The sequence below is a fragment of the Altererythrobacter sp. B11 genome, assembly GCF_003569745.1.
GTDB lineage: Bacteria > Pseudomonadota > Alphaproteobacteria > Sphingomonadales > Sphingomonadaceae > Croceibacterium_C.
Window position 1 is genome coordinate 1016429 of record NZ_AP018498.1, and the last position, 110585, is coordinate 1127013.

Genomic DNA, 110585 nt, shown 5'->3' on the forward strand with positions numbered 1-110585 from the left:
GTGGCTTTCGCCGGCGAAGGCGCGCGCGGCAACCCGCCCGGCGAGCGCGTCGAGCCCCGCCGCGACATCGCCCAGTACGCCATAGCCGCCGGGCAGCGAGGCGAGGTGCTGCGGATCTTCGCTCAGCGCGGCCAGTCGCGCGTGCTCCGGCCAGTGCGGCCCGCTGCCTTCGACATGGTAGGTAAAGACCGGGGCACCGGCGACGAGGATCGCATCATGCGGCGCCAGCAGGCCGCGGATCTTGTCCCGCCATGCGGGGAGGAAGCCGGCGAATTGCGGATGGTTTTCGGGGAAAGCCTCCCGCGCGGCATAGGGCGCGGCCCACACGCTGGCCCCGCAGCGTTCGGCAAGCCGGATGGCGGCGTCCCAGCCGTGGCAATTGGCGACGCCGGTGCCCAGCACCAGCGCCGGACGCTCGGCCCCATCCAGCAGCGCGGCCAGTCGCTCGATCCCCGCAGGGTCGGGATAGGTCCGCAGTGCGAGATCGGGAAGGGCGGGCATTTCGCAATCCCGGTCCCAGTCGTCCACCGGGATGGACACGAACACCGGCCCCATCGGGGGTGTCAGCGCCACGGCGAAGGCGCGGGCGAGGGCCAGCGGCACATCCTCCGCCCGGGCAGGCTCCACGGCGAACTTCACATAGGGGCGGGGGAATTCGGTCGGCCGCTCGGCAAACAGGAAGGGATCATGCGGCAGGATGCTGCGCGCCTGCTGCCCGGCGGTGACCACCACCGGCGCATTGTTCTTGTAGGCGGTGAAGAGGTTGCCCAGCGAATGGCCCGTGCCGGCGGAGCTGTGCAGGTTCACCAGCGCCGGCCGCCCGCTCGCGCGGGCATAACCATCGGCCATGCCCACCACCACGGCCTCGTTCAGCCCCATCACATAGGGGAAGGGCATGGCCTTGAGCATCGGCAGTTCGGTGCTGCCGGGATTGCCGAACAGGCGATCCACGCCGAAATGCTGGAAGACTTTGAAGGCGGCTTCACGGACTGTGGGCATTCAGATGATCTCCCCTCCGGCGCGGGCGCGGTCGAGGATGCTGGCTTCATCCCGGCGCACGCGCGTGAGGATGAACAGCAGGATGACCACGATCAGCGGCGCCACGATGTTGACCGAGATAATCGCCTGCCCCAGGTCGCCCCCGTTGCGATCGGACACGATCCCCACGAAATAGGGGCCGATGCCAAGGCCGAGCAGCGTCATCACGATGGTATAGGTCGAGAAGGTGATGCCCCGCATCCGCGGCAGCACCAGTTCCAGCAATTGGGCGTAGAGCGGCGGCAGCCAGATGGTGAGGATCAGGCTGTAGAAGGTGAAGCGCAGGTAGAAGCTGCCCGCACTTTCGGCGCTGAAGGTCCAGATGCCGAGCAGCGGCGACACGCCGAGCGCGAACAGGATCAGCCACACGCGCCCCGAAGCGCCCAGCTTCTTCGTCAGCCAGTCCGTCAGCGGCCCGGCGGCAAGCGGGCCGGCCATGCCCAGCGCGGCAGAGAGCAGGCCGAACTGCAGCCCGGTCTGCGCCATGGAGAGCCCGTATTCCCGCACCAGGAAGGAGGGGGTGAAGCCCATGATGCCGTAGTTGATTGAGGTCTGCAGGCCCCCGACCACCATCAGCAGGACCAGCGAGGGCGACAGCATTACCCGATAGGCGGGCGCATCGGTCAGCTTGAAGGACTGGAACAGGTTGAGGATCACGAACAGGCCGAAGCCGACGACGAACCACTGCAGCACATGCGGATCGAGCGCGAGGCCCAGCGCATGGACCGGCGGCCGCGGTGAATAGCTTTGCGCGACGGCCGTCATCGTCGAACAGAAGGCGAGAATGATCGCGAGGCCGATGAGGTTGATCGCCCACTGCCGCGCGCCAGCCTTGCGGTGCCACAGCATGAACCAGTTGCTGCCCGGCGTCACTGCGCCCAGCACGGCGGCGCTGGCCTTGAAAGGGTGCGGATCGGGGCGGGCGACGATGCCGTCCATCCTGCCGCGGACCGGCTCGCGCATGCGCCAGATCAGCCAAGCCAGCGGCAGCCCCGGAGCGGCGGCGACGAGGAAGGCGAATTGCCAGCCGGAAAAGCCCAGCGGCGCACCGCCTGCGGCGTAGCGCGTGTCCCACCATTGGGCCACGACCCCGCCCAGTGTCATGGAGAGGCCGAGGCCCAGCGATACGGCGATGCCCATCGCGGCCATGGCGGTGCCGCGCCGTTCCCGCGGGAATTCGTCGAAGATGATGCTGTTCGCGGCGGGCTGGGTGGCGCCTTCCCCGATGCCCACGCCCAGGCGCGAGACGGCGAGGAGAGTGAAGCCCGAGGCGAACGCCGCGAGCCCTGCCGCCACCGACCAGGCGGCGAGGCAGACCGCCAGCAGGCGGGTGCGGATCCACCCGTCCACCAGCCGCCCGAGGGGCAGCGAGAACAGCGCGTAGAAGAGGGCGAACACCGTCCCGTAGAGCAGGCCCAGCTCCGCATCGCCGATATTCAAATCGGCACGGATGCTGGGGGCCAGGATCGAGAGGATCTGCCGGTCGAGCAGGCTCATCGCCTGCGCCGCCGAGACCAGGGTCAGGGCATACCACCCCGCCCGCGAGACCCTAGGAACCGATCGCGGACTGTCGTCAGCGGCTGTCGTCGCCATGGTACTTCATTCCCCTCCCAGAGATGCTGCTGCCGAAGGATGCGGTAGCAGCAACGCGGCCCGGCACTTGCGATCCGCAGGGCGGCCGGGGCGGCGGCATCCGCTGCACCGGCGGCCTTTGCCCGCAAGCCGCGCGTGTGTTCCGTCAGCGCAGCGCGCGGGCGATGGTTTCGGCGATGGGCGTGGTCGGCCTTCCGGCGAGCCGGCTCAGATCGCCGCTCTCGTCGTGCAGCGCGCCCTTTGCGGTCAGGGCGCTGGTGCTGGCGAGCATCGCTGCGACGGGCGGCGGCAGGCCGGCACCTTCCAGCACCTTGGCGAATTCGCCCTCGCTCAGATTGCGATATTCGACCGGCTTGCCGGCAAGGCGCGAAACCTCTGCAGCGAATTCCGCCATGGTCCAGCTTTCGTCACCCGCCAGTTCGTAAACATCGCCGCCCTTGCCGCTGACCAGCGCGGCGGCTGCTCCCGCGGCGAAGTCCGCCCGCGCGGCGGAGGAAATCCGGCCTTCGCCGGCCGCACCCAGGATCGCGCCCGTTTCCAGCGCCTGCCCGAGCCCGCCGGTGTAGTTTTCCGAATACCAGCCGTTGCGCAGGATGTCGTAATTCAGCTTGCTTGCAGCCAGCAGCCGTTCGGTGGCCACATGCTCCGGCGCGAGCTGGAGCGGAGAGGCATCACCCTTCAGGATCGAGGTATAGGCGAAATAGGACACGCCGGCCTTTTCCGCTGCGCGGATGACATTGCCGTGCTGGCGCTCCCGCTCTCCAACGGCGTTGCCGGAGATCAGCAGCAGCCGGTCCACGCCCTGCAGGGCGGCATCGAGCGAGGCCGGATCATCATAGTCGGCCTGCCGCAGCTGCACGCCCTTGTCGGCGTAGGTGGACAGCTTGCCGGTGTCGCGCGCGAGGGCGACGACATCGGCAGGCTCCACCTTCAGCAGCAGTTCGTCGAGCACCAGTGTGCCCAGCTTGCCCGTGGCGCCGGTAACGGCATAGGTGGCCATGATCGTCCTCTCTTACAACTTGAACCAGCGCTCGGCATTGGTCTGGAAGAACTTCTTCTTCTGCGAGTCGCTGATGTCCATATCGTCCATCCAGCGTACTTCCTCGGGCAGATACTGATAGGGGTAATCCATCGCATACATTACGCGATCTTCCCCCATCACCTCGATCATTAGCTTGATCGCCGGCTCGAATGCCATGCCGCTGTTGGTGGCGAGCACATTGTTGCGCAGATAATGGAACAGATCGTGCTGCAGCGGCTGCAGGCGCGGATAGCGCTGCGAGCGCACGCCGGCGCGATGCATGTAGTCGTGGCGATAGATCCAGTAGGGGATCGCCTCGCAGCCGTGGCCCAGCATCATCTGCAGGCCGGGATAGCGATCGAACACGCCGGTGGTCAGCATCCGCAGCCCGTGGAAGCTCGTCTCCACGCCGAAGCCGAACACGGCGCCGTCCAGCCCGGCTTCCACCATGCTGCCGATCATGCCGTCGGGCGGACCCTGCGGGTGGATGTAGAGCGGCAGGTCCAGATCGGCGCAGGCGCGCAGGATCGGGTCGAACTGCTCCTCGTCCAGATAGTGGCCATGCGTGTGGCTGTTCACCTGCACGCCGTGGAAGCCCAGTTCTTCCTTGCCGCGGCGCAGTTCCTCCGCCGACCATTCCGGATCCTGCGGCGCGATGGCGATCATGCCGTAGAACCGATCGGGATAGCGCTCGCACGCGTCCTTCAACTGGTTGTTGCTGTTGCGGGCGATGCGCTTCGCTTCCTCGACATCATGCAGCGACTGCACACCGGGGCTGGTCATCGCCAGCACCGCCTTGTCGATGCCGCTGTCGTCCATCGCTTGGATGCGCAGTTCGCCCAGGTCCAGCAGGCGCTCGCGAATGAAGGTCGTGCGTTCGGAAGGGCTGGTGCCATAAAAGCCCCACAGCGACATGGTGCCCTTGTCGGCGCGGCCTTCCTTCACCAGCCGCATGATCGCATCCAGCTGTTCCTGCGTGGCGAAGGCTTCTTCCGTGGCGATGCGCAGATAGCCGCGATCCCCGCCGGTCTTCAGTTCATGTGTCATGCTTGCCTCGATCTTGCTGCGCATCCCTCGCCGGGCTCGGGATGGCGAATGAATTGCTTCGGGTCGGCGGCGCGCGCGGGCCGGGCGGTGCCGGCACGCGCGCCGAACGCCCGACTAGGCTTCGTGGACGGTCTTGGTCACCATGCAGGCGAGTACGCCTTCCGGCCCGTCCTCGCTGCCATGGCCGGACCATTTCACGCCGCCGAAGGGCGCGTCGGCCCCGCCGATCATGTGGCTGTTGATGCCCACCATGCCTGCCTCGATCTCCGTCGCAAGGCGGCGCTGGCGGCCCGCATCGCCGGTCCAGGCGTAGGCGGCAAGACCATAGGGGAGGCGGTTCGCTTCGGCGATCATGTCCTCTTCGCCCTTGAAGGGGTTGATGAGGGCGACGGGGCCGAAGGGCTCCTCGTTCATGATTTCTGCGTCCAGCGGGATTTCAGACAGCACGCTGGGCGCATAGAAGAAGCCGCGATTGCCGATCCGCTCGCCGCCATGGCCCAGCTTGGCGCCGCGGCTCTTCGCGTCGCCGATCAGGCGGTCCATCGCTTCGGGGCGGCGCGGATTGGCCATGGGGCCCATCTGCGTGCCGTCCTCCAGCCCGTCGCCCACCTTCACCTTCCTGGCGCGTTCGATGAAGCCGTCGCGGAACCGTTCGAACACATTCTCTTCGACGATGAAGCGCGTGGGGCTGACGCAGACCTGGCCGCAATTGCGGTATTTGCCGGCAACGGCGGTATCCAGCGCCTTGTCCAGATCGGCATCACCGAACACCAGCACCGGGCCATGCCCGCCCAGTTCCATCGTGGTCCGCTGCATGTTGTCCGCCGCCAGCTTGGCGAGATGCTTGCCCACCGCGGTGGAGCCGGTGAAGCTGAGCTTGCGGATAATCGGGCTGCCGAGCAGGTGGCGGCTCACCTCATCCGGCACGCCGAACACCGCCTGGCCCACTTCCTTGGGCAGGCCCGCGTCGAGCAGGCACTGCAGCACGGCAAGGGCGCTCGCCGGCGTCTCTTCCGCGCATTTGAGGATCACGGAGCAGCCCGCGGCCACCGGCGCACCCAGCTTGCGGCCGGGATTGCCGATCGGGAAGTTCCACGGGGCGAAGGCGGCCACGGGCCCGACCGGCTCGTGCCGCACGGTGGAGCGCATGCCTTCCGGGCGCACCAGCTCGCGGCCGTAGAGGCGGAAGCATTCGCCGGCGTAGAAATTGAACAGGCCGACATTCATCATCACTTCGATGCGGCTTTCGGCCAGCGGCTTGCCCTGTTCCATCGTGGCGATGCGGGCAATGTCCTCCTGCCGTTCCATCATCAGGCGGGCCGCGCCCTGCAGCACGGCTGCGCGCTGCTGCGGGGTGGACTTGCGCCAGATGCGGAAGCCCTTCTCCGCCACTTCGAGCGCACGGTCGAGATCGGCCGCTTCGGCCAGCGGCAGCGCGCCGATCGGTTCGCCGGTTACGGGGTTCACCACATCGAACGTGCGGCGGCCGCCGCCCGATACCTTCTCGCCGTCGATGATCATGTGCAGGCTGGGATATTCGGCCACTCGCGGCTCCTCTGCATGTTGCAACTGCGGGAGCGCGCGTCATGCTCGGCCAGCGCCGCCGGTGCAACACCGGGCCGCACTCGCGGCGAGCCGGACGACTCTCCCATTTCGTATGTTCTGCTTACAATCCTGAAACGGACACGGAAAGCTGTCAACGTTCGCGCGGCCCGATCAGAGCCCTTGCGCCTCCAGCCGCTCCACTTCCTCGCGATAGGGGCGGATGGCGCGCCACATGGAGAAGGTGGCGATCGGCATGAAAACCGCCGCAACGATCAGCAGGGCTTCCCACAATTTGTCGGGATCGCCCACGATCACATCGCTGACCGTGCCGATCACGAAGCTGCCCATGGCGCCGAAGAAGGTGTACATGAAGAGATAGAGCGCCGTCACCTGCCCCCGCATGGCATTGGGCGCGATGCGCTGGATCGCTGCATTCTGCGCCGGCGCACCGGCAAGGCCGAAGAAGGCGGTCATCGCCATGCAGCCCAGCGCCAGTTCGCCGCTCGGCATCAGCGGAGCGGCAATGGCGAACACGGTGGTGCAGGAAAAGATGATCGCCGTGGCGCGGATATTGCCGTCCTTGTGGCGCTTGTTCATCCAGCTGACGAAGATGCCGCCCATCAGCAGGCCCAGCAGGCTTGCCGTCAGCAGGAGCGGGGCGAGCAGATTGCCGATCTCCGCCTCGCTCCAGCCATAGGTGCGCGCCACGAAGGGCACGCGCCAGGCGGGCAGGCCCTGGCTTTCGATGGCCGACATGGCGAGGGCGATGAACAGCGGCCAGTACACCGCGCCGCGCGTGTTTATGGCCTTGAGCGCGTCCAGCCCGGTGAAGGCCAGCAACCGGCGGCCGAGGGGCGCTCCGGCTGGGACCAGCGGCTCTCCCTGCGCCGGATTGCGCCGCGGCGGTTCCTTCACGGTCAGGAACATCAGGGATGCAACCAGCCCGGGCACGCCGATGATGATGAGGATCCACTGCCAGCTGAAGATCGTCAGCCCGGCGAAGCTGCTCGTCGCGGGCAGCGTGTCGGTCCAGGCGATCATCCGCCCGCCGCCCCAGGTGCCGAGCGCATTGGCCAGGGTATAGGACAGCTGCATCAGCGCGAAGACCAGCGGGATGCGCATGGGGCGGAAATAATCCGCCATCATCGAATAGCTGCCCGGCCCGTTCGCCGCGCCGCCCGCGCCCACGAACAGGCGCGAGCCGACCAGCTGGCCGAAGCTTTGCGCCAGGCCGCCCAGCGCGGTGATCGTGCCGAGCGTGGCGATGCTGGCCGAGAGCACGAATTTGCGCGGATAGAGATCGACCAGCCGGGCGAGGGGGATGCCGACGAAGACGAAGGCAACGATGCTCGCAGGCCCGAGCACGAAGCCCAGGGCGCTGTCCGACAGGGCGAAGCTGGCCTTGATCCGCTCCGCCAGCATGGCGAACACGGTGGTGTCGAAGAAATTGAGAAAGGTGGAAAAGATGATCACGAACAGCGCGTAGAACCCGGCCTTTTCGCTCGGCCAGGGCGGGGACGCCGCGCCCGCCGCGGGCTCTTCCTGTTCAGCCACGATGGGCTGGGCACTGGGTGCGATCGCCATTCCTCATCCTCCGGGCAACCCGCTCCGAGGTGGGCTGCAGCTTCTTTCCACTTGCCCGCATTTGTAGGTGGTGCCTAGTAGGAGGCGAAATAGAAAAATTGTCGCATTCCGTCGTAAAACGGCGGGTCGGACGGGAGAAGACGAGACAATGCTTGGCAATCGTTGCGGGCGCGCTTCGGGCACGGCCCGACCCCACCAATCCGTCTTTCGCTTCCGCCGGGCCATCGCCGCCGCGGCGTTTTCCCTTTGCATCACAGGAGTTTCAGCCATGCCCGCAGCGGCCAGCCCCCAGGACTACAGCGACAGCTATGCGCGGGACCGTGCCGAGATCGAAGATCTCATGGCGCGCTATCTCTTCGCGATGGATTATAACGACATGGATGCCTATGTCGCGACCTTCACCGAGGATGGCGAGCTGGAATTCGCCAGCGGCACGGCGAAGGGGCGGGCCGATATCCGCAAGACGGCGCAGGCGTTCAAGGATCGCATCGGCAGCGTCTACAAGGATGTGGACGGCAATCCGGCGGTGCTGCGCCATGTGCTGGCGCATACGGTGATCCGGGTGGAGGGCGATCGCGCCTGGGCACGCGCCTTCTGGTATGAAATGGCCAATGACGGGCCGCGGAACGCATCCGGCCGCCTGACGCCGCAGATCGGCACCTTCGGCATCTACGAGGATGAGCTGGAGAGGGTGGACGGCCACTGGCTATTCTCCAAGCGGCGCATTCTCAACGAATTCCTGCCCGGCCGCGATTCAGGCTCGGTCAATCCGGTGCAGCAGATGGATGCCGCGGCTGCCGCCACGAAGTAGCGCCGCCGCCAGCGGGAGAAATACGCCATGAAGGATTTCGCGGGCCGTACCGCATTCGTGACCGGCGGCGCCAACGGTGTCGGTATCGGCATCGTGCGCAACCTGCTGAACGCGGGTTGCAAGGTCGCCATCGCCGACATTCGCCAGGATGCAATCGATCGCGCACTCGCCTCGCTCGACAATCGCGAGGTCATGGGAATCCGGCTGGATGTGTCGAGCCGGGAAGGTTTCCGTGAGGCGGCCGATCGGGCCGAGGCGGAACTCGGGCCGGTCAGCCTGCTGTTCAACAACGCCGGCGTGAACCTTTTCCAGTCGATCGAGGATTCGTCTTACGACGATTGGGACTGGCTGCTGGGCGTGAACCTCCACGGCGTGATCAACGGCGTGATGACCTTCGCCCCGCGGATGAAGCAGCGGGTGCTGGCGGGGGAGCAGACGGGCGGACACATTACCAACACCGCCAGCATGGCGAGCTTCGTGGCCGGCGGCATTCCCGGCATCTACAACACCACCAAATTCGCCGTGCGCGGCCTGTCCTACTCGCTGCGCCATTCGATGTGCGACTATGGTATAGGCGTTTCCGTGGTGCATCCGGGGCTGGTGAAGAGCTACATCTACGCCAGCGACGATGTCCGGCCGGACGAGCTCAAGCGCGAGATGAAGCCGGTGGATACAGATCATGTGAAGCGCCTGGAGGGCGTGCACGAATTCGGCATGGAGCCCGACGTGATCGGGGAGCGCATCCTCGACGGCATTCGCGAGAACCGCGCCAACATCTTCACCCATCCTGACCACAAGGAGGAGGTGCGCGAGCTGTTCGACGAGATCCTGAGCGATTATCGCGACTATCCTCCGGATGCCGGGTTCGACCAGCGTGTGGGGTTCGAGAAGATGCGGCAGGAAAAGTTCAGCGAGACGCGGCGCAAGGCGCGCGATCTCGCCCGATAGGCTGCCGCCGGCGGTCCCTGTCCGCCGCCTGTAGACGCGACTCGCGCGGTGCGGCATGGGGACGGATCACATGTGGCAGCTCCATACTTTTTCCCTTTGTCCGTTCAGCCGCAAGGTTCGTCTCGCCCTCAGCGAAAAGGGCGTGGGCTATGAGCTTGTGCGGGAATATCCCTGGGATCCGAGCGAAGGCTTCTTCACGCTGAATCCGGGTGGACGGGTTCCGGTGCTGCGGCTCGACGAGAAGAAGCTCGTGCTGATCGACAGCCAGGCGATCTGCGAATATTTCGAAGAGACGGTGGATCGCAGCCCGCTGATCCTGGGCACGGCCGCCGGCCGGGCGGAGATCCGCCGCCTCACCGCGATGTTCGACGAACAGTTCTTCGCCGATGTCACCGGGCCGCTGATGGTCGAAAAGATGAAGAAGCGGCTGGTGCTGCGGCAGCCGCCGGATTCACAGGCGCTGCGGCTGGCCATGCGGCTGGCGCATGAGCATCTCGATTATATCGACTGGCTGACGGACACCCGCCGCTGGCTGGCCGGCGCGCAGCTGAGCCTGGCCGATTTCGCCGCGGCGGCGCAGATCTCCGTCGCCGATTATCTCGGCGGGATCGACTGGTCGGGCCATGAGGGCGCACACAGCTGGTACCGCGTGATGAAAAGCCGCCCCAGCTTCCGGCCGCTGCTGACGGAGAAGATGGAAGGCATCCCCCCGCCGCGCCATTATGCCGATGTGAACGCCTGACGCGCGCAGGCTGCGCGGCGTCAGACCAGCGCGTAATAACGCAGCAGATTGCCGTCGCTGCGCCGCTCGCCCACGCCGATGAAGACGTGCTTGGTCAGCCAGTCATGCTTGCCCACGGGGCATTCGAAGGTGGGATTGCCGCGCAGGTAATAGTCTTCATGCGGAACCGGCTCCCCACCGTTGAAGGCCCAGTCGCGCAGGCGCGCCATCGTGTCCGGCTTGCGCCCCCACAGGAAACCCTTGTTGTTGAGCAGGATGATCGTGCCGTCCTCCTCCTCCAGCAGATAGCGCGCATCGAAGCAGGCAACGTCGTCGGGGCGAAAATAGGCATAGTCCCCGCCCGATCCGGGCACGGCCCGCCCGCGGATGTTCGGCCCTTCGAAATGCCCGCCCTGCACCAGCACGGCGGAACGCATGCCGCCATTGGGATGCGGGGCGATGGTGAACACCTCGGGAAAGGTCAGCCGCACTTCCATCGCGAATTCCATCCGCGGATTGTCCAGCGTGGAGAAGGGCGGCGCGAAGGGGGTGGTGTCGGAGAATTGCATGGGTGCGGTTCCTTTCAACGAAGTTCCAGCAGGCCGCCATCGACGAACAGATTGGCGGCCGTGATGAAGGACGCGTCCTCGCTCGCCAGGAACAGCACGGCCTTTGCCACTTCGTCGCTTTCGCCCATGCGGTGCATGGGGATGCTCTCGATCATGCGTTGCTTGAGGGTGGCGACATCGGCATCGCTCATGCCCGGATTGCGATGGAGCAGCGGCGTGTCGATCGGGCCGGGGCTGACCATGTTGAGGCGGATCCCTTCGCCCACCAGCTCCGCGGCGAACACCTTCATCGCCGCGTAGAGCCCGCCCTTGGCTGCGGCATACACGCCATTGCCCGGCAGCGCGCCATGCGCGCCGATGGAGCCGGTGACCACGATCGCGCCGCCTTTGCTTATGATCCGCACCGCCTTCTGCAGCGCGAAGACGCAACCCTTGAGGTTGATCGAATGGGTCTGGTCCCAGCTTTCCGGCGTGATCGCGCGCAGGGGGGCGAAACCGCCGACGCCGGCGTTGATATAGAGCACGTCGATGCGGCCATCTTCCGCCTCGATCGCGGAGACCACCGCTTCGCTCGAGGCGATATCGGCGATGTCCGCGCGGTAGCCCCGGCTGCCGGGAATCGCGGCCACGGCTTCATCGATGGTCTGCTGGTTGCGCCCGGTCAGATGGACCTTGGCCCCTTCCGCCGCCAGCGCCTTCGCCGTTGCCAGCCCCATGCCGCTGTTGCCGCCCATCACGAGCGCCACCTTGTCCTTGAAACGCATTGTCATCCCCTTTTCTGGCGGCAACGTGCGATCAGAACGGCGAGTTCGGATTGGGCCCGCCCTCGATCACATCCTGCATCACATCCCAATGTTCCACGATCCGGCCGTGCTCGATCCGGAAGATGTCGATCACGGCCCAGCCGAGGTCGCCCGGCCAGCGGCGGACATGGTAATGCACGGTGACGTGATCGCCATCCACGAAGGCGCGCTTCACATCATGCACCGCCTCCGGCGTCTGTTCGCGGATCATGTCGAGGAAGGCCTTGAGCGGTTCGCGCCCCGGCTCCACCGACTGGTTGTGCTGGATGTAGTCCGCCGCGATGAAGCGATCGACGGCGCCGGAATCCATCGGGTTCAGCACGTCGGAAAACAGGCCCATCACCAGATCGAGATTGGCCTGCTCCTCCGCCGTCCGGCTCATGCCGCGACGCTTTCGGTCAGCTCCGCCCGCGGCAGGCTGCGCCCGCGGATCAGGTCCGCCGCCTTCTCCCCCACCATGAAGGCGGGGAGATTGGTGTTGCCACCCGGCACGGTGGGCATGACCGAACAATCCGCCACGCGCAGGCCCGCCACCCCGATCACCCGCAACTCGCTATCCACCACGGAGCGTTCGCCCATGCCCATCGCACAGGTACTGGTGGGGTGCTGGGCGACATAGCAGGACGCGCGGATGAAGGCGTCCAGATCCTCGTCGCTCTCCACCTGTGCGCCGGGCGTCCGTTCGGAGGCGATCATGTCGGCCATGGGCGGCGTGTTGTAGATGCGGCGGGTGGTGCGGAAGGCGCGGCGCATCTGTTCCCGATCCGCCTCTTCCGCCAGGGTGTTGAGCGTGACGGAGGCGACATCGCGCGGGTCCGGGCTCTTCAGCTGCACCCAGCCGCGGCTTTCCGGGTGCAGCTGCACCACGCCGGCCCAGAACACATGATCCTGCACCGCCCTGATACCCGGGAACCACGGCGCGGCATCGAAGCGGATGGGATTGACCATGATCTGCAGATCCGGCCGGTCGAGATGCGGCGCGGTGCGGATCACGACATTGCAGCTGTTCACCTGCGTCGCCATCGAACCGGTGCCGGTGAACATCCAGCGCAGCGTGTTGAGCGCGATCCGGTCCCACCGCAGCTGATTGAGGAAGGTCACTGGCTCGGCAGCGTTGAATTCGAGCATCGCGCAGGGATGTTCCTGCAGGTTGCGCCCCACGCCCGGGCTGTCATGCAGCATTTCGATCCCGTGGCTCTTCAGATGCGCCGCCGGGCCGATGCCGCTCAGCATCAGCAGATGGGGCGAATTGTAGCTGCCGCCGGAAAGGATCACCTCGCGCCGGGCGCGCACCACCTGCGGCCCGTCCTCGCCTTCGATCTCCACGCCCACGCAGCGGCGCCCCTCGAACACCACGCGCCGCACCAGCACGCCCGAGCGGACATCGAGATTGCGACGCCCCATCGCGGGCTTGAGATAGGCCGTGGCCCCGCTCACCCGGCGGCCGCGTGCATCCACCGTCTGCTCACCCCGGGCGAAGCCTTCCGGATGGGCGCCGGCGAGATCCTCCGTGGTGGCGAAGCCCGCCGCTTCCGCCGTCTCCATCATCTGCCGGTGCAGCAGGTGCGGCGAATCGATCGGCCGGATCGCCACCGGCCCGGCGCCGCCGTGATAGGTGTCTTCCCCCCGCCAGCTGCTTTCGGACTTGCGGAAATAGGGCAGCACATCGGCATAGGACCAGCCCCGCGCACCCATCTGCGCCCACTGATCGTAATCCGCCGGATGGCCGCGCATGGCGAACATGCCGTTGATCGAGCCGGAGCCGCCCACCACGCGGCCGCGCGGCAGCGGCAGCTGGCGCCCGTCCAGATGCGGTTCGGGCTCGGTCATATAGGCCCAGTTGAAGCGCGGATCGGGCATGGCCTTGAGGAAGGCCAGCGGCATCTTGAGATAGAGATGTTCGTCGCGGCCGCCGGCCTCCAGCACCAGCACGCTGCTGTGCGGATCCTCGCTCAGCCGCGCGGCCACCACGCAGCCGGCGCTGCCCGCCCCGACGACGATATAATCATAGCTTGCTTCGGCCATGGCCTTGCTCTCCCTTGCTGCCTTGCTAACGGTCGTTAGGATTGCTGGCAAGGAGAGGAAGCCGATCATGTCCACCATCACCCGCCCCGCGGACTATGCCCGCTATGCCGAAGCCTTCAACGCGCGCGATTATGATGCGGTGTTCGATTTCTATTCCGACACGCCGCGCATGGCCTTCTTCGGCATAGAGATCACCACCCGTCAGCAATTGCGCGATTTCTACGGCTTCCTGCACCAGTACGTGGCGGAGACGATCACCGTGCAGCGTATCGCGGTGAGCGAAGATCTCTGCGCGGTGGAGGGGCTGATCCGCATCGAAGGCACAGGCGATCTGACGCGGGAGGTGCTGGATGCGCGCGGCATGGGCCAGTTCTTCCCCATCGCCAAAGGGGAAGTGCAGGAAATGCGGCAATATATCCATTATCATCTGGCGGATGGCCGGATAGAAAGCGTGGGCTGTACGCTGGTGCCTGAGGCGCTCTCTTCGCACTTGCGTTAATTTCGCATACATGAAACAAGCATCCTCGTTCGGAGGAGGATGTTGAAGTGATCAAGACCACCCATGTCGGCAGCCTGCCGCGCGGCGAGGAACTCGTGCCCCTGCTGCTGGCGCGCGACAAGGGCGAGGCTTACGACGCCGCCGAGTTCGACGCCAAGGTGCAGGCGGCGGTGGACGAAGCCGTGCGCAAGCAGGTGGAGGCGGGCGTCAGCGTCGTCTCCGATGGCGAGCTCGGCAAGGTCGGCTATTCCACCTATATTATCGAGCGGCTCTCCGGCTTTGGCGGCCACACGCCGCGCAAGCCTGCCATGGATCTGGCGCAGGTGCCGGATCTGGCCAAGAAGCTGTCCCACATCATGGGTGCGCAGGAATTCACCCGGGCGAGCGCCATCGACAAAGTCACGCTGGTCAATCTGGAACCCTGCCACGAGGATATCCGCCGCTTCGCCAAGGCGCTGGAAAAGCACGGGAAGGGCGTGGAAGGCTTCCTGAACTCGGCCAGTCCCGGCCTCATCACGGCGTTCCAGCCGAACCAGTATTATCCCAGCCACGAAGCCTATCTGGCCGACCTTACGGACGCGATGCGGCCGGAATATGAAGCGATCGTGGAGGCCGGCTTCCAGCTGCAGCTCGATTGCCCCGACCTCGCGATGAGCCGCCACACCGGCTACCAGGACATGAGCGAGGAGGAGTTCCTCCGCACCATCTCCGCCAATGTGGAGGCGCTGAACGCCGCCACCGCGAATATCGCGCCGGAAAGGCTGCGCATGCATGTGTGCTGGGGCAATTACGAAGGCCCGCACGATTTCGACATTCCGCTGGAGAAGATCCTCGACATTGTGCTCGCCGCCCGCCCCTCCACGATCCTGTTCGAAAGCGCCAATCCGCGGCACGAGCATGAATGGGTGGTGTGGAAGGAAGCCAAGCTGCCCGACGACAAGATCCTGGCCCCGGGCTTCATCGATTCCTGCTCCAACTACATCGAAACGCCCGAGCTGATCGCCCAGCGGGTGGAGCGCTTCGCGGCATTCGTCGGCAAGGACCGGGTAATCGCCAGCAGCGATTGCGGCTTCGGCACCTTCGCCGGCTATGGCAAGATCGACCCCGCGGTTGCGTGGAAGAAGCTGGCCAATCTGCGCGCGGGCGCGGATATTGCCGAGGCACGGATCGGCTGACCGTGGACAGCGGCGCCGGCATCAGCGGGCATCCCATCCCCGGCCAGTCGAGCCAGGTCAAATCGGCCACGCGCACGCTCGACATCATCGAATATGTCGTGGCGCATGACCGGCCGCTGGTGGCGCAGGAAATCGCCGTGGCACTGGGGATCCCCGTGTCCAGCCTGTCCTACCTGCTGGCCACGCTGGTGGACCGCCACTATCTGGTCCGCGAAGGCCGCCGCTATTCCGCCGGGCCGGGGCTGGAGCGGCTGCAGGCCAAGAGCGGCGGCTTCTCCCTGTCGGAACGCGCCGCGCCGCTGGTGCGAACCCTGCGGGTGCAGCTGAACGAGACGAGCAGCTTCTTCGTGCGCAGCGAATGGGACGTGGAGGCGACCGTCACCGAATCCAGCGAGCAGGCGCTGCGCTATTCGATCGAGACGGGCAAGCGCATCCCGATGCATGTCATGGCCTCGGGCAAGGCACTGCTGGCGGCGATGAGCGACGAGGAACTGGATCGCTATTTCGCCGAGAGCCAGCGGGAGCGGCTGACCCCCTCCACCGTCACCGAGGAGGGGCCGCTGCGCGCGCAGCTCGCCCGCATCCGCAAGGATGGCTTCGCGATGACCGATGAGGAGCGGAGCCTGGGCATCTGCGGCATTGGCCGCGTGGTCACCATCGGCGGCGAGCCGGTGGGGGCGCTGTCGGTGGCCGTGCCCAAGGTTCGCTTCGACGATGCGCTGCGGGAACGTGTCTGCGGGCTGCTGGAACGGACCAGCGGCCTGCTGGAATCGGCGGCCTAGCGGCCCTCCACCGCCGGTTCTTCCGCCGGACCCTGCACAGGCTCCTGGGCGGTCGGGGCGTCATCCGCCGGCGGCGCTGCGGAGAATTGCACCAACGCGCCCGGCGTGAGCGAGTCGGCATCGGCCCGCGTATAGGTCTGTCCCGGGCCCCAGGGGCCGAGCGTGCTCGCCGGATCGCCCCGCACCAGCGGAAGCACCGGAAAGCCGGTGTCGGCATAAATTGCCTCCGCCGTGTCCGTCCCCGCCACATGGATGCGGAATACGTCGGGCAGCGTGTGCGGGCGGGGGTCCGCGAAGGTCAGCTCCAGCCAGCCCCCGGTTTCCTTTGTTGCGGTCGCCTCAATCGGCACGGGCGGGCCGACCAGATCAATAAAGCGCACGCCGTCGCTGGCGAAGCGGCGCGGGCGCAGCCACTGCGCTTTCCAGCTCTCGCCGTCCTTCTCCAGCGCGAAGCCGAAGACGCCGGTGCCCTCCACTTCGAAGATCCACAGGCCTTCAAGCGGATCGCGCGCTTGTGCGGAGAGGGCCGTCGGCACCGAGAGGATCATCGCGAAGGCGAGCAGCAGGCGTTTCAGCATGGTTGCAGACTAACCTCGCCGCGGCGCCGCTGAAAGCGCGATGCGATAAAAAGAAAGGGCGGCCACAGGGCCGCCCTTTCAATCTTCGAAGGTGATCGCCGATCAGGCGTTCACGCCCACGCCCTTCTGGCGCCAGCTGTCCGCATAGGCATCGCGCGCGACTTCCGAATAGGGAACCGGCGAGATGACAGCCTTGATCTCGGTCTGCACATGCGGCTCCACCGTCGGCTTGGAGGTGCCGCCATTCGGCTCGCCCCACACCAGCGTCACGGTCTTGCCCATTTCCACCTTGTCCGGATCGATCATCGCGAGCGAGAGCATCTTGCCCTCGTTCGAGGAGTAGCCGATCCAGGTGGACACGCCGATCACTTCGCCGTCCATCTTCACTTCGTCGAACGGGTGCATGGCATAGACCGCGCTCGGGAATTCGAAGTACTTGGCGCGTTCGCCCTTGGCGAGCACCGAGCTGATGACGCGCATCACGTCTTCATTGTCGAGTGCGAGCGTGACCTTCTGCTTGTGCTTTTCGCCGGCCATCTTCTCGAGCGCCTCGCGGCCCACGAACTCGTGGTCGAACTTCACGATGTGGCCATAACCGATGTCCCACGGCGTGAGGTAATAACCCTCGATGCTGTCGGGAACATAGGAACCGCCGATGGAGCACATGCCGGCATAGGACTTGCCCGAAGCCCAGCTGCGGAAATCCTTCATCATCTGGCTGTCGCCGGTGAAGAAGGCCGGCAGCGGAGAGGGCAGCCAGCCGGATTCCAGCGTGTTGGAGGAATAGGCCCGGCCGCCCACCAGCGTGAGGCCGAAATCCTTGCCCGCTTCGACCAGCGCGGCATGCACCGCATGGTAATCCGCCCAGGGGCCGAACAGTTCGTAACCCGGCTGGCCGGCCATGCCGTGGCGCAGGGCGATCACGTCCTTACCGGCGATGTCGATATGCGCCATGTTGAAGAACTTGAGGTCCGGCGGGGTCTGGCCCATGGCCCGCTCCAGCACCTTCATCGCATTCGGGCCCTGGAGCTGGAAGCGATAGTTCTTGCGCACGCCGTCGCTGCGCATCGCGGTGCGCTCGTCACGCTCCACGGTCACGTCCCACTTGCTGCCGTCGGGCTTGGGATACTGGGCGTGGAATTCCACCCACTCGATCGCGGGCGCACGGCCGACCAGCGAGAACTCGTTCTCGGCCAGGTAGAACAGGATCACGTCGCCGATCACATAGCCGTCCGGCGTCACCGGCACATACTGCTTCGCCTTGTTGACGGTGAAGTTCTTGAAGCTGTTGATGGCGGTGTATTCCAGCAGCTTGAACGCATCGGGGCCGCGCACATACAGCTCGACCATGTGGTAGCTCTGGTTGAACAGCACGGCGCTTTCCGCCCATGCGCGCTGTTCGTTGCGCCAGTTGGAATATTCGGCCGGAACGCCGGGATAGACATTGGGGCCGACCTGCTGGTTGCGCAGGAAATCGACCACATTGTCAACACCGTCCAGCTTCTGCTGCAGGTTTTGTTCACTCATGGCATTACCTCTCCTAGAGGGTTGGGGTTCAATCACTGGCCGGCTGTGAAAGCCAGCTGGCGATGGCGGCGTTCACCGCTTCAGGCTCTTCCAGGGGCAGCATGTGCCCCGCGCCCGGAACGATGACGAGTTCGGAATTAGGGATCGCCGCGGCGATTTCGCGGTGCTGCGCGGGCGGGGCCCAGCCGTCGAGCTCCCCCGTCATCACCAGCGTGGGGCAGGCGATCCGCGGCAGCAGATCCGCCACGTCGGGCCGGCCCACCAGCGCGCGGATATGCCGGTCGAACATGTCCTGCCCGGCGTCCAGCGACATCTGCCGCATCGGCTCGTAAAGTTCTGGCCGGGTGCGATTGGCCTCGGCCACCATGGGCGGCAGCCAGCTGTCCACCAGCGCGGTGAAGCCTTGGTCATAGCCGATCTGGCGCAGCGCCTCGCGCTTGGCGGGCTCCCCCTCCTTCGTCGGATGGGCGCCGGTGGAGGACAGCGCCAGGCGCCGCACGCGATCCGGCGCCAGCCGCACCACCTCCAGCGCGACTCGCCCGCCCATCGAATGGCCGAACAGGTCGAATCGGGTGGCGCCCTGCGCATCCGCTTCCGCCAGGACCACGCGGGCCATGTCTGCCAGGCTGTCCGCCTCGCCATAGCCGTCGATCGCGCGGGAATCGGGGAATGCCGCGAGCTGGGGCGCGAACATGCGCGCATCACAGATCAGCCCGGGACAGAAAAACAGCATCACCCTCACCAGCTTGCTTAGAAATTCGCAGGTATGAAAAATTCGTCTATACGAAGAAATGTGTGTGCGCTAGGGCCTTTCTGAGACGAGCCGGAGGCCCTACAGGCACCTGCGAGAGGAGAGATTCGATGTCTTACGCCGCTATCCATCCCGATTGGGAAAAGCCCCGCAGCAACATGGTCGATGGCTATTCGCTGGAGATGACGGCGAAGGAAATCGAAGGCCTGAGGGAAGCGGCCCCGCTGATCCGGCCGGGCACGCAGATCGCAGTGACCTTCCTTCCCGGCGAGGAGATGGAGCAGCGGGTGGAAGCCGCGGTGCTGGTGCGCCAGCTGGGCTTCGAACCGATCGTCCACCTGTCCGCCCGCCGGCTGACGTCCGAAGCGGAGCTGGACAAGTATCTGGCCGACATCACCGGCAAGGCCGGGGTGAAGCGCGTCTTCATTATCGCCGGCGATCCGCCGGAGCCGGAAGGCCCCTATTCCACCTCGCTGGAAATCATCGAAACGGGCCTGCTCGAAAAGTACGGCATCCAGATCGTGGGCGTGGGCGGCCACCCCGAAGGCCATCCCAACAACAGCAAGGACGAGCTGTGGGACTGGATGGAGCGCAAGCTCGCCGCCGTGCGCGCCCATGGTATGACCCCGCTGATCGTCACTCAGTTCGCCTTCGACGATGATGCGATCGTGGAATGGGTTGGCGAAATGCGCAGCCGCGGCATCGACGTGCCGGTGCGCCTCGGCGTTCCCGGACCGGCCGGCATCAAGCGCCTGCTCGGCTTCGCCAAGCGCTGCGGCGTGGGCGCCAGCGCCAGCGTTATGAAGAAATACGGCATTTCGCTGACCAACCTCATCGGCAGCGCGGGGCCGGACAAGCTGGTCGATTCGCTCGACAAGAAGCTGAGCGATGCCGAACATGGCCGCGTTCGCCTCCACTTCTACCCCTTCGGCGCGCTGACCGCGTCCGCCGAATGGATCAACAAGTACGACGCCAAGCACAGCTGAGCCTGGCGCGGGGCTTCCCGGCACCGGCCCGGCGAGGGGCCGGGCTGCCGGGCAGGCGCCGTGCGGCTCCGTTCGACAGCTGAGGGGATTCAAGTAATGGCCGAGATTATCGACGGGCGTGCGGTCGCGCGTCAGCTGGACGAGGAAACCAAGGCGCAAGTGGATGCGATGGTCGCTGCCGGCCAGCCGCGCCCCGGCCTTGCCGTGGTTCTCGTCGGCGATGACGGCGCGAGCCAGGTCTATGTCCGTCGCAAGATCAAGGGCTGCGAGAAGGTCGGCATCCGCTCCATCGAACGGCGGCTGCCGGCGGACACCAGCCAGGCAGACCTGCTCTCTGTCGTGGCGGAGCTCAATGCCGATCCCGAAGTGAACGGCATCCTCGTGCAGGTGCCGCTGCCGGAGCATATCGACACCCGGCTCGTGCTCCGCTCCATCCGTCCGGAAAAGGATGTGGACGGCTTCCACCCGGTGAATGTCGGCCGGCTCTCCACCGGCACGGGCGGCATCGTCCCCTGTACCCCGCTGGGGGTGATGAAGCTGATCGACACGGTGGTGGACGATCTGACCGGCCTCGACGCCGTGGTGATCGGCAAGTCCAACATCGTCGGCAAGCCGGTCGCCAATTTGCTGCTCGACCGCGAGGCGACGGTCACCGTCACCCATATCCATACCGAGAACCTGCCGGAGATCGCGCGCAAGGCCGATATCATCGTCGCCGCTGCGGGTGCGCCGGAGCTGGTGAAGGGGTTCTGGGTGAAGGACGGCGCGGTGATCATCGACGTGGGCATCACCCGCATCATGGGCGAGGACGGCAAGGAGCGGCTCGTGGGCGACGTGGCCTTTGACGAGGTGCAGCACGCCAAGGCCGTGACTCCCGTCCCCGGCGGCGTCGGCCCGATGACGATCGCCTGCCTGCTGGCCAACACGGTTCAGGCCGCGAAGACCCAGCTGGAGGGCGACGGCGGGGCGGATGATTACGGCGATGCACCCGACCGCTCCATGTTCAGCGGCACCGCCGCCTGAAATCGCGTCGGCGGGCGGCGGGGGCTGGCGTCCTCCGCCCGCTTGGCCTAATCGGCGGCCATGCCGGGCAAGCAAGAGAAGATCTGGACCGCCGCCCTCCTGGTAATCGGTGACGAGATCCTCTCGGGCCGCACGCAGGATCGCAACATCGCCCAGGTGGCCAGCTGGCTGCAGGTGCAGGGCATCCGCCTGGCGGAAGTGCGCGTGGTGCCCGATGTGATAGCGCGGATCGCCGATGCGGTGAACGCGCTGCGGACGTCCTATGATTACCTCTTCACCACCGGCGGCATCGGCCCCACGCATGACGATATCAGCGTGGACGCGGTGGCCGCGGCACTGGGCGTGCCGGTGGTGATTCACCCCGAGGCGCGGGCGATTCTGGAAGACTACTACCAGACCCGTGGCGGGCTGAACGAGGCGCGGCTGCGCATGGCGCGGGTGCCGGAAGGGGCGGAGCTGATCCCCGATCGCATGTCGGGCGCGCCGGGCATCAAGATCGGCAACATCCATATGATGGCCGGCGTCCCCGCCATCGCCGCGCAGATGCTCGATGCCCTTACCGGAACGCTGGAGGGCGGCGCACCGCTGCTTAGCGACACCGTGGGCGGCTGGATCAAGGAAAGCGAAGTCGCCGATCTGCTGCGCGAGGTGGAGAAGGCGCATGAAGCCTGCCAGATCGGCAGCTATCCCTTTTTCCGCGAAGGGCGGACGGGTGCCAACTTCGTCATCCGCTCCACCGATGCGGGCGAACTCGCCCGCTGCATGGACGCGCTGTGCGATGGTCTCGCCGCCAAGGGGCTCGAGTTTACCCGCGGCGGGATCTGAGGGCACAAGGGCTTGTAGTCGCAGGCGTCAGGCACCGGCGCTGTGTGCTGGCACGGGCGGGCTGTAGGCAAGCCCTGCCGCAGCGGCTCTATTCTTCCTTGTATTCCGGATCGCGGCGGATGTCTTCGCGCAGGCGCTCCGCCCCCAATTCCGCCTCGCGGATTTCCCGCTGCGAACTCTGCCGGTTGCGGAAGAAGCCGTAATACATCACCACGATCAGCAGGATCGGGCCAGCGACGACGGTGAACAGCCACAAGGCTTCGGACATGGTGAAACTCCTTTCACCTGCCCAACGCATGGCGCGGCCTTTCCTTCCCGACAGCAAAAGGCCGGAAGGATCGCTCCTCCCGGCCCCTTGGTGATTGCTTGCGGGGAAGGGCTCAGGCGCCCTCCACCTCCGTCGTGTCGAGCTTGAGGCCCGGGCCCATGGTCGAGCTCAGCGAGATGCGACGGACATACTTGCCCTTCGCGCCCGAGGGCTTGGCCTTCACGATGGCGTCGGTCAGCGCCTTGAAGTTCACCTTCAGCTGCTCTTCCGTGAAGGAGAGCTTGCCGATGCCCGAATGGATGATGCCCTGCTTCTCCACGCGGAATTCCACCTGGCCGCCCTTCGCATCCTTCACCGCCTGGCCCACATTGGGGGTGACGGTGCCCAGCTTCGGGTTCGGCATCAGGCCCTTGGGGCCCAGCAGCTTGCCCAGGCGGCCGACCACGCCCATCATGTCGGGCGTCGCAATCACGCGATCGTAATCGAGATTGCCGGCCTGCATGTCTTCCATCAGGTCTTCGGCGCCCACCTTGTCGGCACCCGCATCCAGCGCTTCCTGCGCCTTCGCGTCCTTGGCGAACACGGCGACCTTGATGTCCTTGCCGGTGCCGGAGGGCAGCGACACCATGCCGCGCACCATCTGGTCCGCATGGCGCGGATCGACGCCGAGGTTCATCGCGACCTCGACCGTCTCGTCAAACTTCTTGCTGCCCAGATCCTTCAGCAGGGCGAGCGCTTCGTCAAAGCCATAGAGCTTTTCCGCCTCGACCTTGCCGGCCTGGAACTTCTGCTTCTTCGTCAGCTTCGCCATGGGTTCAGCCCTCCACCACTTCGAGGCCCATCGAGCGGGCAGAGCCTTCGATGATCTTGGTCGCCTGCTCGATATCGTTGGCGTTCAGATCCTTCATCTTCAGTTCGGCGATCTCGGCGAGCTTGGAGCGCGCGATCTTGCCGGCCGAAGTCTTGCCCGGCTCCTTGGAGCCCGACTTGAGGTTCGCGGCCTTCTTGATGAGGAAGCTGGCGGGCGGGGTCTTGGTTTCGAAGGTGAAGCTGCGATCCGCATAGACCGTGATGATCGTGGGGATCGGCATGCTCTTTTCGAGCTCCTGCGTGGCCGCGTTGAAGGCCTTGCAGAATTCCATGATGTTCACGCCGCGCTGGCCCAGGGCAGGGCCGATCGGCGGCGAGGGATTGGCGGCGCCGGCCGGCACCTGCAGCTTGATATAGCCGGTAATCTTCTTGGCCATCGCTGGCCTCCTTTCTCACTGTCGCCCGCCGCCGGAAACGGCAGGCTCATGGTAAGCGGTCAAGCGAGGCACGGATGCCTCTCCCGCACGGGTTCCCGAACTGTCGCAGGGAAGGCGCGCACATAGCGAATCCGGCCCGAAATGCAAGCGCCCGCCGCCGGCGGCGGGGCCCTCTCGCTGGAACACGCTGGAACACCTTGGAACAGGGTTCATGGCAGAAAAATCTGCGGCTGGATCAAGGACTTGTGAAGCGGAGGCAGGAAGGGGGAAAGGCAATGTGTCACCCTTTGCGCCATAGCGTCCGGCGGGGGTGTAGGACACCGCCCAGATGACCGCTGCCCGCCCTATCCGTCGCTTTCGCGAATCGTCTCGAAAGCGGCAGTGAAGGGCAGGGTTTCCAGCTCTCGCCGCGCTTCGTCCATGATCACCGCGCGGCCGCCGAGGTCGAGCCGTCCCTGGCGCATCTCATCTGCCAGCAGGGACCGTATGCCTTCGATCGCGCACAGCCGGGCATGGGGGAAATCGCGGCATTCCAGCCCCACATGATCTTCGGCAATGCCGGCATGATCGACGACTTCGATGAAGAATCGTGGCATATTGCTACTGATTTGAGCACGTTGTCGATCGCCGCGATTGACTTGGTAAGGACGTGCCCAGTAAGTTTACTCCGGGATAAATGGTAAGTGGGAGCCATTAATAGCCCATGAAGATTCTGCCGCTTTTGCGAAAACTGCAGAATGTTACTGCGCTTACCGATCAAGACGTATTGGCGCTCGATGACGCGGTGCTCCAGATAGATGATCTGCCCGCCCGGCAGGCGATCATAGCGGAAGGGGAGCGGCCGGCCTGCGTTCACCTGATCCTGGATGGCTGGGCCGCGCGGTGCAAGTTCACGCGGCGGGGTGCGCGCCAGTTCACCGGTTTCCTTGTTCCCGGCGATTTCTGCGACATGCATATCACCGTCCTCGCCCGCATGGATCATGCGATCGAAACGCTCACCCCATGCAAGGTGGCGCAGCTTTCGCCGCCGGCGCTCGATCGCCTCACGCGGGAGAACTCCAACCTCTCCCGCGCGCTGTGGTGGAGCACACTGGTGGACGAGGCGGTGCTGCGGGAATGGGTGGTCAACAACGGCCAGCGCACCGCTTACGAGGCGATCGCCCACATTCTGTGCGAAATGCACATGCGCCTGGACATGGTGGGGCTGGTGGCAGGCGATGTGCTGTCCTTCCCGCTGACGCAGGAGGATCTGGCCAGTGCCGCGGGGCTGACGGCGGTCCACACCAATCGCGTGCTGCAGAAGCTGCGCCAGCGCGGCCTGATCGAATTGCGCGAGCGCGTGCTGACCGTGCTGGACCTGCCGGGGCTGGAAGAGGCCGCCGGCTTCGATCGCGGCTATTTCCACCTCCTGCCGCGGCATGAGGCGGGCGTAGAACGCTAGGCGGCGTGGACAAATTCCGAGTTTTGTGAAGGGCAGAGAAGGGGTGGAGTGCGGTCATAGCCCTCTCCCCTTCAGGGGAGAGGGTTGGGAGAGGGTTGGGAGAGGGGGAGGGACTGCCCATGCCCCTCTCAACTCCGGCTAGGCGCTCCGCGCCAAGCCTGCGTATCTCTCCCCTGAAGGGGAGAGAGGCACCGCCCGCAATGGGGTCGTTTTCGGACGTTTGGGATTTGTCCACGCGCGCATTCGGCAGCGGCAGGCCGCTTTTTCGGTCTGGTTCGCAGCCGGCTCGTAACGGTTCCACGGCCGCTCCGGACCCTCTGCATCGACTCTAAAGATCGCCGCTGAACTGATGCAATCCGCCTGCGCAGGCTAGGCTTGGCCCGGCAGTTCCGGCAGTGCGCTGATTTCCCAGAAGCTGCCTTCATTGCGGGTGATCAGGCACAGCCGCTTGCCCTCTCGCCACAGTTCGACCGATTTCGTCCGCGCTTCGCGTTGCGCGATCGTCAGCGCCTCATAGGCGTCGTGGGCTTCGAATTCGATGTCCTTGGCCGGCAGCCCGTCCTCGCTCTGGAACTTGAGCCGGTAGGTGTTGCAGGCGACACTCCGCGACGCTGCGGAGGGCCGGCGCAGCCTTTCGAAAAACACTCCTCTTCCCATGGTTTCGCTCCTTCCGGAGCACAGCATGGCAAGCCGCTGCGAGTCGCAGTGCTGATATTTGTAAAGAACGGCGGAAAATTATCCGCCGCGCGGCCGGCGCGGCGGGACGCTGCCGTGCTTACTTGACGAGTTCGACCTGTTCGAAGTCCAGCTCCACCGGCGTGCCGCGGCCGAAGATGGAGACCGAGACCTTGACCTTCTGCTTGTCGAAATCGAGCTCTTCCACCACGCCGTTGAAGCTGGCGAAGGGGCCTTCCAGCACCTTGACCTGATCGCCGATCTCGTAATCGACTGAAACCTGCTTCTTGGGGGCAGCCTTGGCCTCTTCCACTCCGCCGAAATAGCGCGCGGCCTCCTTCTCGGAGATCGGCTGCGGCTTGCCGCCGGCGCCCAGGAAGCCGGTGACCTTCGGCGTGTTCTTGACCAGGTGATAGACATCATCGGTCATGTTGAGCTTGGCGAGGACATAGCCGGGCATGAACTTGCGTTCGACCTGCACCTTCTTCCCGCGCTTCACCTCGGTCACCGTTTCGGTCGGCACCTCCACGGCTTCCACGCCTTCGGACAGGCCGAGCCGTTCGGCTTCGGTGATGATCGAATCGCGAACCTTGCTTTCGAAACCGGAGTAGGCGTGGATGATGTACCAGCGGGCCATGTATCTCTTTCCGTAAATTCTGCGCGCGTCAGATCAGCTTGAGCAGCTGCTGCACCACGAAGCCGAAGATCGAATCGATCCCGAGGAAGAACACCGCGAGGATCAGCATCATGATCGCCACGAAGATCGCCGTGCGCACGGTCTCCTCGCGGCTCGGCCACACGACCTTGGAGGCTTCGCTGCGGACCTGCTTGAAGAAATCTGCTGGGCTGACCTTGGCCATCTCGTCATCGACCTTGCATAATGAACCTTCATTTCCGCCATAGGCCCTTCGCCGCCCCGGCTTATGCCGGGAGGGGCTGCGAAGCTCCGATGTCGGAAGACGGCAGGCGATGTAGCGACACAGGTGGAAAATGGCAAGCCGCCGGGGGCTTGCGCCGCGAAACAAGGGCTGGCGCCGCGCGCCATGCACCGGTAGCCTCTCCGTCTCTTTGGGGAACAGCGGGGACAGCGGGTGACGGGCGAACAGAGCGGGGCGACCTTTCTCGACCATGTGACGAATGTCTCTGACTTCATCTGGGGTGGCACCTTTGCCGGGCAGGAGGTGCTGCCGTTCCCGCCCATGGTGATCGTGCTGTTCGGCGTCGGCCTCTACATGATGATCGGCCTGCGGTTCATGCCGATCCTGAAGCTGGGCAGCGCCTTCGGCGGTTTGTTCGCCAGCCGCAAGGGCAGCGGCGCGGGCGAGATCAGCCCCTTCGCGGCGCTTTCCACCGCGCTTTCGGGGCAGGTCGGCACGGGCAATCTGGCCGGCGTCGCCACCGCGATCGCGCTGGGCGGGCCGGGCGCGGTGTTCTGGATGTGGATCACGGCCCTCATCGGCATGGCGCTGGCCTTCGCGGAAGGCAGCCTCGCCATCCGCTATCGCGAACGGACCAGCGACGGCGCCTATCGCGGCGGGCCGATGAGCTACATCATGATCGGCCTCGGCCCGAAATGGACCTGGCTGGCGATGGTGTTCTGCCTTGGCACGCTGTTCTCCTCGCTCGTCACCGGCAATTCGATCCAGTCCAACGCGGTGGCGGACGGGCTGAACGAGCTGTTCGGGCTGGAGGAATGGGCCGGCGGGCTGGTGACGGCCTTCGCCGTGTTCATCGTGATCATCGGCGGCATCCGCTCCATCGGCAATGTGGCGGACAAGATCGTGCCCTTCATGGCGGGCGCCTACATCGCCATGGCGGTGGTGGCGATCCTGCTGAACATCCAGGATATTCCTGAAACCTTCAGCCGTATCTTCGCCGGCGCCTTCAACGCGCAGAGCGCCAGCGGCGGCTTCGTGGGCGCGGCCATGATCATGGCGGTGCGCGCGGGCGTGGCGCGCGGCCTGTTCTCCAACGAGGCGGGGCAGGGCTCTACCCCCATCGCCCATGCCGTGGCGCAGACGGACGATCCGGCGCTGCAGGGCCGGCTGGCGATGATGGGCACCTTCATCGACACAATCGTGATCTGCACCATGACGGCGTTGGTGATCCTGACGGTGGAAGGCGATTTCCACGCCGGCACGGCGGCGGTGAAGCACGCCTGGCAATCGGATCTCACGGGCTTTGCCATGACCAGCGGCGCCTTCGCTGCGGCCTTCCCGCTGGCGTTTGGCGGTGTGCCGCTGGGCACGCTGATCGCCGGCGTGGCGCTGATCATGTTCGTGTTCACCACGCTGCTCACCTGGTCATACTATGGCGAGCGGGCGATCACCTTCCTCTACGACCGCGTGCCGGGATCGACCCGCGGCGGGGAGAAGCTGCTGCACCGCGCCTGGCGCGTGCTGTGGTGCCTGGCGATCTTCATCGGCGCGGTGCAGCCGTCGGAAACGGTGTGGCGGCTGGGCGATATCTCCAACGCCACCATGGCATTGCCAAACCTCTTGGCGCTGGCGCTGCTGTCAGGCGTGGTGTTCCGCCTCGCCCGCGGGGAACGCCGGGCGGGGGCGGACCATACGCAGGTGACGGCGGAAGAGCCGGACGAATATTGATCCCGGCTCTTCGGGGCACCGGCCCGGCGGCTTACCCCCGGCCGAACAGGCGGGCCAGCAGGCCGGGCTGTTCCATCGGCCGGATCGGGCCATAGGTGGCATAGCGCAGGCTGGCATCGCGATAGGGACGCGGCATGGTCCAGGAATCGGGGCGGCTACTGCGGAAAGACAGGCTCGACATGGCGTTGTCCTTGCTCATTTGACACGTTCTGCCGCTGAAAACCCACATCCTGCCGTTGCGGTTCCCGCCCTGCGCAGCGCGCGGGCTGAAAACGAATGGAATTACGAGGGGTTGAAGTCTCGCCCCGGCGTCGCCCGGTTACACGGGGGCGGGGCGGAAACTGGCAGGAGTGGAGGGACTCGAACCCCCGGCATTCGGTTTTGGAGACCGACGCTCTACCAACTGAGCTACACTCCTGCAGCAGGGGTGCGCCTCTATCGCCCGCATGCGCGCTTGGCAAGCGACGAGCGGCAGGCCACCTGCTAGCCTTCGCCCATGCACGCCCCTGCGCAGAGAACCATCCCCCTCGAACTACTGCTGGCCGCCTATCGCAGCGGCATCTTCCCCATGTCCGACAGCCGGGATGACGAGGATGTCTATTGGGTGGAGCCGCGCGAGCGGGCGATCCTGCCGCTGGACGGCTTCCGCTGCTCGCGCTCGCTGGCCAAGGCGATCCGGCAGGACCGGTTCCGCGTCACCTGCGATGCCGCTTTTGCCGAGGTGATCCACGCCTGCGCCGCGCCGCGCCCCGGCCATCCCGGAACCTGGATCAGCCGCCGCATCGCCGAGAGCTATCATGCGCTGCACGCGGCGGGCCATGCCCACTCGATCGAATGCTGGCAGGATGGCGAGCTGGTGGGCGGGCTCTATGGCGTGGCCTTCGACCGGGTGTTCTGCGGCGAAAGCATGTTCAGCCGGCGCACCGATGCCTCCAAGGTCGCACTCGGCTGGCTGGTCGTGCTGCTGCGGCGAGCGGGCTTCCTGCTGCTGGATTGCCAGTTCATGACCGAACACCTCGCCTCGCTTGGCGCGGTGGAGATCGAGCGGGACGAATATCTGCGGCTGCTGGCGGAAGCCACCGCCGCCCCGGCCGCGCAGTCGCTGCCCGAAGCCTATTCCGCGGTGCTGTCTGCCGCTGCCGGCGCTGCCTCTGCGGGCGTGGGCGAGGGGGAAGGCGTGTCCGTGGGGGAAGGGCTGGCCGAAGGCGCGGCGCGCGGCGCGGCCGATGGGGCCTCTGCCGTTTCCTGCCCCGGGAAGCTCATCGCGCAATCCTTGACCCACACGTCATAGATCGGATGTTCGACCACATTCAGGCTGGGCGAATTCTTGAACAGCCAGCCGGAGAAGATGCGGCGCCATTCGGGCTGCGAATCGGCATCGGGGCGATCCTGCACCAGCACCTGCACGAAGGCGCCCGTTTCCGGCGGGCTTTCCCACGGCGGCGTCCGCTCGCAGGCTGAAAGCCGCACGACCACATCGCCGACCCGGCGCGATTCGCCCGGCTTCAGCGTGATGTCCTGCGTCAGATTGTTGCGCTTGTTCAGCAGGCCCAGCGTGGCGACCCGCTCGGCCATGGGCGTCCCCACGCCGCTATCCACTGCCGGGGCGGCATCGGGCTTACCGGCCAGCTCTTCCGGCACCACGGTGCTTTCGGGTTCAGGAGCAGGCGCGCCCTTGCCGCAGGCGGCGAGCGAGAGCAGCAGCGCAGCGCCGGCCGTGGCGCGAATCACCCCTCCGGCGTCCAGGCTTCGTAATCGCCCGTGGCGCGGGCGCGCTTGCCGCCCTTCTCCAGCGCCCCCGTCGGGCGATAGGCACCCGGCGTGCCGGTGGCGTTGGGGGAATAATCCACCTGCCAGATGCGCGGCGGCGGCAGATGGCTTTCCGGCAGCTCGTCATAGGAATGATGCAGCCAGCCGTGCCATTCGGATGGCACGCGGCTGGCATCATTGGCGCCGTTGTAGATTACCCAGCGCTGTTCCAGCCCGCCTGCCGTCTTCCGCTTGGTGGAGCGGTAGTATTTGTTGCCGAGCGAGTCCGTGCCGACATGCTCCCCGTTCATGGAGCTGAACAGCGAGGTGCCGATCGTCGCACCGTCCCACCAGGTGAAGATCTTGGAGAGGATTCCCATGCCCCGCGCGTTAGCCGGAAGTGCCAAGCCGGTGCAAGCGTCTGTGCGGTCTACCAGCTCACCGTGTCGCCGGCTTTGATGCCCAGCTGGGCCGCGCGGCCGCCATTCAGCTCCAGCACGGCGACTGCCGGCCCGTCGGAGACGATCGGCTCTTCCGAAAAGGGCACGGCCTTGGCGGCGATGTTCACGATCTTGTCGTCGGTGCCGATGAAGATGATGTCCAGCGGCAGGATGGTGTCCTTCATCCAGAAGCTCAGCGTATGGGGCTGGGCATAGGGAAACAGCATCCCTTCGTCCGCGCCCATGGTCTCGCGCTGCATCAGCCCCTGCGCCTGCTGCTGCGGCGTGCGCGCCATTTCCACGCGGAAGCGGTGGGTCTTGCCCGATGAGGTGATGGACAGCGGCACCACTTCGAGGCCGGAAATCGGGTGGATCGAAACCTCCGGCACCGGCGCGGCCGTCTGCTCCGCCGCCTGGGGGGAACAGGCCGGCACCAGCAGCGACAGGGGGAGGAGGGCGGAAAGCAATACGGCGCGCATGGGGTCAGATCTCTCGCTCGTCTTCATCATCGGCTTCTGCGGCCCACTGTTCGGCCGCGGCGGCGCTGGGCGCATCCACGATGGCGACCGCGCAATCGGCCCTGTGCCCGGCGCGCAGCATCGCTGCAATCTGCTTTTCGCGGAGAGCACGGTCAGCCGCACCGCCATCACGGCCGAACGGGCCCAGACGGCGCTTGCGGGCGAGCGCCAGCGCGGCGTGCCGCTGTGCCGCTTCGCCCGGCGCCGTGTCGGCACGCAGATCGGCGTCGATCCCGGCCGCGCCGAGCGCTTCGCCGATGCGCCGCGGGCCATAGCCGCGGCGCAGCAGGCTGCCGCTCTTCGCCCGGGCATAGGCTTCATCATCCACATAGCCGAGGCCGGCGTAGCGGCTCACCAGTGCCGGAATATCGGGCGGGGCTTCCCCCTCCCATCCCCGCTCGCGCAGCTTGCGCGCCAGATAGGCTTCCAGCTTGCCGGTGGAGGTGGCGAAACGGGCCATATAGGACAGCGCCAGATCGCGCAGCCGGGCTTCATCCAGCGGCTTTGGCTTGCGTCGCTGGCCGTTGCGTGCTTGTTCATAGCCGCTCATTGGCCATATTCGTGCCACAGTCGTTGACAAATGGGAAAGATTATCGCGGGGCCGGTATGCTATCGGCGCCGCTGTATTGTATTGGGAGAGCGCCGCACAGCGCGCAGAAGACGGGTTGCCAGCTGAAGATATGACCGAACTCACCCCCACTCCTAATGACTGCCCGCTGCCCCGGCGCCGGGCGGATTTCGCCACTTTCAACGCTGCCGTGGACTATGCCGCCCGAAGCGAGAAGGGCCTGAATTTCCACGACATGCGCGGGACGCTGACCTGCGTCTATCCCTATCGCCAGATGCGCGAAGATGCGTTGCTGATGGCCCGCCGGCTGGTTGCCGCCGGGGTCGAAAAGGGCGATCGCGTGGCGCTGATCGCGGAAACGGGGCCGGATTTCGCGGCGCTGTTCTGCGGCGCGGTCTATGCCGGCGCCTGGCCCGTGCCGCTGCCGCTGCCGACAACCTTCGGCGGCAAGGAAAACTATATCGAGCAGCTGGCGGTGCAGCTGGAAAGCTGCGATCCGAAAGTCCTGCTCTATCCGGCTGAGATCTCTGAAATGGCCGGTGCCGCCGCCGTGCGGCAGGGTTGCGAAGGCATCGACTGGGAAAGCTTTGCCGAGCGCGAGGCGCCCGAGGCCGAGCTGCCCGAAGCCCAGCCGGACGACATCTGCTATCTCCAGTATTCCAGCGGATCGACCCGCTTCCCCACCGGCGTGGCGGTGACCCACCGGGCCCTGCTGCACAATCTCTATGGCCATGCCTCCTCGATGAACATCGGGGAGAATGACCGGGTGGCGAGCTGGCTGCCGTGGTATCACGACATGGGGCTGGTCGGCTGCTTCCTGTCGCTGATCGCCAATCAGGTGTCGGTGGACTATCTGCGCACCGAACATTTCGCGCGCCGCCCGCTGGCCTGGCTCGATCTCATCAGCCGCAACCAGGGCAACACGCTCTCCTACTCCCCCACCTTCGGCTATGACATCTGCGCGCGGCGCATTTCCAGCCAGTCGAATGTGGCAGAACGTTTCGACCTGTCGCGCTGGCGGCTGGCGGGCAATGGCGCGGACATGATCCGGCCCGACGTGATGCAGAATTTCGTCAATGCCTTCGCGCCCGCCGGTTTCCGGGCGAGTGCCTTCACCCCCAGCTATGGCCTGGCCGAAGCGACGCTGGCCGTGACCGTGATGCCCCCGGGCGAGGGCATCCGCGTGGAACTGGTGGAGGAAGAGCGGCTGTCGGGATCGAAGCGCGATCTCTCCCGCCCGGCGCGCTATCGCGCGATCGTGAACTGCGGCAAGCCGCTGCCCGATATGGATGTGGAAATCCGCGGGGAAGGCGGCAAGGCGCGCAAGGACCGGCAGATCGGCAAGGTGTGGTGCCGCGGCCCCAGCGTGATGCATTCCTATTTCCGCAATCCCGAAGCCACCGCCGAATGCTTGGTGGATGGCTGGCTGGACACGGGCGACATGGGCTACATGGCCGATGGCTATCTGTTCATCGTCGGCCGGGCGAAGGACATGATCATCATCAACGGCAAGAACCACTGGCCGCAGGATATCGAATGGGCGGTGGAGCAATTGCCGGGCTTCAACCATGGCGACATCGCCGCCTTCTCCGTCGAGATGGAGAACGGGGAAGAGGCGCCTGCCGTGCTGGTGCATTGCCGCGTGTCCGACCCGGACGAGCGGATCAGGCTGCGCGACACGATCCGCGACAAGGTGCGCGCGATCACCGGGATGAATTGCGTGGTCGAACTGGTGCCCCCGCGCACCCTGCCGCGCACCAGCTCGGGCAAGCTCAGCCGCGCCAAGGCCAAGCGGCTGTATCTTTCGGGCGAGATCGAGCCGCTGAATCTGGCGGCGTAACCTAACCGGCCGGGCGGCGCCTTGCGGCGTCGCTCAGCCCAGCAGCAGCACGCCGAGCACCACCAGCAGCGCCAGCAGCCCCACGCCCCACACCAGCGTGCGGACCTTGGGCACGCCAGTCCAGTAGAGCGGCAGGTAGATCACCCGCGCGGCCAGCCACACCCAGGCGGCCGCGGCGCTGACCGGGCCGGCCTTGCCGGCGAGCACCACGCCCAGCAGCGCCGCCACGGCGATGGGGAAGGTCTCCAGGAAATTGCCCCGCGCCCGGTCCAGCCGGCCGGCGACGTGGTTGAGCGGGGGCAGGTCCTCGTCGCGCGCGCCCATGTTCCATTCGCGGCCATATTGCTGCGTCTTGTAATACCCCGCCAGCAGCACATGGGCGAGCAGCAGGAGGCAGGCGAGCGCGAGGACAAGCAGTTCGGCAGGCATGGTCATTCTCCCGTATCGGCGGAGGGGGATTCGTCGGGGGCGGCCCAGCGCAAAGTCACCTCGCCGTAGCCGGAGCCCTTGGGCCGGGCGATTACCGCCACGCCCTTGGCCGCGAGCGCTGCGCGGACGGCCTCCACCGCGTCGGTGGGGCCGGAGATCACCACCGGCGCGCCGATCCGCTCCGCCGCCCACACCGTCAGCGCCAGCGCTTCGGCACCGCGGTCGGTCATCGCGTCATCCTCGAAGGCGATTGGGGGCAGCGGGCGGGCGGGGGGCACGAGCTGCACCGTCCATTCCGGTTCCTGCCCGGAGATGCGGCGCTCCAGCTCGAAATAGGCGCCGAGGGAGGCGCCATCGAGCGGTTTCGCCCGCACGGTGGCGCGGCGCCGCTCTCGGTCCACCAGCACCTCGCTATCCGGCACGCCGGCCACCAGCGCGAGCCGCTCGGCCAGTTCCTCCGCCCGCTGCAGATCGGCCTCGCGCTGGGCCTGCACGGCGGCGAGCTGCGCGACTTCGGCCGCCTGCGCATCGGTACCCACGCGATACTGGGTCAGCTTCACTTCCACCGGCGCGCCGATGCGGCGGCTGGTGGCACGGGCGATCACCCGCTCCGCATCGCTCTTGAGCTCGGGCGTCAGCACCGTGGCGGACACCTGGATCGGCTGGGTGTTGTAGTTCACATCGATCTGCGAAAGGCGCGCGCGATCGTCAAAAGCATCGGCCACGGCGGCGTTGATCTGGCGCGTGGCGTTGGATTCCCAGGCGATCTGGCGCAGCGAAATGCCCAGCGGGATCGCCAGCGCCACGAAGGCGGCGATGATCAACACGGTCTGGAACTGCGTCTGCCGGTCCGACAGGGTGGTGCGGAAGCCATAGAGCCGCGCCATCACCGCCGCGGTGAAGGCAATCGTCATCAGGTTCGTCACGAACAGCATCAGCGCGCCGGAGAACACCGTCCAGTTGAAGGTGGCGAGGCCGAAGCCGACCACCGCCAGCGGCGGCATCAGGGCGGTGGCGATGGCCACGCCGACAACCGTGCCTTCGCGCCCGCGGATCATCGCATAGGCGCCGGCGATGGCCGAAAACAGCGCCACCAGCAGGTCGAACAGATTGGGCTTGGTGCGCGCCGCGATCTCCGACGTCACCGTCTGCAGCGGGGAGAGCATCACCACCAGCGCGCAGAAACCGACGGAGAGCAGCGTACCCACCACCAGCGAGCGCGAGGATTGCTTGATCCAGCGGAAATCGCCGATGGCGAGGCCGAAGCCCGCCCCCATGATCGGCCCCATCAGCGGCGAAAGCAGCATGGCGCCGATCACCACCGCGGGAGAGGAGAGCAGCAGGCCGAGGATGGCGATCCCCGCGCTCATCGCCAGCATCAGCAGGTAGCGCGCGCTGAGCCCGCATTCCTCTCGTCGGCGGGCGATCACCTCGGCCTGGTTGACGGTGCCGACCACATCGGTGCGCCACCAATGCAGCCAGCTATAGACCACGTCACGAAAGCCGTTGGTCCCGTTTGCGGGGTCCGTTGCTGTTTCACTCACGGCTTCGCTCGCCACGCAGGTCGCCTCCCAGTCAAAAGCGCGTTAGACTGGTGGGGTAGCAGGGTGGCGGCGCGCTTGAAATGCGTGTCTTGCATATCTAATACAGTGGCATGCGTCCCAAGGGGTCTGACGAGAATGGCAACCAGCACCAATAATGCGACCAAGACGGATCTCGGCCTCGAGCTGACACCGCCCGATCCGGTGCCCACCGTCAGCGCGGAAAAGGCCGCCGGCCTCGTGCCGGTGAGCGACGAGAAGAAGACGAAGCTGGACGAGAAGGTGGACAGCTTCGTGGCCGATCTGGTCTCGCTGGATGCCAATTCGCCCGATTTCGGCAAGAAGGTGGACCAGATCACCAGCATGGGCCGCAAGGAAATTGCGGCCGCCGCCGGCATGTCCAACCGCTTCCTCGATCGCCCGGTGCGGGCGATGGACAAGGATGAAGGCGTCGGCGCCGATCTGGCCCAGCTGCGCCGCGTGGTGGAGGAACTCGATCCCGGCAAGCGCGGCAAGCTTTCGGGCACCCGCAAGATCCTGGGCATCATCCCCTGGGGCAACAAGCTGAACGAATATTTCCGCAGCTACCAGAGCGCGCAGACGCATATCCAGTCCATCCTCTCCAGCCTCGCCAGCGGCAAGGACGAGCTGCTGATGGACAATGCCGCCATCGATGTGGAGCGGCAGAAGCTGTGGGAATCCATGGGCAGCCTGGAGCAGATGATCCACATCGCCAAGACGCTGGACGCGCGGCTGGAAGACAAGGCGGCCGAGCTGGACGCGACCGATCCGGCAAAGGCCAAGGCCATTCGCGAGACGGCGCTGTTCTATGTCCGCCAGCGCACGCAGGATCTGCTGACGCAGATGGCGGTGAGCGTGCAGGGCTATCTCGCGCTCGATCTCGTCAAGAAGAACAATGTGGAGCTGGTGAAGGGCGTGGACCGCGCCAGCACCACCACCGTTTCCGCCCTGCGCACCGCGGTGACGGTGGCGGAGGCAATGACCAACCAGCGGCTGGTGCTGCAGCAGATCACCTCGCTCAACCAGACCACCGCCAATATCATCGATTCCACCAGCACCATGCTGGCCGACCAGACGGGCAAGATCCACGAACAGGCCGCCTCCAGCACCATCCCGCTGGAAACGCTGCAGCGCGCCTTCCAGAACATCTATGACACGATGGACAATATCGACAGCTTCAAGCTGCGCGCGCTGGACAGCATGAAGCAGACGGTCACCACCCTCTCTGCCGAGGTGGAGAAGTCCAAGGGCTATATCGCCCGCGCCGAAGGGCAGTCGCAGGCGCAGGCCAATATCGCCGCCAGCGAACCGTCGCTGCTGTCGCTGGACAGCTGATGGCAGGGGACCTGACCGGCCAGAGCGATCGCATCCTGTCGGACGGGCGCGCCCTGGTGCGTGACAACCAGTCCGGCGGGCGGCATCGGCGCGGGCCGATCGGCAAGGGTTCGGCGGAACTGCGCCGCGGCAATCTGATGACGCGGATCAAGCTGATCGCCGCCGCGCTGTTCACCATCGTGATCGCCGCCTCCGCCGCCGGCATCGCGCTGGACGGGATCGGCTTCACCGGCGTGATGGTCACCTTCCTCGCCATTGTGGCGGCGGTGTTCCTGTTCGGCAATTTCCCCAAGGTGAAGGTGCCGCGCCGCGCCGATCTCACCCGCACGCAGGATGCGCGCCAGCTCGTCGCCCGCACCGAATTGTGGCTGGAACACCAGCGGCCGGCCCTGCCGCCGCCGGCCGTCACTCTGGTGGACCAGATCGGCGTGCAGCTGGATGCGCTGGGCCTGCAGCTGGACGGGATCGATCCGGCCCATCCGGCGGCAGTGGAAACGCGCAAGCTGGTGGGCGAGCACCTGCCCGAAATGGTGGAGAGCTATCGCCGGATACCCGCGAACATGCGGCGCGAAGGCGGGGCGGGCGGATCGCCCGACCAGCAATTCGTCGATAGCCTGGGCAAGATCAGCGGAGAGATCGACCGGGTCACCCGCCAGCTGGCAAGCGGCGCGATCGACGATCTCGCGGTGCGCAGCCGCTATCTCGAATATAAATATGGCGAGGCGATGGAGCCGGCCGGCAAGGAGGATTGATGGAAGTCGCGCTGCCCCACGGGCTGGGCAAGGCCGAGGTCCGCCGCCGGCTGCACGCCAACAGCCATGAAATCGCCGATCACATACCTGGCGGCTTCGCCGATGTGGCGACCAGCTGGCCGAGCGAGGACCGGATGGCGATGACCATCAACGCCATGGGCCAGACCATCGCCGGCCATGTCGATGTCGAAGACAGCCGCGTGCTGATGGTGTTCGATCTGCCGCCCGCGCTCGGCTTCCTCAAGCCGCTGATCGAAGCGGCGGTGCGCCAGCAGGGGGACAAGCTGCTCGCCCCGCCGGAATAGCGCCGGGCTTTCCTACTTCCCGCCGGCGGTGCTGGGTGCCGGCATGTCTCTCCGCCCGCTCTCTGCCTCTGCCCAGCCCCGCGCAAGTTATTGGCTTCGGGGCAGAATTTTTGCGCACGAACCCTGTTCCAGCGTGTTCCAGCGGGCGGCGCCGGAACGCTGCCCGCTGAACCGAGATGCCCGCGCGCGGCAGGCGCCGTCAGGCTGCGCTGCCCGCCTTCACCTTGTTCTGGAAGCTCTTGCGCAGCTTCATCAGCTTGGGGGGAATCACCGCCAGGCAATAGGGGTTCCGCTGGCCTTCGCCCTCCCAATATTCCTGATGGTAATCCTCGGCCGGATACCATTCGGAGGGACCCTCGATCGTGGTCACGGCCATTTCGCCATGCTCCGCATTCCACCGGCCGATGGCCGCCTCGGCCTCCTGCCGCTGGGCATCGCCAAGTGGGAAGATCGCGCTGCGATATTGCGTGCCCACGTCATTGCCCTGGCGGTTGAGCTGCGTCGGATCATGCGTGCCCAGGAACACGTCGAGGATCTCCGCATAGGAAATCACCGCCGGGTCATAGGTCACGCGGATCGCCTCGGCATGGCCGGTAGAGCCGCTGCACACCTGCTTGTAGGTGGGATCGGCCACGGTGCCGCCGATATAGCCGCTTTCCACTTCGCTGACGCCGACCACGTCGCGAAACACGGCCTCTGTGCACCAGAAGCACCCACCGGCCAGGATCGCCTGTTCGCTCATCTCTCAATCTCCTTCCCCGGCAAGATGGGGGCCTGCAAGCCGCTTGTCATCCCGCCCGGCTACCCTAGTCTGGCACGGGAAAGCAGGCAGGGAGTGTTGCGATGAAAAGGGTGATCTGGGCGGCGGTGGCCGCGGTGAGCATGGTGGTGCCGATGGCGGCGCAGGCGCAGGATACGCTGGACGGCGTGCTGGCCGATGCGCGCCGCGCCGAAGACGCCCCACGCGATCGCTATCGCCATCCGAGGGAGACGCTGGAATTCTTCCAGGTGGAACCCGGCATGACGGTGGCCGATTACCTGCCGGCCGGCGGCTGGTACACGCGCATCCTGGTCCCCTATCTGGGGCCGCAGGGGCGTTACATCGCCATCGGGCCCGATGTCAGCGCCATGGAAGAGCGAATGCGCAATTACATGGGCGGGCTGGCGGAGAAATTCCCCGCGAGCACGGCGAAGTGGAACCTGCCGGCGGAAGGGCCGGAGATCACTGCTTTCAACATGGATGCCTATCCCGAAGCCCTTGATGGCACGGTGGACCGGGTGCTGATCTTCCGGGAAATGCACAACCAGTTCCGCTTCGGCTGGTTGCATGACGATCTGCTCAAGATCCGCCGCATGCTCAAGCCCGGCGGGATGGTGGGTCTCACCGATCATCGCGCATCGGAGGATGCGCCCTTTTCGATGACCGACGGCAACAAGGGCTATCTGCGCCAGAGCGACGTGATCGCGCTGATGGACGCCTATGGCTTCGATCTGGTGGCGGAGAGCGAGATCAACGCCAATCCGAAGGACACCAAGGATTACGAGCGCGGGGTGTGGGCGCTGCCGCCCGGCCTTTCCGGCGCCACGGATGCGACGCGGCCGAAGCTGGAAGCGATCGGCGAAAGCGACCGGATGACGCTGCTGTTCCGCAAGCGGCCGTGATCCTGCGCGTGGGCGGCGGCACCTCTGGACTTGGCGCCATGGCGATCATACTTCCCCGCGCATGAGCACACTTACCGTCGCCGCGCTGCAACTGGCGCTGGGCTCGCAGGACGAGCAGGAGAACATCGCCGCCGTGTCCGCGCTGGTGGAGGAGGCCGCCGGGCGCGGCGCGCAGGTGATCCTGCCGCCCGAGCTCTTCTCCGGCCCCTATTTCTGCCAGGCGGAGGAGGAGGCGCTGTTTGCTCTCGCCCGCCCCACCGCGCAGCATCCCTCGGTCGTGGCGATGCAGCGGCTGGCCAAGGCGCTGGGCGTGGCGATCCCGACTAGCTTCTTCGAGAAAGACGGCCCGCATTATTACAACACGCTGGCCATGGTCGGCGCCGATGGCGAGATCATGGGCACTTACCGCAAGAGCCATATCCCCGACGGGCCGGGCTATGAGGAAAAGTTCTATTTCCGCCCGGGCAACACCGGCTTCAAGGTGTGGGATGTGTTCGGCACGCGGATCGGCGTGGGCGTGTGCTGGGACCAGTGGTATCCGGAAACGGCGCGGGCCATGGCGCTGATGGGGGCGGAGGTGCTGTTCTACCCCACGGCGATCGGCTCGGAACCCTATGACAGCGAACTCGACACCAGCCGCATGTGGCGCCGCGCGATGGTGGGCCATGCGGTGAGCAATTGCATGCCCGTGGTCGCCGCCAACCGGATCGGGGAGGAGAACGGCCAGTCCTTCTACGGCCACAGCTTCATCACCGACGAATGGGGTGATTTCCTGGCGGAATTCGGCGGCGGCAAGACCGGCGCGCTGGTGGCGCGGCTCGATCTCGCCCGTGCGGAGCGGCACCGCGCGGGCATGGGCTTCTTCCGCGACCGCAGGCCCGATCTCTACCGCCGGCTGAGCGAGGACGTTTGAAGCAGCTCTATCTGGTCGCGCTCGGATCGAACCGGCGCCATCACCGCTTCGGGCCTCCGCGTGCCGTGCTGGCGGCGGCGGCGGAGCGGATCGGGCGCAAGCTGGGGGATGTGGTGGCGCTCTCGCCGATACGCGACAGCGCACCGGTCGGCCCCTCGCTGCGGCGCTATGCCAATGGCGCGCTGGTGCTGAAGACCGGGCTCGCGCCCGAAGAGCTGCTGCGCAAGCTGAAGAAGATGGAAGCGCGCTTCGGCCGCCGCGCGCGCGGCCAGCGGTGGAGCGCACGGGTGCTCGATCTCGATCTGGTGCTGTGGAGCGGGGGTGCCTGGGCCTCCCCCGATCTCATCGTCCCGCACCCGCTGTTCCGCCAGCGGGACTTCGTGCTCGGCCCCGCCGCCGCCATTGCGCCCCGGTGGCGCGACCCATTGACCCACCTGACGCTGCGCCAGCTCCACTACCGCTTGACCCGCCACCGCCCCCTGCCTAGGTGAGCCGCCTCACCGCAAGCGCGGGGGCCCTTAGCTCAGTCGGTAGAGCAACTGACTTTTAATCAGTAGGTCGCTGGTTCGAACCCAGCAGGGCTCACCATATTTTTCGGAAGCCCTGGCTTCCGATGCTCCGATCGAAGCGGATAGAGCATTGCCCGCCCGTGCTAGCCGGCGGCGGGCAGGGTGACCACCGCCTCGAATCCCCCACCAGGCCGGTTCCTCAGGCTCAGACTCCCGCCGTGGCTCTCTGCCAGCGCTTTCACGATCGCCAGACCGAGGCCAGCCCCGCCACTGTGACGACCCCGTGATCCTTCGACGCGAACGAAGGGCCGGGGCAGGCTCTCGATCATCTCGTCCGGGACGCCCGGCCCCGAGTCTATGACCCGAACTGCCACGCGCGCTCCCCTGGATTGCAGCGAAACCTGGGCGGTCTTGCCATACTTGATGGCGTTGTCGATGAGGTTGCCGACTATGCGCCGAAAAGCCAGCGGGTTGCAGCGGCAGGGCAAAGGGTGGGTGGGCACCTCGCAGGTCACGGCAGCCCCGGTTTCCTTATGCAGGTCGACAAGGGTAAGTAACTCTTCGCGCGCGTCGATCACGCAGATGGTCGCCGCCGGCTGACTCTCCGTCTTGGCGAATAAAAGGATATCCTCGATGAGCGCGGCCATCTCCGAGACATCGGTCTGTGCGCGTTCGCGTTGGCCCTGATCCTCAATGAATTCGGCACGAAGGCGCAGCCGGGTGAGGTAGGTGCGCAGGTCGTGAGCGATCGCCGCGAGCATGGCTGTGCGCTCTTCCACCAGACCCGCAATGCGCCTCTTCATCGCATTGAGGGCCGTCGTCAGATCGCGCAATTCCGGCCCGCCCGTAAGCGGAAGATCCTGATCGCGCCCGTCGTAACGCAGGGATCGGGCATCACCCGCCAGGCGCGAGATGGGCCGGATAATCTGCAGCCAGAGCACCAGAAGCAGTGCGGCAATCACCATCGCGGCCGCACCCGCGATGATATTGTAGCGCGAGGCAATTTGCCGCAGGAGGAGCGGCGCCCGCTCGATCGCCACCACCTCGCCGGTGTGAAGTCGCACCAGCACCCGCATCGGTCCCGCAGGCGCATCCGCACCGGGGATGCCGCGACCATGGCGAACCTGCACCAGCAGTTCGCGCCCCTTCAGTTCACTGGCGAACTCGCGAAAGCGGGCATTCAGCCGGGGCGCATCGCGCATCGCCCCCGGCCCGACTGCCTCTGCCGGAACGTCGCTTAGCAGTTCTACGGTCGTTCCACCCACGCTGGCCGCGCGGGCAATCCGTTCGCGCAGATCGGGGGGGGCGGCTTCGAGCGTCTCGGCAATCTCTCGCACATCGGTGGGATTGACGAGCCTGAATGTCGCGGGCCTGCCGTCGGGCCAGATCACGGCGAGCAGAATCGCCAGTTGCAGGATGCCGAGACCGAGCACCAGTATTGCCGCTACGCGCAGCAGCAGGCTGCCCCACAACCGCTTCATGCGCTGGTCCCGGTCTCCACGGCCGGCGCGAACAGATAGCCTCCTCCGCGCACGGTTCGGATAAAGGTGGGAGCATTCGGCTGATCCCCTAGCTTCCTGCGCAATCGGCCGAGTTGCACATCGATGGTGCGATCATAGGGTGCGGCATCGCGCCCCCTTGTCCAGTCAAGCAGCTGGTCCCTTGTAAGAACCCGCTGGGGGTGCTCGAGCAGTGCCAGGAGCAGGTCGAATTCGCCGCCGGTCAGTTCGACGGGTTGGCCGTCAGCATCGGTCAGACGGCGCGATCCGGCGTCCAGCGACCAGCCGGCGAAGCGGTAAAACCGCGCCGGATGCGCCTGTGGCCGGTGGGCCTCTCGCGTTCGTCGCAGAACGGCGCGGACCCGGGCGAGCAGTTCGCGCGGGTTGAAGGGCTTGGGCAGGTAATCGTCGGCGCCGAGCTCAAGGCCGAGGATGCGATCAATGTCGTCGCTTTTGGCAGTGACCATGATCACCGGGACCGGAACGGGCATGGCTTGCAGACGGCGGCAGATCGACAACCCGTCTTCGCCAGGCAGCATCAGGTCCAGCAACACGAGGTCGATCCGGCGCCGCGCAAGCAGACGGGTGAGTTCGGCGCCATCGGAACACGGGCAGGCTTCGAATCCTTCACGTCCAAGCAGGCCCGCGACAAGCTCGCGGATCTCCGGATCGTCCTCAACCAGCGCGATGACGGTGCGCTGCGTGCTTTCGTCCCCAGCCATGGTTGCAATTCGCTCCGCAATCGGGGGGCGCACAAGCGCAAAGTTTGCCGGTTACATTTCGTTGCCGTTCGTCACCTGCGGGTGATCGCCGGCTTACTCTGCACCGCCACTGTCTGATCAGTTACAAACCACGGAGTAAAAGACGTGAAAATCAGGACACTCTCGATCGCCGCGGCAATCGGCCTCGCAAGCTTCGGCGTGTTCGCCGGGTCACCCGCGGAAGCGCGCGAGCATGGTCGGATCGTACGCGGCCAAGGCCCGAATGGCGGAGGCTACGTGGCTGGACGGCATGTCGCTCGCGAACCTGGATCAGCTACGGTGACCCGCGGAGCGGCTACCCGGGATGGCCGGGGTTATCGTCAGGTCCGGGAATCCGACTGGGGCGACGGCACTTTCACGAGCAGCACCCAGCGGCGCTATGCCGATGGGGACAGCGTGCAGCGCAGCGGGACGGTAACCCGCGGTGACGGTTCCCTTTCCACCAGCCTGAGCCGCACAGGCAGGCAGGGCAACAGCCAATCGGGCTGGAGCACGATCTATCGAACCGACGACGGCTACACTCGCAGCAGCGGTGCCAGCACTTCGCAAGGTCGCGGCTACTCTGCGACCCGCGACGTTTCCGTCTCGGATAGCGCCGTCACGATCCAGACCGATGCCGCCACCAATGGCGGGCGCACGGTATCGCGCACCCGCACCGTTCCGCGGCCGAACTGAGAAAGGACGAGGAAATGACAAAGTCTATCGCGCTGCTTCTCGCCGTCGTCGCCGCCGGCGCTGCCAGCCCGGCACTCGCCCAGATGCAGTTCGAACCGGGGGAGATGCTCGCTCGCGCCGATGCCGATGGTGATGGTCGCATCACGCGAGCCGAAAACCGCGCAGCACGGGAGCAGACCTTCGCCCGGATCGACCGCAACGGTGACGGAATGATCACTTCGCAAGATCTACCCGGCCGCCGGAGCGGCGAGCGGCTGCAGAAACTCATCGCCAGCCTCGACGCTGATGGAGACGGACGCGCGTCGCGAAAGGAATTCGTCGAAGGCCGCACTGTCGCCTTCGACCGCGCCGACGCGAACCACGACGGCGCCGTCGACAGAGATGAACTTGCCTCCTTCCGGGAAGCTGCAGCCCAGCTGCGCTCCCGGTAGGCGGCACCGCCGACGGCCGCTGCCCCGTGCCCCCACGCCGAGGCCGTCGGCGGGCTTCTCTTGTGCCGCTTCAAGGCAGTTCTGACCACCAGCACTGCCGCCTCTGCACACAACGCATTGCACTTAAGAAGGTCAGGGCTCATCACCCTACCAGCGCTTCAGCCCGGTCCGGAGGGGGCGAGGCAGCATTGGTTGCGCCCGCCGTGCTTGGCTCGGTACAATTCGCGATCCGCCCGCTCGAGCCATTCCGCTGCCTCGCAACCCGCCTGCAGCGGGGCGATGCCGAAGCTGGCGGTTACCCTGATGCCGGGATGATCGGGCAGGCGGAGGGTTTCGATGGCGGCGCGGAAGCGCTCCGCCACGCCCAGCGCGTCGGCCGCGCCGGTTTCCGGCAGCAGCAGGCCGAATTCCTCGCCGCCCAGTCGCCCCAGCGCATCCCCCGCGCGCAGCACGGGTGCACAGGCAGCGGCCACGGCGACGAGCACGGCATCCCCTGCGGGATGCCCGAAGCGATCATTGATTGCCTTGAAATGATCGATGTCGAAGATGGCGAGCGCGCCGGGCCTGGCGTAGCGCGTGAAGCGGGTCACCTCCCGCTCCGCCTCCTGCAGCAAGGCCCGGCGGGTGAGGATGCCGGTCAGGAAATCGCGTTGGGCGATGCGGCGCATCTCCAGCCAGTCCAGCACCAGTTCGGCCAGCTTGCGCATGATCTCGATCTGCTGCGGCGGAAATATCCGCGGCACATTGTCCATCGCGCAGAGCGCGCCAAGGGCGTAACCCTCCCGGTTGACGAGCGGAATGCCGAGATAGCTGGCGATGTGCGGCTCGCCCCTCACCAGCGGCGAATCGCGGAAGCGCGCATCCTGGCAAGTGTCGGGGACCACCAGGGCCTCGTTCGTCAGGATCGTGTGTTCACAGAGGGAGATGTCACGCGGCGTTTCGCTGCGGTCGACTCCGCGCCGGGCCTTGAACCATTGTCGCTCTCCGTCGACGAAGGTGACCGTCGCGATCGGCACGTTCAGCGTCATGCGGACGAGATCGGTTATGCTTTCGAAGGGCTGTTCCGCCCCCGTGTCCAGTATTTCGTAATCCGCCAGTGCGGTCAGCCGGTCGTCTTCCCGGCACGCCAAGTTCGTGCTCATGCGCCCTCTCGTTTCTACGTAGGGGTTGAGCAAGCGAGTTTAATTTTTTGTTAATGGATCAACAGGATGGGCTGAGCGCGGCTGGGAGAAGCGACGGACCCTGGCACGGATCGTCAGCTCATTTGCGGAAGCGTGGCGAGTGCGCCGAGGACGGTGGAGTAATAGTCCTGCTCCCCGGCCGTGCCGGGCAGCGCCGGCGGCTTGCCGGTGGTGCGATAGACCACCGCCATTCCCCCGGCGGACAGAGGATAGGGGGCGGTTTCGCCGGTCTGCACATCCACCCAGGCGGGGATCGGGCGATCCTGCGCCAGATAGGCGTTCCAGAAATGGGCGAAGTCCGACAGGGCGCCCGTGCGGCCGCCCAGCGCGAGATAGAGCGGCACGCGAATGGCGTCGAAGCCGAAGCGGGCGGGCCGCCCCTGTGCCGGCTCCACCTGCCCGCCGGGCAGCAGGTCGATCCAGTCGGTTGGCAGGGCCAGCGCGCCGAAGCGCGCCTTCATCAGCAGCTCCTCGCCATCCGCGATCAACCGCTTCCATTCCTCGGCACTGTCTGCCGCATGGAAGGCGTCCAGCGCCGGCCAGATGTAATAGGCGGGGTTCAGCGTGGTGCGTTCCGGACGGTCGAAGCCGGCGAGGCCGGGAAGCAGAACCAGCGATCCGCCGCGATCGACCACCAGGTTCTGACGGATCGCCGTGCGAACCGCAGCGGCGCGCTCGAGATAGCCCTTGCCGCTCCATTTCGCGCCCGCGATCATCAGCGCCCACGCGATAAGAATGTCGCCGTCGCTGGCGTTGTTCGTATCCGCCACCGGAACCGCCTGCGAAGGATCGTAGCGCCAGGAGTAGAGCGCGAGATCCTCACGGGCGAGCGTGGCTTCCGTCCAGCCGTGCATTGCCGCGAATGCCTCGGCATCGCCCGCCATCGCGGCGAGGAGCATGCCATAGCCCTGGCCTTCGGAATGGCTGATGCCGCCGTTGCCCGTGTCGACGATCCGCCCGTCCGGGCTGAGGAAGCGGGTCTTCATCGCATACCAGCCGCTCATGTCGGTCAGGCTGGGCGCGGTCTTGCCTGCGCTGCACCCGACAGAGGCGAGGGCGCCACCCATGGCGACCAGCAGGGTGCGCCGGTCAAAGTCCATGGCGGAGTTCGACCTGCCCCGCGGCAGTGCGGATCACGCGGGTGTGCAGCCGGGTGCTGTCGCTGCCCATTTGCCGGAACCAGTGGTCATAGGCGCCTTCCAGCACGGGCGGCAGCAGCTCACCCCAGTCCTGCAACTGGTCGCGCTCCGGCGGCGGCAGGCCGCGATGGATGATGTCGATCCCTTCGTCATCCAGTTCGAAGCCGACGCTGCCCCATTTGAGAGTCGCCCAGAATCCGTTGATGCGCTCTGCCAGCACGGCGAGTTCCGCCTCGTTCGCCACCGGCAACAGGCCGGCAAGGCGGCGGCCGATGGCGACCAGCAGGCCCCGGCACTGCTCGGCCGTGCCGCAGCCGGCAATTTCCTCGAGCATGAGGCGCCCAAGAATTGCCAGCGAACGCTCCTCGTCGGCGGCGGACCATGTGCTGGAAGTGATAGCAGAAACGAACATCTATCTGGTGGCTCCTATCTGCTGGCGAATGCCCAGCAAGGTCCGGAATTCATCGTAAACACCGAAGCTGTTGTATTGGAACTCGCCGCCGATGCGCGTGCGCGGGGACACTTCGTAATAGGCCGAGCCGTCCGCGGCGAGCGCGAAGCCGGTCTGGCTGATCGTGTCATACCGTGCGCGCACGTCAGAATTGATGACCTTCAGGGCATCCAGTGCGGCCTGCGCTCCCGCATCGGTTGGATAGAGCGCTTCGCCCGTCTGCTCGTAGCTCTGGAAGCCGGGCGAGAGGCCGGCGGTGATCTCCAGCGCATCGCGATCATAGGTGTAGCGGATGGGGAAGCTGACGCTGAGGAAGCTCTGCGGGCTGAAATAGCCGCCGTGGCCGAAGGTGAAGTAATTCTGGTTGTTGTCGAAGGCCTGGTAGTTGCCATTCACCCCGAGCGTCAGCTGCGAGCTGGCGTCGCGATAGGCGCGGAAATAGGCGCCGCCGTTGATCTGCACGCCTTCGTTGTTGCGCACGTTGCGGCCGGTGTAGCGGCCATAGCTGCCATCGGCATAGAAGCCGGTGCCGTCGCGGTCCCAGGAGAAGGAGATGCCGCCGCCAGTCCGCGTGACCGCACCCCATTCCGCTCCGGTCACCGGATCGGTAGTCCCCGCATAGGAGACGACGCTGTCGGTCACCGGGCGGCGCTCCGCCCAGATGCGCCCGGTGGCGTAGGGCGACAGGCGCGGCTTCACCGCGATCCCGCCGGCAAAGCGCGTGTTGCCGAAGCCGAGCGGCGTGGTGCCGGCGTCCAGCGAGACGAGATTGCTTTCATAGCCGGCCGAGAGGGCGACGCCGCTGGCGTGCTGCGTGTCGGCGTCCACGAAGTCGGACGGCTGCTGATCGACGATGGCCTGGGCCTCGATCGTGGCGTTGCGGCCGAAGCGGGCGAGGCCCGAACCGCTTGGCCGCCCCGCGTCGATCACCACTGCCTGCGCCTGTGCCGAGACGCGGCCGCCGGCAAAGTCGGTGGAAAGCTGCGCCGTGGCGCCGATTTCCTGCAGTTCGCTGAGGCCCTCTTCGCCCGAACGGTTGCGGAAGGTGGTCTTGAAATCCATGCGCGGGCCGGTTTCGGCCGCGAGTTGCTGCAGATCCTGCTGGATCTGGTCGAGCACCGGATCGCCGGTGCGCCCGGCCATGCCACCCGGCGCCTGCCCGATGCCCGGCGCTGAGGGCGCCATGGCGCCGGCCATGCTCCCATAATTGCCATAGGCCGGTACGGCGGCGCTGCCATAGGCCGGAGCCGCGCCGGGAAGGGGCGCGCTCGCGGAAGTGAAGGGGCTGCCTGACGCCGGCATGGCGGCCGCACCATAAACGGGGGCGTCGCCATAGGCCGGCGCACGGCGCGCCAGATCGGGGTTGGTGCCCAGCGCGAAGGGATTGACCGAGGCCAGACCGCCCGCAGCGGGGGCGGGCATATGGCTGAACGGGTTGGCCGCGGGGAAGCCGCCGGCGGCGAGGCCGCTCTTCGCCAGATAGACCTCCCGCGCTCGTTCCAGCATCGCCCGGGCGCCGCGTTCGTCGCCGCTGGCGCGGCGGAAGCGGGCGCCGGCGAGATAGACCTCATGCGCATCGGGGTGCGCGCGGATGGCCTTTTCCAGCGCCTGCTGCGCCAGCTGGCGATCCCCGGCGGCGGAGGCGGAATCGATGAGCCCGATCAGCGCGCCCTGGTCATCCGGCCTTTTCTGCAGCACCATCTGGAAGGTCTGCGAAGCCTGCAGCGACAGCCCGCCGGATTGATAGAGGCGGGCCAGCGCCGCGAGGATTTCCACATTGCCGGGCGCGCGGTTCCACGCCGACTGGAGCAGATCGAAGCTCTCCGCATAGCGGCCTGCCTCGCGCAGCTGGTCTGCCTGGACGGCAGTGATGGTTCCGTTCAGCCGTGCCACCATCTGTGCACCTTCTGGCGTATCGCCCACGGCTTCGTTCACCCGCTGCAGCGCGGACAGCGCAAAGGCTTCCTGCCCGGTCTGCGCCAGCACGCGAATGATCGGTTCGTAGCTTTCGGCATCGCCCGGATTGCGATCCAGCGCCTGCCGGGCGAAATCGCCGGCGCCTGCCGTATCGCCCAGCTCGTAGAGCGCGCTGGCAATCTCCGCCAGCGATCCGGCGCCGAGGCCGGGCGTGGCGGCGATCTGGCGAAGGCCGGCCACCGCCTGCTGCGTCTGCCCGCCGGCTGCAAGGTTGCGGGCGCGGTCCACGGCCGTATCGACCTGCAGCCCGGCGACAAATTCGGTCATTTCCGCGCTCGTCTGATCGCGCGGAATGCGGGCCATCATCTGCTGCGCCTCGCCCGGACGGCCGAGCCGGTCGAGCAGCAGGGCGGCAGCATAGAGCGGTTCGGCACCGCCCTTGAGGGCGAGGTTCTGGATCAGCGAATCCACTTCCGCCACCCGCCCGCGATCCATCAGGAAGCGGCCGTATTCATAGCGGATCCAGGGATCGGCCGGATCGGCCAGCATGCCTTGCTGGAACAGCAGCTCAGCGCCGGATTCGTCGCCGTTCTGGCGCGCGGCAAGGGCCTGCTGGCGCAGCGCATTCACCTCGTAGCGGCGCCGGGCCTCCGCCGTCGTGCCGGCCTGCTGCGCGGCCTTCCGCGATACCGTGGCGGCATCTTGGTAGCGCCCCTGCTTTTCGTAAACCGCGGCCAGCAGATCGAGCGCGGGGGCGCTGTCCTGATATCCGGACCCAGCGAGCCGTTCGGCCATTTGCCGCGCGGAGTCGAGCTCGCCGCGATCGAAAGCGGCGCGCGCATCGCCCAGCGTGGCGAAGAAGTCGGCGGAGGCGAGCGCTTCCGCCCAGCGGCTGGCCGAACCGCGCTGGGAGGCGCGGCGCAGCAAGTCGCGCGCGTCGGCGAAGCGGTTCTGGCGCAGGCGTACGAGGCCTAGGCCGCCGAGGCTGTCCGCATCGTTCGGCGCGCGTGCGAGCGCGCTGTCGAAGGCGCGGGCCGCATCGGTGAGGCGGCCGGCTTCGAGCGCCTGGAAACCGGCGGCACGATCGCGGCCTGCCTGTTCGCTGGCTGTCGGGGCACGCGGAGCCTGCGGCTGTTCAGGGGCGGGCCGGCGCGGTGCAGCGGCAGGCGCGGGCGCATTGCCTTGCGGCGCCGGCTGCGGTGCGGGCGAGGGGGCCGGCGTGGGCGCGGGTGCAGGGCCGCGCAGGCCCCGGCGCGCCTCCACATTGTCGGGGTCGATTTCCAGCACGCGGCGATAGGTCTGGACCGCGCGGTCATGGCGGCCGCGCTCTTCCCAATAGCGCGCCTGTTCCAGCAGCGCGCTGACGCCGGTGGATTGCGCTGCAGCCGGCAGCGGGGCGGTAAGGGCCAGCGCCGCAGTGGAGCAGAGCGCGATCAGACAGAAGCGGCGCATGTCAGCCCTCTTCATTCTGGAGGCGTTTGCGCTGCTGGCGCTGCAGCACGGCGTAGATCGGCCCGGCGACCAGCAGAGCGACGATCAGCCCGGCGAGGGCCAGCAACAGCGGGTGCCGGCTGAACCAGTGCCCGATGGAGACCCACCAAGGCAGTTCACCCACCCAGTAATCCGGCCCGACGACGAAGCTCGTCATGCCGTCACCCCGCACGAGCGACAGGTCGCCCTGCACCCCGGCGATCACGTCCACGTCTTCAAGGTCGGTGATCATGCCCGGCAGCTCGTTGGTGTCGGTGGCGAGCACGGCCACCACGCTGCGATCGGAATCGAAGGGGGACTGGAAGCCCGCCATGCCGAGGAAGTGGTCGGTGCTGTACAGCACCTCGTTCACTGCGGTGGGTTCGTCACGGTCGCGATCGGAGAACAGGGCCATGCCCCGGTCGATTACGCCGCCTTCGCTGACCTGCAGCCGGTCCTGATCGAAACGCACCGGGGCGCCGTCAAACAGCTCGGAAGAGCCGGCAAGGCCGGCGGGGCCGATCACCAGTATGTCCTTCGCCCGCAGCCTTTCGGCATCCGCCTGGCGCATCACGTCGGCGCGGGTCACCGGCGTGCCGGTGGAATCGCCGAAGCGGCCCATGACCATGAGGAAGGCTTCCACCGTCCCCTGCCCGGCATTGCCCGGCAGGATCACTGCGGTTTCCGCAAGGTCAGGCTGGACCGTGAAGGGGTAGCCGCCGCCGACGAAGGTCGAAAGATCAGGCATCCGCATGGCGTGATAGGCGCCGCTGAGGTCGATCTCGCTGGTCGGCAGGATGCTCACGCGCACATTGTCCGGTACGCGGCCCTGGCAGCGCTGCATGTTCGCCAGGATCAGATTGTAATCGAAGATCAGCTGGTTCTGGCCGAACAGGTTATAGGAAGGGAGGATCAGATTCGCGGCAGAGGTGCGCGAGGTGGCGCCCGGATTGTCCCACCACTGGCCCCACCAGCTGGAAGAGAGCGGCAGCGTCTGCAGATATTGGTTGTTCACCGAGACATCGAGCCGCGAGGCGCGCTGATCGAGCCAGGTCGCGGTGGGATAGCGATAGCGCAAGTCCAGCCGCGCCCCGCTCTTGGGCCAGAAGAAGAGGTCCGGCGCGAGGCGGAACTCCGCCGTCAGCGGGCCCGGCGGCAGGCCCTGCCCCTGCAGAGCATAGGCTTCGGTCAGCTGGCCGAGCGCGATCGGACGATCGGTGGGGAGCCAGCGCGGCGCGCCGTAATGGGCGAAGCCGGGGATGCGGATCCCGTCGAGCGAAGCCAGCCCGCCGCCGGCGAGGCCGGTCGCGAAGGGGAGGCCGGCCGCGGCCTGCTTCAGTTCCTGCGTATTGCGGCCCATGATGACCAGCAGCTGGCCATAGGGATCGCGCGGATTGGCGCGCACGACCACTGACGGGCCGTCGATCGCCTGGTCGAGCCCGGCCACGCGGCGGTTCGGCGTCATGAAGACGATGGCGTTGCCGGCGGGCAGGCTGCCGAAGCTCACCGGGAAGCGGAAGCCGCGATAGCTGGCGAGGCTGCCGAACCACGAAGCCATGCTGGCGGCGGCTTCCAGCTCCGCATCGTCGGGCGTGCCGGCGAAAACGAAGGGCAGGTTGAGCGGCAGGACGCTGGCCTTTTCGAAGAACGGCCGCGGCAGCTTGGCCAGATCGGGCGGCAGCGCCAGCCGCTGCGCCTGCAGATCGAGGAAGGAGCGGGTGTTGCTGACATTGGCCCACAGCGAAGAATGGAACGGGTCCTCGCAATCGCGAGTGTAATGGCCGAGAAAGCGCAGGTTCAGCCGGTTTTCACCCGGCAGGAACAGCGCCGGCTGCACATCCATCGTCACGGTCATGCCGTCGGACCCGCTACGCGCGAGGCGCACCGTGTCCACCGTTTCCCCGTTTACCAGGACGACCATCTGGCTCAGATCCTGCAGCAGCGAGGGCGAATAGGCGAAGGTCAGCGTGAAGCGTGCCTTCGTCACCACTTCGTTCTCGGCGATGCCGAAGGGAATGCCGATTTCGCCCCGCGTGCCCGCGAGCCGCACCGGCTGCTTCACGGCGAGATCCTTCAGCGTCATGCGCAGGCTGCGCGACGCGGATGGACCGGTCGCCCGGCTCGCTGTCGCCGCGGGCTGCGTGGGCTGTGCGAAGGCATCCTGCGGCGCAGCGAGCACGCCCAGCGCGACGGCGAGAGCGATCGCTGCGGCCTTGGCAAGTGTGGCGGCGGGCGGGGCCTTCTTCCTGCCGACGATAAGCCGCAGGGTGGTGAAATCGACCTTCACGATATCTCCGAGAGAACGCAGGGTGGAGGTAGGGGGATAGGGCGCCTCGCGCTGCCAGGCGTCTGCCCGGCCCATCACCGCCCGCACCAGCTGGCGTGAAAGCAACTGGTCCAGCTCGCCGAAGCGCAGCCGGGTGAGATTCTTGTCCGTCCGCATGGTTTCCACCGGCACGGTCAGCGCCTCGTCCCCCATCGGCAGCGATACGTCGGTGACTTCGCGGCCGGCGAGGTTGAAGCCGGCCGGCAGGCGCGCGGAGACGCCGCCCAGCGAGATGTCGACCGTGCGGCCTTCGACCACATGGCCATCATCGAAGTAGATCGTCACCGGCATGTCGGTGGGCACGCGGATGTGCTCGCGCACCTGGCGCTTCTCGCGAGCGACGGAAACTGCCGCCAGGAGGATAATCAGGCTGAAGGTCGCCCATGCCGTGTTGAGCGCCAGCGTGCTCAGCTGCACGGCGAAGATTTCAGGAAACAGCAGGTATTTGGCCAGACCGAACAGCAGGCCGAAGACCAGCAGCCCGATGGTGATCATATGCGGGCGCACCGTATCGAGATCGAAATAGGTGCGATCGAGCAGCCCGCCCTTGTCGGTCACGTTGAACTTGCCCTTGCGCGGCTGGAACCAGGTGAACACCGTCGGGCGCACGAGATGGAAGGCCAGGATCGTCTCGTATATCTCGCCCCAGAAGGGCCGCCGGTCGCCGCCCTGCAGCCGTTCGCTGGAGATCATCGAGATCACCAGATGCGGCAGGGCATAGGCGAAGATCATCAGCGCGGAGGCGTGGATGATGTTCTGCCCGGCAATCAGATAGGCCAGCGGGGAGGTGAGGAACACGATCCGCGGCAGCGGAAACTGGAAGTGCAGCATCGCATTCAGGTAACAAAGGCGCTGCTGCCAGGTCAGGCCGGGGCCGCGCAGCGGATTATCGATGCGCAGGATCTGCGTCATCCCGCGCGCCCAGCGGATGCGCTGGCCGATGTGCAGCACCAGCCGTTCCGTGGCGAGGCCGGCGGAAAGGCGCGCATCGAGATAGGCGGTGTTCCACCCCATGCGCTGCAGCTTCAGCGCCGTGTGGGCATCCTCCGTCACGGTTTCGCCCGCAAAGCCGTTGGTCTGCATCAGCGCCTCGCGGCGGATGATCGCGCAGGAGCCGCAGAAGAAGGTGGCGTTCCACAGGTCGTTGCCGCGCTGCACAGGGCCGTAGAACAGGTCCCCTTCCCCGGGCAGGTCTTCCGCCGTGCTGAGATTGCGCTGCACCGGATCGGGCGAATAGAAATGGTGCGGCGTCTGCATCAGCGCCAGCCGCGGGTCGCGCTGGAACCAGCCTACGCTCAGCTGCAGGAAGGCGCGGGTGGGAACGTGGTCGCAATCGAAGATCGCGATCAATTCGCCGTCCGTCTTCTTCATCGCGGCGTTGAGATTGCCCGCCTTGGCATGAAGATTGTCGCTGCGTGTCAGATAGCCGCAGCCCGCCTGCTTGGCGAACAGGCGGAACTCGTCGCGCCGACCGTCGTCCAGAATGAACACCCGGAACCGATCGGCGGGATAATCCATGTCCATGGCGGCGAAGACCGTGTGCTTCACGATCTCCAGGCTCTCGTTGTAAGTCGGGATGAACACGTCGACCATCGGCCACTGGTCGGGTTCGCCCATCACCTCCACCACCTTGCGCTCCAGCGGCCAGATGGTCTGGAGGAAGCCGAGCCCCATGATGACCCAGGCGTAGAGTTCAGCCAGATAGAGCCCGCCGCCCAGCAGCAGTTCAGGCAGGGTGTTGAATTCCAGCGTCTGTGTGGTGCGCCAGACGATGTAGCGCGTGGACACGAGCATGGCGACGGCGGCCAGCACGATGGTCGCCCGGCGGCCCTTCGCCTGCGCCAGGATAACTGCCGCGATGATCACGGCGGCGGCGAATGTCCACTGCTCGACCAGATCGAGCGGCACGAAGATCACCAGCGCGGCGAGAAAGGCGAGCGCAATGGCGGCGGGAAACCGGAGCAGGCGGGAAAGAGGCATGAAGCGGTGTCCTTGTCGCTCAACCGGCGCGCTGCGCGGTGTGGCCGTCCATGCCTGCCGCCCCGTCCAGCTCCACGATGGGGGCATCGCAACGGGCGAGCACCGCATCGGCGAGCGCTTCGAGATCCGGAAGGACCACGCTTTGCGGTGCCGACTTTGCGAGCGTCTCGAACGTCGCGAGCGCTTCCGGCACGGCCTCGTCGCGCCGCACGGTGGCGATCAGCTGATCGCCGAAGACTTCCCGGATGAAGCGGTGCGTGTGGCGGGATAGCTTGCGCCGGTCCTCCAGCTGGTTGAGCACCAGCGCGGTCTTCTCCATCTTCGAGACCGGAACCTCCCGGGCCAGCCGCGTGAGACTGGCAAGCGATGCGGGCTCGGGGAGCAGGGCCGAAAGATGCAGATCGGCATCCGGCAGGAGCAGGTCGAACAGCGCCCGATCGCCAGCGGCAATGTCGACGATCACCACCTCATTTGCACTGCCGTTGCAAAGCTCTTGCACGGCCGCCGCAGTGTCGGCCGGGTCGCGCTGCTCGTCATAGCCGTCGATCAGGTTGACGTCGGCGATAGCCAGCGGTTCGCGGGTGGCTGTAAGGAAGCCGGGCAGGAACTGGTTCGGCAGCAGCCCGAAATGGAGCTTGAGCGAATCCTGCCCGGTCAAATCCACAGCGGTGACGCGGCGGCCCCGGCGTGCGGCGCCCAGCGCCAGCTGCGCGGCAAGGAAGGTCGTCCCGACGCCGCCCTTGGCAGCATGACAGAGAATGACGGTCATCCGCGCTCTCCCCCCAGCCGATTGAAGAAGGAACGAAGGTCGACCACCTCCGTCTGCCCGCCTTTCGCCGCGCTATCGTCAGCCGGTTCCGCTTCGGGCGCGGGTTGCGACCCGTAGGCGGACAGCAGTGAAGACAATTGCTGCTCCAGCGGGTGGCCTTCGGGCACCGGCACGCTTGCCGGTGCGGCTTCGGCCGCCACCGCCTTCGCGAATTCCGCCTCGCGCTGCTCAACGCGCGAGAGCTTGCGCTCCACGATCCGGGGATCGTTCAGCAAAGCTTCGAAGATCGGCCACAGCTCCAGATCCGCATAGCGGTCAGGAAACTCCCGATAGTGAATTTCCTGGCGGTTGAGCTTCTGCAGCAAGGCGCTGGCGTCTGATCGCATAGGTCCGAATTCCTTCAGTCCTGCAGATCGCTAGGCGGCTTTGGTTAAGAAGCCGTTGAATAATCCGCACGCCATGACGCGGACGCGGAGCGATCACTCTGAAATGCAAGGCAATCCGCGGATGGCATACTTCCTGTGGCGGGAATGGACCTGTCGGTTTCCCTCGCGCTCTGCCACGGTTGCAGGACGTAGCGGGCAATTCCGGCCACCATCCGCGTATAAACGACCCGGCGGTGCGAATTTCCTGCCCGCCGGGCATTGGCGCGGGGGCGAGAATAGGCAAGGGTGGATCGGGCCGGCTGACTGGCCGCGCACGCCTGATCTGCCAGCCGGAGCGACATCTTGAACTTGCTGCTCATCTCTGCCCTGCCGTTTCTCGGTGCCCTGGCGGTCAGCCTGGGCGCGCGGCTGGGCCGGATGGCGCATGCGGCGATCGCCGCCGCCTTCACCCTGGCTGCGCTGCTGCCGGTGCTGGCCGCCGCGCCGGCCGTGCTCGCCGGAGGGCGGCTTTCCACCCGGATCGAATGGATTCCCCTGCTCGGCCTCAATGCGGATTATTTCCTCGATCCGCTGGGGCTGATGTTCGCCGGGCTGATCCTGGGCATCGGCCTGCTGGTGATCATCTATGCCGCCTTTTACCTCGCCGCCGGAGAGGCGACGGCGCGCTTCTTCGCCTTCCTGATGCTGTTCCAGGGGGCGATGCTGGGCATCGTCCTGTCGGACAACATCCTGCTGCTGCTGATCTATTGGGAACTGACGAGCCTTTCTTCCTTCCTGCTGATCGGCTTCTGGTCACACCTCCCCGAAGGCCGGCAGGGCGCACGCATGGCGCTGGCGGTGACGGGGGGCGGCGGGCTGGCGCTGATCGCGGGCATGCTGCTGCTCGGCCAGATTGCCGGCTCCTATGATCTCACCCGCATTCTCGCCGCGCGGGAGGTGGTTCAGGCGGCGCCGCTCTATCCGCTGGCGCTGGTGCTGATCCTGATCGGCTGCTTCGCCAAATCGGCGCAGTTCCCGTTCCACTTCTGGCTGCCGCACGCCATGGCCGCGCCCACGCCGGTCAGCGCCTATCTCCACAGCGCGACCATGGTGAAGGCCGGGGTGTTCCTGCTGGCGCGGCTGTGGCCGGTGCTTTCGGGCACCGATTTGTGGTTCTACCTCGTTGCCACCACCGGCCTCGTCACCATGCTCGCCGGGGCGGCCATCGCCCTGTTCAAGGATGATCTTAAGGCGCTGCTGGCCTATTCCACCATCAGCCATCTCGGCCTGCTGACGATGCTGTTCGGCTTTGCCACGCCCATGGCGGCGGTGATCGGCGTGTTCCACATCCTCAACCACGCCACCTTCAAGGCCGCGCTGTTCATGAACGCCGGGATCGTGGATCATGAAGTGGGCACGCGCGATGCGCGGCGGCTGGGTGGGCTGGTGCATCTGATGCCGATTGCGGCGACGCTGGGTACGATCGCCGGCCTCTCCATGGCGGGCCTGCCGCCCTTCAACGGCTTCCTGTCGAAGGAGATGATGCTGGAGGAGGCGGCGCACACGGGCTGGGCCGGGCAGGCCTGGCTGGTGCCGGTGATCGCCACCATCGCGGCGCTGCTTTCGGCCGCTTATTCCTTCCGCTTCGTGGTGCAGGTCTATTTCGGGCCGAAGCGCAGCGATTATCCGCATGCCCCGCACGATCCGGGCATCGGCCTGTGGGCGGCGCCCGCGGTGCTGGTGCTGCTGGTGGTGCTGATCGGCCTGTTCCCCGGCCTGCTCGCGGGCGGACTGGTGCGGGCCGTCTCCGGCGCGGTGATCGGCGCGGAGCCGCCCCATTTCGCCTTGAAGATGTGGCACGGGCTGACCCCTGCCCTGTTGATGAGCGCGATCGCAGTGCTGGGCGGCGCGGCGCTGCTGTGGCGCCACGCCGGTGCCGAAGCGGTGTGGCGGCGCCTGCCGATCCCCGTGGCGAAGCGCCTGTTCGACGGGGCGATGGCGCTGCTGGTGGCGGGAAGCCGCGCTGTTACCGATCGCGTGAACACCGGCTCGCTGCAGCGGACGCTGTTCGTGCTGCTGGTGGTGTCGCTCGCGCTCGGGCTGGAGGGGATCGCCACGGGCGACTACCGGCCGGGCGTGCGGGCGCCGCTCACTGCTTCGCCCGTCGTGATGCTCGCCTGGCTTGCGCTGCTGGGAGGCACGGTGGCGGTGGTGCTTTCCGAAGGGCACCGCTTCCTGTCGCTCGTCTATATCAGCGTGATCGGCCTCGTCGTCTCGCTCGGCTTCATCTACCTCTCCGCCCCCGATCTCGCGCTCACGCAGATCTCGGTGGAGGTGGTGACGATCCTTCTCCTGCTGCTGGCGCTCAACCTGCTGCCCAAGATGCCGCCGTCGGTGGATTCGGGCACGCGCCGCCTGCGCGATGCGGTGTTGGCCGTGCTCGGCGGGGGCGGGGTGGGCTGGCTCGCCTACGCCGTCATGATGCGCCAGCCGCGTGATCCGATCTCCGCCTTCCACTGGGCCGAAGCCAAGCCGGGCGGCGGCGGGACCAATGTGGTGAACGTGATTCTGGTGGATTTCCGCGGGTTCGATACCTTTGGCGAGATCATCGTGCTGGGCATTGCGGCGCTGGGCATCTTCTCCCTGCTGCAGACGGCGGTGCGCGGCACTTCCGGCCGACGGCTGATGGCGTGGATCCCCGATCTGGTCCGCTCGCCCGAACGGCACCCGATGATGCTGGTGGTCGCCAGCCGGCTGATCCTGCCGATGGCGATGGTGGTCGCGCTCTACATCTTCCTGCGCGGGCACAACATGCCGGGCGGGGGCTTCATCGCCGGGCTCGTGTTCTCCATCGCCATGCTGGTGCAATACATGGCCTCGGGCTTTGCCTGGGCGGAGGAGCGCAGGCGGATCGAACGCCATGCGCTGATCTGCTTCGGCGTGCTGATCGCGGCGGCCACGGGGCTGGGCGCGATGGCCTTCGGCCACCCCTTCCTCACCAGCGACTTCGGCTATTTCCACCTCCCACTGGTGGGCGAGGTGGAACTGGCCACGGCCATGCTGTTCGACGTGGGCGTGGCGCTGGCCGTTGTGGGCGCGGTGATGCTGGCGCTGGCGCAGCTGTCCAACGCCACGCGCCGGGCGGAGAAGCTGGAGCGGACCGAGCATCCGATGGACATCGACCCGAGCCGCACGGCAGGGGTGCAGCCATGAGCGTGGAATTCTTCGTCGCCAGCGCCATCGGCGTGCTGATGGCTGCGGGCATCTATCTGGTGCTGCGCGGCCGCACCTTCCCCGTGGTGCTGGGGCTGGCGATGCTGTCCTACGCCATTAACGCCTTCCTCTTCGCCATGGGCCGGCTGGCGGTGAACAGCCCGCCGATCTATTCGGCGGATGCCCCCGGCTACACCGACCCGCTGCCGCAGGCGCTGGTACTGACGGCCATCGTTATCTCCTTCGGCATGACCGCCTTCGTCGTCGTCCTCGCGCTGCGGTCCTATCTCGAGATCGGCACCGACCACGTCGATGGCGAGCCCGAGCGGGACGAGGCCGCCGCCAGACGCGGGGATGACGGCGCATGAACCTGATCATGGCCCCCATCCTCGTACCGGCCGTGGTCGCCGCGCTCACCGTGCTGCGCATCTCGCGCAACACGCGGCTCGGGCGCTATCTCTCGATCGGCGCCACGGTGCTGACGCTGGCGAGCGCGCTGGCGCTGTTCGCGCAGGCTTCGGGCGGCGCCATCCACACCTATCAGCTGGGCGATTGGCCCGCGCCCTTCGGCATCGTGCTGGTGCTGGACCGGCTGGCGGCGCTGATGGTGCTGCTCACCAGCCTGCTGGCGCTGGCGGTGCTGGCCCATGCGGTGCTGACCGGGCTGGACCGGCGGGGGTGGCATTTCCACCCGCTGTTCCAGTTCCAGCTGCTGGGGCTCAACGGCGCCTTCCTCACCGGCGATCTGTTCAACCTGTTCGTGTTCTTCGAAGTGCTGCTGATCGCCTCCTACGGGCTGCTGCTCCACGGGCAGGGGGCGCAGCGGCTGCAGGCGGGCGTGCAATATGTGGTGGTGAATCTCGTCGGCTCGATCCTGTTCCTGATCGCGGTCGGCATTCTCTACGGCGTCACCGGCACGCTCAATATGGCCGACATGGCGCTGCGCATCGCGCAGGCTCCCGCGGGGGACCAGCCGCTGATCCGCGTGGGTGCGCAATTGCTCACTGCTGTCTTCGCGCTCAAGGCCGCGCTGCTGCCGCTCCACCTCTGGCTTCCGCGCGCCTATTCCAGCACGTCCGCCCCCGTGGCGGCGCTGTTCGCCATCCTGACCAAGGTCGGCGTCTATTCCATCCTCCGGGTCACCACGCTGGTGTTCGGCGCGGAGGCGGGCGTGGTCGCCTGGGCCCCGTCAGGCTGGATGCTCCCGGCCGCGCTGCTGAGCCTGCTGGCGGGCTTCATCGGCGTGCTGGCCGCGCGGCGCCTGCGCGTGCTTGCCGCCTTCGGAGTGATCGGATCGACCGGCACGCTGCTGGCTGCGGTGGCGCCGTTCGATCGCGCCTCCACCGTTGCGGCGCTCTATTACCTGCCCCATTCCGTGCTGGCGGGTGCACTGATGTTCCTCACCGCGGACCTGATCGGTCGCGCGCGGGCGGAGGAGGATGACCGGCTCGTCCCCGGGCGGCCCTTCGCGCGGGAGGGGCAGCTGTCGCTGCTGTTCCTGCTCGCCGCGATCGCGCTGGCCGGCCTGCCGCCGCTCTCGGGCTTCGTGGGCAAGCTGCTGATCCTCTCGGCAACCGCGGTCCTGCCCGCCGCGCCATGGATCTGGGCGGCGATCCTGCTTTCCACCTTCCTCGCCATGCTGGGCCTCGCCCGCGCCGGCAGCGTGCTGTTCTGGAAGCGCGCGGGCGGGGAAGCGAGTGAACGCCCGCGCGGCAAGGCCATTCCCACCGCTCCCGCCTGGGGCGTGGTGGTGCTGATCGGGCTGTTGACGGCGCTGGCCGGCCCGGCCACCCGCTATGCCGAAGCCACGGCGGGGCAGCTGTTCGCGCCGCAGGCCTATATCGCGGCGGTGCTGGGTATTGAAAGGACGGCCCCCTGATGCGCAGGCTCTTCCCCCACCCCGGGCTCAGCGGCATGCTGGTGATCGTCTGGCTGCTGCTGGCGAATGGTCTGTCCGTGGGCGGCGTGCTGATGGCGCTGGCGGTGGGCGTGCTGGTGCCGCTGTTCACCTCCCCTTATTGGAGCGCCAAGCCCCGCCTGCGCTTCGGCTGGGCGATGGTGGATTATCTCGCGATCGTGACGTGGGATATCGTGGTGGCCAATTTCCAGGTCGCCTGGCTGATCCTGTTCCGCCGCAATCGCGATCTGCGCGCCTGCTGGCTGGCGATCCCGCTGGACGTGCGCCAGCCGGAGGCGATCACCACGCTGGCCGGCACGATCAGCCTCACCCCCGGTACCGTGACGGCCGATGTTTCGGCAGATGGCCGCATGCTGCTGGTCCATGCGCTGGACCTCGCCGACCGGGATGCGGAGATCGCCCGCATCAAATCCCGCTACGAAGCCCGCCTGATGAGGATTTATAAATGATCGCCCTTGCGCTCTCTGCCGGCTTCACGATGATCGCCGCGGCGATCGCGCTGAACGCCTGGCGGCTGTTCGCCGGCCCGACGCGGGGGGATCGTATCCTGGCGCTCGACACGATGATCATCAACGCGATCGCGCTGATCGTGCTGTTCGGGATCTATGAGCGGACGGCCTTCTATTTCGAAGCGGCGCTGCTGCTGGCCATGGTCGGCTTCGTGGGAACGGTGGCCTATGCCAAGTTCCTGCTGCGCGGCGACATCGTGGAATAGGTATGCTGGAGCAGATCGCCGACATCGTCATTTCGATCCTTATCCTCGCCGGGGGCGCCTTCGCGCTGATCGGATCCTGGGGCCTGGTCCGGCTGCCTTCGCTGATGACGCGGCTGCACGGGCCGACCAAGGCAACGACGCTGGGCGTGGGCGGAACGCTGGCCGCATCCATGCTGTTCTTCCCCGTGCATGTGGGACACTTTTCCGCGCACGAGCTGCTGATCGCGCTGTTCCTGTTCATCGCTGCGCCGATCACCGCCAATATGGTCGCCAAGGCCCATCTGCACCGGCAGGGCAGTCGGATCGACCCGAACCCTGCCGATGAAATTGCCGAGGGGCTTCCCCATCCGAATGCCTGGGCGACCTTCTGCAAGGCGCCGGAGCAGGATCTTCCGGGCGACCTGCAGCCGCGCGATTGACCGCGCGTCCGGGCCGGGCACGGCTATTGCGCGGAGGCCGCGTCCTGCCAGCCGAGGCCGAGCGCCTTTTGCAGCGTCACGAAATCGGCCGTCAGCTGGGCGCGGGCGGCGATCAGCTGCTGCTCCGCATTGTTCTGGGCCAGCTGCGCGTTCAGCAGTTCGGGCAGGGCTGCCACGCCGTGTTCCTGCCGCTGCCGGGTAAGCTCGGCAATGCGCCCGGCGCTGGCGGTGGCACGCGCGGCCATGGCCACGGCCTCGCGGCTGGCGCGGAAGTTTGCCAGCGCATCCTCGACATCGCGCAGCGCGCCCAGCACGGTGCTGCGATACTGCGCCTCTGCCTGATCGCGGCGGGCGGTGGCCTGGCCAACCTGTGCCTTGCCCCGCCCAAAATCGAGGAAGTTCCACTGCAGCATCGGTGCGGCGATGGCGGTGAAATCGTCGAGCCTGCTCAGATCGTCCAGATGGGTGCCGCCAATGCCCAGAATGCCGAAGAAGCTGAGCCGCGGGAGGAGAGCGGCCTTCTGCAGCCCGATCCGCGCGCTCTGCGCCGCCAGCTGGCGCTCCGCCGCGCGGATGTCGGGACGACGCGCGAACAGCGCCGCTGGGTCGCCTACGGCGACGCTGGCGGGCGGCAGCGGAATGTCGGCGGGGGTGGCGATCAGCGCGTCCACCGCGCCCGGCACTTCGCCCGCCAGAATGGCCAGCGCATTGGCGAATCCATCGGCTTCGGCGCGCAGCGGAGCGAGCTGCTGCTGCGCCTGTGCGAGGGCGGACTTGGCCTGTTGCACCTCCACCTCGGTGCCCGTGCCGAGATCGAAGCGCTGCTGCTGGAGGTCGACCAGGCGCGAACGCTGCTCCACCGCCTGCCGGGCGAGGCCGATGGCCTGCTGGCGCGCGCGGAGGGCGAGATAGGCCTCCGCCACCGCAGAGGTGAGGCTTACCCGCGCATCATCGGCATTGGCTTCTGCGGCACCCAGGTCCGCCCGGGCTGCCTCGTCCCGCCGGCGGGCGCCGCCGAACAGATCGACTTCCCATGAGGCGTTGAGGCCGAGGTTGTAGAAATTGGTCGAACTGGTGCCGCTGTCGCCGCGCTGATCGTCACCATTCCCCTGATCGCTGCCGTCATCCTCGCCCAGGTCGATGCCCGGCACCCGGATATGGGCGGCGGACGCCATCGTGCTGATCGAGGGCATGCGCTCGGCGCGCGAGAGGCCCAGCGCCGCCCGCGCCTCGTCCACCCGCGCCCGGGCAAGGGCGAGGTCGGGGCTGCCGGCAAGCGCCTGCTGCTCCAGCCGGTCGAGCACGGGATCGTCCAGCACTGTCCACCATTCGGCGAGCCTGGGGGCTGCCAGATCGGCATCCGCGCCGGCCCGCGCAAAGGCGGCGGGCGCCTGCCCGGAGGCGGAACTGATCGCCGGCGGCCCGTCGTAATCGGGGCCGACGGTGCAGGCGCCGAGCAGCAGCAGGGCTGCGGGCGCGAGGGATTTGCGCAGGGGGGTAGCTGTCATCGAAGCGGATCTCATCACAGGCATCAGTGCATCGGGCCGGAGGAAAGGTTCTTGGGCAGCGGACGCAGCAGCAGGACCAGCGGCGTCACGCAGACGATGCCCACCGCCAGCATCCAGAACATGTCGTTATAGGTCATCACCAGCGCCTCGCGCTGGATTGTGCCGCCGAGCGAGCGCAGGGCGGCGCCCGGATCGCCCAAGGCCTGCGTCTGTGCGGCGAGCCAGTCCTGCACCCGCACGCTGTTGGCGCTCAGCGTCTCTTCCAGCCTCCGCGAATGGAACCACTGGCGCTGTTCCTGCACCGTGGCGATGGCGGCCAGCGCCAGCGATCCGCCGATATTGCGCGCTGCGTTGAACAGGCCGGAGGCGTCGCCGGCATATTGCACCGGCACGGAGGAGATCGCCGCCTGATTGAGGAAAACGAAGGCGAGCACCGTGCCGGCGCCGCGCAGGAGTTGCGAGTCAACGAAGTCGCCGCCCACGGCATCGGCGGTCAGCGACGTATCGACGAAGCAGCTCAGTGCCAGCAACAGCAGGCCCACGCCCACGGCAATGCGGATATCCACCCATTTCATCAGCACCGGGGCGAAGAACATCAGCGCCATGGCTGGGAAGCCGGAGATCATCACGATCTTGCCCGCCTGCAGGGCGTTGTAATCGGCCAGCGCCGCCAGGAACTGCGGGATGATGAAGGAGGTGCCATACATCACCATGCCCATCATCGTGGCCATGATCACCACGCTGCCGAACACGCGATCGAACAGCAGAGACAGGCGGATGATCGGCTTCTCGTTGGTGAACTGTCCCACGATCACCATGCCGAAGCCGATCACGGTCAGGATGGTGAGCTCCACGATCAGGCGCGAGGAGAACCACTGTTCGCGATTGCCCTCTTCCAGCACCACGGTCATGCAGCCGAGGCCCAGCGCCATGCCGAACAGGCCCAGCCAATCCGCTTCCTTGAGCAGTTCCGGCCGCATCTCGTCTCGCGGCAGGCCTACCAACAGCAGCACCACCAGCAGGCCGCAGATCGGCACGTTGATGAGAAAGGCGTAATGCCAGCTGAAGGCTTCGGTCAGCCAGCCGCCGAGCAGCGGCCCGATGATCGGGCCGAGAATGGCGGTGACGCCGAACATGGCGGTGCCGATAGGCTGCTGGTGCGGTGGCAGGCGCGTGGCGATGATCGTCATCGCCGTGGGAATCATCGCACCGCCGGTGAAGCCCTGGCCTGCCCGGCCGATGATCATGGTAGTGAGGTCGCTGGCATTGCCGCACAGCACGGAAAATCCGGTGAACAGCAGCGCGGCGATCAGCAGGAAGCGCCGCAGGCCCAGCAGCTTCTCGAACCAGTTACACAGCGGGATGATGATGATTTCTGCCACCAGATAGGAGGTGGCGATCCAGGTGCCTTCAGTGCCGCTGGCGCCGATTTCGCCCTGGATGGTCGGCAGGGCGGAATTGACGATCGAGATGTCGAGCGTCGCCATCATCGCGCCCAGCGTGCCGGCGGCCACGGCCAGCCAGGCGCCCATGTCGGCATTGCCGTTGCTGCGGGCGGGCGCGGCGCCCGCTGCCGGATGGGCGGCGGCTGCCATCAGTCAGCGGCCTTGTCGGCGGCTTCCTGCTGCTTGGTGATCGCTTCCAGCGAACCCCGCGCGGAGCGCGTGTCCACCGTCACGTCCACCGACATGCCGGGAACCAGCAGCTTGCGCACTTCGGGATCGGCATCGATGGCAATACGCACCGGCACACGCTGCACGATCTTGGTGAAGTTGCCGGTGGCGTTCTCTGGCGGGAGGAGGGAGAACTGCGCGCCCGTGCCGGGGGAGAAGCTCTCCACATGGCCCCTGATCTCCACACCGTCGAGCGCGTCCACTTCGATCATGGCGGGCTGGCCCACGCGCATCTGGCCGATCTGGGTCTCCTTGAAATTGGCGACCAGATAGATCTTGTCGATCGGCACGATCGACATGGTGCGCGTGCCCGGCTGCACATACTGGCCGAGCTGCACGGTCTTGTTGCCCACACGCCCGGCGACGCTGGCACGCACGACAGTCGATTCGAGATTGGTGGAGGCGGTGGAGCGCGCCGCTTCGCTGCCTTCCGCCTGGGCGCGGGCCTGCTGCACCTGCGCCTGCAGCGTGGTCACGCGGCGCCGGGCGCTCTGCAAATTGGCCTGCTGCGCAGCCACTGCCGCCTTGGCCTGATCGAAGCGGTTCTGCGCCTGCGACAGCGTTTCGCGCGATTCGGCGCCCGTCGCGGCGAGAGCGCGATAGCGGTCGAGAGTGGTGCGGGCGAGATTGAGGTCGCTGCGCGCGGAGGCAAGCTGAGCCTGCGCCGCCTGAACGGCGGCCTCCTGCTCGCTGATCTGCGCGCGCAGGGCCTGCGCGCTGGCTTCGGCTACGTCGATCTGCGCCTGTGCCTGCGCCACGTCGGACTGGTAATCGCCCGGATCGATCCGGAACAGCGGATCGCCCGCTTTCACCGCTTGGTTGTCGGTGACGAAGACCTCTTCCACATAGCCGCCGATCTTGGGCGCCACCACCTGCGCATCGGCCTGAAGATAGGCGTCGTTGGTGCTCTCCTGGAACCGTCCCACGGTCCAATAGTCGTAGAACCAGATACCGCCGAGGATGAGGGCAGCCGCCAGCGCCACCAGCAGGCCGATGCGCACGCCCCGCCGCTTGAGAGGGGAAGTGCGGCGCGGCGTTGCTGCCTCCGTTTCGGGGGTATCTGCGACGGCTTCGTGCGGTTCGTGGGTTTCGCTCGGCACTCTCGATTCCCTTTCGTGCGATTCCCCGGTGGCAGGGTTTGACGGGCGCCTGATGCTCGCTCTTGCAGCATATTGCAATACCATATATTGAGGTATCTCATTATATGGCTGACATCGAACCTCTTATCTCCGCTTATGCCGAGCTCTATCTCGAGCTGACACGAAAGCTTGATCGCCGCATGGCCTCCGAAGGGGCGTCGTTGGCTCGCACCAAGCTGTTGTTATGTCTGCAGAAGCGAGGGCCGATGCGGGGGACGGACGTGGCCGAACTGTTCGGCCTTGCGCCGCGCACCATCACCGAAGCGATTGACGGGCTGGAGCGAGACGGGCTGGTGGAACGCCAACCCGACCCTACCGACCGCCGGGCCAAGCTGATTCGCGTGACCGGCAAGGGCATCGAGGCGGCGGCGACGACGGAGCCGATGCGGCGCCAGTTCGTCAGCCAGATCTTCGGCGTCCTCGACGAGCAGGAGCAGGCCGCGCTGCTGGGAATGCTCCGCCGGCTGATTGCGGCCATTCCGGACAGCTGATCGGCTTACACTTCCGGCAGGCCTTCGGTCGGGTCGCCGCGGCCCAGATCTTCGAAGCGCTGCATCAGCCAGGCCGTGGCTGGGCCGGGCGGGGTATCTTCCCGATGCACGGCATAGAAGCGGTAGAGCCCGCCCGGATGATCGGGCATCACCAGGCGCACCAGCGTTCCCGCCATCAGATCGCCTTCGATCATCGGCAGCGGCATGTTGCCCCAGCCGATCCCCTCGCGCAGCAGGGCGTGCTTGGCGCCGAGATCGGCCAGCCGCCAGGTCTGCGGCGATGTCACGGCGAAATCCCGCCCCTCGGTCAGCGGCGACCGGTCGGTAAGGACCAGCTGGATGTGCGCGCGCGCCGCCCCCGGCTCCAGCCTGGCCATTCGCGCCAGCGGATGATCGGGCGCGGCGACGGGCACCAGTGGCACGCAACCCGCCGCGGCGCGCACCAACCCGCCGGCGGCCGAAGCCACCGGGCCCGCGATGCCGAGCCCGGCGCTTCCATCCAGCACGCGCGCAGCCACTGCGCCCAGCGCTTCCACATGCAGCCGCAATGAAACCGTCGGGAATTCCGCACGGAAGCCGCGCAGCAGCACGGCGATCCGCTCCGCCGGCAGCATCACGTCAACCGCCAGCCCCACTTCCGCTTCCAGCCCCTGCAGCAGGCCCCGCGCCTTGGCGCGCAGCGCCGCGATGCCCCCGGCGACGATCCGCGCATCGGCCAGCACCGCTTCCCCCGCGGCAGTCAGCACCGGGCGGCGCGTGCCCTCCCGCTCGAACAGCTTCAGGCCCAGCTGCGCCTCCAGATTGGCGATGCCGTAGCTGATCACCGAAACCGCACGGTTGAGCCGGCGGCCAGCGGCCGCGAAGCTGCCTTCCTCCACCACTGCGAGGAAGATGCCGAGCTGATCGAGCGTGGGAGTCCCAGGTTCGGGCATTTCTAAAACCTCGAATAGTTACGCCAGATTTATCGCACTGAGCAGAAATCTCAACCTCTCCTACATGGGCGGGGACGGCGGTGCGGCGGATCGCATCGCGCATGAGGAGACCATCGATGATCGAACTGCGGCCCTTCGCCGAACTCGGCGGCGAGAACCATGGCTGGCTGGATGCCAAGCACCATTTCTCCTTCGCCAATTACCATGATCCGGCGCGCATCCACTGGGGCAATCTGCGGGTGTGGAACGACGACACGATCCAGCCCCGGACCGGATTCCCGCCGCATCCCCACCGCGACATGGAGATCATCACCTATGTCCGCAAAGGCGCGATCACCCATGAGGACAGCCTGGGCAACAAGGGTCGTACCGAAGCGGGCGACGTGCAGGTGATGAGCGCAGGCACCGGCATCCGCCATTCGGAATACAATATGGAGGACGAGGTGACGCAGATCTTCCAGATCTGGATCCTCCCCACCAGCGATGGCGATACGCCGCAATGGGGCGCCAAGCCCTTTCCCAGGGGCGACCGTTCGGGGCAGTTCGTGGTTCTGGCGAGCGGATATGCCGAGGATGCCGAAGCCCTGCCGATCCGCACCGATGCGCGGGTGGTCGGCGCGACCATTCGGGCGGGGCAGACGCTGGACTATCCGCTGGGCGACGAGCGCAAGGGCTATCTCGTGCCCGCCACCGGGGCGGTCGAGATCGACGGCGTGCGGGTGAACGCGCGCGATGGCGCGGCGATCAGCGACCTTGCGGTGCTGCGCGTCACCGCTCTGGAAGATAGCGAGGTGGTGCTGGTCGACGCGGCCTGACCCCACCAGGCCGGGAGGGGCGCTTCGGTATGGCCGGAGCGCCCCCCTTTTTTCCTCAGTCCTTCGGCACCACGCAGCTGAAGTTCGCCGCCTCCGAAGGATCGCCGCTGCCGTTGTATTGCGCGACCATCGGCCAGGCGCACAGTGGGCGGGATAGCGGCGGCAGTTCGGGCGCGCCGGGCATCATCGGTGCGGCCCGCGTGGCAACCAGCCGCATCGGCGCAGCGCCACCGGCGGCCCAGTCGTCGATCGTGCCCAGCGTATCGAATTGCGATACGCCTTCGCCGCCCGCACAGTGTTCCATCCCCGGTACCATGAACAGGCGCAACTGCTGTTCCGCCTGCGCAGCGGGAAGGGCGGCGTAGAGATCGTGGTAGAAGGCCAGCGTGTTGGTGGCCGGGATCAGCCCGTCGTTCCAGCCGTGGCTCAGCAGCAGCTTGCCGCCGCGGGCGAAGAAGGGATCGAGGCCGTCCGCGGGAACGTCGAGGATATCGGCAAACCGCCGCGCATCGCGCAGGCCCTGCCCGTAATCCAGCTGACGGAAGGTCCAGCCCGGCTTGTCGCCATAGACCAGCATGGAAAAGAACGTGTCCGCCACCGGGAAGGGCGCGTCGCTCATCATCAGCATGCCCAGCTGCATCTCGCTGCCGCGCGGGAAACCGGGCAGCAGCCAGGCGCCGCTGCTGTCGCGCACGCCGTCATAGACCGCGCGCATGGTCCCCACCTGCTCGGCAGTCAGGCAGCTGTCCCCGTCGCCCGCCTTGCACTGGATGCTCACGGGATCGAAGCTGCACAGGTCCGGGCGGGAGATGAGGCCGTCCTCCAGCCCGTCCAGCTTGTCGCACTGCTTCAGCACCGCCTGATGCGTCGCCATCAGCTTGGGGCGCGAGAGCTTGGCGGCCGGCGCGCGGTTAGGCTGATAGCCGACCCACATGCTCTGGGTCATGAGATTGGTCATGGGATTGGCGGGCGCCATTGCGCTGATCGCGTCGAAATCCTCGGGATAGCGATGCGCGGCCATGAGCCCCTGTCGGCCGCCGGTGGAACAGGAATTCCACAAGGAAAGCTGCGGGCCCCGGCCATAAAAGGCGGCGATCGCAGCCTTGGCCGTCACCACCATTTCATGCACCGCGCGGTAGCCGAAGTCCTTCAGCTTTTCGGGATGGCCCACGGCGAAGTCGGCAGTCATGCCATTGCCTGTGTGGCCCGTGTCCGTGGCTGCGACGGCATAGCCGCGCGCCAGCGGGCGGCCCATTTCGAAATAGCTGATCGAACCGGCCCAGATACCATTGCCGATCGCGGCGAACTTGCCATTCCAGCCCGTGGCCGGCAGCCACACCTCCACCTTGATATCCGAATCCGCGCTGGGCCGGCGGGTCGCCTGGATGCGGCAGAATTCCGGCAGGTTCTGGAAGCTCGCAGCCGCCACGCCTGGGGGCGGACCGCCGGGTAGCTGGGGCGGCTGGAAGCTGCCCGCGGGCACCAGCGTGGCGCTCGTCACCTCGCCATCCGGCAGCGCCAGCTTGGCCATGGCCGCGCAATCCGCCTTCGCGGCCGCCGGGCTGGTGATGCACGCCGCGGTGATTGCCGCCGCGGCCCATCCTGCCCGCAGCCTGCCTGTTCCCATTCCAGCCATCCGTATCCTCTCTGCTTGGCTTTTGGCTGCTTTGCCCGAAGCCGGCCCGAAGGCCAAACCCGAAACTTGTATCGCTTCGTCGCGGGCGGGGGGAGGGGACGGGGCATGAAAAAGCCCCGGCCGCGCGGGGGGAAGCGCGGACCGGGGCCGTACCCGCCCAAGGGCAGGTAAACCTGTTCGTGCGTCAGGCGCCCGCGGGGATCGGTGTGCCCTGCTTCAGATAGATCCGATTGTCGTCGATGCGGTCCACGGCATCGAGCGGAATGTAGTGATGGCTTCCATCGCCGCTGTCCGATCGGGTGAGCTTGATGCGTTCGTCCTCGACCTCATCGACCGTCGCGATATGCTGGCCGTTTGCATCGGCGACTTCCATGTGCTCCTTGATGCGCAGCTTCTCGAACATAAAAACTCCTTTGGAATGCGGTTACATCTAGCAGACGGGTTCGAGGGGGTATTCGTTCCGCGGTTCGCCGCGCGCTTGCCACGGGTCGGAGAACCCCAACCGCCCCGCAACGTTATTGCTGGCATGAGGACCCGGTGATCATGGCGGAACAAGAGCCCCGGCGCGCGGGTACGCACGCTGACCTGCGCCCGCGCCGCCGCGTCCGCTGGGGGCCGCTCGCTCTGGTGGTGTTGCTCCACGCGGTGGTGCTTGCAGGGCTGGTGCGGGCCTTCGCGCCGAATTTCACTAGCGCTGCGATTGAGCGCGCAACTTCCCTCGTCACGGTTACCGTGCGCACCCGTCCGCCTGAACCGGAAGCCAGCCCCAGTCCCGATCCGGCGGCTGCAGCAGAAGGGGGTGCTGCGGCTGCGGGCCGCAAGGCCGAACCGCGCGAGGTGATGGCTCCCGTTCCCAAGGTTACGCTACCGCGGCCTGACCCCGCGCCGAAGGCAGCGGCTTCGGGCAGCGCGGACAGCGCCGGAGCGACCGATGCCGGCGCCGGAACCGGAGCGGGAGGCGAAGGGTCCGGCACGGGCGCCGGCCGCGCAGGCAGCGGGCAGGGCGGGATACCCGTCACTCGTCCGGAGAAGATCGCAGGGGACATCAATGATGCGCGCGACTATCCGGTGCCGCCTGGCGGCCGTGCCGCGCGCCAGGGTCAGCAGGTGGTGGTCTATATGACTGTGGGCGTGGACGGCCGTGCCCGTGACTGCCGCGTCGTGGAGCCAAGCACCGATCCTGAGGCGGATCGCATCACCTGCGCCCTGGCGGAGGATCGCTTCCGCTTCCGCCCGGCCCGTGATGCCGCGGGCAACCCGGTGTCGGCGACCTATGGCTGGCGCCAAAGATGGTTTTGATATCTTGCCGCTTTCGCCCGGTTGAGCGAATGACGAGAAAAGGAAAATGACAGAGATGGCGCTCATCCAGCCGGTTGTTCTTTGCGGTGGCAGCGGCACGCGGCTGTGGCCGCGAAGCCGAAAGGCGCGACCAAAGCCTTTCCTGCCCCTCGTCGACGACCAAACGCTGTTCGAGGCGACCCTTGCCCGCTGCGCGGATCCTGCGCATTTCGCATTGCCAATCGTCGTAACCGGCGCGGCACATCTGGCCCATGTAAAAGAGCAGACGGATCGCGTGCCCGGGGTCAGCATCATCGTTGAACCGGAAGCGAAAAACACTGCGGCAGCCATTGCGCTGGCGGCAGCCCGTCTGCCGGAAGACACGGTGATGCTGGTGTGCCCCAGCGATCATCATATCGCCGATACGGAAGCCTTTGCGACTGCCGCGCGCCTGGCCGCCGATCTCGCGGCGCAGGAGTGGCTCGTCTCATTCGGCATCTCTCCGACCACGCCTGAAACGGGCTTTGGCTACATCCTACGGGGGGAACCGCTGGCGACCGGATTTCGTGTCGCCCGCTTCGTGGAAAAGCCCGATCGCGCCACCGCCGAGACATTTCTGGCCAGCGGAGAGTACAGCTGGAATGGCGGCATCTTCGCGTTCCGCGCCGGCACGCTGATGTCCGAACTGGCGCGCCTTCGCCCCGATATTGCCGAGGCGGTTCGCGAGGCGGTGGCGAAGGGGCGCGAAAGCGGACAGGAATTCCATCCTGACGCAGAAGCCTTTGCTCGCGTCGAAGGCGAATCCATCGACTATGCCGTGATGGAGAAGACCGCGCGCGCAGCAGTGGTGCCGGTGGCCATGGGCTGGTCGGACATCGGGAACTGGCAGGCGCTGCGCGATGCGCGCGAAGGCGATGCACTGGGCAACCGCGTGCGCGGACGCGTGGAACTGGTCGATTGCCGCAATGTCCTCGCCGAAACCGACGGGCCCCGCATCTCGGTAATCGGACTGGAGGATATCGCCATAATCGTGGATGGCGACGAGGTTCTGGTCACCACCATGGAAGGCGCGCAAAAGGTGGGCAAGCTCCGCGGAGCGAGTAATCAGTGATTGCATAGACGGGGGAAGGGGCGATGGCAGCCGAGGGCATGATTGCGCACACCATCCAGCTGGCGCTCGCGCCGGTGTTCATGCTGGTGGCGATCGGCAACATCATGAACATCCTCTCTACCCGGCTCGGCCGGGTGGTGGACCGCTCGCGCATGTTGCAGGAACGCTATGCCCGCACCTCCGGCAGGGAGCATGACGAGATCGTGCGCGAAATCCGCATGGTGGCGCGGCGCATCGCGATCATCAGCCACGCCATCCTGCTGCTGGTGCTCAGCGGCTTGACGGTGGGACTGGAGGTCGCGCTGCTGTTCCTGGAGGAAATCGCCGGGATCGACCTGCAATTGGCAGCGGCGGGCGCGTTCATGGTCGCCGTCTCGCTGCTGATGGCGGCGCTGCTGCAGTTCATGCGCGAAACGCGTCAGGCCACGGAGGCGCTGCGCATCCCGGAAACCTTCCTCGAGCTCGATCGCAAGCTCTAACTGGCTGCTGCGTCAGCTGCCTTTGCCGCGCCAGCGGGCGATGAAGAATCCGTCCAGCCCGCCATGCTCGGGCAGCATGCCGGGGTCGGTGCGGAGCCAGCCTTCTGCCGTCGGCGCAAGCCCTGCGGGAAGCTCCGCCGCTGTCACCGGCTCCGGCGGGAGCTTCAGCCGCAGTGCCTGCTCCTCGCCCTCCTCGCGTTCCAGCGAGCAGACCGCATAGACCAGCCGGCCTCCCGGCTTCACCCGATCGGCGGCCCGGGGCAGCAATTGCGCCTGTAGCTCCGCCATTTCCGCGATCTGTCGCGGGCCGATGCGGTGGAGCACGTCGGGATGGCGGCGGCAGGTGCCCGTGGCCGTGCAGGGGGCATCCAGCAGCACGGCATCGAATTGTTCTTCCGGCAACCACTCCAGCGCGTCGGCCACCAGCACCTTGGCCTCCAGCCCGGTGCGGCGGAGGTTTTCCTTGAGCCGTTCCAACCGCTTGGCGCTGGCGTCCAGCGCGGTCACACGCCATCCGGCGGCGGCGAGCTGCAGCGTCTTCCCGCCCGGAGCGGCACAGAGGTCGAGCACCGTGCGGCCTTCTCCCGCGCCGAGCAGCCGCGCCGGGAGCGAGGCAGCGAGATCCTGCACCCACCATGCGCCTTCGCCATAGCCGTCCAGCTCCGTCACCGCGGTGCCGCGTGGCAGGCGCAGATGGCCAGGGGCGAGGCTGGTGGCGGCGAGTCGATCCGCCCACGCCGCGGTGTCCGCCGGATCGCGCAGCGACAGGTCGAGCGGCGGCGGGCTTCCGATTGCGGCGGCGATTGCGCCGGCCCGGCTCCCCCAGCGCGCCGCCGCCTCGGCCGGAAGGGTCGGCGCTTCCGGAAGTGTGGCCCGCTGGCGGGAGAGGGCGGAGAACACCCCATGCGCCAGCCGGCGCGGCCCGCCGTCAAGCAGGGGCAGGCAAGTGGCGACCACCGCGTGGCCGGGCGTTTCCAGCCGCAGCCATTGTGCCAGCATCATGCGCAACACCGTGCGCGCCTTGGCATCGGGGGCCAGCCGCTGGCGCGTGGCGCTGTCTATCAGCGCGTCCAGATCGGTCATCCAGCGCAGCACCTCCCCCGCGATGGCGCGGGCAAGCGCGCGGTCGGGCAGGCCGGGAACGCCGCCCATGGCCGCATGATCCGCCTGATCCAGCGTCTCCCCGCGCCGGAGAACGGCATCGAGCAGGCGCAGGGCGGCACGGCGAGCTGGCAGTCCGGGTGAATTGGGCATGGAGGGTGGCTTAGAGATGATTGCATCCGGGCGCCAGTCGCCCCATGTTCACTACATGACCGAGCGGCCCAAGACCTTCCACAAACCCGCCTATTGGAGCGACAGCCCGCCGCCGCAGCCCGGCCCGCCTAAGCAAGCGGAGGGCGAGGGCGAAGAGCTCAGCCCCACCCGCTATGGCGATTGGGTGAAGAACGGCATCGCAATCGACTTCTAGGCTGATGCGACCGGCGGAGCGATCCAGCCGGAGAGCTCGCGCCGCACCAGTGCCTCCAGCATGGCCATGCCGTCCGCGCCGGCGTTGAGGCAGGACAGCGCGGCGAACTGAGAGCCGCCCGCGGCTTCGAACTGTTCGCGGCCGCGGATCGCCAGTTCCTCCAGCGTTTCCAGACAATCGGCGGCAAATCCCGGAGCGGCGATAGCAAGGCGCTTCGTTCCTGCGTGACCTTCCTCCGCCAGCACTGCATCCGTGGCCGGGCCCAACCATTCCGCGCGGCCGAAGCGGCTCTGAAAACTGGTGCGGAAGCGCAGGTCGGGGCGCGCCATCGCCTGTTCCAGCAGGCGCGCCGTCTTCTGGCAGTGGCAATGATAGGGATCGCCCAGTTCCAGCGTGCGGCGGGGCATGCCGTGGAAGCTCAGCAGCAGCACCTCCGGCGCGAAATCCAGCGCATCGAGTTGCGCGCCCAGATCGGCGGCCAACGCCGCGATATAGGCGGGGTCGTCATGATAGGGTGGCAGCGTGCGCAGCGCCGGCTGCCATCGCATTGTCCGCAGCTTTTCCCCGGCCTTGTCCACCACCGTGGCCGTGGAGGCGGCGCAATATTGCGGGTAGAGCGGGGCCAGCAGGATGCGCTCGCAACCCGCGTCCATCAGGCGTTGCAATTCGTCGCCGATCGCCGGCGCGCCATAGCGCATGGCCCAGCGCACCACCGCGCTGTCGCCCAGTCTTTGCTGCAGCTCTTCGGCTTGCGCGGCGGTGATCGCCGCGAGCGGAGAGCCCTTCTCCGTCCACACCTGCGCATAGGCTTCGGCAGATTTTTTCGGGCGTGTATTCAATATTATACCGCGCAATATCGGCTGCCACACCAGCTTGGGAATCTCGATCACGCGCGGGTCCGAAAGGAACTCCGCCAGATAGCGCCGGACGGAGCGCGCGTCGGGCGCATCGGGCGTGCCGAGATTGACCAGCAGCACGCCGATCTTGCCCGTTCGCACGGGCGCATGTTGCGCCGGGAGTTGTTGATCCTGCCAGGTCATAGCCCGCCCGATAGCAGTGGCAGGCGCCGCAGGCGAAGCCCCGTTGCGGAAAACAACGCATTGGCAATGGCGGGGGCGACCGGCGCCACGCCTATTTCGCCGGGGTCGAAAGGCTCGGCGTCGCTTTCGATCAGTTCCACGCGGATTTCGGGGCTGTCCGCCAGCGTGGGCAGGTCGAGCGCGGAAAGCCGCGCTTGCCGCGGCAGGCCCTTTTCGTATTCCATGGCGGAGCCGAGCGCGAGGCCGACGCCGAACAGCAGCCCGCCTTCAATCTGCTGCAGCGCGATGTCACGATTGATCACGCGGCCGATGTCCACCGCCGCGCTGAGCCGGCGCACGCGCACCCCGCCTTCGCCGGCCGCGGCCGTCGCGATCAGGGCGATGCGGCCGCTGCCGCCGGACTCGTCCGGCCGCGCGCCCATGCGATGGCAGGCGATTCCCTGCCCGCTGCCCGCTTCGCCGCCGCCCCATTCTCCCAGCCGGGCCGCGCGCTGCAGGCATTGGGCCAGGCGCAAATCCTCCCCCAGCAACCCGATGCGGTAGGACAGCGGCTCCTGCCCCGCGCGCAGGGCCACTTCGTCGATGAAGCTTTCCACCATGAAGCAGGTGTAGCCATGGGCGTTGGCCCGCAGCCTTCCGCTCGGCAGCGGCAGGCGCACGGGCACGTGGTCCACCGCGACATTGGCGATGGCATAGGGCGGCATCATGCCTTCCAGCGCCATCGGATCGGCCTCGCCCTCCACCGCCTCCATCGCGGCCCAGCTGGTGAGATTGCCGAACTGGCGGCGGCCGAACTCGCGTGCGGCGGGCGGCACGGCGAGCCGCGCGCGAAAGGTCTGGATGCGTCCTTCCGGCCCCAGCTTCGCGCTCAGCACTGCCGACACTGGCGGGCGGGGGCGCTCCATCAGCTGTTCCTGCCAGCGCGACCAGATCAGCTGCACCGGTCGCCCGGCCTCCCGTGCGATCAGCGCCGCTTCGATCGCATGGTCATGCTCCAGACGCGCATCGAAGCTGCCGCCGGCGGGCATGGGGTAGAGCACGACATCCTCCACCGCCATGCCCAGCGCTGCCGCCGCGGCGGCACGCGCGCGCTCCGGCGCCTGCGCGGCGAGCCACAGCTCCAGCCGTCCGCCGCTGAGCCGGGCGGTGCAGCTGGCGGTTTCGATCGTGCCATGGGCAGCAGGCATCACGTCATAGCGCAGCGCGAAGTCCGGCCGCTCCATGCCCGCATCGCCGTCCCCGCGCAGCGCCACGCGTTGGGGCGTGCCGCGGCGCACGGCGGCATCGAGCGCTTCCTCTATCTTGGTGGAATCGGCCAGCGCATGTACCCGGAAGAGCGGCGCCATGGCATCGAGCGCGCGTTCGGCCGCCCACCACGTCTCGCCCACGGCGGCAAGCCAGCGCTTGCCGCGCACCACGCCCAGCAGGCCGCGGTGCCCGGCCGCCGCTGCGCGGTCGAAGCCGGTCAGCTCGGAATGATCGACCGGCCCGTGGCGGATCGCGGCGAAGGCCATGTCCGGCAGGCGGATATCGCCGGCGAAGAGCATGCTGCCATCCACCTTGGCCGGCAGGTCCAGCCGGGGGAACGGCAGTTCGCGCAGATCGGCATCGCCGGGCAGGGCGCGCGAGGGATCCGCCGGGGGCTCGGTCCGCAGCGGCGGCGGATCGGGCGGGGTGTAGCCGCCCGCCGCCTGCGCCAGCGCGGCGAAGCTCAGCCGCTGGTCTCCGTGGGTGACGAAGCCGGCCTGCGTATCGCATTCTTCCCACGCGACGCCCCATTCATCGGCCGCTGCCATGCACAGCATGGCGCGCGCCGCCGCCGCCGCTTCGCGGCAGGGCAGCTCATAGGCGGGCAGCGACATCCCGTCCGCCGTCGCCATGAAGCGGTTGCGCTCGGCCCAGCGGCGCAGCAGCAGATCGTCCGGGCTGTCTTCCAGCGGCGGGATGGCCGGTTGCCAGAGCGGCGCCCATTTTGCGGCCAGCGGGTAATTGGCGTAGGCTGCGCTGACCGGCGCCGGAGCCACCGCGACCTGCCGCCAGTCCGCGCCCAGTTCCATCGCCACGATCTGCGGCAACAGCGTGGTGACGCCCTGTCCCATTTCCAGCTCCGGCACCGCCACCGTCACCACACCCGCGGGGTCGATCTTGAGCCAGGCGCCGAAAGCCGCTTCCCCCTCTTCAGGTGTGAGTGGCGCGGGGTAGGAGCGGGGCATCAGCCACCATGCGGCAAACAGCCCGCCGCCTGCGGCAGCGCCGGCCATCACCGCGCGGCGGGAAACCCTCATGGTGCCTAGCTCTGCCCGCTGTCGAGCCAGCTTGCGAGGTTGGCGGCGATCGTGGCGAAGGCCGCCCCCTGCGGGCCGTCATTGGCGGCGGGGGGCTGGCCCGCGTCGCTCGCCACGCGGATTTCCATTGCCAGCGGAACGCGGCCGAGGAAGGTTTCCCCCATCGCCCGCGCCGCGGCTTCGGCGCCGCCCTGCCCGAAGGGATCTGACACTTCGCCGCAATGCGGGCAGATATAGCCGGCCATGTTCTCCACCAGGCCGATCACCGGCACCTGTGCCTGGCGGAACAGGTCCAGCGCCCGCGTGGCGTCGATCAGCGCCAGATCCTGCGGCGTGGAGACCACGATGGCGCCCGCCGGCTTGAACTTCTGCAGCATCGTCAGCTGCACGTCGCCCGTGCCCGGCGGCAGGTCGACCAGCAGCACTTCGGTCTCGCCCCAATGCGCGTCCATCAGCTGACCCAGCGCATTGCCCGTCATCGGGCCGCGCCAGGCGATCGCCTTGCCGGGCTGGACCAGCTGGCCCATGGAGAGCAGCTTGACGCCGAACTCGCTTTCCACCGGCACCAGCTTCTCCCCCTCCGCCCGCGCCTTCTGGTTGGCGGGATCGAGCAGCATCACCTGCGAGGGGCCATAGATGTCGGCATCGACCACGCCGACCTTGTGGCCCATACGGGCGAGGGCAACGGCGAGATTGGCGGTGAGGGTGGATTTGCCCACGCCGCCCTTGCCCGATCCCACGGCCACGATCCGCCGCGCCACCCGATCGGCCATCAGCGCCACGCGCACTTCGGCCACGCCTTCGACGGCGCCGACATGCGTCTCCAGCTCGCGCTGTAATTCGGCAGCCGCCGCGCGGCCGAGGCCGGAGGCATCGGCCACCACGGTAGCCACGCCGTCCTTGAATCGGACGGAGCGGACGAAGCCGGCAAGTTTGGAGGGAATCTGCTGCTGGATCTGTTCAGAGGAGGTCATGCGCACGCCTGCTAGCGCGTCTGCCGCGGCCATTGCAGCGAAAATGTCCAACCCTCCCCTGTTTTTTACGCACAACACACCTATACACTACCGCATGACACGTATGGGCGGGTTGAGTGAAAGGATCGCTCTGGCGATGGCCGGAAAGCGCAACCCCTGGGGCAAGCCCGGGGGAGACAAGGGTGGCGGCGAAGGTGGCGACGCTGAGGGTGCGGGCGGCGAAGGCGGCACGCCCCCGTCGGACGATGGCGCCGGCCCGCGCGGCCCGCGCAACCCCTGGCTTCCTTCCGGCGGGTCGGAAGAGCGGCCGCGCCGTTCTGCCAGCATAGAGGATATCTTCAAGAATCGCGGGCCGGAAGGCCCGCGCCGGCGCGGCGGGCCGGGCGGCCCCAATTTCCGCATGCCGCAGCGGCCCGGCGGTGGCAGCTGGTTCCCGCTGGCCATCGGCGCGCTGGTGCTGGTGTGGCTTGGCGCCACCAGCGTCCACCAGATCGCCCCGCGAGAGCGCGGGCTGGTGACGACCTTCGGCGCCTACAGCCGCACGCTGGATCCGGGCCTCAACCTGACCTTCCCGTGGCCCTTCCAGCATGTGACTGTGCAGAACGTCAGCGAAATCCGCCGTGTGCGGATCCCCGAAGGCACGCAGCAAAAGCTCATCCTGACGGGGGACCAGAACCTGGTCGACCTCAGCTATCAGATCCGCTGGTATATCAAGGATCTCAAGCAGTTCGAATTCCAGCTGGCCGATCCGGAGCAGACGCTGCGCGAAGTGGCGGAGGCGGCGATGCGCGCGTCCGTGGCCGAGCATGAGCTGGACCGCGTGCTGTCCGGCGCGGGCCGCGCCGATATCGAACAGACGGTGCGTGAGCGCATGCAGGCCGTGCTCGATGCCTATCGCTCCGGCATTGCCGTGCAGGGGATCGACATTCTGAAGACCGATCCGCCCGAGCAGGTGGTGGAGGATTTCAAGGACGTATCCGCCGCGCAGCAGGATGCCGACACCGAGATCAACCGGGCGGAAGCCTATGCGCAGCAGATCCTGGCGCAGGCACAGGGCGACGCCGCGGCGTTTGACAAGATCTATGAACAATACCGGCTGGCCCCGGAAGTGACCCGGCGCCGCCTTTATTATGAAACCATGGAAAGCGTGTTGGGCAAGACGGACAAGACGGTGATCGAAACCGATGGCGTGACGCCCTATCTGCCGCTGCCCGAAGTGCGCAAGCGCAGCAGCGCGCCCAGCGCCCAGCCGGCGGAGGGGCAGTGATGCAATCGCTCTGGGACGATCACAAGCGTTCGCTCATCGCGATTGGCGTGGCCCTGTTGGTTGCGCTCAGCTTCATCATCGTGGTGCCGGAAACGAGCCAGGCTGTGGTGGTGCGCGCAGGTGAGCCGGTGGCGGTGGTCAACCGCTTCAAGCCGGGGCAGCCCTTCGGCAGTACGGGCGCGGGTATATGGTACCGCGTGCCGCTGCTCGACAGGGTGCAGTATGTCGACAAGCGCGTGCTCGATCTGGATATGGAGCCGCAGCAAGTGCTCTCCAGCGATCAGCAGCGGCTGCAGGTGGATGCCTATGCGCGCTTCCGCATCATCGACCCGGTGAAGATGGTGGAGAATGCGGGCACGGAAGAGAATGTGGAGGCGCAGCTGCAGCCCATCCTTTCTTCCGTTCTCAGGCAGGAACTGGGTCGGCGCAGCTTCGCTTCGCTGCTCACGGCGGAGCGGGGCACGGCAATGTCCAACATCCGGCGGAAGCTGGATGCCCAGGCGCGCGAATATGGCGCGCAGGTGATCGACGTGCGGATCAAGCGGGCCGACCTTCCCGAAGGCACCCCCCTGACGGCGGCCTTCACCCGCATGCAGACCGATCGCCAGCAGGAAGCGGCGACGATCCGCGCGCAGGGACGCAAGAACGCCCAGATCATCCGGGCGGAGGCAGAGGCGCAGGCGGCCAAGACCTATTCGGCGGCCTATGGCAAGGATCCCGATTTCTACGATTTCTACCGCGCCATGGAGAGCTATCGCCGGACGTTCGAGCAGGGTTCGGGCCAGAGCAGCATCATCCTTGGCGAAGACAATGAGTATCTGCAGCAGTTCCGCGGCAAGCGCCGGTAAGTGCCGGCTGGCCCTGCGGGGCCAGCCGCGGCTGTCTGTTCAATGGGAGTTCAGGCCAAAGGGTGATTTTCCCGGCCGGGACTGAATCGGTCGGCGCCCCACGCGCCGGACACTCGAAGGACAAAAGGACGTAAAGCCCGTGCGCTATTCTTACGGCATTACCGGCGCCCTGCTGGCTGGCGGGGCGGCCATCTCTCTCATCACCGGCCACCCTGCAGGTGCACAGGTGGCGCAGAACGACGCCAGCAAGATGACTTCGGTTGTCCCCCGCGCCGGCGCTCCCGTCAGCTTTGCCGATCTAACCGAGCAATTGCAGCCGGCGGTGGTGAACATCTCCACCAAGCAGCGCGTGACGGTTCAGACAAACCCCTTCGCCAACACGCCCTTCGCCGATCTGTTCGGCGATCGCGGAGGCGGGGGCGGCGGCTCCACGACGCGTGAGGCGCAGTCGCTCGGGTCCGGTTTCCTGATCTCGGCCGATGGCTATGTCGTGACCAACAATCACGTGATCAAGCCGGAGGGCAATGCGGAGCTGGAATCGGTCACCGTCACCACCGCGGATGGCACGGAATATCCCGCCGAAGTGGTCGGCACGGACGATGCGTCGGACCTCGCCGTGCTCAAGATCAAGGGCAGCAAGGCCTTCCCCTTTGTGCATTTCGGCGATTCCAGCCAGTCCCGCGTGGGCGATTGGGTGATCGCGATCGGCAATCCCTTCGGGCTTGGCGGGACCGTCACCAGCGGCATCGTTTCGGCCGTCTATCGCAACACCGGCACCAGCGGCGCCTATGACCGCTACATCCAGACCGATGCCAGCATCAATCGCGGCAATTCGGGCGGCCCGTTGTTCGACATGCAGGGCAATGTGATCGGCATCAACAATGCCATCTTCTCGCCCTCCGGCGGCAGCGTGGGCATCGGTTTCGCGATCCCGGCGGAAACCGCGGCGCCGATCGTGGACAAGCTGGTGAAGGGCGAAGCGATCGAGCGCGGCTATCTGGGCGTGCGCATCAATCCGGTGACCGATGATTTCGCCGAAGCGCTGGGTATTCCCAAGAACCGCGGCGAGTTCATCCAGATGGTGCAGCCGGGCGAACCGGCGGACCAGGCCGGGCTGAAGGCGGGCGACGTGGTGCTGACGGTGAACGGCAAGGATGTGACGCCGGACCAGACGCTGTCCTTCATCGTCGCCAATATCGAGCCGGGCCGCACCGTGCCGCTCGACGTCCTGCGGGATGGCAAGCGGATGAAGGTGAATGTGAAGGTCGGCAAGCGACCGAGCGAGGAAGAGATCGCGGCGCAGAGCTTCGACCCCAATAGCGACGATCCCGGCGATCAGCCGACGGCCCCCCAGGGCGGCGGCACGATTGAGAAGGCCATGGGTATCCAGACCCTGCCGCTGACGGCGCAGATCGCCCGCCAGCTGGGCATGCCGGCCGACACCAAGGGGCTGGTGGTCGCGGCCGTCGATCCCAGCGCCGATGCGGCCGCCAAGGGCATCCAGCGCGGCACCGTGATCCTGGCCGCCAATGGCGAGCCGGTGACGAGCGCGAGCGATCTGGAGGCGGTGATCAGCGAGGCGCAGTCTGCCGGCCGTTCCGCCGTGCTGCTGCGGCTCAAGGCACGCGGCGGGCCGGAACTGACCCTGCCGATACGCCTCCGCTAACGGAGGCTCCGGCTTCCAGGCCATGAAAGGGCCCGATGCGATCACCGCATCGGGCCCTTTTTCAATTCCCGAAGGCTTCGTTGAAGGGCGTCTGCCCCGGGGCCGGCGGCCGGCGATTGCGCTGCTGGGCCTGCGGTTCCTCCCGCCCCGTAGCGCGATCGAGGAAATCGTCGCTTGCCGCCGGCGGGGCGGGGCCGCGCTGCGGCGCTTGCTGGGTGGAGCCGGGCGTGGGGCGGCCGGGGGCGGACGGCGATTGCGGCGGAAGCTCCCCCTCGATCGGGAAATCCGGCCCCTGTGGCCGCTTGCGCCCACCCGGTTCGATCAGATTGCCCTGCTCGTCCACATAGTAATATTCCTCGCCCGGATCGCCATAGAGCCACTCGTCATCGGGCTCGAGCTGCCAGTCGGGCAGGGTCAGCTCGGTTTCGAACTGCTCCACCGGCCGGTCCTTCACCGCGTAACGCATATAGGCGGCGAAGGCCTGCGCCGGGGCGCGGCCGCCGGACAGGCCGGATACGGCCCTGGCATCGTCGCGCCCCATCCACACGCCGGTGGTGATGCCGCTGGAAAAGCCGACGAACCAGCCATCCTTGTTGCTGCTGGTGGTGCCCGTCTTGCCAGCCACCGGGCGGCCGATCTGGGCGGCGCGGCCGGTGCCGGTGTTGACGGCGGTCTGCAACAGGTCGGTCATTCCGGCGGCGATGTAATCGGGCACCAGTTGCGTGCTGCGCGAAGGCTCGTGCTCATAAAGCACTTCGCCATTGGCGCCGGTCACCTTGGTGATGCCATAGGGTTCCACCGACTGGCCGCCCGCCTGCACTGCGGCGAAGGCGCGCGTCAGGTCGATCACCCGCACTTCCGACGTGCCCAGCACCATCGAAGGATAGGTGGAGATCGGCGTACTGATACCGAAGCGGCGGGCCATGGAAGCGACGGTGGAGAAGCCCACCTCGTTGCCCAGCTGCGCCGCCACCGTGTTCTTGGAATAGGCGAAGGCCGTGCGCACATCGATCTCGCCGGCATAGCTGTTGCCCGAATTGTGCGGGCTCCAGTCGCCGATCGTCACGGGTTCGTCCACCACCCGGTCATCGGGCTTGTAGCCGGCTTCCAGCGCGGCGAGATAGACGAACAGCTTCCACGCCGATCCCGGCTGGCGCAGCGCCTCTGTCGCGCGGTTGTAGCTGCTCTTCACGTAATCCGTGCCGCCCACCATCGCCAGCACCGCGCCATCGCGATCGAGGCTGACGAGCGCCCCCTGCGCTCCCTTGGGGGCATTGCTCTTGATCGCGGCGGTCGCCGCCCGCTGCATCCCCACATCGATCGTGGTCCACACCTCGATCGGTTCGAAGCTGCCGCCGGGCAGCAGCAGGTCGAGCTGCGACAGCGTCCAGTCGGTGAAATAGCGGATCGAATTCTGCCCCGCCTCGGGCTTCAGCTTCACGGCGGACACATCCACGCTGTCCGCCTCCGCCGCGCCGATCGCGCCATATTTGCGCATTTGCGCCAGCACCACATTGGCGCGGCTCACCGCCGCATCCACATCGGCTGTGGGGGCATAGCGGCTGGGTGCCTTCACCAGCCCCGCGATGATCGCCGCCTCGCCGATGGAAAGGTCGCGCGCGGAATGGCTGAAGAACTTCCGGCTGGCGGAATCGATGCCATAGGCGCCGCCGCCGAAATAGACCTTGTTCAGATAGAGCTCGAGGATCTGTTCCTTGGAGAACTTCGCCTCCAGCGCCATCGCCAGCACCGCTTCGCGCAGCTTGCGGTCCAGGCTGCGGTTGGAATTGAGGAAGACATTGCGGGCCAGCTGCTGGGTGATGGTGGAGGTGGCAGAAACCCGTTCGTCATTGCGGAAGGAGACGAGCACCGCACGGGCAAGGCCGATCGGATCGACGCCGAAATGCATGTAGAAGCGGCGATCCTCCACCGCGACCATGGCATCCTTCATCACCTGCGGGATTTCGTCGGAGCGCAGCCACTCGCCGTAGCTGGGGCCGAGCGAGACGATCTCCGTTCCGTCGCGCGCCCGCACCACGATGGTCTGGCCGTTCTGGCTGTTCATCAGGGCGGTGAAGCTGGGAATGTTGCGGGCGGCGAAATACACCGCCGTGCCCAGCGCCAGCGCGCCGAGCAGCGCCAGGGCGCCGCCCCACACAACCAGCCGCCGCAGCCAGACTTTCCACCAGGCCGGCCGCGAACCGCGCGCCGCGTCTTTCTTCGGACCGGGGCCGCTGCCCCTTCGCTTTGCCATCAGGCCCCGTCATCTTGCGGCCGGCACACCCGCCGGCCGGTTCACCAGCGGAGTGCATAGGGGATTCGTAACCCAGCGTTAACGCCCCAAGGGCGTCAGGCGGTCACTTATCCTCCGGCTTGAAGTCCAGCGCCGCGCTGTTGATGCAATAGCGCATGCCTTCCGGCCCCGGGCCATCGGGAAAGACATGGCCGAGATGGCCGGAACAGCGCGCGCACATCACTTCCGTGCGGACCATGCCATGCGAACTGTCGGTGCGTTCCTCCACCGCGTCACCATCGGCGGGGCGGGTGAAGCTGGGCCAGCCGGAGCCGCTGTCGTATTTCGCGTCGCTTTCGAACAGCGGCAGGCCGCATGCGGCGCAGACATATTCGCCCGCGGCCTTGTTCTTTTCATACTTGCCGGTGAAGGCGCGCTCGGTCCCCGCTTCGCGCAGCACGTGATACTGCTCCGGCGTCAGGCGCTCGCGCCATTCCTGCTCGCTCATTTCGATCTTGTCGGCCATGGGCAACTCCTTCCGCGCGAATATGGGGCGCGGCGGCGGAGAGGCAAGCAGGGCGGCGGGACGGGCCGCGGCCTGCCCCTCCTGCCGCTCGCATCATGCTCAGGCGTGGGCCTTGCTGGTATCCATCCGCTCGCGGCTCACCCAGCTGCCATGCACCTGGCTGCGCAGCGGGAGGCCCGTCTTCACCTTGGCGATCGGGCCCTTCTCCACCTCGTCCGCTTCGACGATCCACACTTCCGACACATAATTCGCCGGGTCCGGCCCCTGCGGAATATCCACCACGCTCATCAGCCAGCCGCCATGCTGCGCATCGGGGGAGGGGACATGCACCGGCTCGCTGATCGCCGCGCCGGGCGGCACGCCTAGCGCGGTCAGCCGGCCGTTGCCCGGCTCGATCCGCAGCAGGCAGTTGAAGTTCACCCCCACCGGGCCGCCGGGCATGGGCGGGCCACCTTCCGGGTTCATGGAAAGATACCAGGCGCGGTTGTAGGGCCGCCCCTGATCCGCATCGGCGAGGCGCGGCAGATCGCCCGGAGGGCCGAGCGGCCGCTCCTCGATCTCCGGCGCGTCCTTGCTCATGTCCAGCGTCCAGCGCACCAGCCCGCCGCCGATCTCGTGCTGGGGAATGTCGATGCCCCCGGCCTCGCGCATGAAGGAGAAGGCATTGGTGGCGCTGAGGCACAGGTCCAGATGGACCAGATCGCCATCGTCATAGCCATTCACCTCGTGGAAGCAGGATACGCCCACCGGCCCCTTGATCCACTTCATCTCCGACACGTCGCCATAGCGGGGCATGATCGCGATCCAGCTTTCCAGATCCTGTTGGTGCGCCCAGTGCGCCCCGCCGGACTGGATGCGCTCCAGATCCGCGGTAGTCGGGAAGATCGGCCAGATCGCGTATTTCTCGGTGATCACGAAATCGTGGATCGTGGAGAGATAGGGCTGCTTGAACCATTGTTCGCGCGTCAGATTGCCGTCGCGGTCGGCGATGCAATAGGCGATGTCGTCGCTGCAAAGCCCGCCGGCTTCATAGCCGAAGAAGAACATCTCGCCCGTCTGCGGGTCGATCCGCGGATGGGCGGTGAAGGTTTCCGATCGCAGCGCGCCGTAATAATCCCACTTGCCCAGCGTCGCCAGCGTGTGCGGATTGATCTCGTAAGCGCGCCCGTCCTCCTTGGTCATGAACAGGCGGCCGGCGTGCCACACCGGCGTGGTGTTGGACACGGTGCGGTCCATCCCCGCCACGCTTTCATCGTCGGTGAAGGGGTTGCGATACTGGCCGAACAGCCGCCGCCGCGCCTCTTTTTCCGCCAGGAACCGCTCCGTCTCCACCCAGCGGATGTCGAAATCCACCGCGCCCTCCACGAAGTTGAAGCGCGCGATCATGCCGTCGGCGTTCAGGGCGATGTCCTCGTCGAACAGCGGGGCATGGGCATTGTCGGGCACGGCGCGGAAGAAGGCGCCGTCGATGGCGGCGGGAATTTCGCCCTCCACCTCCAGGTCGCGGATGGTGATCTCCGCCCGCCGCGGGGTGTTGCTGCCGATGAAATGGATGGTCTGCGGAAACGCGCCCATGAGCTGAAACTCTCCCAATGATTCCTCGCCGATGATCGTAACGCCTGTTACAGTTTACCGCAAAGCCCGACATTGACAGGGCGGAAGAAAATCGAAAGGTCGCCGGATGCGGGCAAACGGGAAAAGCATGGTTCACGAACTGTCGGAAGGGCCTGCGGCGGCGCCGGCGCGGCTCAACAAGGTGGCAACGCTGCACCGCCTGCTGAAGCTCAACAACCGGCTGATGGCCCCATTTTCCACGCATCTTTCGCATCGCCACGATATCAGCTTGAACGAATTCCGCCTGTTGATGGCGATCGGCCATCTCGGCCCCTCGGCCAGCCACGAACTGGCGGCCCACACCGGCGTGAACGCGATGAGCGTCAGCCGCGCGGTGGCGACGCTGGAAAAGCATGGCCGCATCACCGTGGCCCCCGATCCCGCCAATCGCCGGCGCAAGACGCTGAGCCTCACCGAGGAGGGGGAGCGGCTCTATCGCATCATGCTGCCGCAAAGCGTGCAGGTGGCCGAATATCTGCTCAGCGACTTGTCGGACGATGATGTCGCGGCATTCGACCGGATCATGAACACGCTGATCGGCACGCTGGAAGCCACCGATGCCGAAGGCCGCTCGCGCTTCCTCGAAGCCACCCGGCCGGCGGGGGAAGGGAAGTAACATGGAACAGGATCACCGGTTGCGGATCGAGGCGGAATGCACGCGCCTCATCAACCACTACGCCAATCTCAACGATGCGCAGGATTGGGAAGCGGTGGCGCGGCTCTATACCGAAGATGCGCGCTTCATGCGGCCGAGCGGGGGCGATCCGGTGCTGGGCCGCGCGGCCATTCTGGAGAGCTTCCTCGCCCGCAAGCCGCGCGCGCAGCGCCATGTGATCGCCAACACGGTGGTGGATGTGGACGGGCCGGAAACCGCGCGTGCCTTCAGCGCCATCCTGCTGTTCCAGGGCGATGTGGCGGCGGACGGCGAACTGCCGGTGATGAGCGCCAATTCCCCGCTGGTCGGCTGGTATCGCGACCGGATCGTGCTGACGGGCGAAGGCTGGCGCTTCGCCGAGCGTGTGGGCGGGCTGGACTTCCGGCCCTAGCACGCCCCTCATCCCATCTCCGTCGTCCCGAGCCTGACCCGGGGCCCCGCTTCCTTGCGGAACCACTTGGACCGAGGGGGTCGCGCGAGACCTTGGGTCAAGCCCAGGGTGACGCAAGGGGGCGCGCGCCTCACGCCCCCGAACGGGCGATTGCCTTCGGGATCAGCAGCGTCAGCAACACGCAGGCGGCCACCGGAACCACCAGCGACAGGTAATAGCCGGCGGGCGAAATACCCCCGTCGATCAATGCCGCGCCGATGGGCGGGGCGGCAATGGCGCCGATGCGCGAAATCGCCACTGCCGCGCCGATGGCGGAGGACAGCACGTGGGAGGGGAACAGGCGCGGGCTCAGTGCCATCAGCGCGCCATGGATGCCGGTCACCCCGCCGCCGGCCACCACCAGCAGCAGGCCCCACCACAGCGGATCGGCGGGTGTGGCCCAGATGGCGAGGAAGGCGGCGCCGATTACCAGATAGCCCAGCGTCAGCGTGGCGCCGGGCCGCCAGCGGTCGAGCAGGAAGGCCAGGAAGATGCTGACGAACAGGCCGGCGCCCTGCAGCAGGCCCTGCAACCGCACGGCCAGATCGACCGCGAAGCCGGCCTGCGGCAGCACCACCGGCGTCCAGCTCACCAGCATGTAGAGCGCAATGGCGTTGAGCATGTAGGTCGTGGCGAACACCGCCAGCGGGAAGGCCAGCGGCGGGCGCAGCAGTTCCACCAGCGGCACGCCCGCGCCCGGCCGCGCGGCGGCGCGAGGCGGCGGGCCGGCGGGAAGTACGGCGGCGAGGCCCAGCGCGAGGGCGAGGGCGACCACGGCGGGCAGGAAGAACAGCATCTGCCAGCCGCGCCATGCCACCAGTTCGGGCGCGGTGAAGCCGGCCAGCATGGCGCCGATCGCGATCCCGGCGGAGACCACCGCCATCACCGTGGAGCGCCGCCCCTGCGGCGCCACTTCGGAAGAGAGGGCGGAGACATTGGCAAGGCAGGCGCCCAGCGCGATACCGGTCAGCAGGCGCCACAGCGCGAAGGCGGTGATGCTGGCGGAAAGCCCCGTCGCCAGCGTGGTCGCGGCGATGGTGAGGCAGCCCCCCACGATCACCCATTTGCGCCCGATCCGGTCCCCCAGCGGGGCGATGCCCAGCGCGCCCACGCCCAGCCCCACCAGCACGGCGGAATGGACCACCCAGAAGCTCGTTTCCTTCAGGCCTAACTCGGGCGCGAGATATTTCTGCGCCAGCGCCATGGCGTTGAGGTCATAGCCGTCGATCACCATCACGCCCGCCAGCAGCAGCAGCGCGACAAGGCGCCGGGTGCCGGTCATGCCGCGCGATCCGTCGCCGCGTCCCACGGGCTCGGCATGTGGTAGGGCACGCTGTGGAACACGGCTTCCACCTGCTCGATCGCGCCGGCGCGGATCTTGAAGGCTTCGGCCAGATAATAGCTGTGCGGCCGGCGCACTGGGCTGGAAGCCGGCGTGCCGTCGGTCAGTGTGTATTCGCCCACGATCCCGCAATGATCGATGAAGCCATGCGCCAGCACGATGCCGCGTTCGACATCCACCAGCGGGAAGCGGCGGCCGCGCAGCCGGTCGTCATAGCGATACCAGCCGAGGCGGAACTGCGCCTCGCAGCCCAGCCGGGCGATGGGCAGGGGGAACTCACTATTGTTCGTGGTTTGCACCCCGTTTTCCACCCGGTTGCAATTGGACCAGAAGCGCGTGTTGATCGTGCCGTCGTTGCGCTCGATGGTCTCGAAATAGCCGTCGGCGATCTGCAGCAGCTCTTCGCGCATCGAGGTTTCGCCGTCCGGAACGAGGGCTTCCATGGCGGGCTTGCGCTCGAACCGCTGTCCCTTGAAGGGGAAGCCTTCGTCGGCATTGCGGGCGACCACCGTCTCCGCCTCCACGATCTTCCCCTCGCGCACCCCCAACCGGAAGGCCACGGGGGACAGGGCATTGGTCTCCTCAACGCAGGTGAACAGCGCCACCTGGCCGCTTTCCGCATCGGCGAATCGGAGATCGTAATCGCCCCGGGCGGTGATCGTGTTCCACAGCCCGTCGCCTGGCTGCAGCGCCACATTGTTCTCGGTATTCAGCAGGCTGTCGGCCCAGGGCGCGCGGGCGGGATCGCGCGATTCCAGTGCGGAAACGAAGCGGTCGAGCACCGCATACAGCTCTTCTCTCGTGGCCACTTCGCTCTCCTCTTCGCCCCTGCTCGGGCAGGGGTCGCTTGACTTCGCACCCTGCTAGCCCAAAAGTAACGACCGTTAAAGTCACGCGGAGCACCGCGAGGGAGAGGGAATGGAGCCGGCAGGAAAATGCGCCGTCGTCACCGGCGGCAATTCGGGGCTGGGGCGGGCCACGGCGCAATGGCTGGAAGCGGTCGGCGCCGATGTGATCTCGCTCGACCTCTCGGGCGAGGCGCCCGAGGGCGTGCGCTTCATCGCTTGCGACGTGTCCGATTTCGCCGCGGTGGAAGCGGCAGTGGCCGCGATCGAGGGGCCGATCCACATCCTCGCCAATTGCGCTGGCATCGGCGGCATCGGCCCGATCGCCACGGCGGAGGGGCCGGGCGACATGGCGGCTTTCCGCCATGTGGTGGAGGTCAATCTCCTCGGCGCCGCGCATGCCACCGCCGCCGTGGCAACGCGGATGATCGGCAATGCGCCCGAAGGCGAGGATGGGGAGCGGGGCGTGATCATCAACGCCTGCTCCATCGCCAGCTTCGAAGGGCAGGAAGGCATGGGGGCCTATACCGCCAGCAAGGCGGGGCTCGCCGGCCTCACCCTGGTGTGGGCGCGCGATCTTTCGCGCCACGGCATTCGCGTGAACGGCATCGCGCCCGGCTTCATGGCGACGCCCATGGTGGCGATGCTGCCCGACGATTTTGTGGCCGAGCTGCTGGGGGATGCCGAATTCCCCAAGCGCGCCGGCCGCCCCGATGAATTCGCCGAGGTGGTGGATTTCGTGATCCACACGCCGCTGCTCAATGGCGAGGTGATCCGGCTGGACGCCGCCACCCGCCCGCCCGCCCGCACCAAATGGTCGATGGATTAACCGATGGCTGACAGTCCCCTTCCTCCCGGCTTCACCGCCGCCCGCCTGGCCGAGGCCCGCAGCGCCTTCGAAAGCGCGCTGGGCGCCGACAAGGTGTTCTTCACCGAGCTCGACCGGCACACCTACGAGGACAAATTCGCGGTGGACGATGCCGCGCACCACCCCGCCGGGGCGATCGCGCCCGAAAGCGTGGAGCAGGTGCAGGCGGCGCTGCGCGTGGCCAACCAGTACAAGCTGCCGATCTGGCCGATCAGCCGCGGCAAGAACCTGGGCTATGGGGGCACCGCCCCGCTGCTGGCCGGCAGCGTGGTGATGGACCTCAGCCGGATGAAGAAGATCGAGTTCGACGAGGCGAACGGCACCGTGCTCGTCGAACCCGGCGTGGGCTTCTACGACCTGTATGATTTCATCCAGGCCAACAATCTGCCCTTCTGGATCAGCACGCCCGGCAACAGCTGGGGCAGCGTGATGGGCAATGCGCTGGATCGCGGGCTGGGCTACACCCCCTATGGCGAGCACACCAAGCGCATCTGCGGGCTGGAGGTGGTGCTGCCTTCGGGCGAGGTGGTGCGCACCGGCATGGGCGCGGCGCAGGGCGCGCCGACCTGGCAGCTCTACCCCTTCGGCTTCGGCCCGGGGTGGGACCAGATGTTCGTCCAGTCCAATTTCGGCGTGGTCACCAGGATGGGCCTGTGGCTGATGCCAGAGCCCGAAAGCCTGATGGGCATGGATGTGGAGTTCGACCGGCCGGAAGACCTCAAGGCCATGATCGACACCATCGGTCCGCTGCGCCGCGAAGGGCTGCTGCAGCAGAGCCCCTCCATCGGCAACTGGCTGCGCGCCGCCGCCGTGCTGACCACGCGTGAGCAGTGGACGGAGGAGCCCGGCGCCCTGTCCGATGCGGTGATCGACAAGATCCGCAAGCAGTTCGGCATCGGCTGGTGGGGCGTCTCGCTGCGCCTCTATGGCCGGGAGGATGTGAACAAGGCGGCCTACAAGATCCTCGAGCAGGCGATGAACGCCATAAACCCGATGCTGATCAAGCCGACCACCTGGAAGAAGGGCGAACCGATCGAGCGCACCGGCTGGACCGGCACGCCGATGACCTTCCCGATGCAGAATGTGAACTGGTACGGCGGGCGCGGCGGGCACATCGGCTTCTCCCCCGTGCTGCCGCAGGATGGCACGCAGGCGCTGGAGCAGTTCAAGCGCACCTATGCCCGCTACAAGGAATACGGGATGGATTACCAGGGCAGCTTCGCCTTCGGCGAACGCCACCTGCTGAACGTCAATGCGATGATCTTCGACAAGGATTCGCCCGAGATGATGGCGAAGATCGATCCCTTCTTCCGCACGCTGGTGGCCGATGCGAAGCAGCACGGATATTGCGAATATCGCACCCACCTCGATTACATGGACCTCGTCGCCGACAGCTACGACTTCAACAATGGCGCGCTGCGGCGGCTCAACGACACGGTAAAGGACGCGCTCGATCCCAACGGCATCCTGGCCCCGGGGAAAAGCGGCATCTGGCCCAAGGGGTCAGCGGGGAGGAAGGCATGAAGCGCGCAATGTTCGCAGCCGCCGCCGTGGCGCTGGGCGGGGCGGCCCTGCTTTCGGCCGGGGCGGTGATGGGCCAGGCCGGCGCCGATGCGCCCGCGCCTTCGGCCACCGGCGTTGGCGCCGGCCCGCCGCCCATGCCCCAGCCGCTCACCCTGGCGCTGCGCCCCGGCGCGACGGGGGGCGAGAAGGACTATGTGGTGAAGTGCGGCATGTGCCACGGGCCGAACGGCATGGGCACCGGCCTGCTGGCCCGCCGCATGGACACGCCGCTGCTGGAAGCGCGCGACAATCTCACGCGCGAATATGTGATCCTCGCCGCGCGCCGGGGCATCGGCAACATGCCGGCGATCCCGCGGGGTGAAGTGAGCGATGCGGAGCTGGAGGCGATTGCCGATTACCTTGCCGCCGGCCCGCATGAGGTGGCCCGATGATCGCGCTCACCCGCCGCGGTGCGCTGGCCGGCGCGCTCGCCGTGCCCACCGTCGCCGGGCTCGCCCAATGGCGCTGGCGCCATGGCGAGCAGGGCCTGTTGCTGCACGATCCCGCGCTGGCAGCCGGCCGCCGCTTCGCCGAAGCGGGCCGCATGCGTGGCGGGCAGGTGCTGGCGCTGGAGGGGGACCGGGTGCGCCTCGGCCGCGCGGCCTTCGATCGCCGCCCTGCGCTGGTCGCCGGGGTCAGCCGCCATGCCGATGCGCTGCTGATCGAAGATATCGCGCGCGAGGCGGGCTATATCCGCGTTGCTGCCGTCCATGGCCGCTCCGGCACTTGCACCGCCAACACCTGCCGCCCCGGCTGGCAGGCGCTGGGCCGCGCGGCCGAAGCGGCGGGGGCGGACTGGGTGGAAGCACTGGCCGATTACGCCGCCCGCCCCGGCGAGGCAGCCGGCCGTACCCTCGCCGCCCTGGCGCCCACGCACGGCGATGCCGGGCTGGTCATCGGCTGGGTGCTCGCGCCGCGGGGGTAGGGCCCCTCATCCAACTGCGACTAGTTCGCTGCGCTCACAAGTCTCCGTATCCTTCTCCCACCAGTGGGAGAAGGAATGCACCAAACCTTCTCCCGTTCACGGGAGAAGGATACGCAGGCTTGGCAGCTTGCTGCCTAGCCGCAGTTGGATGAGGGCCCCTACCCCTTCCATTCAAACCGCGACGGCAGCCCCTCTGCCATTGTCAGAATCTCCGCCAGCACGCTGTCCCTGTTCGTAAGGACATCCGCGTTCCAGAAGCGGATCACCCGATAGCCCAGCTGCTCCAGCGCAGCGGTGCGCGCCGCGTCGGCCTCTGGCGAATGCTGCCCGCCGTCGAGCTCCACGATCAGCCGCTTTTCCGCGCAGAGGAAATCGGCGACATAGGGGCCGACCGTCGCCTGCCGGCGGAACTTCAGCCCGCCCAGGCGCCGCCCGCGCAGATACGGCCACAGGGCCTGTTCTGCGTCGGTGGCATTGCGGCGCAGGCTGCGCGCGTGGCGGTTGGTCCCGCCGATCGGCACGGATCGAACCTCAGCGCCTGATAATCAGGCTCTCCGGCCGCTTTCTCGGCACCCATTGGCCGCGGCCGGGGAAGTTCTTCAGCACTTCGCCATCCCACAGCCGCACGATGCGGCGCTGGAAACGCCATTTGCCGTCCGCGCCCTTCACCGCGTGATCGTCATACCAGCCGGTGAAGCGCAGCAGATAGGGCGGTTCGCCTTCGCATTCGGTCACGAAGGCGAAGCTCTTCAGCTTCACGCTGCCGTCCGCCTGCGGCATGTATTTCACCTGCGTCACGTGGTGCTGGCGGCCGGGGAAACCGGGGGCATTGGCATAATGGGCCATCAGGCCGCGAATGCCGTCATGTCCTTCCCAGATGTCGGGATCGTCGAACACTTCCTCGCTCATCAGGCAGTCGTCGGTGAAGCATTCCACCAGCGCATCGGCATCGCCCGTATCCAGCGCCCAGCTGTAATCGGCGATCAGATCCTGCAGCGCCAGACGGTCTTCGACGGACAATTTGCTCATATGATACTCTCCCACTTGTTGCCACGACCGTAACACTCGTTATTATCACCGCCAAGCGGTTGCATGTCGCTGGGAGAGGGAAATGGGCAAGATCATCATCACCGGCGCGTCCGGTAATTTCGGCAATGCGGCGGCGCGGCAGCTGCTGGAGCATGTGCCGGCGGAGGATCTGATCCTCCTTTCGCGCACGCCGGAAAAGCTGGCCGAATTCGATCAGCTGGGCGCGCAGGTCCGCCGCGCGGATTTCGACGATCCGGCGAGCCTGGCCGCCGCGACCGAGGGCGGGGAGAGCATGTTGCTGATCTCCACCCTGCGCGTGGGTACGCGGGTCCAGCAACACCAGAATGCCGTGGATGCGGCGGTGGCCAATGGCGTGCGCCACATCGTCTATACCTCGATCATCGCCGGCGGGGAGGCGGATCACCCGTCGATCGAGCAGCACGATCATTATGCCACCGAACAGCTGATCCAGCGGTCCGGCGCGGAATGGACGCATCTGCGCGACAGCCTCTATGCCGAGGCAGTAGCCACAGCCATGGCGATCCCCGCGCTGCAGGCGGGCAGCAAGCCCGACAATGCGGCGGACGGGAAGGTCGCCATCGTCAGCCGCGATGATTGCGTGGCCTCCGCCGTCGGCGTGCTGACGCAGGAAGGCCACGGCAACCGCGCCTATGACATCACCGGGCCGGAGCTGATCTCCATCCCCGAAGCGGTGGCGATGATCTCCGAAATGGCGGGCAAGCCGATCGAGCTGATCCCGGTCGATGACGAGGGGATGTACCAGTATTTCGACACGCTGGGCGTGCCGCGCCGTGCTTCGGATATCGTGCCCGACGGGCCGATCCCCTGGGCGAGCGAAGGCATGGTGACCTTCGGCCAGTCCATCCGCGAGGGCTATTTCGCCGTGCGGAGCGACGATGTGGAGCGGATCACCGGCCGGCCGCCGCGCAGCCTGCGCTCCGTGCTCGAACAGTATCAGGGCGCCTGGCCGCAATGAGCGGGGGGATGCGCAGGCTGCTGATCGCGGCCGCCGCGGCGCTGGCGCTGGCGGGCTGTTCGAAGGGCACGGACAAGCCGGATATCGACACCAGCGTCTATGGCGCGGGGGACGATTGGGACAATCCGGGCGGGGATTGGGCGGAAAGCCATTTCTCCCGCCTGACGGATATCAATGCCCAGAACGTCGGCACGCTCGGCCTCGCCTGGGAATATGATCTCGGCACGCAGCGCGTGCAGGAAGCGACGCCGGTGGTGATCGACGGGGTGATGTACACCTCGGGCAATCTCGGGCGGGTCTATGCGCTGAACGCGGCGACCGGCGCCCAGCTGTGGACCTTCGAACCCGATGTGGACATGCAGGCCAATCGCGCTGCCTGCTGCGATCAGGGCAATCGCGGCGTGGCGGTGCATGATGGCAAGGTGTTCGTCGGCGCGCTCGACGGCTGGCTCTATGCGCTGGATGCGAAGACCGGCGCGGTGGCGTGGAAAGTGGATACGATCACCGATCGCACGCGCGGCTACACCATCACCGGCGCGCCGGAAGTGGCGGGCGATCTCGTCATCATCGGCAATGCGGGCGCGGAATATGACACGCGCGGCTATGTCACCGCCTATCACGCGGGCGACGGCAAGCAGGCCTGGCGCTTCTTCACCATCCCGCACGATCCGGCCAAGGGGCCGCAGGAAAGCCCGGAGCTGGAAGCGGCGCTGAAGACCTGGAGCAAGGACACGCGCTGGGACATCGGCGGCGGTGGCACGGCTTGGGATGCCATCACCTATGATCCGGTATTCGATCAGGTGATCGTGGGCACCGGCAATGGTGGCCCCTATCCGATCAGCACCCGCTCTCCCGGCGGCGGGGACAATCTCTATCTCAATTCGCTCGTCGCGCTGGACCGCAAAAGCGGCGAGATGAAGTGGTATTTCCAGGAAACGCCGCAGGATAGCTGGGATCTCACCGCCACCCAGCCGATGATCCTGGCCGATATGGACATCGGCGGGAAACAGCGGCCGGTGATCCTCCACGCGCCCAAGAACGGCTTCTATTTCGTGGTGGACCGGGAAAGCGGCAAGCCGCTGCTGGCCGAACAGATGGTGCGCACCAGCTGGGCCGATGGCTGGGATCTCAGCACTGGCAAGCCGCATCTGACGCCGGAATATTCGGACTATACCAACGGGCCGAAGATCGTCTTCCCGGCGAGTTCGGGCGCGCGCAACTGGCATCCCGCGGCCTATGACCCCACGCGCAATCTCTATTTCGCCAGCTTCGTGGATATGGGCAATCTGATGTTCATTCCGCCGGGCCAGCAGAACCCGCCGCGCAAGGAAAAGGCGCTGAATGCGGATGCGGCGCTGATCTTCACCTCCGACCTGCAGCCCGCGCTCGCCACCCTGCCGCCGCCGCTGCAGCAGGCGGTGAAGGCGCTGCCGCAATGGCAGCAGGTGAAAGAGATGCCGTTCAGCTCGCAATTGCGTGCGGTGGACGCGCGCACCGGCAAGGTGAAATGGACGGTGGAGCATGACGGCTGGCAGGATCGCGCGGGCGTGCTTGCCACCGCCTCGGGCTTGGTGTTCCATGGCGATCTGGCCGGCCGCCTGCGGGTGTTCGATGCCGATACCGGCAAGCTGCTGAAGACGGTGGAGACGGGCAGCTCGATCCTCGCCGCGCCGATGACCTATCGGGTCGACGGGGTGCAATATGTCGCGGTGCAGACCGGCTGGGGCGGTGGCGGCTGGGGCTTCGTGCCCGGCTATGCCGCGGCCTATGCCAAGGGCAATGCCAACCGGCTGCTGGTGTTCAAGCTGGGCGGCGGCGCGGTGCCGGTGCCCGATGACCTGCCGCCGCTGGAGCCGGCGCCCGCACCGCCCGCGCAGTTCCCCGATGCGACACCGCAGATGATCGCCACGGGATCGGCGCTATTCACCGAGAATTGCTCGCTGTGCCATTCGAACCAGCCGCGCGCCCCGCTGCCGGACTTGCGGCGGATGAGCGAGGGCACCCATGCGGCCTTCGACAGGATCGTGCTGGAAGGGCTGTTCCTGCCCAACGGCATGCCGCGGTGGGACGATATCCTCTCGCCCGATCAGGCGAAGGCCATCCATGCCTTCCTGATCGCGGAGCAGGAGAAACTGCATGAACGCGAAGTGGCGCTGAAGCGGCAGGGCAAGCCGCTCGATTCGCGCAGCCTCACCATATTGTCCAATTTCTGATGCACATTCCGGCGCGACACCCCTGCGACGCGCCGCTGACAGGAGACATGCGATGACCCCCCAAGGCGTGACCATCAAGCATCCCGACCGGCTGTTCATCGGCGGCGAATGGGTCGCCCCCGCCGCCGGCGGAACGATCGAGATCGTCAATCCGGCGAGCGAGGAGGTGGTCGCCCGCACCGCCGCCGCCGGCCCGGCGGACATGGACCACGCCGTCGCCGCCGCGCGGCAGGCCTTCGATCACGGCCCATGGCCCACCACGCCCCCGGCGGAGCGCGGCGCGGCGCTGAACCGGATGATCGACATCCTCGAAGCGCGCGTGCCCGAGCTTGCCGCCGCCTGGACGGCGCAGGTCGGCGGCCTCGCCAGCTTCGCGCCGATGATGCACGGCGGCGCGGTGGCTCAGCTGCGCGGCATCGCCGCCATGGGCGAGAGCTTCGCCTGGGTCAGCCAGAAGAAGGGCCAGGTGGTTGACACCGCCGTGATCGTGCGCGAGCCGGTGGGCGTCGTCGTCGGCATCGCGCCGTGGAACGCGCCCTTCGGCATCATGGCGAACAAGGTGTTCTACGCCCTGATCGCCGGCTGCCCGATCATCATGAAGCCCTCGCCCGAAACCCCGCTGGAAGCCTATATCATTGCCGAGGCGGCGGAGGCGGCGGGCCTGCCGGCGGGCACGGTGAACCTGGTCCCGGCAGAGCGCGAGGCGGCCGACCACCTGATCCACAGCCCGGATATCGACAAGGTCACCTTCACCGGATCGAGCGCGGCGGGCATGCATATCGCCAGCGTCTGCGGCGGCAAGATGACCCGCTGCACGATGGAGCTGGGCGGCAAGTCCGCCGCCATCATCCGCGACGATTTCCCGATCGAGGCGGCCGCGGGCATCCTCGGCAATACGATCACGGTGATGAGCGGGCAGGTCTGCGCCATGCTCAGCCGCGCCATCGTACCCAGGGCCCGGCATGACGAGCTGGCCGAGGCGATCGCGGGCGTGATGAAGGGCATCCGCATCGGCGCGCCGGAGGATGCGGAAACCCAGCTCGGCCCGCTGGCGATGAAGCGCCAGCTGGAACGGGTGGAAATGTATATCGAGGAAGGCCGCAAGGGCGGCGCCGATCTCGTCACCGGCGGCCAGCGCCCGGCGCATATGAACAAGGGCTATTACATCGAGCCCACCCTGTTCGCCAATGTCGACAACCAGAGCCGCATTGCGCAGGAGGAGATCTTCGGCCCGGTGCTGTGCCTGATCCCGGCCGAGGACGAGGAGGATGCGATCCGCATCGCCAATGAGAGCAATTTCGGCCTTAACGGCTCGGTGCTCACCAGCGACCCGCAGGCCGCCTATGACATCAGCCGGCGCATCCGCACCGGCGTGATGGGGCAGAACGGCATGCGCATGGAATTCGGCATGCCCTTCGGCGGCTTCAAGCAATCGGGCATGGGCCGCGAAGGCGGCGAGGAGGGGCTGTGGCCCTATCTGGAAACCAAGACGATCCTGCTGGACGGCGCGCCGGCGCGGGTCTGAGGGCGGCGTTTTCCCTCTCCCAACCCTCTCCCCTGAAGGGGAGAGGGCTTTTGGTGGCGCGAGACCCCGGGTCGAGCCCGGGGGTGACGACCAATGGGCCTGAGGCCATGGTGCAACCCGTTACCCCCACTCCCCGTCACCCCGGCCTTGAGCCGGGGTCTCGCACCCCTGCCAGCCGATCCCGCCTTCCCCCCGCGCCCTGCCGCGCCTATCCCCGCCCGCATGAGGGCAAAGCAAGCGGCAAGACTGGGCGCGATCGCGGCGGCGGTGCTGGTGCTGTCCGCCTGCGGCGGCGGGCGCGATTATCGGCCGGTGAGCGACGTGCCCGTGCGCGTGGGTCCGCCCTATAGCGTGCGCGGCACCACTTACACGCCGGCGCCCGATCCGGCCTATGACCGGCTCGGCTATGCCAGCTGGTATGGCCCCGAAAGCGGCAGCCAGACGGCCAATGGCGAGCGGTTCCGGCCTGACGGCATCAGCGCCGCGCACACCACCCTGCCGCTACCCACCTATGTGGAAGTGACGGCGCTCGACACCGGGCAGCGCATCATCGTGCGGGTGAACGATCGCGGCCCCTTCTCCGACAGAAGGCGGATCATCGACCTGTCGCGCGGGGCGGCGGAGGAACTCGGCATCCGCGCCCGGGGCACCGCGCCGGTGCGCGTCCGCGCGGTGCAGCCTTCGGAGGAAGACCGCGCCCGCCTGCGCGCGGGGAAGCCCGCGGCCGAACTGCCGCCCGTGCCGCAGCGCACGTTGCAGGCCTTGAGGGGGCAGATGGCGGCGGCGGGTTACTGATCCCGCCGCGCGCGGGCCGCCGGCCGGTCAGATCTTCTTGTCGTTGGGATCGATCGGGGCCTCGCTCTTCAGCATGGGGTCCCAATGTTCGGCGATCTTGCCGTTTTCGATCCGGAACAGGTCGAACCAGGTGGAATAATAGGTCTTCCCCTCGGCATCCTTTTCCGGCCGCACGAAGGCGGTCGTCACGAAATTGCCTTCCCCCATCAGGTGGATCAGCGGCAGGTCGAGTGTGTCCTGGATCGGCCGTTCGGGCCGCGTTTTTCGGACATAGTCCACGATGCCGGCCAGACCCTGTGCCGCATTGGGGTTATGCTGCACATAATTCGTGGCAATGAACTCCCCCGCGCGGTCCGCCCGGCCGGCCTGCAGCACGATGCGGTACATGTCATAGACGAGCCGCTTGTTGGCTGCGACCTGCGGATCATCGCTGGCGAGCAGGGCGGAATGATCCGCAGGAATCTGCGGTTTTTCGTAAGACAGTGGCATATCCTCTCCCCAGGCGGCGGTCGTGCCGGCGGCCAGCAGGGCCGCGAGTGCAAGCGTCAGTCGGCGCATCGGCATTCTCCTCTCCCCCACTTCCTGCCAAAGGAGGGGTGACGCGGCAAGCGCCAGCCGCTATCGGTTCGGACAAACGCAATTTCAACCGGGTAGAACTGTCTCATGCGCCTGCAATACCTCCTCCTGGCATCCTTGATTCTGCCCGTGGCAGCCCATGCGGAAGAGGAAGGCCCGGTGATCGTGGTCACCGGGCGCGGGCTCGATGCCACCCCCGCCACCCCGGCTTACGATACGGTGGTGCTGGATCGGGAAGAGATCACCCGCACCGCATCGGGCCGGCTGGAAGATGCGCTGTCCAACATCGCCGGGTTCCAGCAGTTCCGCCGTTCCGACAGCCGATCCTCCAACCCCACGGCGCAGGGCGCCACGCTGCGGGCACTGGGCGGCAATGCCACCAGCCGCGCGCTGGTGCTGCTGGACGGCGTACCGATGCTCGATCCCTTCTTTGGCTATGTCCCCTTTTCCGCCATCGCGCCGGAGCGGCTGGACTCCATTCGCGTCACGCGCGGGGGTGGCTCCGGCCCCTTCGGCTCGGGCGCGCTGGCCGGAACGATCGAGCTGGACAGCGCCAATGCCGCGACGCTGGGCCTGCTGAACGGGCAGGCGCTGGTGAACAATCGCGGGGAGACGGAGCTTTCCGGCACGCTGGCGCCGCAGGTGGGCGATGGTTTTGCCGTGGTCAGCGGCCGGTGGGATCGCGGGCAGGGCTTCTACACCACGCCGGACAATCAGCGCGTGCCCGCCACCGCTCGTGCGCGCTATGATAGCTGGTCCGCCAGCGGCCGGCTGGTGCAGCCGCTGGGCGACAGTCTGGAGCTGCAGCTGCGCGGCCTTGCCTTCGAAGACAATCGCACGCTGCGCTTCGATGGGGCGGACAGCGGCATCACCGGGCAGGATGTCAGCGCCCGGCTGGTCAGCCGCGGGCCGTGGCAGGTGGATGCCGTGGCCTATGCGCAATGGCGCAATTTCAGCAATATCGTGATCTCTTCCAGCCAGTTCACGCCGGTGCTGGACCAGAAGGACACGCCCGCTTCGGGGCAGGGCGGCAAGCTGGAAGTGCGCCCGCCGGTCGGGCCGGATCATGTCCTGCGGCTGGGTGCCGATTTCCGCCGTGCCGAAGGCGATCTGAAAGAAGATGCCCTGTCCGCCTTCAGCGGGCTGCGGACGGAAGAGCGCTTCGCCGGCGGGGTGAACACCGATCTCGGCCTGTTCGTGGAAGATGACTGGACGATCGGCCGGCTGGTGCTGACCGGCGGCCTGCGGGCCGACCGCTATCGCATCATGGATGGCTATTACCGCGCCTATAGCGGCAGCACGGGTGCCCTCGTGGCGGACGAGATCTATCCCGACCGCGCCGATTGGGAGGTGTCCTATCGCGCGGGCGTGGCCTTTGACGCGACCGATGCGCTGCGCCTGCGCGCCGCCGCCTACAGCGGCCTGCGGCTGCCGACGCTGAACGAGCTGTACCGCCCCTTCGTGGTGTTCCCGGTCACGACAGAGGCCAATGCCGCGCTGGAGAACGAGCGGCTGGAAGGCTTCGAGGCCGGAGTGGACTGGCGGCCGATGGAAGGCGCCAGCCTTTCGCTCACCGCCTTCGACAACAAGGTGAAGGACGCCATCACCAATGTGACGCTGGAGCCGAACCTGCGCCAGCGCCGCAATATCGACGCGATCGATGCGCAGGGCGTGGAACTGGGCGGCCAGCTGGAATTGGGGCAGGTGAGCTTCGACGGCACGCTGGCCTATACCGACGCGACGATGAGCGGCACGGGTCTGGCGGCCGATCTCGACGGCTTCCGCCCCTCGCAGACGCCGAAATGGGCGGCCAGCGCCACGCTGGGCTGGCACCCGCGCGAGGGCTGGAATCTTGCCGCCACGTTGCGCCATGTCGGCCGTCAGTATGAGGACGATCAGGAAACCGATGTGCTGCCCGCGGCCACTACGGTCGATCTCTTCGCCCAGGTGCCGCTGGCGCGCGGCGTCAGCTTCGTGGGCCGGGTGGAAAATCTGTTCGACGAGGAAATCGTCACCCGCAACCAGGGCGGATCGATGGACCTGGGCACGCCCCTCACCGTCTGGGGCGGCTTCCGCTACGGCTTCTGAGCGTCTGCCGCTTGCGCTGCGGGCGCGGGCGTGATTTTCTCCTGCTCCCCAGGGCTTGGCGCTGGCCGGCCAAAAGAAGGGAGAGGATATGGCAGCAGCAGCCTCCGCACGGGCGGGGCAGGATCGCCTGTGGTCGCATTGCGCGACGATGGTGCGTGTGCTTTCCTACGGGGCCATTCGCCGGGCAGTTCGGGCGGATGCGTGCGCCTTTCCTCCCCTCTTCTGCCCCGCTGCGGCGGCCTGCGCGGCACAGCCCGGTTTTCTGCCAAATAACCCTGTTCCACGGCGTTCCAAGCGTGCTGCAGCTGCGACGAACCGAGTGGCGAGAAGCCCAAGAACAATGACAGGAGAGGTCGCATGAATGCCGAACTGCGCGCGAAGCTGGCGGCGCTGGGGCGCGAATTGACGCCCCAGATGCTCAGCGGAACCCACGAGATCTTTGCCGGGCTCAATCACGGGATGGACCCGGCCACGCGGGTGACGCGCGATCACGCCTATGGCCCCGATCCGCGCAACCGGCTGGACCTGTTCCGGCAGGACGGCCTCAGCGGCGCGCCGGTGCTGCTGTTCCTGCACGGCGGCGGCTTCGTGATGGGGGACAAGCATACGGAGGGCAGCCCCTTCTATTCCAATGTCGGCGATCTCGCCGCCCGGCGGGGGATGCTGGGCGTGACCATGACCTATCGCCTCGCCCCCGCGCACCGCTTCCCCTCCGGCCCGGAAGATGTGGCCATGGCGGTGGGCTGGCTGCGCGATCATGCGGCCGAGCATGGCGGCGACCCGCAGCGGATCGTGCTGGTGGGCCAGTCGGCCGGCGCGGCGCATGTGGCGGGCTATGTCGCCCATGCGCGCTTCCATGTGGTGCCGGGCGGCGGCATCGCCGGGGCGATGATGATGTCGGGCATCTATGACACGCTCACCTGCCGGCCCAACAATTTCAATTCCGCCTATTACGGGGAAGATCGCAAGGCGTGGGGCGCCGCTTCCTGCATGGCCGGGCTGCTGAACGCGGATGTGCCGTTGTGCTTCACCATCTCGGAACTCGATCCGCAGGATTTCCAGACGCAGGCGGCGCAGCTGGTGGGCAATTGGGGGCTGGCCCATGCCGCCTATCCCGAAATGCACCTGCTGGCGGGGCACAATCACCTCTCCCCCACGCTCAGCATCGGATCGGGGGAGCGGGAAATCGAACGGCTGGTGTCCGGCTTCGCCCGGCGGGCGGCGCGGCAGGCCTAGTCGTTACCCTTCCGGAATTCGTCGCCCCAGATCGAATAGACCAGCGTGGCGGACCAGGTGATCAGCATGAAGCCGCCCAGCGCCTGCAGCATCACCAGCAGCCGCACCGGCCCGCGGGCATCCTGCCCGGTGAAGCCCAGCGTGGCGAAGTTGATGCCGGAGAAATAGAGCAGCCCCGCCGCCCGGCTGCCGCCGACATGGCTGATGGAGCCGGTGTCGGGGAAGGACAGGGCGAGGGCATAGGCGCCTGCGCCGAGCACGATTTCGCTGAAGTGAAGGAGGACCAGACCCCAGAACGCCACCATCACCGCCAGATAGGGGCGGCTGTCGGACACCGGGCGCACCCGCCGGATCAAGTGGATCCCGGCCATGTGCCAGGCCCCCAGGAGAAACAGCATGGCGAGGCCCGCCACCAGCATGATCCATTCCGCATTCGCCACGCTGACGGAATGGCTGCGCGCGGCGGCGGTTCCGGCCGGCGGGCAGCTTCTCCACGAAAGCCGCCGCAGGCCCGGGGGGCGGACCTGCGGCGGTACAGTTGCTTCCGGCGACCCGGAAGGACCCGAGCTATTTTTTGGATGTCTGCCCGGGAATCTTGGCCAGCTTGCGCTTCTTGCCACCGCGCTTCTTTTTCTTCTTCTTGGCGGCAGCGTCGGGCTTGTCAGCCTTCTTATCGTTCGCTGGCTTGGCTTTGTTCGGTCTGGCTTTTGTCGGCTCTACCTCTTCCGGTTGGACGGGGGCTTGCCGCAAGCCTTCCTGCTGCGCAAGCACCGCTTCGGCCAGACAGCGGATATCGGCCACGCGTGGCCGCAATTCGCGTGCCAGGATCGCGCGGGCAATCTCCGCCGCATTCCGATCCTGCCTGTCCTTCGCCGGCCGCGGGGTCTTTCCACCCGCTGGTGCCCTGTCCTGTCGTTCTCCTGCCACTGCCATGCGTCTCCCTCGGGCTTCGAAAAATCGAAGCCGGGAGTCTGCCCTCTGCGCTGGCGAGGCAAGAAGCCTTAGTCGCCGTCACAAAACTGTCAAAAAACCTGGATCAGTTTGCGCTAACGAAATCCACCGGTTCGCCAATCCGCATCTCGTGCTCCAGCCCCAGCCACTGGGCCAGCGCCTTGAGATCACCGGCGACGCTATCGGTGGCGAGTTGCCGACGGCTTTCGTCGATCCACAGCACCAGCGTGCCGTCCCGCCGCTGCAGGCGGCTGGTGAGTACCGATACGCGCGAGCCGCCACCCAGCCGGCGGCACAGCCGGATGGCGAGGCCCCAGCCCACGGCTTCGCGCAGCAGCGGCTCTTCGGCCAGCTTCAGAAGTTCGGGCGGTATGCCGGGCTTGCCGCAGGCGGCGCGCACTGCGGCGGCGATCCGCGCGCGTTCGGCAAAGCCGATGCCCAGCCACCGCTTGTCCATGGCCCAGGCATAGGCCGTGGCGAGGCGCAGGTTCGGTTCGATCCGCGCGGCGGCGAGCGAGAGCATGGTCGCGGCCAGCCGCAGGCGTTCGCCGCCGCTGCCGGTGCTGCCCACCGCGCCCGCCGTCCAGGCGGCCACCAGCGTTGCCAGTGCGGCCGACCCGCCGCGGGGAATGGTGAAGTGGCTCATCGCCGCGGTCAGCGGATCCTGGCTCCGCGCCGCGTTGGGCAATTCCAGGAACAGCAGCCCTTCGCGCAAGCCCCAGCTGGAAAACACCACGCCATCGGGCCGCAGTTCGGCCAGCATGATGCGCAGCATCGACGCCGCATCGGGCAGGCCCGCGGCGCGAGAGGAGGAGATGCCCGGGACCGGCGACAGCGCCGCCGGTTCCATCCGCGCGACCTTCTTGGCGAGGCGATCCGCCGCTTCGCAATCGAGGTGAAGGCTATGCGGGTCGGTAAGCGGAAAATCGCCCTTCTCCATGGCGTAGGCTGCGAGCGCCCGCCATGTGCCGCCGACCATGTAGAGCGGCCCCGGATGCTCCGCCGCCCAGCCGGCCCGGGCCATTTCGCCTTCCACAGCGGCGCGGAACGCCGCTGGTCCCTGTTCGCGGAGAGCGGGCAGGCGCAGGGTGCCGAGCGGCAGGCTTACGCCCGCCTGGCAATCGCCGTTCTGGATCTGCACCAGTTCCAGGCTTCCGCCGCCGAGATCGGCCACCGTGCCCTGCGCGCCGGGGAAGGCGCCGATCACACCGAAGGCCGCGGCCCGCGCTTCCTCTTCCCCCGAAAGCAGGCGCGGATCGAGGCCGAGCGCGCGCACGGCGTCGAGGAATTCGGCCCCGTTGGATGCATCGCGCACCGCCGCCGTGGCGACGGTCTGCACCCGTTCGATTCCCATGTCGGCAACGATAGTGGCGTAGCGGCCGAGCGCCGAAAGGGCGAGCTGCATCGCCTTTTCGGGCATTTGCCCGGTCGCTGCCAGATCGCGCCCCAGCCGGGCGCTGACCTTCTCGTTCAGCCACACATCGGGGGCGCGGCTGGACCCGGAATAGATCACCAGGCGCACCGTGTTGGACCCGATGTCGATCACCGCGCGATCGGGCCGGTCACCGGCCGGTTGCAACCGGCGGGCTCCAGACTTTGCAATCATACTGCGCCCTTGCGCAGGGTAAGCTTTGGCACGCGACTTTCCTTGAGCGCTCCCCCGCGACCGGAGAGCGAGGGGTTGGTCATGAAATATTCGTGGAGATTGAAGCCTTCGCCGTCGCTCTCCACCCGTTCGTATTCGCCGTCCTCGCCGTCGAGCAGCCAGCTTTGCTCGGTATCCAGCAGATTGGCCAGCAGCACTTGCTCCAGCACCTGATCCTGCACGGTGGCGTTGCGGATCGGCACCAGCGCTTCCACCCGGCGGCTGAGATTGCGGCTCATCGCATCGGCGCTGGAGATAAAGACCTTCGCCCGGCCGCTGGGCAGGTTGTAGCCATTGGCAAAGGCCCAGATGCGGCTGTGTTCCAGGAAGCGGCCGATGATGGATTTGACCGTGATGCCTTCGGAAAGGCCGGGCACGCCGGGGCGCAGGCAGCAGATGCCCCGGACAACCAGCACGATCTGCACACCGGCTTGGCTCGCTTCGTAGAGCCGGTCGATGATGCCTTTCTCGGTAATCGAATTGAGCTTGGCCCAGATAGCCGCCGGGCGCCCTTCGCGCGCATTGGCAGTCTCGTGGTCGATCAGTTCGTAAAGCGTTTCGCGCAGGTTCAGCGGCGAGATGGCCATCGCCTCCGTCTCCTGCGGCTCGACATAGCCGGTCACGAAGTTGAACAGCCGCGATGCGTCGCGGCCCAGCTTCGGATCGGCAGTGAAATAGCTGAGATCGGTGTAAATCTTGGCCGTCACAGGGTGATAATTGCCGGTGCCGAAGTGGCAATAGGTGCGATAGCCGTCATCCTCCCGCCGCACGACCATGGAGACCTTGGCGTGGGTCTTCCAATCCACGAAGCCATAGATCACCTGCACGCCGGCGCGTTCCAGCTCGCTGGCCCATTTGAGGTTCTGCTCCTCGTCGAAGCGGGCCTTCAGCTCCACCACCGCCGTCACGGACTTGCCCGCTTCGGCCGCGGCGATGAGCGCGGCGATCACCGGCGACTGGTTGCCCGCGCGATAGAGCGTCTGCTTGATGGCGATCACGGCGGGGTCGGCCGCCGCCTGCCGCAGGAAATCCACCACCACCTCGAAACTCTCGTAGGGGTGGTGGATGATGATGTCCTTCTCGCGGATGGCGGCGAAGCAATCCCCGTCATGCTCCAGCACCCGCTCCGGATAGCGGGGGGAATAGGGAGCGAACTTCAGGTCCGGCCGATCCTCGTCCACCACGGCGGAAAGGCCGCTGATGCCGATCATCCCTTCGGTCTTGGTCACCATCGCATCGTCCAGCACCAGCTGCTCGCGCAGCAGTGCTTCCGCTTCGGCATCGAAATCGCGATCGATCTCCAGCAGGATCACCTTGCCGCGCCGCCGCCGCTGGATCGCGGTGCGGAAATAGCGGACCAGATCCTCTGCCTCTTCCTCCACTTCGATGTCGCTGTCGCGCAGCACCCGGAACACGCCGTCGCCCATCACTTCGAAGCCGGGGAACATCAGATGGGCGAAGCGGCACACCAGCCGCTCCACCGCGATATAGGTCGCCTCCTCGCCCGGAATGCGCACGAAGCGCGGCAGCATGCCCGGGATCAGCACCATCTCCACCAGATGGTTGTTGTCTTCCTTGCGCCGCAGGTTGAACAGCGCGCCGATCCCCTGGTTGTTCACGAAGGGAAACGGGTGTGCCGGGTCGATCGCCTGCGGGGTCAGGACCGGCATGATCTCCTGCAGGAAATAGGTCTTCAGCCAGCGTTCGGCCGCGGCGTCGATCCGCGCCTCCCCCGCCAGATGGATACCCTGGGCGATCAGCAGTGGCTCCAGCTCGCGCAGCGTTTCCTGCTGCACCCGCTCCAGCTCGCGCACCTTGGTGTGGATCGCCGCCAGTTGCTGGCTCGGCGTCTTGCCGTCGATCGAGGTCTGCCCCACGCCGCTGCGCACTTGCCCGGCGAGGCCGGCCACGCGGATCATCACGAACTCGTCGAGATTGCTGCCCGAGATCGACAGGAAGCGCAGCCGCTCCAGCAGCGGGTAAGCAGTGTTGCAGGCTTCCGCCAGCACGCGGCGGTTGAACGAAAGCCAGCTCAGTTCGCGATTGAAATAGCGGTCCTCCGGCGCGGTGAGCCGGGGCGGGGCGGGCGGAACATCGGGCGCGGCGCTGCTCATCGCGTCCATTCAACTCTCTGCCGTGGGGCCAGTGCCGCCTCCGTTAGCCGTTTGGCCCATGCTTGCAAGGCCGCGAATCAAAGAAGGTCGCTGCTGCGCGCTATCGTGCTGATGCCACGCTTGCCCGATGTGCGATCGAGCTGGACGATCACGTCGATCACCGATGCGGCATAGGCGATGGTGTCGCTGCGGCTGAGGCCGATCCCGGTCTGCATCACCATCAGCGAAAGCTGTTCCAGCGCCCCGCGCAGCGAATTGGCGTGGATGGTGGAAAAGCTGCCCGGATGGCCGGTGTTGATCGCGCGCAGGAAGCTGACGCTTTCGGCGCCGCGCAATTCGCCCAGCACGATGCGGTCCGGCCGCAGGCGCAGCGCGGATTGCAGCAGTTCGTTGGCCGTCACCTTCGCTTCGCCCAATTCGCCCTTCACCGCGACAAGCCCCACGCCATTGGCGCCGGGCAGGCGCAGTTCCGGCGTGTCTTCCACCAGCACCACCCGTTCCTGCACCGGGATTTCACCCAGCATGGCGTTGAGGAAAGTGGTCTTGCCCGTGGAGGTGCCGCCGGAGATCAGGATCGTCTTGCGCGCGGCGATGGCGGCGCGGAGGAAGGCGATGGGCTGCTCGACCGGATCGGGCATCTCGGGCTCGACCGCGGTGTGAAGCGGGCCGGAATCATAGGCATCCAGCGGCAGGTCCAGCCGGCGGTGGCGGCGGATCGCCATGGCCCAGTGCTTGCGCGTGGCGGGCGGGCCGCAGAACTGCACGCGCGCGCCATCGGGCAGGGTGGCGCCCAGCAGCGGATGTTCGCGGTTGATGCCCTGATGGCTCACCCGCGCCACCTGTTCTGCCAGGCGCTGCACCAGCTTGTCGTCGATGCCGGGATCCTCGATCCGCTGCATTCCCGGTTGCGCCGCGTCTTCCACCCACAGTTCGCCGGGGCGGTTGACCATGATCTCGGTCACCGTGTCCCGCTCCAGCCATTCGCGGAACGGGGCGAGATAGGCGTCGAGATACACGCTGCCGCTGGCGGCGCGGGGCACGCTCGGCTGATCCTCGCCCATGGCGGCCAGCTGGTGGATTTCGGCGCTCATCAGGGCCTCAGAGGCGCGGGGCCTGGCTGAAGTCCAGATCACGCGCGGTCACCACGCGGATCGGTTCGCCGGGGCGCACGCGTATGGTCGGGCTGATCTGGCCGTTCTGCTGCAGCGCGGTGGAGGCGGCGCTCTGTCCGCCGCCCAGCACCACGGAGGTGCCGCCGCTGGCGACCGCCGTCAGCCCGTCGATCACCGAAAGCAGCATGGCGGAGCCGAAGCGCTGGAAGAAATGCGAATCCACCTTGCCCGGCAGGCCGCCCGACCCGTCGAAGGCCGTTCCCGGCGAAGCGAGCGAGACGGAAACGCCATCGGGCCGGATCAGCCGGGTCCAGATCACATAGGCGCGCTTCTGCCCGGCCTGCAGCCCGCTCTGGTACTGGCCGATCAGGCGGCTGGACCGCGGCACCAGCACGCGGCGGCCGTCGAAGCTGCGCACGTCCTGGCTGACGACGGCGCGGACATAGCCGGGCACATCGGTGTTGATCGCGGTTTCCAGCACCGCCGGAATCATCGTGCCGGTGGCGACGGTGGTGGCGGGATTGATGTCGCTGCGGGCCACGGCCGGGGCGCCGCCCACGCCGCCGATGCGCGCGGCGAAATCGCCCGCGCCGCCGGCCCCGGCGGGTGCCGAGCCCGGTTGGGCAGGCACGGCCGCCTCCGGCGCCACGGCGGTTTGCGGCATGGCCGCGGTGCTCTGGTCGAACACCATGGCCGGGGACGCATAGGGATTATCCGCCGGTGCGCTCTGCACGCCGGGCGCGGTGGACAGCACCGGCGTGGGCGCGGGATCGGTGCGCGCGCCGGGCACGGCA

At 67.0% G+C, this 110585-nt stretch carries 108 protein-coding genes, 2 tRNA genes and 1 pseudogene (2 of these 111 running past the window's edge); 49 read left to right on the plus strand and 62 right to left on the minus strand.

Features of this window, described 5'->3' with window-relative positions:
- From mdlC to AEB_RS04870, 6 genes are all read right to left on the minus strand, one after another.
- Positions 1–999 carry the 5' portion of a benzoylformate decarboxylase gene (gene mdlC, locus AEB_RS04845; protein ID WP_119082172.1) on the minus strand. The gene continues 540 nt to the left of window position 1, outside the view, so 999 of the gene's 1539 nt are visible here — the first part of the coding sequence; it begins with the start codon at positions 997–999; the stop codon falls past the left edge of the window.
- On the minus strand, positions 1000–2631 hold the full coding sequence (locus tag AEB_RS04850; RefSeq protein ID WP_119082173.1) for an MFS transporter: 1632 nt from the start codon (positions 2629–2631) through the stop codon (positions 1000–1002).
- Between the two features lie 145 nt (positions 2632–2776).
- Positions 2777–3631 (minus strand): SDR family oxidoreductase, encoded by an 855-nt coding sequence (locus tag AEB_RS04855; RefSeq protein ID WP_119082174.1) that lies wholly within the window; start codon positions 3629–3631, stop codon positions 2777–2779.
- A gap of 12 nt (positions 3632–3643) precedes the next feature.
- Positions 3644–4699, minus strand: coding sequence for an amidohydrolase family protein (locus AEB_RS04860; RefSeq protein WP_119084464.1), 1056 nt, complete (start codon positions 4697–4699; stop codon positions 3644–3646).
- Between the two features lie 114 nt (positions 4700–4813).
- Positions 4814–6244 (minus strand): NAD-dependent succinate-semialdehyde dehydrogenase, encoded by a 1431-nt coding sequence (locus tag AEB_RS04865; RefSeq protein WP_172593005.1) that lies wholly within the window; start codon positions 6242–6244, stop codon positions 4814–4816.
- Between the two features lie 171 nt (positions 6245–6415).
- Positions 6416–7828: an MFS transporter gene (locus tag AEB_RS04870; RefSeq protein WP_119082175.1), complete on the minus strand. Its 1413-nt coding sequence runs from the start codon at positions 7826–7828 to the stop codon at positions 6416–6418.
- A gap of 268 nt (positions 7829–8096) precedes the next feature.
- Here AEB_RS04870 and AEB_RS04875 point away from each other — a divergent pair, with 268 nt between their 5' ends.
- The 3 genes from AEB_RS04875 (at position 8097) to AEB_RS04885 (ending at position 10329) form a co-directional block, all read left to right on the plus strand.
- Positions 8097–8639 (plus strand): nuclear transport factor 2 family protein, encoded by a 543-nt coding sequence (locus tag AEB_RS04875; RefSeq protein ID WP_172593006.1) that lies wholly within the window; start codon positions 8097–8099, stop codon positions 8637–8639.
- A 27-nt stretch (positions 8640–8666) separates the two neighbouring features.
- Positions 8667–9587 (plus strand): SDR family NAD(P)-dependent oxidoreductase, encoded by a 921-nt coding sequence (locus tag AEB_RS04880; RefSeq protein WP_119082177.1) that lies wholly within the window; start codon positions 8667–8669, stop codon positions 9585–9587.
- A 70-nt stretch (positions 9588–9657) separates the two neighbouring features.
- Positions 9658–10329, plus strand: coding sequence for a glutathione S-transferase family protein (locus AEB_RS04885; RefSeq protein ID WP_119082178.1), 672 nt, complete (start codon positions 9658–9660; stop codon positions 10327–10329).
- Positions 10330–10349: 20 nt separating this feature from the next.
- On the opposite strand, the gene AEB_RS04890 is transcribed toward AEB_RS04885, so the two are convergent.
- Genes AEB_RS04890 through AEB_RS04905 form a run of 4 tightly spaced genes read right to left on the minus strand, consistent with a single transcriptional unit; the run spans position 10350 to position 13705 of the window.
- On the minus strand, positions 10350–10877 hold the full coding sequence (locus AEB_RS04890) for a DUF3237 domain-containing protein (RefSeq protein WP_119082179.1): 528 nt from the start codon (positions 10875–10877) through the stop codon (positions 10350–10352).
- 14 nt (positions 10878–10891) lie between these two features.
- Positions 10892–11641 (minus strand): SDR family oxidoreductase, encoded by a 750-nt coding sequence (locus tag AEB_RS04895; RefSeq protein WP_119082180.1) that lies wholly within the window; start codon positions 11639–11641, stop codon positions 10892–10894.
- Between the two features lie 31 nt (positions 11642–11672).
- Positions 11673–12062 (minus strand): nuclear transport factor 2 family protein, encoded by a 390-nt coding sequence (locus tag AEB_RS04900; protein ID WP_119082181.1) that lies wholly within the window; start codon positions 12060–12062, stop codon positions 11673–11675.
- A complete protein-coding gene (locus AEB_RS04905; protein ID WP_172593007.1) occupies positions 12059–13705 on the minus strand; it encodes a GMC family oxidoreductase in 1647 nt (548 codons plus the stop codon). The genes AEB_RS04900 and AEB_RS04905 overlap by 4 nt, the downstream gene beginning before the upstream one ends.
- 67 nt (positions 13706–13772) lie before the next feature.
- On the opposite strand from AEB_RS04905, the gene AEB_RS04910 reads away from it, so the two are divergent.
- Genes AEB_RS04910 through AEB_RS04920 form a run of 3 tightly spaced genes read left to right on the plus strand, consistent with a single transcriptional unit; the run spans position 13773 to position 16161 of the window.
- Positions 13773–14204, plus strand: coding sequence for a nuclear transport factor 2 family protein (locus AEB_RS04910; RefSeq protein ID WP_119082183.1), 432 nt, complete (start codon positions 13773–13775; stop codon positions 14202–14204).
- A gap of 47 nt (positions 14205–14251) precedes the next feature.
- Positions 14252–15379, plus strand: a complete 1128-nt coding sequence (locus AEB_RS04915) for a cobalamin-independent methionine synthase II family protein (protein WP_119082184.1) — start codon at positions 14252–14254, stop codon at positions 15377–15379.
- 2 nt (positions 15380–15381) lie between these two features.
- Complete coding sequence (locus AEB_RS04920) at positions 15382–16161, plus strand: IclR family transcriptional regulator (protein ID WP_231958913.1); 780 nt, start codon at positions 15382–15384, stop codon at positions 16159–16161.
- On the opposite strand, the gene AEB_RS04925 is transcribed toward AEB_RS04920, so the two are convergent.
- The 3 genes from AEB_RS04925 to AEB_RS04935 form a co-directional block, all read right to left on the minus strand.
- Positions 16158–16739 (minus strand): hypothetical protein, encoded by a 582-nt coding sequence (locus AEB_RS04925; protein ID WP_119082185.1) that lies wholly within the window; start codon positions 16737–16739, stop codon positions 16158–16160. The two genes, AEB_RS04920 and AEB_RS04925, sit on opposite strands and share 4 nt — an antisense overlap.
- Before the next feature lie 102 nt (positions 16740–16841).
- Positions 16842–18266, minus strand: a complete 1425-nt coding sequence (desA, locus tag AEB_RS04930; protein ID WP_119082186.1) for a syringate O-demethylase — start codon at positions 18264–18266, stop codon at positions 16842–16844.
- Between the two features lie 28 nt (positions 18267–18294).
- Positions 18295–18960, minus strand: coding sequence for an alpha/beta fold hydrolase (locus AEB_RS04935; protein ID WP_231958914.1), 666 nt, complete (start codon positions 18958–18960; stop codon positions 18295–18297).
- A gap of 167 nt (positions 18961–19127) precedes the next feature.
- Here AEB_RS04935 and AEB_RS04940 point away from each other — a divergent pair, with 167 nt between their 5' ends.
- The 3 genes from AEB_RS04940 to AEB_RS04950 all read left to right on the plus strand — a co-directional run bounded on the left by AEB_RS04940 (position 19128) and on the right by AEB_RS04950 (position 21851).
- Entirely contained in the window at positions 19128–20003 is an 876-nt protein-coding gene (locus tag AEB_RS04940) for a methylenetetrahydrofolate reductase (RefSeq protein WP_119082188.1), read from the plus strand.
- A gap of 96 nt (positions 20004–20099) precedes the next feature.
- Positions 20100–21026 (plus strand): bifunctional methylenetetrahydrofolate dehydrogenase/methenyltetrahydrofolate cyclohydrolase FolD, encoded by a 927-nt coding sequence (gene folD / locus AEB_RS04945; RefSeq protein ID WP_119082189.1) that lies wholly within the window; start codon positions 20100–20102, stop codon positions 21024–21026.
- 60 nt (positions 21027–21086) lie between these two features.
- Positions 21087–21851 carry a competence/damage-inducible protein A gene (locus tag AEB_RS04950; RefSeq protein ID WP_119082190.1) on the plus strand — a complete coding sequence of 255 codons (765 nt, stop codon included), beginning with the start codon at positions 21087–21089 and terminating at the stop codon, positions 21849–21851.
- Positions 21852–21939: 88 nt separating this feature from the next.
- Here AEB_RS04950 and AEB_RS04955 read toward each other — a convergent pair whose 3' ends face one another.
- From AEB_RS04955 to AEB_RS04970, 4 genes are all read right to left on the minus strand, one after another.
- Positions 21940–22119: a hypothetical protein gene (locus AEB_RS04955; protein WP_119082191.1), complete on the minus strand. Its 180-nt coding sequence runs from the start codon at positions 22117–22119 to the stop codon at positions 21940–21942.
- Positions 22120–22231: 112 nt separating this feature from the next.
- On the minus strand, positions 22232–22930 hold the full coding sequence (gene rplA / locus AEB_RS04960; RefSeq protein ID WP_119082192.1) for a 50S ribosomal protein L1: 699 nt from the start codon (positions 22928–22930) through the stop codon (positions 22232–22234).
- A gap of 4 nt (positions 22931–22934) precedes the next feature.
- Positions 22935–23366: a 50S ribosomal protein L11 gene (rplK, locus tag AEB_RS04965; protein ID WP_119082193.1), complete on the minus strand. Its 432-nt coding sequence runs from the start codon at positions 23364–23366 to the stop codon at positions 22935–22937.
- A gap of 344 nt (positions 23367–23710) precedes the next feature.
- Positions 23711–23962: a DUF6894 family protein gene (locus AEB_RS04970; protein ID WP_119082194.1), complete on the minus strand. Its 252-nt coding sequence runs from the start codon at positions 23960–23962 to the stop codon at positions 23711–23713.
- Between the two features lie 107 nt (positions 23963–24069).
- Between AEB_RS04970 and AEB_RS04975 the strand changes: the two genes are divergently transcribed.
- Positions 24070–24807 (plus strand): Crp/Fnr family transcriptional regulator, encoded by a 738-nt coding sequence (locus AEB_RS04975; RefSeq protein WP_119082195.1) that lies wholly within the window; start codon positions 24070–24072, stop codon positions 24805–24807.
- Positions 24808–25176: 369 nt separating this feature from the next.
- On the opposite strand, the gene AEB_RS04980 is transcribed toward AEB_RS04975, so the two are convergent.
- The 3 genes from AEB_RS04980 to secE form a co-directional block, all read right to left on the minus strand.
- A complete protein-coding gene (locus AEB_RS04980) occupies positions 25177–25464 on the minus strand; it encodes a hypothetical protein (RefSeq protein WP_145985265.1) in 288 nt (95 codons plus the stop codon).
- A 118-nt stretch (positions 25465–25582) separates the two neighbouring features.
- Positions 25583–26119, minus strand: a complete 537-nt coding sequence (gene nusG, locus AEB_RS04985; RefSeq protein WP_119082197.1) for a transcription termination/antitermination protein NusG — start codon at positions 26117–26119, stop codon at positions 25583–25585.
- Between the two features lie 28 nt (positions 26120–26147).
- Positions 26148–26342 (minus strand): preprotein translocase subunit SecE, encoded by a 195-nt coding sequence (gene secE / locus AEB_RS04990; protein WP_119082198.1) that lies wholly within the window; start codon positions 26340–26342, stop codon positions 26148–26150.
- A 231-nt stretch (positions 26343–26573) separates the two neighbouring features.
- On the opposite strand from secE, the gene AEB_RS04995 reads away from it, so the two are divergent.
- Positions 26574–28088, plus strand: coding sequence for an alanine/glycine:cation symporter family protein (locus tag AEB_RS04995; protein ID WP_231958915.1), 1515 nt, complete (start codon positions 26574–26576; stop codon positions 28086–28088).
- 31 nt (positions 28089–28119) lie between these two features.
- Here AEB_RS04995 and AEB_RS18135 read toward each other — a convergent pair whose 3' ends face one another.
- Positions 28120–28287 carry a hypothetical protein gene (locus AEB_RS18135; protein WP_172592934.1) on the minus strand — a complete coding sequence of 56 codons (168 nt, stop codon included), beginning with the start codon at positions 28285–28287 and terminating at the stop codon, positions 28120–28122.
- 143 nt (positions 28288–28430) lie between these two features.
- Positions 28431–28506, minus strand: a tRNA-Trp gene (locus tag AEB_RS05000).
- A gap of 78 nt (positions 28507–28584) precedes the next feature.
- On the opposite strand from AEB_RS05000, the gene aat reads away from it, so the two are divergent.
- The gene (aat, locus tag AEB_RS05005) at positions 28585–29379 is read left to right on the plus strand and encodes a leucyl/phenylalanyl-tRNA--protein transferase (protein ID WP_119082199.1); all 795 of its coding nucleotides are present in this window, start codon (positions 28585–28587) and stop codon (positions 29377–29379) included.
- A gap of 35 nt (positions 29380–29414) precedes the next feature.
- On the opposite strand, the pseudogene AEB_RS18365 reads toward aat, so the two are convergent.
- From AEB_RS18365 to AEB_RS05025, 4 genes and pseudogenes are all read right to left on the minus strand, one after another.
- A pseudogene (locus tag AEB_RS18365) lies at positions 29415–29663 on the minus strand (DUF2155 domain-containing protein); the annotation flags it as partial.
- A 152-nt stretch (positions 29664–29815) separates the two neighbouring features.
- A complete protein-coding gene (locus tag AEB_RS05015; protein ID WP_119082200.1) occupies positions 29816–30217 on the minus strand; it encodes an NADH:ubiquinone oxidoreductase subunit NDUFA12 in 402 nt (133 codons plus the stop codon).
- Between the two features lie 50 nt (positions 30218–30267).
- A complete protein-coding gene (locus AEB_RS05020; RefSeq protein WP_119082201.1) occupies positions 30268–30756 on the minus strand; it encodes a DUF192 domain-containing protein in 489 nt (162 codons plus the stop codon).
- A 4-nt stretch (positions 30757–30760) separates the two neighbouring features.
- Complete coding sequence (locus tag AEB_RS05025; protein ID WP_119082202.1) at positions 30761–31345, minus strand: regulatory protein RecX; 585 nt, start codon at positions 31343–31345, stop codon at positions 30761–30763.
- A 130-nt stretch (positions 31346–31475) separates the two neighbouring features.
- Here AEB_RS05025 and AEB_RS05030 point away from each other — a divergent pair, with 130 nt between their 5' ends.
- Positions 31476–33203 (plus strand): fatty acyl-AMP ligase, encoded by a 1728-nt coding sequence (locus tag AEB_RS05030; protein WP_119082203.1) that lies wholly within the window; start codon positions 31476–31478, stop codon positions 33201–33203.
- A gap of 33 nt (positions 33204–33236) precedes the next feature.
- Here the strand turns inward: AEB_RS05030 and AEB_RS05035 are convergent, their stop codons facing one another.
- Together AEB_RS05035 and AEB_RS05040 are read right to left on the minus strand one after the other, a co-directional pair.
- On the minus strand, positions 33237–33632 hold the full coding sequence (locus AEB_RS05035; RefSeq protein WP_119082204.1) for an MAPEG family protein: 396 nt from the start codon (positions 33630–33632) through the stop codon (positions 33237–33239).
- 2 nt (positions 33633–33634) lie between these two features.
- Positions 33635–35176 (minus strand): DUF389 domain-containing protein, encoded by a 1542-nt coding sequence (locus tag AEB_RS05040; protein WP_231958916.1) that lies wholly within the window; start codon positions 35174–35176, stop codon positions 33635–33637.
- Between the two features lie 135 nt (positions 35177–35311).
- Here AEB_RS05040 and AEB_RS05045 point away from each other — a divergent pair, with 135 nt between their 5' ends.
- The 3 genes from AEB_RS05045 to AEB_RS05055 are packed head-to-tail and all read left to right on the plus strand — an operon-like array spanning position 35312 to position 37586.
- A complete protein-coding gene (locus tag AEB_RS05045) occupies positions 35312–36529 on the plus strand; it encodes a toxic anion resistance protein (RefSeq protein WP_119082206.1) in 1218 nt (405 codons plus the stop codon).
- Complete coding sequence (locus AEB_RS05050) at positions 36529–37281, plus strand: hypothetical protein (protein ID WP_119082207.1); 753 nt, start codon at positions 36529–36531, stop codon at positions 37279–37281. Before AEB_RS05045 ends, AEB_RS05050 begins: the two co-directional genes overlap by 1 nt.
- Positions 37281–37586, plus strand: a complete 306-nt coding sequence (locus AEB_RS05055; RefSeq protein WP_119082208.1) for a polyhydroxyalkanoic acid system family protein — start codon at positions 37281–37283, stop codon at positions 37584–37586. The genes AEB_RS05050 and AEB_RS05055 overlap by 1 nt, the downstream gene beginning before the upstream one ends.
- 199 nt (positions 37587–37785) lie before the next feature.
- On the opposite strand, the gene msrA is transcribed toward AEB_RS05055, so the two are convergent.
- Entirely contained in the window at positions 37786–38328 is a 543-nt protein-coding gene (gene msrA / locus AEB_RS05060) for a peptide-methionine (S)-S-oxide reductase MsrA (protein WP_119082209.1), read from the minus strand.
- A gap of 101 nt (positions 38329–38429) precedes the next feature.
- On the opposite strand from msrA, the gene AEB_RS05065 reads away from it, so the two are divergent.
- The 4 genes from AEB_RS05065 (at position 38430) to AEB_RS05080 (ending at position 40749) form a co-directional block, all read left to right on the plus strand.
- Entirely contained in the window at positions 38430–39248 is an 819-nt protein-coding gene (locus AEB_RS05065) for a class I SAM-dependent methyltransferase (protein WP_119082210.1), read from the plus strand.
- A gap of 61 nt (positions 39249–39309) precedes the next feature.
- Positions 39310–40161, plus strand: coding sequence for an N-carbamoylputrescine amidase (gene aguB, locus AEB_RS05070; protein WP_119082211.1), 852 nt, complete (start codon positions 39310–39312; stop codon positions 40159–40161).
- Positions 40158–40652 carry a 2-amino-4-hydroxy-6-hydroxymethyldihydropteridine diphosphokinase gene (gene folK, locus AEB_RS05075; protein WP_119082212.1) on the plus strand — a complete coding sequence of 165 codons (495 nt, stop codon included), beginning with the start codon at positions 40158–40160 and terminating at the stop codon, positions 40650–40652. The genes aguB and folK overlap by 4 nt, the downstream gene beginning before the upstream one ends.
- Positions 40653–40673: 21 nt before the next feature.
- A tRNA-Lys gene (locus AEB_RS05080) sits at positions 40674–40749 on the plus strand.
- A 64-nt stretch (positions 40750–40813) separates the two neighbouring features.
- On the opposite strand, the gene AEB_RS05085 is transcribed toward AEB_RS05080, so the two are convergent.
- Together AEB_RS05085 and AEB_RS05090 are read right to left on the minus strand one after the other, a co-directional pair.
- Positions 40814–42142: a sensor histidine kinase gene (locus tag AEB_RS05085; protein ID WP_172593008.1), complete on the minus strand. Its 1329-nt coding sequence runs from the start codon at positions 42140–42142 to the stop codon at positions 40814–40816.
- A gap of 5 nt (positions 42143–42147) precedes the next feature.
- The gene (locus AEB_RS05090; RefSeq protein WP_119082214.1) at positions 42148–42891 is read right to left on the minus strand and encodes a response regulator; all 744 of its coding nucleotides are present in this window, start codon (positions 42889–42891) and stop codon (positions 42148–42150) included.
- A gap of 144 nt (positions 42892–43035) precedes the next feature.
- On the opposite strand from AEB_RS05090, the gene AEB_RS05095 reads away from it, so the two are divergent.
- Together AEB_RS05095 and AEB_RS05100 are read left to right on the plus strand one after the other, a co-directional pair.
- On the plus strand, positions 43036–43605 hold the full coding sequence (locus tag AEB_RS05095) for a hypothetical protein (RefSeq protein WP_145985266.1): 570 nt from the start codon (positions 43036–43038) through the stop codon (positions 43603–43605).
- 14 nt (positions 43606–43619) lie between these two features.
- Positions 43620–44036 carry an EF-hand domain-containing protein gene (locus AEB_RS05100; protein WP_119082216.1) on the plus strand — a complete coding sequence of 139 codons (417 nt, stop codon included), beginning with the start codon at positions 43620–43622 and terminating at the stop codon, positions 44034–44036.
- Between the two features lie 158 nt (positions 44037–44194).
- Here the strand turns inward: AEB_RS05100 and AEB_RS05105 are convergent, their stop codons facing one another.
- The 7 genes from AEB_RS05105 to AEB_RS05135 all read right to left on the minus strand — a co-directional run bounded on the left by AEB_RS05105 (position 44195) and on the right by AEB_RS05135 (position 55655).
- The gene (locus AEB_RS05105; RefSeq protein WP_119082217.1) at positions 44195–45178 is read right to left on the minus strand and encodes a sensor domain-containing diguanylate cyclase; all 984 of its coding nucleotides are present in this window, start codon (positions 45176–45178) and stop codon (positions 44195–44197) included.
- Positions 45179–45291: 113 nt separating this feature from the next.
- The gene (locus AEB_RS05110; protein WP_119082218.1) at positions 45292–46317 is read right to left on the minus strand and encodes a glycosyl hydrolase family 8; all 1026 of its coding nucleotides are present in this window, start codon (positions 46315–46317) and stop codon (positions 45292–45294) included.
- The gene (bcsD, locus tag AEB_RS05115) at positions 46307–46768 is read right to left on the minus strand and encodes a cellulose biosynthesis protein BcsD (RefSeq protein ID WP_119082219.1); all 462 of its coding nucleotides are present in this window, start codon (positions 46766–46768) and stop codon (positions 46307–46309) included. Before bcsD ends, AEB_RS05110 begins: the two co-directional genes overlap by 11 nt.
- Positions 46769–50176, minus strand: coding sequence for a cellulose synthase subunit BcsC-related outer membrane protein (locus tag AEB_RS05120; protein WP_119082220.1), 3408 nt, complete (start codon positions 50174–50176; stop codon positions 46769–46771).
- 1 nt (position 50177) lies between these two features.
- Positions 50178–54500, minus strand: coding sequence for a UDP-forming cellulose synthase catalytic subunit (bcsA, locus tag AEB_RS05125; protein ID WP_119082221.1), 4323 nt, complete (start codon positions 54498–54500; stop codon positions 50178–50180).
- A 19-nt stretch (positions 54501–54519) separates the two neighbouring features.
- The gene (locus tag AEB_RS05130; protein WP_119082222.1) at positions 54520–55269 is read right to left on the minus strand and encodes a cellulose synthase operon protein YhjQ/BcsQ; all 750 of its coding nucleotides are present in this window, start codon (positions 55267–55269) and stop codon (positions 54520–54522) included.
- On the minus strand, positions 55266–55655 hold the full coding sequence (locus AEB_RS05135; protein ID WP_119082223.1) for a hypothetical protein: 390 nt from the start codon (positions 55653–55655) through the stop codon (positions 55266–55268). The genes AEB_RS05130 and AEB_RS05135 overlap by 4 nt, the downstream gene beginning before the upstream one ends.
- Positions 55656–55997: 342 nt before the next feature.
- Between AEB_RS05135 and AEB_RS05140 the strand changes: the two genes are divergently transcribed.
- Genes AEB_RS05140 through AEB_RS05165 form a run of 6 tightly spaced genes read left to right on the plus strand, consistent with a single transcriptional unit; the run spans position 55998 to position 61899 of the window.
- Positions 55998–58847, plus strand: coding sequence for a monovalent cation/H+ antiporter subunit A (locus AEB_RS05140; protein WP_119082224.1), 2850 nt, complete (start codon positions 55998–56000; stop codon positions 58845–58847).
- A complete protein-coding gene (locus AEB_RS05145) occupies positions 58844–59215 on the plus strand; it encodes a Na+/H+ antiporter subunit C (protein ID WP_188115289.1) in 372 nt (123 codons plus the stop codon). The genes AEB_RS05140 and AEB_RS05145 overlap by 4 nt, the downstream gene beginning before the upstream one ends.
- Positions 59212–60726: a monovalent cation/H+ antiporter subunit D gene (locus AEB_RS05150; protein ID WP_119082225.1), complete on the plus strand. Its 1515-nt coding sequence runs from the start codon at positions 59212–59214 to the stop codon at positions 60724–60726. The genes AEB_RS05145 and AEB_RS05150 overlap by 4 nt, the downstream gene beginning before the upstream one ends.
- Entirely contained in the window at positions 60726–61214 is a 489-nt protein-coding gene (locus AEB_RS05155) for a Na+/H+ antiporter subunit E (RefSeq protein WP_172593009.1), read from the plus strand. Before AEB_RS05150 ends, AEB_RS05155 begins: the two co-directional genes overlap by 1 nt.
- Positions 61211–61480: a K+/H+ antiporter subunit F gene (locus AEB_RS05160; RefSeq protein WP_119082227.1), complete on the plus strand. Its 270-nt coding sequence runs from the start codon at positions 61211–61213 to the stop codon at positions 61478–61480. Before AEB_RS05155 ends, AEB_RS05160 begins: the two co-directional genes overlap by 4 nt.
- Positions 61481–61482: 2 nt before the next feature.
- Positions 61483–61899 (plus strand): Na+/H+ antiporter subunit G, encoded by a 417-nt coding sequence (locus AEB_RS05165; protein WP_197714473.1) that lies wholly within the window; start codon positions 61483–61485, stop codon positions 61897–61899.
- A 23-nt stretch (positions 61900–61922) separates the two neighbouring features.
- On the opposite strand, the gene AEB_RS05170 is transcribed toward AEB_RS05165, so the two are convergent.
- From AEB_RS05170 to AEB_RS05180, 3 genes are read right to left on the minus strand one after another with little or no spacing between them, the layout of a single operon-like run.
- Entirely contained in the window at positions 61923–63407 is a 1485-nt protein-coding gene (locus tag AEB_RS05170) for an efflux transporter outer membrane subunit (RefSeq protein WP_119082228.1), read from the minus strand.
- A 23-nt stretch (positions 63408–63430) separates the two neighbouring features.
- A complete protein-coding gene (locus tag AEB_RS05175; RefSeq protein WP_119082229.1) occupies positions 63431–65002 on the minus strand; it encodes a DHA2 family efflux MFS transporter permease subunit in 1572 nt (523 codons plus the stop codon).
- Entirely contained in the window at positions 65002–66180 is a 1179-nt protein-coding gene (locus AEB_RS05180) for an HlyD family secretion protein (protein ID WP_231958917.1), read from the minus strand. The genes AEB_RS05175 and AEB_RS05180 overlap by 1 nt, the downstream gene beginning before the upstream one ends.
- A 104-nt stretch (positions 66181–66284) precedes the next feature.
- Between AEB_RS05180 and AEB_RS05185 the strand changes: the two genes are divergently transcribed.
- The gene (locus AEB_RS05185) at positions 66285–66710 is read left to right on the plus strand and encodes a MarR family winged helix-turn-helix transcriptional regulator (RefSeq protein WP_119082231.1); all 426 of its coding nucleotides are present in this window, start codon (positions 66285–66287) and stop codon (positions 66708–66710) included.
- 5 nt (positions 66711–66715) lie between these two features.
- Here the strand turns inward: AEB_RS05185 and AEB_RS05190 are convergent, their stop codons facing one another.
- The gene (locus tag AEB_RS05190) at positions 66716–67642 is read right to left on the minus strand and encodes a LysR family transcriptional regulator (protein ID WP_119082232.1); all 927 of its coding nucleotides are present in this window, start codon (positions 67640–67642) and stop codon (positions 66716–66718) included.
- A 116-nt stretch (positions 67643–67758) separates the two neighbouring features.
- Here AEB_RS05190 and AEB_RS05195 point away from each other — a divergent pair, with 116 nt between their 5' ends.
- Complete coding sequence (locus tag AEB_RS05195; protein WP_119082233.1) at positions 67759–68457, plus strand: pirin family protein; 699 nt, start codon at positions 67759–67761, stop codon at positions 68455–68457.
- Positions 68458–68512: 55 nt separating this feature from the next.
- On the opposite strand, the gene AEB_RS05200 is transcribed toward AEB_RS05195, so the two are convergent.
- Positions 68513–70084, minus strand: coding sequence for a tannase/feruloyl esterase family alpha/beta hydrolase (locus tag AEB_RS05200; RefSeq protein WP_119082234.1), 1572 nt, complete (start codon positions 70082–70084; stop codon positions 68513–68515).
- Positions 70085–70277: 193 nt separating this feature from the next.
- Positions 70278–70496: a DUF2171 domain-containing protein gene (locus AEB_RS05205; RefSeq protein ID WP_119082235.1), complete on the minus strand. Its 219-nt coding sequence runs from the start codon at positions 70494–70496 to the stop codon at positions 70278–70280.
- A gap of 140 nt (positions 70497–70636) precedes the next feature.
- Between AEB_RS05205 and AEB_RS05210 the strand changes: the two genes are divergently transcribed.
- From AEB_RS05210 to AEB_RS05220, 3 genes are read left to right on the plus strand one after another with little or no spacing between them, the layout of a single operon-like run.
- On the plus strand, positions 70637–71392 hold the full coding sequence (locus tag AEB_RS05210; RefSeq protein ID WP_119084470.1) for an energy transducer TonB: 756 nt from the start codon (positions 70637–70639) through the stop codon (positions 71390–71392).
- A gap of 55 nt (positions 71393–71447) precedes the next feature.
- Positions 71448–72482, plus strand: a complete 1035-nt coding sequence (locus AEB_RS05215) for a mannose-1-phosphate guanylyltransferase (RefSeq protein ID WP_119082236.1) — start codon at positions 71448–71450, stop codon at positions 72480–72482.
- A 23-nt stretch (positions 72483–72505) separates the two neighbouring features.
- Entirely contained in the window at positions 72506–72961 is a 456-nt protein-coding gene (locus AEB_RS05220) for a DUF2721 domain-containing protein (protein WP_231958918.1), read from the plus strand.
- A gap of 12 nt (positions 72962–72973) precedes the next feature.
- On the opposite strand, the gene AEB_RS05225 is transcribed toward AEB_RS05220, so the two are convergent.
- Positions 72974–74215: an RsmB/NOP family class I SAM-dependent RNA methyltransferase gene (locus AEB_RS05225; protein WP_119082237.1), complete on the minus strand. Its 1242-nt coding sequence runs from the start codon at positions 74213–74215 to the stop codon at positions 72974–72976.
- A 16-nt stretch (positions 74216–74231) separates the two neighbouring features.
- Here AEB_RS05225 and AEB_RS05230 point away from each other — a divergent pair, with 16 nt between their 5' ends.
- Positions 74232–74429: a DUF1674 domain-containing protein gene (locus AEB_RS05230; RefSeq protein WP_119082238.1), complete on the plus strand. Its 198-nt coding sequence runs from the start codon at positions 74232–74234 to the stop codon at positions 74427–74429.
- On the opposite strand, the gene hemH is transcribed toward AEB_RS05230, so the two are convergent.
- From hemH to AEB_RS05245, 3 genes are read right to left on the minus strand one after another with little or no spacing between them, the layout of a single operon-like run.
- A complete protein-coding gene (hemH, locus tag AEB_RS05235) occupies positions 74426–75469 on the minus strand; it encodes a ferrochelatase (RefSeq protein ID WP_119082239.1) in 1044 nt (347 codons plus the stop codon). The two genes, AEB_RS05230 and hemH, sit on opposite strands and share 4 nt — an antisense overlap.
- Positions 75466–77754, minus strand: coding sequence for a xanthine dehydrogenase family protein molybdopterin-binding subunit (locus tag AEB_RS05240; RefSeq protein WP_119082240.1), 2289 nt, complete (start codon positions 77752–77754; stop codon positions 75466–75468). Before AEB_RS05240 ends, hemH begins: the two co-directional genes overlap by 4 nt.
- A gap of 5 nt (positions 77755–77759) precedes the next feature.
- Positions 77760–78728 (minus strand): Mrp/NBP35 family ATP-binding protein, encoded by a 969-nt coding sequence (locus AEB_RS05245; RefSeq protein WP_119084472.1) that lies wholly within the window; start codon positions 78726–78728, stop codon positions 77760–77762.
- Between the two features lie 136 nt (positions 78729–78864).
- On the opposite strand from AEB_RS05245, the gene hflK reads away from it, so the two are divergent.
- The 3 genes from hflK to AEB_RS05260 all read left to right on the plus strand — a co-directional run bounded on the left by hflK (position 78865) and on the right by AEB_RS05260 (position 82509).
- Positions 78865–79995 carry an FtsH protease activity modulator HflK gene (hflK, locus tag AEB_RS05250; RefSeq protein ID WP_119082241.1) on the plus strand — a complete coding sequence of 377 codons (1131 nt, stop codon included), beginning with the start codon at positions 78865–78867 and terminating at the stop codon, positions 79993–79995.
- Positions 79995–80843 (plus strand): protease modulator HflC, encoded by an 849-nt coding sequence (gene hflC, locus AEB_RS05255; protein ID WP_119082242.1) that lies wholly within the window; start codon positions 79995–79997, stop codon positions 80841–80843. The genes hflK and hflC overlap by 1 nt, the downstream gene beginning before the upstream one ends.
- A gap of 139 nt (positions 80844–80982) precedes the next feature.
- Complete coding sequence (locus AEB_RS05260) at positions 80983–82509, plus strand: Do family serine endopeptidase (RefSeq protein WP_119082243.1); 1527 nt, start codon at positions 80983–80985, stop codon at positions 82507–82509.
- A 61-nt stretch (positions 82510–82570) separates the two neighbouring features.
- On the opposite strand, the gene AEB_RS05265 is transcribed toward AEB_RS05260, so the two are convergent.
- From AEB_RS05265 to AEB_RS05275, 3 genes are all read right to left on the minus strand, one after another.
- Entirely contained in the window at positions 82571–84763 is a 2193-nt protein-coding gene (locus AEB_RS05265; protein WP_119082244.1) for a PBP1A family penicillin-binding protein, read from the minus strand.
- Positions 84764–84866: 103 nt separating this feature from the next.
- Complete coding sequence (gene msrB, locus AEB_RS05270; protein WP_119082245.1) at positions 84867–85268, minus strand: peptide-methionine (R)-S-oxide reductase MsrB; 402 nt, start codon at positions 85266–85268, stop codon at positions 84867–84869.
- 99 nt (positions 85269–85367) lie between these two features.
- Complete coding sequence (locus tag AEB_RS05275) at positions 85368–86843, minus strand: carotenoid oxygenase family protein (protein ID WP_119082246.1); 1476 nt, start codon at positions 86841–86843, stop codon at positions 85368–85370.
- A 127-nt stretch (positions 86844–86970) separates the two neighbouring features.
- On the opposite strand from AEB_RS05275, the gene AEB_RS05280 reads away from it, so the two are divergent.
- Positions 86971–87498 (plus strand): MarR family winged helix-turn-helix transcriptional regulator, encoded by a 528-nt coding sequence (locus AEB_RS05280; RefSeq protein WP_231958919.1) that lies wholly within the window; start codon positions 86971–86973, stop codon positions 87496–87498.
- A 1-nt stretch (position 87499) separates the two neighbouring features.
- The gene (locus tag AEB_RS05285; protein ID WP_119082248.1) at positions 87500–87928 is read left to right on the plus strand and encodes a nuclear transport factor 2 family protein; all 429 of its coding nucleotides are present in this window, start codon (positions 87500–87502) and stop codon (positions 87926–87928) included.
- Between the two features lie 130 nt (positions 87929–88058).
- Here AEB_RS05285 and AEB_RS05290 read toward each other — a convergent pair whose 3' ends face one another.
- Both AEB_RS05290 and AEB_RS05295 read right to left on the minus strand, forming a co-directional pair.
- Positions 88059–89249 (minus strand): MFS transporter, encoded by a 1191-nt coding sequence (locus AEB_RS05290; protein WP_145985267.1) that lies wholly within the window; start codon positions 89247–89249, stop codon positions 88059–88061.
- On the minus strand, positions 89246–90118 hold the full coding sequence (locus tag AEB_RS05295) for a hypothetical protein (RefSeq protein WP_119082250.1): 873 nt from the start codon (positions 90116–90118) through the stop codon (positions 89246–89248). The genes AEB_RS05290 and AEB_RS05295 overlap by 4 nt, the downstream gene beginning before the upstream one ends.
- A 109-nt stretch (positions 90119–90227) precedes the next feature.
- On the opposite strand from AEB_RS05295, the gene AEB_RS05300 reads away from it, so the two are divergent.
- Genes AEB_RS05300 through AEB_RS05315 form a run of 4 tightly spaced genes read left to right on the plus strand, consistent with a single transcriptional unit; the run spans position 90228 to position 93510 of the window.
- A complete protein-coding gene (locus tag AEB_RS05300) occupies positions 90228–90983 on the plus strand; it encodes an SDR family NAD(P)-dependent oxidoreductase (protein WP_119082251.1) in 756 nt (251 codons plus the stop codon).
- A 3-nt stretch (positions 90984–90986) separates the two neighbouring features.
- Positions 90987–92546, plus strand: coding sequence for an FAD-binding oxidoreductase (locus AEB_RS05305; protein ID WP_119082252.1), 1560 nt, complete (start codon positions 90987–90989; stop codon positions 92544–92546).
- Entirely contained in the window at positions 92543–92977 is a 435-nt protein-coding gene (locus AEB_RS05310; RefSeq protein ID WP_231958920.1) for a c-type cytochrome, read from the plus strand. The genes AEB_RS05305 and AEB_RS05310 overlap by 4 nt, the downstream gene beginning before the upstream one ends.
- A complete protein-coding gene (locus AEB_RS05315) occupies positions 92974–93510 on the plus strand; it encodes a hypothetical protein (protein ID WP_119082253.1) in 537 nt (178 codons plus the stop codon). Before AEB_RS05310 ends, AEB_RS05315 begins: the two co-directional genes overlap by 4 nt.
- A gap of 158 nt (positions 93511–93668) precedes the next feature.
- On the opposite strand, the gene AEB_RS05320 is transcribed toward AEB_RS05315, so the two are convergent.
- Positions 93669–94031 (minus strand): endonuclease domain-containing protein, encoded by a 363-nt coding sequence (locus AEB_RS05320; RefSeq protein WP_119082254.1) that lies wholly within the window; start codon positions 94029–94031, stop codon positions 93669–93671.
- 10 nt (positions 94032–94041) lie between these two features.
- Positions 94042–94539 carry a nuclear transport factor 2 family protein gene (locus AEB_RS05325; protein ID WP_119082255.1) on the minus strand — a complete coding sequence of 166 codons (498 nt, stop codon included), beginning with the start codon at positions 94537–94539 and terminating at the stop codon, positions 94042–94044.
- Positions 94540–94621: 82 nt separating this feature from the next.
- Between AEB_RS05325 and AEB_RS05330 the strand changes: the two genes are divergently transcribed.
- From AEB_RS05330 to AEB_RS05345, 4 genes are all read left to right on the plus strand, one after another.
- The gene (locus AEB_RS05330; RefSeq protein WP_119082256.1) at positions 94622–95536 is read left to right on the plus strand and encodes an SDR family oxidoreductase; all 915 of its coding nucleotides are present in this window, start codon (positions 94622–94624) and stop codon (positions 95534–95536) included.
- Between the two features lie 8 nt (positions 95537–95544).
- The gene (locus tag AEB_RS05335; protein WP_119082257.1) at positions 95545–97749 is read left to right on the plus strand and encodes a PQQ-dependent dehydrogenase, methanol/ethanol family; all 2205 of its coding nucleotides are present in this window, start codon (positions 95545–95547) and stop codon (positions 97747–97749) included.
- Positions 97750–97801: 52 nt separating this feature from the next.
- Positions 97802–99274 carry an aldehyde dehydrogenase gene (locus tag AEB_RS05340; protein ID WP_119082258.1) on the plus strand — a complete coding sequence of 491 codons (1473 nt, stop codon included), beginning with the start codon at positions 97802–97804 and terminating at the stop codon, positions 99272–99274.
- A 222-nt stretch (positions 99275–99496) separates the two neighbouring features.
- A complete protein-coding gene (locus tag AEB_RS05345) occupies positions 99497–100069 on the plus strand; it encodes a septal ring lytic transglycosylase RlpA family protein (RefSeq protein ID WP_119082259.1) in 573 nt (190 codons plus the stop codon).
- Between the two features lie 27 nt (positions 100070–100096).
- Here the strand turns inward: AEB_RS05345 and AEB_RS05350 are convergent, their stop codons facing one another.
- Positions 100097–100627 carry a nuclear transport factor 2 family protein gene (locus AEB_RS05350; RefSeq protein WP_231958921.1) on the minus strand — a complete coding sequence of 177 codons (531 nt, stop codon included), beginning with the start codon at positions 100625–100627 and terminating at the stop codon, positions 100097–100099.
- Between the two features lie 105 nt (positions 100628–100732).
- Between AEB_RS05350 and AEB_RS05355 the strand changes: the two genes are divergently transcribed.
- Entirely contained in the window at positions 100733–102733 is a 2001-nt protein-coding gene (locus AEB_RS05355; protein ID WP_119082260.1) for a TonB-dependent receptor plug domain-containing protein, read from the plus strand.
- Positions 102734–103090: 357 nt separating this feature from the next.
- Positions 103091–103969 carry an alpha/beta hydrolase gene (locus tag AEB_RS05360; protein ID WP_119082261.1) on the plus strand — a complete coding sequence of 293 codons (879 nt, stop codon included), beginning with the start codon at positions 103091–103093 and terminating at the stop codon, positions 103967–103969.
- Here AEB_RS05360 and AEB_RS05365 read toward each other — a convergent pair.
- The 6 genes from AEB_RS05365 to AEB_RS05390 form a co-directional block, all read right to left on the minus strand.
- Entirely contained in the window at positions 103966–104409 is a 444-nt protein-coding gene (locus AEB_RS05365) for a hypothetical protein (protein WP_119082262.1), read from the minus strand. The genes AEB_RS05360 and AEB_RS05365 overlap by 4 nt on opposite strands.
- A 127-nt stretch (positions 104410–104536) precedes the next feature.
- Positions 104537–104902, minus strand: a complete 366-nt coding sequence (locus AEB_RS18370) for a hypothetical protein (protein WP_119082263.1) — start codon at positions 104900–104902, stop codon at positions 104537–104539.
- Positions 104903–105005: 103 nt separating this feature from the next.
- The gene (locus tag AEB_RS05375) at positions 105006–106499 is read right to left on the minus strand and encodes a Ppx/GppA family phosphatase (protein ID WP_231958922.1); all 1494 of its coding nucleotides are present in this window, start codon (positions 106497–106499) and stop codon (positions 105006–105008) included.
- A gap of 23 nt (positions 106500–106522) precedes the next feature.
- Complete coding sequence (locus AEB_RS05380; RefSeq protein WP_231959019.1) at positions 106523–108679, minus strand: RNA degradosome polyphosphate kinase; 2157 nt, start codon at positions 108677–108679, stop codon at positions 106523–106525.
- A 77-nt stretch (positions 108680–108756) separates the two neighbouring features.
- Positions 108757–109770 carry a P-type DNA transfer ATPase VirB11 gene (gene virB11, locus AEB_RS05385; protein ID WP_119082266.1) on the minus strand — a complete coding sequence of 338 codons (1014 nt, stop codon included), beginning with the start codon at positions 109768–109770 and terminating at the stop codon, positions 108757–108759.
- A 7-nt stretch (positions 109771–109777) separates the two neighbouring features.
- Positions 109778–110585, minus strand: the 3' portion of a protein-coding gene (locus AEB_RS05390; RefSeq protein ID WP_231958923.1) for a TrbI/VirB10 family protein. 323 nt of this gene lie beyond the right edge of the window; 808 of the gene's 1131 nt are visible here — the last part of the coding sequence; the start codon falls outside the window, past its right edge; it ends in the stop codon at positions 109778–109780.

Coding starts and splice junctions, on each gene's coding strand:
- AEB_RS04890 (WP_119082179.1), bottom strand. CDS start 10,877: ATGCAATTCTCCGACACCACCCCCTTCGCGCCGCCCTTCTCCACGCTG.
- aat (WP_119082199.1), top strand. CDS start 28,585: ATGCACGCCCCTGCGCAGAGAACCATCCCCCTCGAACTACTGCTGGCC.
- AEB_RS05380 (WP_231959019.1), bottom strand. CDS start 108,679: ATGAGCAGCGCCGCGCCCGATGTTCCGCCCGCCCCGCCCCGGCTCACC.
- AEB_RS05175 (WP_119082229.1), bottom strand. CDS start 65,002: ATGGCAGCCGCCGCCCATCCGGCAGCGGGCGCCGCGCCCGCCCGCAGC.
- AEB_RS05315 (WP_119082253.1), top strand. CDS start 92,974: ATGATCGCGCTCACCCGCCGCGGTGCGCTGGCCGGCGCGCTCGCCGTG.
- AEB_RS05170 (WP_119082228.1), bottom strand. CDS start 63,407: ATGACAGCTACCCCCCTGCGCAAATCCCTCGCGCCCGCAGCCCTGCTG.
- AEB_RS05280 (WP_231958919.1), top strand. CDS start 86,971: ATGGTTCACGAACTGTCGGAAGGGCCTGCGGCGGCGCCGGCGCGGCTC.
- AEB_RS05355 (WP_119082260.1), top strand. CDS start 100,733: ATGCGCCTGCAATACCTCCTCCTGGCATCCTTGATTCTGCCCGTGGCA.
- AEB_RS04950 (WP_119082190.1), top strand. CDS start 21,087: ATGCCGGGCAAGCAAGAGAAGATCTGGACCGCCGCCCTCCTGGTAATC.
- AEB_RS04955 (WP_119082191.1), bottom strand. CDS start 22,119: ATGTCCGAAGCCTTGTGGCTGTTCACCGTCGTCGCTGGCCCGATCCTG.
- AEB_RS05360 (WP_119082261.1), top strand. CDS start 103,091: ATGAATGCCGAACTGCGCGCGAAGCTGGCGGCGCTGGGGCGCGAATTG.
- AEB_RS04970 (WP_119082194.1), bottom strand. CDS start 23,962: ATGCCACGATTCTTCATCGAAGTCGTCGATCATGCCGGCATTGCCGAA.
- AEB_RS04980 (WP_145985265.1), bottom strand. CDS start 25,464: ATGGGAAGAGGAGTGTTTTTCGAAAGGCTGCGCCGGCCCTCCGCAGCG.
- AEB_RS05220 (WP_231958918.1), top strand. CDS start 72,506: ATGGCAGCCGAGGGCATGATTGCGCACACCATCCAGCTGGCGCTCGCG.
- AEB_RS05335 (WP_119082257.1), top strand. CDS start 95,545: ATGCGCAGGCTGCTGATCGCGGCCGCCGCGGCGCTGGCGCTGGCGGGC.
- AEB_RS05265 (WP_119082244.1), bottom strand. CDS start 84,763: ATGGCAAAGCGAAGGGGCAGCGGCCCCGGTCCGAAGAAAGACGCGGCG.
- AEB_RS04870 (WP_119082175.1), bottom strand. CDS start 7,828: ATGGCGATCGCACCCAGTGCCCAGCCCATCGTGGCTGAACAGGAAGAG.
- AEB_RS05145 (WP_188115289.1), top strand. CDS start 58,844: ATGAGCGTGGAATTCTTCGTCGCCAGCGCCATCGGCGTGCTGATGGCT.
- AEB_RS05045 (WP_119082206.1), top strand. CDS start 35,312: ATGGCAACCAGCACCAATAATGCGACCAAGACGGATCTCGGCCTCGAG.
- desA (WP_119082186.1), bottom strand. CDS start 18,266: ATGAGTGAACAAAACCTGCAGCAGAAGCTGGACGGTGTTGACAATGTG.
- AEB_RS05300 (WP_119082251.1), top strand. CDS start 90,228: ATGGAGCCGGCAGGAAAATGCGCCGTCGTCACCGGCGGCAATTCGGGG.
- AEB_RS05165 (WP_197714473.1), top strand. CDS start 61,483: ATGCTGGAGCAGATCGCCGACATCGTCATTTCGATCCTTATCCTCGCC.
- AEB_RS05345 (WP_119082259.1), top strand. CDS start 99,497: ATGAGGGCAAAGCAAGCGGCAAGACTGGGCGCGATCGCGGCGGCGGTG.
- AEB_RS05130 (WP_119082222.1), bottom strand. CDS start 55,269: ATGACCGTCATTCTCTGTCATGCTGCCAAGGGCGGCGTCGGGACGACC.
- AEB_RS04855 (WP_119082174.1), bottom strand. CDS start 3,631: ATGGCCACCTATGCCGTTACCGGCGCCACGGGCAAGCTGGGCACACTG.
- AEB_RS05340 (WP_119082258.1), top strand. CDS start 97,802: ATGACCCCCCAAGGCGTGACCATCAAGCATCCCGACCGGCTGTTCATC.
- AEB_RS05100 (WP_119082216.1), top strand. CDS start 43,620: ATGACAAAGTCTATCGCGCTGCTTCTCGCCGTCGTCGCCGCCGGCGCT.
- AEB_RS04895 (WP_119082180.1), bottom strand. CDS start 11,641: ATGCGTTTCAAGGACAAGGTGGCGCTCGTGATGGGCGGCAACAGCGGC.
- AEB_RS05155 (WP_172593009.1), top strand. CDS start 60,726: ATGCGCAGGCTCTTCCCCCACCCCGGGCTCAGCGGCATGCTGGTGATC.
- AEB_RS05215 (WP_119082236.1), top strand. CDS start 71,448: ATGGCGCTCATCCAGCCGGTTGTTCTTTGCGGTGGCAGCGGCACGCGG.
- msrA (WP_119082209.1), bottom strand. CDS start 38,328: ATGAGCGAACAGGCGATCCTGGCCGGTGGGTGCTTCTGGTGCACAGAG.
- AEB_RS05105 (WP_119082217.1), bottom strand. CDS start 45,178: ATGAGCACGAACTTGGCGTGCCGGGAAGACGACCGGCTGACCGCACTG.
- AEB_RS05065 (WP_119082210.1), top strand. CDS start 38,430: ATGAAAAGGGTGATCTGGGCGGCGGTGGCCGCGGTGAGCATGGTGGTG.
- AEB_RS04850 (WP_119082173.1), bottom strand. CDS start 2,631: ATGGCGACGACAGCCGCTGACGACAGTCCGCGATCGGTTCCTAGGGTC.
- AEB_RS04940 (WP_119082188.1), top strand. CDS start 19,128: ATGTCTTACGCCGCTATCCATCCCGATTGGGAAAAGCCCCGCAGCAAC.
- folD (WP_119082189.1), top strand. CDS start 20,100: ATGGCCGAGATTATCGACGGGCGTGCGGTCGCGCGTCAGCTGGACGAG.
- AEB_RS05310 (WP_231958920.1), top strand. CDS start 92,543: ATGAAGCGCGCAATGTTCGCAGCCGCCGCCGTGGCGCTGGGCGGGGCG.
- AEB_RS05185 (WP_119082231.1), top strand. CDS start 66,285: ATGGCTGACATCGAACCTCTTATCTCCGCTTATGCCGAGCTCTATCTC.
- nusG (WP_119082197.1), bottom strand. CDS start 26,119: ATGGCCCGCTGGTACATCATCCACGCCTACTCCGGTTTCGAAAGCAAG.
- AEB_RS05035 (WP_119082204.1), bottom strand. CDS start 33,632: ATGCCTGCCGAACTGCTTGTCCTCGCGCTCGCCTGCCTCCTGCTGCTC.
- AEB_RS05025 (WP_119082202.1), bottom strand. CDS start 31,345: ATGAGCGGCTATGAACAAGCACGCAACGGCCAGCGACGCAAGCCAAAG.
- AEB_RS04900 (WP_119082181.1), bottom strand. CDS start 12,062: ATGAGCCGGACGGCGGAGGAGCAGGCCAATCTCGATCTGGTGATGGGC.
- AEB_RS04905 (WP_172593007.1), bottom strand. CDS start 13,705: ATGGCCGAAGCAAGCTATGATTATATCGTCGTCGGGGCGGGCAGCGCC.
- AEB_RS04860 (WP_119084464.1), bottom strand. CDS start 4,699: ATGACACATGAACTGAAGACCGGCGGGGATCGCGGCTATCTGCGCATC.
- AEB_RS05195 (WP_119082233.1), top strand. CDS start 67,759: ATGATCGAACTGCGGCCCTTCGCCGAACTCGGCGGCGAGAACCATGGC.
- AEB_RS05225 (WP_119082237.1), bottom strand. CDS start 74,215: ATGCCCAATTCACCCGGACTGCCAGCTCGCCGTGCCGCCCTGCGCCTG.
- AEB_RS05240 (WP_119082240.1), bottom strand. CDS start 77,754: ATGAGGGTTTCCCGCCGCGCGGTGATGGCCGGCGCTGCCGCAGGCGGC.
- AEB_RS05330 (WP_119082256.1), top strand. CDS start 94,622: ATGGGCAAGATCATCATCACCGGCGCGTCCGGTAATTTCGGCAATGCG.
- hflC (WP_119082242.1), top strand. CDS start 79,995: ATGCAATCGCTCTGGGACGATCACAAGCGTTCGCTCATCGCGATTGGC.
- bcsD (WP_119082219.1), bottom strand. CDS start 46,768: ATGTTCGTTTCTGCTATCACTTCCAGCACATGGTCCGCCGCCGACGAG.
- AEB_RS04875 (WP_172593006.1), top strand. CDS start 8,097: ATGCCCGCAGCGGCCAGCCCCCAGGACTACAGCGACAGCTATGCGCGG.
- rplK (WP_119082193.1), bottom strand. CDS start 23,366: ATGGCCAAGAAGATTACCGGCTATATCAAGCTGCAGGTGCCGGCCGGC.
- AEB_RS05200 (WP_119082234.1), bottom strand. CDS start 70,084: ATGGGAACAGGCAGGCTGCGGGCAGGATGGGCCGCGGCGGCAATCACC.
- rplA (WP_119082192.1), bottom strand. CDS start 22,930: ATGGCGAAGCTGACGAAGAAGCAGAAGTTCCAGGCCGGCAAGGTCGAG.
- msrB (WP_119082245.1), bottom strand. CDS start 85,268: ATGGCCGACAAGATCGAAATGAGCGAGCAGGAATGGCGCGAGCGCCTG.
- AEB_RS04975 (WP_119082195.1), top strand. CDS start 24,070: ATGAAGATTCTGCCGCTTTTGCGAAAACTGCAGAATGTTACTGCGCTT.
- AEB_RS05325 (WP_119082255.1), bottom strand. CDS start 94,539: ATGAGCAAATTGTCCGTCGAAGACCGTCTGGCGCTGCAGGATCTGATC.
- AEB_RS04885 (WP_119082178.1), top strand. CDS start 9,658: ATGTGGCAGCTCCATACTTTTTCCCTTTGTCCGTTCAGCCGCAAGGTT.
- AEB_RS05210 (WP_119084470.1), top strand. CDS start 70,637: ATGGCGGAACAAGAGCCCCGGCGCGCGGGTACGCACGCTGACCTGCGC.
- AEB_RS18135 (WP_172592934.1), bottom strand. CDS start 28,287: ATGAGCAAGGACAACGCCATGTCGAGCCTGTCTTTCCGCAGTAGCCGC.
- bcsA (WP_119082221.1), bottom strand. CDS start 54,500: ATGCCTCTTTCCCGCCTGCTCCGGTTTCCCGCCGCCATTGCGCTCGCC.
- AEB_RS04910 (WP_119082183.1), top strand. CDS start 13,773: ATGTCCACCATCACCCGCCCCGCGGACTATGCCCGCTATGCCGAAGCC.
- AEB_RS05090 (WP_119082214.1), bottom strand. CDS start 42,891: ATGGCTGGGGACGAAAGCACGCAGCGCACCGTCATCGCGCTGGTTGAG.
- AEB_RS04925 (WP_119082185.1), bottom strand. CDS start 16,739: ATGCTGAAACGCCTGCTGCTCGCCTTCGCGATGATCCTCTCGGTGCCG.
- AEB_RS05020 (WP_119082201.1), bottom strand. CDS start 30,756: ATGCGCGCCGTATTGCTTTCCGCCCTCCTCCCCCTGTCGCTGCTGGTG.
- AEB_RS05135 (WP_119082223.1), bottom strand. CDS start 55,655: ATGCGATCAGACGCCAGCGCCTTGCTGCAGAAGCTCAACCGCCAGGAA.
- hemH (WP_119082239.1), bottom strand. CDS start 75,469: ATGACCTGGCAGGATCAACAACTCCCGGCGCAACATGCGCCCGTGCGA.
- AEB_RS05015 (WP_119082200.1), bottom strand. CDS start 30,217: ATGGGAATCCTCTCCAAGATCTTCACCTGGTGGGACGGTGCGACGATC.
- hflK (WP_119082241.1), top strand. CDS start 78,865: ATGGCCGGAAAGCGCAACCCCTGGGGCAAGCCCGGGGGAGACAAGGGT.
- AEB_RS05285 (WP_119082248.1), top strand. CDS start 87,500: ATGGAACAGGATCACCGGTTGCGGATCGAGGCGGAATGCACGCGCCTC.
- AEB_RS05055 (WP_119082208.1), top strand. CDS start 37,281: ATGGAAGTCGCGCTGCCCCACGGGCTGGGCAAGGCCGAGGTCCGCCGC.
- AEB_RS04935 (WP_231958914.1), bottom strand. CDS start 18,960: ATGTTCGCGCCCCAGCTCGCGGCATTCCCCGATTCCCGCGCGATCGAC.
- aguB (WP_119082211.1), top strand. CDS start 39,310: ATGAGCACACTTACCGTCGCCGCGCTGCAACTGGCGCTGGGCTCGCAG.
- AEB_RS05190 (WP_119082232.1), bottom strand. CDS start 67,642: ATGCCCGAACCTGGGACTCCCACGCTCGATCAGCTCGGCATCTTCCTC.
- AEB_RS05350 (WP_231958921.1), bottom strand. CDS start 100,627: ATGCGCCGACTGACGCTTGCACTCGCGGCCCTGCTGGCCGCCGGCACG.
- AEB_RS05230 (WP_119082238.1), top strand. CDS start 74,232: ATGATTGCATCCGGGCGCCAGTCGCCCCATGTTCACTACATGACCGAG.
- AEB_RS05275 (WP_119082246.1), bottom strand. CDS start 86,843: ATGGGCGCGTTTCCGCAGACCATCCATTTCATCGGCAGCAACACCCCG.
- secE (WP_119082198.1), bottom strand. CDS start 26,342: ATGGCCAAGGTCAGCCCAGCAGATTTCTTCAAGCAGGTCCGCAGCGAA.
- AEB_RS05245 (WP_119084472.1), bottom strand. CDS start 78,728: ATGACCTCCTCTGAACAGATCCAGCAGCAGATTCCCTCCAAACTTGCC.
- AEB_RS05205 (WP_119082235.1), bottom strand. CDS start 70,496: ATGTTCGAGAAGCTGCGCATCAAGGAGCACATGGAAGTCGCCGATGCA.
- AEB_RS05160 (WP_119082227.1), top strand. CDS start 61,211: ATGATCGCCCTTGCGCTCTCTGCCGGCTTCACGATGATCGCCGCGGCG.
- AEB_RS05290 (WP_145985267.1), bottom strand. CDS start 89,249: ATGACCGGCACCCGGCGCCTTGTCGCGCTGCTGCTGCTGGCGGGCGTG.
- AEB_RS18370 (WP_119082263.1), bottom strand. CDS start 104,902: ATGGCAGTGGCAGGAGAACGACAGGACAGGGCACCAGCGGGTGGAAAG.
- AEB_RS05030 (WP_119082203.1), top strand. CDS start 31,476: ATGACCGAACTCACCCCCACTCCTAATGACTGCCCGCTGCCCCGGCGC.
- AEB_RS05120 (WP_119082220.1), bottom strand. CDS start 50,176: ATGCGCCGCTTCTGTCTGATCGCGCTCTGCTCCACTGCGGCGCTGGCC.
- AEB_RS05150 (WP_119082225.1), top strand. CDS start 59,212: ATGAACCTGATCATGGCCCCCATCCTCGTACCGGCCGTGGTCGCCGCG.
- AEB_RS05050 (WP_119082207.1), top strand. CDS start 36,529: ATGGCAGGGGACCTGACCGGCCAGAGCGATCGCATCCTGTCGGACGGG.
- virB11 (WP_119082266.1), bottom strand. CDS start 109,770: ATGAGCGCCGAAATCCACCAGCTGGCCGCCATGGGCGAGGATCAGCCG.
- AEB_RS05110 (WP_119082218.1), bottom strand. CDS start 46,317: ATGGACTTTGACCGGCGCACCCTGCTGGTCGCCATGGGTGGCGCCCTC.
- AEB_RS05305 (WP_119082252.1), top strand. CDS start 90,987: ATGGCTGACAGTCCCCTTCCTCCCGGCTTCACCGCCGCCCGCCTGGCC.
- AEB_RS04880 (WP_119082177.1), top strand. CDS start 8,667: ATGAAGGATTTCGCGGGCCGTACCGCATTCGTGACCGGCGGCGCCAAC.